109 protein-coding genes and 1 tRNA gene are annotated in these 115,343 nt (G+C 50.0%); 26 read left to right on the forward strand and 84 right to left on the reverse strand.

Annotation, left to right across the window (positions count from 1 at the left end):
• The 3 genes from FMM72_RS00150 to FMM72_RS00160 form a co-directional block, all read left to right on the forward strand.
• A partial coding sequence (locus tag FMM72_RS00150) for a hypothetical protein (protein WP_207710291.1) occupies positions 1-731 on the forward strand: 731 nt, incomplete at its 5' end.
• Positions 732-853: 122 nt separating this feature from the next.
• Positions 854-2,602, forward strand: coding sequence for a hypothetical protein (locus tag FMM72_RS00155; protein ID WP_162220171.1), 1,749 nt, complete (start codon positions 854-856; stop codon positions 2,600-2,602).
• A 22-nt stretch (positions 2,603-2,624) separates the two neighbouring features.
• Complete coding sequence (locus FMM72_RS00160) at positions 2,625-5,117, forward strand: alginate lyase family protein (RefSeq protein WP_162220172.1); 2,493 nt, start codon at positions 2,625-2,627, stop codon at positions 5,115-5,117.
• Positions 5,118-5,443: 326 nt separating this feature from the next.
• Here FMM72_RS00160 and FMM72_RS00165 read toward each other — a convergent pair whose 3' ends face one another.
• The 5 genes from FMM72_RS00165 to FMM72_RS00185 all read right to left on the reverse strand — a co-directional run bounded on the left by FMM72_RS00165 (position 5,444) and on the right by FMM72_RS00185 (position 12,110).
• Entirely contained in the window at positions 5,444-8,023 is a 2,580-nt protein-coding gene (locus FMM72_RS00165) for an ATP-binding cassette domain-containing protein (RefSeq protein ID WP_162220173.1), read from the reverse strand.
• A 105-nt stretch (positions 8,024-8,128) separates the two neighbouring features.
• Positions 8,129-9,253, reverse strand: a complete 1,125-nt coding sequence (locus FMM72_RS00170; RefSeq protein ID WP_162220174.1) for a sugar ABC transporter substrate-binding protein — start codon at positions 9,251-9,253, stop codon at positions 8,129-8,131.
• A 46-nt stretch (positions 9,254-9,299) separates the two neighbouring features.
• Complete coding sequence (locus FMM72_RS00175) at positions 9,300-10,274, reverse strand: ABC transporter permease (RefSeq protein ID WP_160209396.1); 975 nt, start codon at positions 10,272-10,274, stop codon at positions 9,300-9,302.
• A 30-nt stretch (positions 10,275-10,304) separates the two neighbouring features.
• Positions 10,305-11,081, reverse strand: a complete 777-nt coding sequence (locus FMM72_RS00180; RefSeq protein ID WP_160209395.1) for a glutamine amidotransferase — start codon at positions 11,079-11,081, stop codon at positions 10,305-10,307.
• Positions 11,082-11,105: 24 nt separating this feature from the next.
• Entirely contained in the window at positions 11,106-12,110 is a 1,005-nt protein-coding gene (locus FMM72_RS00185; RefSeq protein ID WP_162220175.1) for a Gfo/Idh/MocA family protein, read from the reverse strand.
• 254 nt (positions 12,111-12,364) lie between these two features.
• Here FMM72_RS00185 and FMM72_RS00190 point away from each other — a divergent pair, with 254 nt between their 5' ends.
• Both FMM72_RS00190 and FMM72_RS00195 read left to right on the forward strand, forming a co-directional pair.
• Entirely contained in the window at positions 12,365-13,567 is a 1,203-nt protein-coding gene (locus FMM72_RS00190) for an ROK family transcriptional regulator (RefSeq protein ID WP_162220176.1), read from the forward strand.
• Positions 13,568-13,571: 4 nt separating this feature from the next.
• On the forward strand, positions 13,572-14,522 hold the full coding sequence (locus FMM72_RS00195) for an ROK family protein (RefSeq protein WP_162220177.1): 951 nt from the start codon (positions 13,572-13,574) through the stop codon (positions 14,520-14,522).
• An 86-nt stretch (positions 14,523-14,608) separates the two neighbouring features.
• On the opposite strand, the gene FMM72_RS00200 is transcribed toward FMM72_RS00195, so the two are convergent.
• From FMM72_RS00200 to FMM72_RS00280, 17 genes are all read right to left on the reverse strand, one after another.
• Positions 14,609-15,400, reverse strand: a complete 792-nt coding sequence (locus FMM72_RS00200) for a hypothetical protein (RefSeq protein ID WP_162220178.1) — start codon at positions 15,398-15,400, stop codon at positions 14,609-14,611.
• A 22-nt stretch (positions 15,401-15,422) separates the two neighbouring features.
• Positions 15,423-16,667, reverse strand: coding sequence for a glutamate-5-semialdehyde dehydrogenase (locus tag FMM72_RS00205; protein ID WP_162220179.1), 1,245 nt, complete (start codon positions 16,665-16,667; stop codon positions 15,423-15,425).
• A gap of 49 nt (positions 16,668-16,716) precedes the next feature.
• The gene (proB, locus tag FMM72_RS00210; protein WP_162220180.1) at positions 16,717-17,508 is read right to left on the reverse strand and encodes a glutamate 5-kinase; all 792 of its coding nucleotides are present in this window, start codon (positions 17,506-17,508) and stop codon (positions 16,717-16,719) included.
• Between the two features lie 38 nt (positions 17,509-17,546).
• The gene (locus FMM72_RS00215) at positions 17,547-18,836 is read right to left on the reverse strand and encodes a hemolysin family protein (RefSeq protein ID WP_160209388.1); all 1,290 of its coding nucleotides are present in this window, start codon (positions 18,834-18,836) and stop codon (positions 17,547-17,549) included.
• A 340-nt stretch (positions 18,837-19,176) separates the two neighbouring features.
• The gene (locus tag FMM72_RS00220) at positions 19,177-21,297 is read right to left on the reverse strand and encodes a polyribonucleotide nucleotidyltransferase (protein WP_160209387.1); all 2,121 of its coding nucleotides are present in this window, start codon (positions 21,295-21,297) and stop codon (positions 19,177-19,179) included.
• Positions 21,298-21,506: 209 nt separating this feature from the next.
• On the reverse strand, positions 21,507-21,773 hold the full coding sequence (rpsO, locus tag FMM72_RS00225; RefSeq protein ID WP_006876881.1) for a 30S ribosomal protein S15: 267 nt from the start codon (positions 21,771-21,773) through the stop codon (positions 21,507-21,509).
• Positions 21,774-21,954: 181 nt separating this feature from the next.
• Positions 21,955-22,893, reverse strand: coding sequence for a riboflavin biosynthesis protein RibF (gene ribF, locus FMM72_RS00230; protein ID WP_162220181.1), 939 nt, complete (start codon positions 22,891-22,893; stop codon positions 21,955-21,957).
• A 5-nt stretch (positions 22,894-22,898) separates the two neighbouring features.
• Positions 22,899-23,801, reverse strand: coding sequence for a tRNA pseudouridine(55) synthase TruB (gene truB, locus FMM72_RS00235; protein ID WP_162220182.1), 903 nt, complete (start codon positions 23,799-23,801; stop codon positions 22,899-22,901).
• The gene (locus FMM72_RS00240) at positions 23,798-24,814 is read right to left on the reverse strand and encodes a DHH family phosphoesterase (protein WP_160209384.1); all 1,017 of its coding nucleotides are present in this window, start codon (positions 24,812-24,814) and stop codon (positions 23,798-23,800) included. The genes truB and FMM72_RS00240 overlap by 4 nt, the downstream gene beginning before the upstream one ends.
• Positions 24,815-24,829: 15 nt before the next feature.
• Positions 24,830-25,186 (reverse strand): 30S ribosome-binding factor RbfA, encoded by a 357-nt coding sequence (rbfA, locus tag FMM72_RS00245; RefSeq protein WP_160209383.1) that lies wholly within the window; start codon positions 25,184-25,186, stop codon positions 24,830-24,832.
• Between the two features lie 63 nt (positions 25,187-25,249).
• The gene (infB, locus tag FMM72_RS00250) at positions 25,250-27,871 is read right to left on the reverse strand and encodes a translation initiation factor IF-2 (RefSeq protein ID WP_162220183.1); all 2,622 of its coding nucleotides are present in this window, start codon (positions 27,869-27,871) and stop codon (positions 25,250-25,252) included.
• 117 nt (positions 27,872-27,988) lie between these two features.
• Positions 27,989-28,300, reverse strand: a complete 312-nt coding sequence (locus FMM72_RS00255) for a L7Ae/L30e/S12e/Gadd45 family ribosomal protein (RefSeq protein ID WP_160209381.1) — start codon at positions 28,298-28,300, stop codon at positions 27,989-27,991.
• A complete protein-coding gene (rnpM, locus tag FMM72_RS00260; RefSeq protein WP_160209380.1) occupies positions 28,293-28,565 on the reverse strand; it encodes an RNase P modulator RnpM in 273 nt (90 codons plus the stop codon). The genes FMM72_RS00255 and rnpM overlap by 8 nt, the downstream gene beginning before the upstream one ends.
• 50 nt (positions 28,566-28,615) lie before the next feature.
• Positions 28,616-29,674 (reverse strand): transcription termination factor NusA, encoded by a 1,059-nt coding sequence (nusA, locus tag FMM72_RS00265; protein ID WP_160209379.1) that lies wholly within the window; start codon positions 29,672-29,674, stop codon positions 28,616-28,618.
• Between the two features lie 45 nt (positions 29,675-29,719).
• Positions 29,720-30,199, reverse strand: a complete 480-nt coding sequence (gene rimP, locus FMM72_RS00270; protein WP_160209378.1) for a ribosome maturation factor RimP — start codon at positions 30,197-30,199, stop codon at positions 29,720-29,722.
• Positions 30,200-30,401: 202 nt separating this feature from the next.
• Entirely contained in the window at positions 30,402-32,078 is a 1,677-nt protein-coding gene (locus FMM72_RS00275) for an AMP-binding protein (RefSeq protein ID WP_160209377.1), read from the reverse strand.
• 45 nt (positions 32,079-32,123) lie between these two features.
• Positions 32,124-32,672: a helix-turn-helix domain-containing protein gene (locus FMM72_RS00280; RefSeq protein WP_162220184.1), complete on the reverse strand. Its 549-nt coding sequence runs from the start codon at positions 32,670-32,672 to the stop codon at positions 32,124-32,126.
• A 302-nt stretch (positions 32,673-32,974) separates the two neighbouring features.
• Here FMM72_RS00280 and FMM72_RS00285 point away from each other — a divergent pair, with 302 nt between their 5' ends.
• From FMM72_RS00285 to FMM72_RS00320, 8 genes are all read left to right on the forward strand, one after another.
• Complete coding sequence (locus FMM72_RS00285; protein WP_162220185.1) at positions 32,975-33,553, forward strand: xanthine phosphoribosyltransferase; 579 nt, start codon at positions 32,975-32,977, stop codon at positions 33,551-33,553.
• A 126-nt stretch (positions 33,554-33,679) separates the two neighbouring features.
• Positions 33,680-34,897: a BMP family ABC transporter substrate-binding protein gene (locus FMM72_RS00290; RefSeq protein ID WP_162220186.1), complete on the forward strand. Its 1,218-nt coding sequence runs from the start codon at positions 33,680-33,682 to the stop codon at positions 34,895-34,897.
• Positions 34,898-35,009: 112 nt separating this feature from the next.
• Positions 35,010-36,536 (forward strand): ABC transporter ATP-binding protein, encoded by a 1,527-nt coding sequence (locus FMM72_RS00295; RefSeq protein ID WP_160209373.1) that lies wholly within the window; start codon positions 35,010-35,012, stop codon positions 36,534-36,536.
• Positions 36,533-37,603 carry an ABC transporter permease gene (locus FMM72_RS00300; protein ID WP_160209372.1) on the forward strand — a complete coding sequence of 357 codons (1,071 nt, stop codon included), beginning with the start codon at positions 36,533-36,535 and terminating at the stop codon, positions 37,601-37,603. The genes FMM72_RS00295 and FMM72_RS00300 overlap by 4 nt, the downstream gene beginning before the upstream one ends.
• Entirely contained in the window at positions 37,600-38,565 is a 966-nt protein-coding gene (locus FMM72_RS00305) for an ABC transporter permease (protein ID WP_160209371.1), read from the forward strand. The genes FMM72_RS00300 and FMM72_RS00305 overlap by 4 nt, the downstream gene beginning before the upstream one ends.
• A 1-nt stretch (position 38,566) precedes the next feature.
• Positions 38,567-41,164 (forward strand): 3'-5' exonuclease, encoded by a 2,598-nt coding sequence (locus FMM72_RS00310; protein ID WP_162220187.1) that lies wholly within the window; start codon positions 38,567-38,569, stop codon positions 41,162-41,164.
• A 6-nt stretch (positions 41,165-41,170) separates the two neighbouring features.
• On the forward strand, positions 41,171-41,542 hold the full coding sequence (locus FMM72_RS00315) for a hypothetical protein (RefSeq protein WP_162220188.1): 372 nt from the start codon (positions 41,171-41,173) through the stop codon (positions 41,540-41,542).
• Positions 41,490-41,975 carry a hypothetical protein gene (locus FMM72_RS00320; RefSeq protein ID WP_160209369.1) on the forward strand — a complete coding sequence of 162 codons (486 nt, stop codon included), beginning with the start codon at positions 41,490-41,492 and terminating at the stop codon, positions 41,973-41,975. The genes FMM72_RS00315 and FMM72_RS00320 overlap by 53 nt, the downstream gene beginning before the upstream one ends.
• Positions 41,976-42,112: 137 nt before the next feature.
• On the opposite strand, the gene FMM72_RS00325 is transcribed toward FMM72_RS00320, so the two are convergent.
• The gene (locus tag FMM72_RS00325; protein WP_201758509.1) at positions 42,113-42,622 is read right to left on the reverse strand and encodes a pyridoxamine 5'-phosphate oxidase family protein; all 510 of its coding nucleotides are present in this window, start codon (positions 42,620-42,622) and stop codon (positions 42,113-42,115) included.
• A gap of 624 nt (positions 42,623-43,246) precedes the next feature.
• Between FMM72_RS00325 and FMM72_RS00330 the strand changes: the two genes are divergently transcribed.
• Positions 43,247-43,323 (forward strand) — tRNA-Met (locus FMM72_RS00330).
• Between the two features lie 199 nt (positions 43,324-43,522).
• Here FMM72_RS00330 and FMM72_RS17460 read toward each other — a convergent pair.
• The 4 genes from FMM72_RS17460 to FMM72_RS00350 all read right to left on the reverse strand — a co-directional run bounded on the left by FMM72_RS17460 (position 43,523) and on the right by FMM72_RS00350 (position 47,592).
• Positions 43,523-45,241 (reverse strand): tyrosine-type recombinase/integrase, encoded by a 1,719-nt coding sequence (locus FMM72_RS17460; protein ID WP_162220189.1) that lies wholly within the window; start codon positions 45,239-45,241, stop codon positions 43,523-43,525.
• Positions 45,242-45,328: 87 nt separating this feature from the next.
• A complete protein-coding gene (locus FMM72_RS00340) occupies positions 45,329-45,595 on the reverse strand; it encodes a helix-turn-helix domain-containing protein (RefSeq protein WP_162220190.1) in 267 nt (88 codons plus the stop codon).
• 15 nt (positions 45,596-45,610) lie between these two features.
• On the reverse strand, positions 45,611-46,639 hold the full coding sequence (locus FMM72_RS00345; RefSeq protein WP_162220191.1) for a hypothetical protein: 1,029 nt from the start codon (positions 46,637-46,639) through the stop codon (positions 45,611-45,613).
• A 713-nt stretch (positions 46,640-47,352) separates the two neighbouring features.
• A complete protein-coding gene (locus FMM72_RS00350; protein WP_162220192.1) occupies positions 47,353-47,592 on the reverse strand; it encodes a hypothetical protein in 240 nt (79 codons plus the stop codon).
• 296 nt (positions 47,593-47,888) lie between these two features.
• Between FMM72_RS00350 and FMM72_RS00355 the strand changes: the two genes are divergently transcribed.
• On the forward strand, positions 47,889-48,281 hold the full coding sequence (locus FMM72_RS00355) for a hypothetical protein (protein ID WP_162220193.1): 393 nt from the start codon (positions 47,889-47,891) through the stop codon (positions 48,279-48,281).
• A gap of 46 nt (positions 48,282-48,327) precedes the next feature.
• Here FMM72_RS00355 and FMM72_RS00360 read toward each other — a convergent pair whose 3' ends face one another.
• The 19 genes from FMM72_RS00360 to FMM72_RS00450 all read right to left on the reverse strand — a co-directional run bounded on the left by FMM72_RS00360 (position 48,328) and on the right by FMM72_RS00450 (position 70,756).
• Entirely contained in the window at positions 48,328-48,771 is a 444-nt protein-coding gene (locus FMM72_RS00360) for a hypothetical protein (RefSeq protein ID WP_162220194.1), read from the reverse strand.
• A 10-nt stretch (positions 48,772-48,781) separates the two neighbouring features.
• Entirely contained in the window at positions 48,782-49,753 is a 972-nt protein-coding gene (locus FMM72_RS00365) for a ParM/StbA family protein (protein WP_162220195.1), read from the reverse strand.
• A 17-nt stretch (positions 49,754-49,770) separates the two neighbouring features.
• Positions 49,771-50,553, reverse strand: a complete 783-nt coding sequence (locus FMM72_RS00370) for a DUF5131 family protein (RefSeq protein ID WP_162220196.1) — start codon at positions 50,551-50,553, stop codon at positions 49,771-49,773.
• A gap of 186 nt (positions 50,554-50,739) precedes the next feature.
• A complete protein-coding gene (locus tag FMM72_RS00375; RefSeq protein ID WP_162220197.1) occupies positions 50,740-52,041 on the reverse strand; it encodes a hypothetical protein in 1,302 nt (433 codons plus the stop codon).
• A 29-nt stretch (positions 52,042-52,070) separates the two neighbouring features.
• Positions 52,071-53,453, reverse strand: coding sequence for a hypothetical protein (locus tag FMM72_RS00380; protein WP_162220198.1), 1,383 nt, complete (start codon positions 53,451-53,453; stop codon positions 52,071-52,073).
• Positions 53,454-53,657: 204 nt separating this feature from the next.
• The gene (locus FMM72_RS00385; protein ID WP_162220199.1) at positions 53,658-55,016 is read right to left on the reverse strand and encodes a hypothetical protein; all 1,359 of its coding nucleotides are present in this window, start codon (positions 55,014-55,016) and stop codon (positions 53,658-53,660) included.
• 42 nt (positions 55,017-55,058) lie between these two features.
• Positions 55,059-55,568 carry a signal peptidase I gene (gene lepB / locus FMM72_RS00390; protein ID WP_347561203.1) on the reverse strand — a complete coding sequence of 170 codons (510 nt, stop codon included), beginning with the start codon at positions 55,566-55,568 and terminating at the stop codon, positions 55,059-55,061.
• A gap of 9 nt (positions 55,569-55,577) precedes the next feature.
• A complete protein-coding gene (locus FMM72_RS00395) occupies positions 55,578-56,072 on the reverse strand; it encodes a hypothetical protein (RefSeq protein WP_162220201.1) in 495 nt (164 codons plus the stop codon).
• 18 nt (positions 56,073-56,090) lie between these two features.
• Entirely contained in the window at positions 56,091-56,927 is an 837-nt protein-coding gene (locus FMM72_RS00400) for a hypothetical protein (RefSeq protein WP_243157682.1), read from the reverse strand.
• Positions 56,924-57,409, reverse strand: coding sequence for a hypothetical protein (locus FMM72_RS00405; RefSeq protein ID WP_162220203.1), 486 nt, complete (start codon positions 57,407-57,409; stop codon positions 56,924-56,926). Before FMM72_RS00405 ends, FMM72_RS00400 begins: the two co-directional genes overlap by 4 nt.
• Before the next feature lie 115 nt (positions 57,410-57,524).
• Positions 57,525-62,465, reverse strand: a complete 4,941-nt coding sequence (locus FMM72_RS00410) for a DEAD/DEAH box helicase family protein (protein ID WP_162220204.1) — start codon at positions 62,463-62,465, stop codon at positions 57,525-57,527.
• 283 nt (positions 62,466-62,748) lie between these two features.
• The gene (locus FMM72_RS00415) at positions 62,749-63,447 is read right to left on the reverse strand and encodes a hypothetical protein (RefSeq protein WP_162220205.1); all 699 of its coding nucleotides are present in this window, start codon (positions 63,445-63,447) and stop codon (positions 62,749-62,751) included.
• 14 nt (positions 63,448-63,461) lie between these two features.
• A complete protein-coding gene (locus tag FMM72_RS00420; RefSeq protein ID WP_162220206.1) occupies positions 63,462-65,666 on the reverse strand; it encodes a hypothetical protein in 2,205 nt (734 codons plus the stop codon).
• Between the two features lie 16 nt (positions 65,667-65,682).
• On the reverse strand, positions 65,683-65,946 hold the full coding sequence (locus FMM72_RS00425; RefSeq protein ID WP_162220207.1) for a helix-turn-helix domain-containing protein: 264 nt from the start codon (positions 65,944-65,946) through the stop codon (positions 65,683-65,685).
• A 10-nt stretch (positions 65,947-65,956) separates the two neighbouring features.
• On the reverse strand, positions 65,957-67,885 hold the full coding sequence (locus tag FMM72_RS00430) for a hypothetical protein (protein ID WP_162220208.1): 1,929 nt from the start codon (positions 67,883-67,885) through the stop codon (positions 65,957-65,959).
• Positions 67,886-67,917: 32 nt separating this feature from the next.
• Positions 67,918-68,631 (reverse strand): hypothetical protein, encoded by a 714-nt coding sequence (locus tag FMM72_RS00435; protein WP_162220209.1) that lies wholly within the window; start codon positions 68,629-68,631, stop codon positions 67,918-67,920.
• 1 nt (position 68,632) lies between these two features.
• Positions 68,633-69,286: a hypothetical protein gene (locus FMM72_RS00440; protein ID WP_162220210.1), complete on the reverse strand. Its 654-nt coding sequence runs from the start codon at positions 69,284-69,286 to the stop codon at positions 68,633-68,635.
• Between the two features lie 288 nt (positions 69,287-69,574).
• Positions 69,575-70,372: an Rpn family recombination-promoting nuclease/putative transposase gene (locus FMM72_RS00445; RefSeq protein WP_347561204.1), complete on the reverse strand. Its 798-nt coding sequence runs from the start codon at positions 70,370-70,372 to the stop codon at positions 69,575-69,577.
• Positions 70,373-70,399: 27 nt separating this feature from the next.
• Positions 70,400-70,756: a hypothetical protein gene (locus FMM72_RS00450; protein ID WP_162220211.1), complete on the reverse strand. Its 357-nt coding sequence runs from the start codon at positions 70,754-70,756 to the stop codon at positions 70,400-70,402.
• A 519-nt stretch (positions 70,757-71,275) separates the two neighbouring features.
• On the opposite strand from FMM72_RS00450, the gene FMM72_RS00455 reads away from it, so the two are divergent.
• The 7 genes from FMM72_RS00455 to FMM72_RS00485 all read left to right on the forward strand — a co-directional run bounded on the left by FMM72_RS00455 (position 71,276) and on the right by FMM72_RS00485 (position 75,945).
• A complete protein-coding gene (locus FMM72_RS00455) occupies positions 71,276-71,869 on the forward strand; it encodes an RNA polymerase sigma factor (RefSeq protein ID WP_162220212.1) in 594 nt (197 codons plus the stop codon).
• Positions 71,859-72,629 carry a DUF4367 domain-containing protein gene (locus tag FMM72_RS00460; RefSeq protein ID WP_162220213.1) on the forward strand — a complete coding sequence of 257 codons (771 nt, stop codon included), beginning with the start codon at positions 71,859-71,861 and terminating at the stop codon, positions 72,627-72,629. Before FMM72_RS00455 ends, FMM72_RS00460 begins: the two co-directional genes overlap by 11 nt.
• A 90-nt stretch (positions 72,630-72,719) precedes the next feature.
• On the forward strand, positions 72,720-73,112 hold the full coding sequence (locus FMM72_RS00465; RefSeq protein ID WP_162220214.1) for a hypothetical protein: 393 nt from the start codon (positions 72,720-72,722) through the stop codon (positions 73,110-73,112).
• Between the two features lie 26 nt (positions 73,113-73,138).
• The gene (locus tag FMM72_RS00470) at positions 73,139-73,843 is read left to right on the forward strand and encodes an ImmA/IrrE family metallo-endopeptidase (protein ID WP_162220215.1); all 705 of its coding nucleotides are present in this window, start codon (positions 73,139-73,141) and stop codon (positions 73,841-73,843) included.
• Entirely contained in the window at positions 73,840-74,085 is a 246-nt protein-coding gene (locus FMM72_RS00475) for a hypothetical protein (RefSeq protein WP_162220216.1), read from the forward strand. Before FMM72_RS00470 ends, FMM72_RS00475 begins: the two co-directional genes overlap by 4 nt.
• A 180-nt stretch (positions 74,086-74,265) precedes the next feature.
• Positions 74,266-74,694, forward strand: coding sequence for a sigma-70 family RNA polymerase sigma factor (locus tag FMM72_RS00480; protein WP_162220217.1), 429 nt, complete (start codon positions 74,266-74,268; stop codon positions 74,692-74,694).
• A gap of 165 nt (positions 74,695-74,859) precedes the next feature.
• Entirely contained in the window at positions 74,860-75,945 is a 1,086-nt protein-coding gene (locus tag FMM72_RS00485) for a M23 family metallopeptidase (protein ID WP_162220218.1), read from the forward strand.
• A 78-nt stretch (positions 75,946-76,023) separates the two neighbouring features.
• On the opposite strand, the gene FMM72_RS00490 is transcribed toward FMM72_RS00485, so the two are convergent.
• Complete coding sequence (locus FMM72_RS00490) at positions 76,024-76,551, reverse strand: hypothetical protein (protein ID WP_162220219.1); 528 nt, start codon at positions 76,549-76,551, stop codon at positions 76,024-76,026.
• Between the two features lie 64 nt (positions 76,552-76,615).
• Between FMM72_RS00490 and FMM72_RS00495 the strand changes: the two genes are divergently transcribed.
• Positions 76,616-77,032: a phage holin family protein gene (locus FMM72_RS00495; RefSeq protein WP_162220220.1), complete on the forward strand. Its 417-nt coding sequence runs from the start codon at positions 76,616-76,618 to the stop codon at positions 77,030-77,032.
• Positions 77,033-77,410: 378 nt separating this feature from the next.
• Here FMM72_RS00495 and FMM72_RS00500 read toward each other — a convergent pair whose 3' ends face one another.
• The 31 genes from FMM72_RS00500 to FMM72_RS00650 all read right to left on the reverse strand — a co-directional run bounded on the left by FMM72_RS00500 (position 77,411) and on the right by FMM72_RS00650 (position 102,455).
• Positions 77,411-78,148: a recombinase family protein gene (locus FMM72_RS00500; protein WP_162220312.1), complete on the reverse strand. Its 738-nt coding sequence runs from the start codon at positions 78,146-78,148 to the stop codon at positions 77,411-77,413.
• Between the two features lie 150 nt (positions 78,149-78,298).
• A complete protein-coding gene (locus FMM72_RS00505; protein WP_162220221.1) occupies positions 78,299-78,904 on the reverse strand; it encodes a hypothetical protein in 606 nt (201 codons plus the stop codon).
• A 676-nt stretch (positions 78,905-79,580) separates the two neighbouring features.
• Positions 79,581-80,042, reverse strand: coding sequence for a single-stranded DNA-binding protein (locus tag FMM72_RS00510; protein ID WP_162220222.1), 462 nt, complete (start codon positions 80,040-80,042; stop codon positions 79,581-79,583).
• Positions 80,043-80,283: 241 nt separating this feature from the next.
• Complete coding sequence (locus FMM72_RS00515; RefSeq protein WP_162220223.1) at positions 80,284-81,057, reverse strand: hypothetical protein; 774 nt, start codon at positions 81,055-81,057, stop codon at positions 80,284-80,286.
• Positions 81,058-81,393: 336 nt separating this feature from the next.
• A complete protein-coding gene (locus FMM72_RS00520; protein WP_162220224.1) occupies positions 81,394-83,268 on the reverse strand; it encodes an ATP-dependent helicase in 1,875 nt (624 codons plus the stop codon).
• A 109-nt stretch (positions 83,269-83,377) separates the two neighbouring features.
• On the reverse strand, positions 83,378-83,758 hold the full coding sequence (locus FMM72_RS00525; protein ID WP_162220225.1) for a hypothetical protein: 381 nt from the start codon (positions 83,756-83,758) through the stop codon (positions 83,378-83,380).
• A gap of 393 nt (positions 83,759-84,151) precedes the next feature.
• Entirely contained in the window at positions 84,152-85,192 is a 1,041-nt protein-coding gene (locus FMM72_RS00530) for a hypothetical protein (RefSeq protein WP_162220226.1), read from the reverse strand.
• Positions 85,189-85,419, reverse strand: coding sequence for a hypothetical protein (locus FMM72_RS00535; RefSeq protein ID WP_162220227.1), 231 nt, complete (start codon positions 85,417-85,419; stop codon positions 85,189-85,191). The genes FMM72_RS00530 and FMM72_RS00535 overlap by 4 nt, the downstream gene beginning before the upstream one ends.
• Positions 85,420-85,690: 271 nt before the next feature.
• Positions 85,691-86,728 (reverse strand): sigma-70 family RNA polymerase sigma factor, encoded by a 1,038-nt coding sequence (locus FMM72_RS00540; protein ID WP_162220228.1) that lies wholly within the window; start codon positions 86,726-86,728, stop codon positions 85,691-85,693.
• Between the two features lie 152 nt (positions 86,729-86,880).
• Positions 86,881-87,168, reverse strand: a complete 288-nt coding sequence (locus FMM72_RS00545) for a DNA-directed RNA polymerase subunit alpha C-terminal domain-containing protein (RefSeq protein ID WP_162220229.1) — start codon at positions 87,166-87,168, stop codon at positions 86,881-86,883.
• 19 nt (positions 87,169-87,187) lie between these two features.
• Positions 87,188-87,580, reverse strand: a complete 393-nt coding sequence (locus tag FMM72_RS00550) for a hypothetical protein (RefSeq protein WP_162220230.1) — start codon at positions 87,578-87,580, stop codon at positions 87,188-87,190.
• A complete protein-coding gene (locus tag FMM72_RS00555; protein WP_162220231.1) occupies positions 87,577-87,960 on the reverse strand; it encodes a Panacea domain-containing protein in 384 nt (127 codons plus the stop codon). The genes FMM72_RS00550 and FMM72_RS00555 overlap by 4 nt, the downstream gene beginning before the upstream one ends.
• A gap of 41 nt (positions 87,961-88,001) precedes the next feature.
• Positions 88,002-88,547 (reverse strand): hypothetical protein, encoded by a 546-nt coding sequence (locus FMM72_RS00560; RefSeq protein ID WP_162220232.1) that lies wholly within the window; start codon positions 88,545-88,547, stop codon positions 88,002-88,004.
• A 111-nt stretch (positions 88,548-88,658) separates the two neighbouring features.
• The gene (locus tag FMM72_RS00565) at positions 88,659-89,237 is read right to left on the reverse strand and encodes an SANT/Myb-like DNA-binding domain-containing protein (protein WP_162220233.1); all 579 of its coding nucleotides are present in this window, start codon (positions 89,235-89,237) and stop codon (positions 88,659-88,661) included.
• A 58-nt stretch (positions 89,238-89,295) separates the two neighbouring features.
• Complete coding sequence (gene recD2, locus FMM72_RS00570; protein WP_162220234.1) at positions 89,296-91,662, reverse strand: SF1B family DNA helicase RecD2; 2,367 nt, start codon at positions 91,660-91,662, stop codon at positions 89,296-89,298.
• 6 nt (positions 91,663-91,668) lie between these two features.
• Complete coding sequence (locus FMM72_RS00575; RefSeq protein ID WP_162220235.1) at positions 91,669-92,811, reverse strand: YqaJ viral recombinase family protein; 1,143 nt, start codon at positions 92,809-92,811, stop codon at positions 91,669-91,671.
• A 45-nt stretch (positions 92,812-92,856) separates the two neighbouring features.
• Entirely contained in the window at positions 92,857-94,026 is a 1,170-nt protein-coding gene (locus FMM72_RS00580; protein WP_162220236.1) for a hypothetical protein, read from the reverse strand.
• A gap of 442 nt (positions 94,027-94,468) precedes the next feature.
• Positions 94,469-94,915 carry a hypothetical protein gene (locus FMM72_RS00585; protein WP_162220237.1) on the reverse strand — a complete coding sequence of 149 codons (447 nt, stop codon included), beginning with the start codon at positions 94,913-94,915 and terminating at the stop codon, positions 94,469-94,471.
• Between the two features lie 67 nt (positions 94,916-94,982).
• Positions 94,983-95,345 carry a hypothetical protein gene (locus FMM72_RS00590; protein ID WP_162220238.1) on the reverse strand — a complete coding sequence of 121 codons (363 nt, stop codon included), beginning with the start codon at positions 95,343-95,345 and terminating at the stop codon, positions 94,983-94,985.
• Positions 95,346-95,390: 45 nt separating this feature from the next.
• Positions 95,391-96,293, reverse strand: a complete 903-nt coding sequence (locus FMM72_RS00595; protein ID WP_162220239.1) for a site-specific DNA-methyltransferase — start codon at positions 96,291-96,293, stop codon at positions 95,391-95,393.
• Between the two features lie 63 nt (positions 96,294-96,356).
• Positions 96,357-96,497, reverse strand: coding sequence for a hypothetical protein (locus FMM72_RS00600; RefSeq protein ID WP_162220240.1), 141 nt, complete (start codon positions 96,495-96,497; stop codon positions 96,357-96,359).
• 44 nt (positions 96,498-96,541) lie between these two features.
• Positions 96,542-97,270 carry an N-6 DNA methylase gene (locus tag FMM72_RS00605; RefSeq protein WP_162220241.1) on the reverse strand — a complete coding sequence of 243 codons (729 nt, stop codon included), beginning with the start codon at positions 97,268-97,270 and terminating at the stop codon, positions 96,542-96,544.
• Between the two features lie 9 nt (positions 97,271-97,279).
• Positions 97,280-97,981, reverse strand: coding sequence for a YodL domain-containing protein (locus FMM72_RS00610; protein ID WP_162220242.1), 702 nt, complete (start codon positions 97,979-97,981; stop codon positions 97,280-97,282).
• Positions 97,978-98,271 (reverse strand): hypothetical protein, encoded by a 294-nt coding sequence (locus FMM72_RS00615; RefSeq protein WP_162220243.1) that lies wholly within the window; start codon positions 98,269-98,271, stop codon positions 97,978-97,980. The genes FMM72_RS00610 and FMM72_RS00615 overlap by 4 nt, the downstream gene beginning before the upstream one ends.
• 299 nt (positions 98,272-98,570) lie before the next feature.
• Positions 98,571-99,521, reverse strand: coding sequence for a hypothetical protein (locus FMM72_RS00620; protein WP_162220244.1), 951 nt, complete (start codon positions 99,519-99,521; stop codon positions 98,571-98,573).
• Positions 99,522-99,601: 80 nt separating this feature from the next.
• On the reverse strand, positions 99,602-99,895 hold the full coding sequence (locus FMM72_RS00625) for a hypothetical protein (RefSeq protein WP_162220245.1): 294 nt from the start codon (positions 99,893-99,895) through the stop codon (positions 99,602-99,604).
• Positions 99,896-100,176: 281 nt separating this feature from the next.
• Positions 100,177-100,560 carry a hypothetical protein gene (locus FMM72_RS00630; protein ID WP_162220246.1) on the reverse strand — a complete coding sequence of 128 codons (384 nt, stop codon included), beginning with the start codon at positions 100,558-100,560 and terminating at the stop codon, positions 100,177-100,179.
• Between the two features lie 31 nt (positions 100,561-100,591).
• Entirely contained in the window at positions 100,592-101,023 is a 432-nt protein-coding gene (locus FMM72_RS00635) for a hypothetical protein (protein ID WP_162220247.1), read from the reverse strand.
• A 57-nt stretch (positions 101,024-101,080) separates the two neighbouring features.
• Positions 101,081-101,620, reverse strand: a complete 540-nt coding sequence (locus tag FMM72_RS00640; RefSeq protein ID WP_162220248.1) for a stage V sporulation T C-terminal domain-containing protein — start codon at positions 101,618-101,620, stop codon at positions 101,081-101,083.
• Positions 101,621-101,639: 19 nt separating this feature from the next.
• Positions 101,640-101,852, reverse strand: coding sequence for a hypothetical protein (locus FMM72_RS00645; RefSeq protein WP_162220249.1), 213 nt, complete (start codon positions 101,850-101,852; stop codon positions 101,640-101,642).
• 315 nt (positions 101,853-102,167) lie between these two features.
• Positions 102,168-102,455 (reverse strand): hypothetical protein, encoded by a 288-nt coding sequence (locus tag FMM72_RS00650; protein WP_162220250.1) that lies wholly within the window; start codon positions 102,453-102,455, stop codon positions 102,168-102,170.
• A 352-nt stretch (positions 102,456-102,807) separates the two neighbouring features.
• Here FMM72_RS00650 and FMM72_RS00655 point away from each other — a divergent pair, with 352 nt between their 5' ends.
• The 3 genes from FMM72_RS00655 to FMM72_RS00665 are packed head-to-tail and all read left to right on the forward strand — an operon-like array spanning position 102,808 to position 104,052.
• Entirely contained in the window at positions 102,808-103,488 is a 681-nt protein-coding gene (locus FMM72_RS00655) for a hypothetical protein (RefSeq protein WP_162220251.1), read from the forward strand.
• 15 nt (positions 103,489-103,503) lie between these two features.
• Entirely contained in the window at positions 103,504-103,755 is a 252-nt protein-coding gene (locus FMM72_RS00660; protein ID WP_162220252.1) for a hypothetical protein, read from the forward strand.
• A 12-nt stretch (positions 103,756-103,767) separates the two neighbouring features.
• A complete protein-coding gene (locus FMM72_RS00665; protein WP_162220253.1) occupies positions 103,768-104,052 on the forward strand; it encodes a hypothetical protein in 285 nt (94 codons plus the stop codon).
• A gap of 87 nt (positions 104,053-104,139) precedes the next feature.
• On the opposite strand, the gene FMM72_RS00670 is transcribed toward FMM72_RS00665, so the two are convergent.
• The 6 genes from FMM72_RS00670 to FMM72_RS00695 all read right to left on the reverse strand — a co-directional run bounded on the left by FMM72_RS00670 (position 104,140) and on the right by FMM72_RS00695 (position 115,332).
• Positions 104,140-104,532, reverse strand: a complete 393-nt coding sequence (locus FMM72_RS00670) for a HEPN domain-containing protein (RefSeq protein ID WP_162220254.1) — start codon at positions 104,530-104,532, stop codon at positions 104,140-104,142.
• 166 nt (positions 104,533-104,698) lie between these two features.
• Entirely contained in the window at positions 104,699-105,016 is a 318-nt protein-coding gene (locus FMM72_RS00675) for a hypothetical protein (RefSeq protein ID WP_162220255.1), read from the reverse strand.
• Positions 105,017-105,067: 51 nt separating this feature from the next.
• On the reverse strand, positions 105,068-105,934 hold the full coding sequence (locus FMM72_RS00680; protein ID WP_162220256.1) for a hypothetical protein: 867 nt from the start codon (positions 105,932-105,934) through the stop codon (positions 105,068-105,070).
• Between the two features lie 498 nt (positions 105,935-106,432).
• Positions 106,433-107,209 carry a class B sortase gene (gene srtB / locus FMM72_RS00685; RefSeq protein ID WP_162220257.1) on the reverse strand — a complete coding sequence of 259 codons (777 nt, stop codon included), beginning with the start codon at positions 107,207-107,209 and terminating at the stop codon, positions 106,433-106,435.
• Positions 107,206-113,025: a SpaA isopeptide-forming pilin-related protein gene (locus FMM72_RS00690; protein ID WP_162220258.1), complete on the reverse strand. Its 5,820-nt coding sequence runs from the start codon at positions 113,023-113,025 to the stop codon at positions 107,206-107,208. Before FMM72_RS00690 ends, srtB begins: the two co-directional genes overlap by 4 nt.
• 63 nt (positions 113,026-113,088) lie before the next feature.
• Positions 113,089-115,332, reverse strand: coding sequence for a leucine-rich repeat domain-containing protein (locus FMM72_RS00695; protein WP_162220259.1), 2,244 nt, complete (start codon positions 115,330-115,332; stop codon positions 113,089-113,091).
• Between the last annotated feature and the right edge of the window lie 11 nt (positions 115,333-115,343).

Here is a 115,343-nt window from a genome sequence, read left to right on the forward strand (position 1 = left end):
CCCCCCCCCCGTCCCGTATCCTTCTTCGAAGTCTGATCACCATGTTTTGCGTATTTGTTATGTATCAATTGGTATCCCTTGGCGCCATCGCGCTCGTGGAGCAGAAAATGGGGATAGAAACCTACCCGTCCGGAACTGGCTATGCGCTCTACCTTGGCCTCGGGCTGGATGAAAACCTTCAATATTCAAAGGAGCCAGCCCGCAACTTTCTTTCGACTTATTCCGGTGATCCCGCCGATTTTCATAAGGAATGTTATGAGAAGATCTTTACCTCTTTGCGGGAGCACTGGGATGCATATCCTCAAATCTTTCCAGAGAAGTTTCAAACAACCTGGGGACGATACAGACGTTATCCGGAAACCGCTTTTCTGACTTGGGCTTTTCAGCCTGGCGACACCGATACGCCCCATCCCCTCAGCCAGTATCTCCCCCCTATCTCTACTCTGATGGGACAATATTACCTTCTGGTGTGTCTGCTTGCCGTAGCGGGCTGCATCTATTTAATGCGTCGCCCAACCGGTTATTCTGTTTTTACGCACTCCCTGTTTTTATTCGGGTTTGCGTTGATCGTCCTGATCGGCGAACCGCTGGGACGTTACAAATGTGTGATCTTCCCGATTCTGTGTCTGCTCGCTGCCCTTGGGCTATATGCCCTGTATCAAGGCATATGGCGTCTGTGGGAATACATCCGCCACCTGTACGCCAGTATTCGGGTCAGAACCGCGCACTGACTGCGAAAGGGGAATCGCATAGGTCACCTGATGCCTGTTATCAACGCACATCATATGCCACATGCCCAAATACGGCGTAATAAAGCGTTACTAAGGTCGGGTGATTTAGGCACAATATTGCTGTGTCCTCATCGCTGCATATTCTAATTGCCATCCTGGTCGACGCTTCGGATATTTGTTCAAAATTCGCATTAATTATCAGTTTAATTGTGGTATATTTAGTAAATATTTGCATTTTAAATGCCATTCTCAGTAGATGGAGGCTGCTTATGAACGAACGACCTGTTGTTTGGCCCATGAGAATATTTTACCCTTTTCTTGCAATCTTCCCCCTTTTGCTGGCCGCATATTTCACAGCAACCTATGTATTCGGTTATTGGCGTGCCCGCCCCTATCTTCCGGTTTTAATAGCCGGCTGGGGCGCTTTGGCCTGTTTATGCATCTATGCGTTTCGCCGTGTGTCAGGCACTGTTTCACGCGGGCAGGAATGGCTGCTTTTGGGTGTATTGGCCTTGCTTGCTTTTACAGTCCGCATGTACGCGGTGCTGCTGATCCAAACCCAGCCCGCCGCTGATTTTTGGCTTGCCCATCAGAATGCGGTCAGTCTCGCGCAGACAGGTGTGCCCAGCGATCCCCATGTATATTCCATGGCTACCGCATGGGGTTTCTACGCCATCACCTTATCGGGGTTATATTCTCTGTTTGAGCCTTCCGTTTTCACGACACAGGCTTTTAACTGCGTGCTGGATACCGCTACTGTAGTCCTGCTGTATTTCGGGACCAAACTCTGTTTGAAAAGCCGCATCATTGCTTTCTTTGCCGCCTCCTTCTATGCATTCTTTCCCTCCATCATCATTTACATCGGCGTGCTCACTCCGGAATTTATTGCGATCCCCCTGATGACCGGTTCGATTCTTCTGCTGGAATATCTGCAGCGATCCAGGCGTTCTGGAAGCAAATGGTTCTGGGTATGGGCGGTATCCATCGGGCTTGTTTGGGGCGTCGCCAACGCCTATCGCCCATTCGGTGTCGTCTTTCTGGTTGCCTTTGCAGGCGCCGAGTTTCTGTTTTTCATACTTCCTGCTATCCGGGATCGAATCCGAGAAAAGAAGTTAATCTCCACAAACGCCCCCCCCCCGTCCCGTATCCTTCTTCGAAGTCTGATCACCATGTTTTGCGTATTTGTTATGTATCAATTGGTATCCCTTGGCGCCATCGCGCTCGTGGAGCAGAAAATGGGGATAGAAACCTACCCGTCCGGAACTGGCTATGCGCTCTACCTTGGCCTCGGGCTGGATGAAAACCTCCAGCAGTCCCGGGATCCAGCTAAGAGCTTTCTTTCCACCTATTCCGGCGATCCCGACGATTTTCATAAGGAATGTTATGAGAAGATCTTTACTTCTTTGCGGGAACACTGGGATGTGTATCCCGAGATCCTTTTGAGGAAGTTCCAAATCACCTGGGGTCAGTACAGCCGCTTTCCGGAAGTCAGCTTTCTGAACTGGGCTTTGCGATCCGGGTACATCTCAACTGCTTCTGAATTGGAGCACCCGCTCTATACGTATATTGTTCAAATTTGTTCCCTTATGGGGCAATACTACCTTCTGGTGTGTCTGCTCGCTGCGGCGGGCTGTATCTATTTAATGCGTCGCCCGACCGGTTATTCTGTTTTTACGCACTCCCTGTTTTTATTCGGGTTTGCGTTGATCGTCCTGATTGGCGAACCGCAGTGCCGCTACAAATGTGTGATTTTCCCGATTCTGTGTCTGCTCGCTGCCCTTGGGCTATATGCCCTGTATCAAGGCATATGGCGTCTGTGGGAATACATCCGCCACCTGTACGCCAGTATTCGGGCCAGAACTGCGCACTGACTGCGAAAAAGGAGGAACTGTGTTGATTCGGAAAATTATATCTATTTTTCTTGTTGTCACTGTCCTGCTGTGCTCTTGTGAAAAAGCCCCGGATACCGGCAAGGAGTCTTCCCAAGCTTCACCCGGAGCATCTCAGAGCACCGAATGCGGCTTTACTCTGGAAGAGTTCAACTGTGGCTTCCGTGTGCCGTCGGACGAGTTGACCATCACCATAGCCGACTCCATCCTCGATCACAAAATGATCGTAAATTATGAGAACATGGATCTGGAAACCATGGAGCCCGTACTGCCATATGAGTCCTTTGACAACTTTGACTGGGATGTGCAGTTTACTGAATCGCCCAACACCTTCCAATTATATTTGCAGTGTCTGAACCCGCTGATCTATCTGACAAAAGCCTATCAGCTGACCTCCGATGCGGCCTATATTGATTGCGCAACGGAAATGATCCAAAGCTGGATGGAGTATGAGCAACCGCGAGGCGATTCCAAAAATCCATTTGTATGGTATGACCATGGTACCGCGCTGCGTGCCGAAAATCTGATCTATTTCATTCTGGTGGCGGAGCCGGCTCAGCGGATCACGCCGGAATTCTCCCGAGAATTGCGAGAACTACTTCAGGAACATGCAGAGTTTTTGAGTGACCCGCAAAACTATACTGAAAACCACAATCATGGCATTTTCCAGGACCGCGCGCTGATCTACACGGCTTACTTTCTCAATAACGATCAAACCGCACAATGGCTGGAAATCGCGCAGTCGCGTCTTCAGCTTCAAAAAGAATTTGCCTTTTCAGACGAGATGGTCCATGTGGAAAACTCTCCCGGCTATCAGGTGGGAGTGATGGATCTGTTCCGTATCGTGGCGGACTTCCTGAAGACCATGGGAAATCCCTATGGAACCGATCTTTATCAGGACATTGAAGCGTCCGCCGAATTTATGGCTCGGATCCTCAAGCCCAATGGTTCCCTGGCGGAGATTGGCGATACGAATGGCCGCATCACATCTTCCACAGTCTCCAACGCCAGCCTGACCGCATTCGGCAACCCACATCTGACCTATTCCTCTACTCAGGGTGCACAAGGGGAAATGCCTGACAGCCTCTCAGCCTTTTATCCTCATTCCGGATACTACATTGGACGCAATTCCTGGGCGGCGGACGGCTTTTCCGACGCCACCTGGACAATGTTCAAGTCCGGGTATTCCTCCAAAACTCATAAACATGCGGATGATCTTTCCTTCATGCTTTACTCTCACGGATATGACGTGTTTGCGGATACCGGTTGGTACAATTATGTATCCGGGAATTTTTACCGCGATCATTTCGTATCCTCCCGAGCACACAACACGCTTATTGTAGATGGAAAGAGTTACTCTCCTACAGATGAAAACAGCTCCAAAACGGGCATCCTGCGAACCGCCTCCGAAGACGGATACGATTATGTGCTGGGGGTCAACGATATGTATCCCGGCGTCAGCCTGGATCGGCATTTCTACTATTTTGGAGATGCGATCCTGCTTTACGACAATATGGTTTCTCGGGATGAACACACCTACTCGCAGCTCTTTCAGTGCTCAGAATATACAGAAATATTGGATTCGTCGCCGACGGAAGTGCGATTGCGCCTGGCGGATACGGACTGCTATGTAAGAATCCGCCAGTTGCACGCCTCCGGGCCGCTTGATTTGAACATCTACCATGGGGATACCGAAACCGGATATGGATTTATCTCCCGGCAGATGAACCATCTGGCAGAAATCAACACCTTGAAATTCGATGCGGTCGGAACGGATTACGATCTGGTGACTCTCATCACCATAGAAGACGCTTCCGGCGCAACGGAAGGGATGGACAATTTCTCTTTTGATGAAAAAGCTATGGCTTTCTCCTGGTCCGATGGAGAAACGAACCGACAGATTTCTCTCGCGTCCAGACAGCGGGTAGATCCTATGGCGGTCACTGTATCCCAGCAGAATAACTTATTCACGTTTACAAATCAGAACACCATTGATGGCCTACAGTATGCTTGGTATGTTCTGGATCGAAATACTGCAAAGGTGCTCTTCAAAACGGATTATTCCATAGACCCGCAATTTTCCTATCGCTTTGATGAGGCAGGAAGTTATTTGGTAAAGGCCTATGTCCGTTCTTCGGACGGACATAGGCAAGCGGCTATTACATCCGCAGTGGATGTAAATCCCGAAGGAAGCGCCAAGGATGTGACCAATGCGTATCCTTATTTGAATTTGCAATACAATGGGCACAAGATGGAGCCCTTAAGCGATTCTCAGTATCGATTTATCATTGATTATGACTACTCATGGACGTCTTCTGTACGGTGGTATGTATACCGCAACGGTGGTTACTACGATTTGCTGCGCACGGACAACGGTATTTTGGAATATACCTTCACTGAGCCGGGCCAATACACGGTTATGTACTATCTGACTACCTCTAATGGCGACAATGAATTCTGGAACTTTTCCGAAATCCAAATTCCTTCCAAATCATAACAGCAGTTTGTTATTCTCCAAAAATTCTTGCCATCCGCCTGTTTCTATTTAGATTGAAGCATAAGGCAAAAGCCATTTTAGCAATCATTTTCTCTGATTCGTATTAAAAATAAAGACAGACAGCGGTTCCATATAAAGCCGCTGTCTGTCTTTATTTTTACCGTTCCAACAATGCCGGAAACCCGCCCCACTGTTTGTGGCACAGCCGACTAAAGTTTTTTGGCATACCTTTTTTTCAAAAAAGGTATGAAGTTTTTTGCTGAGGCTTTTTTTCAAAAAAGCCGGAAAGTTGTTTGCTAAGCTTTTTTCAAAAAAGCGGGTGGAAATCAAGCGGAAAGGCCGGCGGCGCTTTTCATGATCTGTTCCTGCGTAACGCGGCTATCGGATAAGTACTCCTTCATCATGCGGCCCTCGTAAAGGACGACGATCCTGTCGCAGGCGCCGATGATCTCCGGCAGCTCGGACGAAATCATGATGACCGCAATGCCCTGTTTCGTCAGGCGGTCGATCAGGCGATGAATTTCCGCCTTTGCGCCTACATCAATGCCGCGCGTCGGCTCGTCAAGAATGACGACCTTTGGATTGCGGTTGAGCCATTTCGCAAGGCAGACCTTCTGCTGGTTACCGCCGCTTAAATTCATAATCAATTGTTCTGTGGACGGCGTCTTAACGTTGAGCGAATCAATATATTCCTGTGCGATCGACAGATCCTTTTTCGCGTCGATCCAGCCAAACCGGCTGATCCACGGCAGGGCGGCCAGAGTCGTATTCTCACGCACCGTCATATGCGGGACAATCCCTTCGCGGCGGCGGTCCTCGGAAACCATCGCGATCCCGGCCTTGATTGCGTCAAGCGGACAGCGAACCTCCAGCTTTTGGCCGCTCAGATAAATTGCGCCGCTGTCGGGCCGGTCAAGGCCAAAGATACAGCGCATGATCTCTGTGCGGCCGGCGCCCATCAGGCCGCTGAAGCCGAGCACCTCGCCGGCGCGCACGGAAAAGCTGATCGGTTCAAACGCGCCCTTGCGGCTGAGATTTTCAACACGCAGCACCTCCTCGCCGGGCGCGCCCTTTTCACGTGTGAAAATATCGTTCAGCTCTCGGCCGACCATATGCCGTATCACCTTATTTTCGTCGAATTCCGATACCGGTCCAGTGATCACCTGGCGGCCGTCGCGCAGGATGGTGATTTCATCGGCGATCTCAAAGATTTCTGACATGCGGTGCGAGATATAGACGACCGCAATGTTGTTTTCTTTCAGCTCCCGGATGATCTTGAACAGGTTTTCCTTGTCAGCCTCGGTGATCGCAGATGTCGGTTCATCCATAACCACAATCCAGGCGTTTGAACCAAACGCCTTGGCGATTTCAATCATCTGCTGCTGTCCGACCGTCAATTGGTCGATCTTCTGCCGTACGCCGACCTGGAGCTGGAAACGGTCAAGCAGGCTGCGCGTCTTTTGTTCCATGCGTTTTATGTCCAAAAGGACGCGCGTGCTGTTTGACAGCTCCTTCCCCAGGTTGACGTTTTGGCTTACGTTCAGCTCCGGGATATTGGCAAGCTCCTGATAGATAACGGAAATCCCTATCCGTTCGCTGTCCGCCGGCGAACGGATCTGAGCGGGCGCGCCGTTGATCAGGATTTCGCCCTCGTCCTTTGTATAGACGCCGGAGAGGATTTTCATCAGCGTCGATTTGCCCGCGCCGTTTTCGCCGCACAGCGCATGAATGGTCCCGCGCTTGATTGTAAGGCTTACGTCGTCGAGTGCGCGCACGCCAGGGAACACCTTGACGATATGCCGCAGCTCCAGGACATCCTGCTCGTTTGCCGCGAGAATCTCGTCGAGTCCGCGCGTCTTTTTGCCCCTTTGCAGCTCGGCGCCGCCGGATTGCCCGGCCGCATGGCGCAGGGCGCTTTTTTGCGCTTTGGCGGCAACAATGCGGTTGCCAAGCACTGCCAACAGGATCAGGGAGCCTTGAACCATATAATTGACAAACGGGGAGAGGTCGAGCATACTAAGCCCTGTAAAGATGACGGATGTCAATACGACGCCGAGCAGCGTCCCTTTCAGATTTCCCTGGCCGCCCATCAGGCTCGTGCCGCCAATAACAACGGCGGTGATGACATTGAACTCCATCCCAACGCCTGCCATCGGCTGCGCGGAACGCGCGCGGCCGACAATAACAATTGTCGACAGAGCTATAAAAACGCCGGCGGCAATATAAACGCACAGCGTATGTTTTTCCACATCGATGCCGGACGCGCGCGAGGCGACCGGATTGCCGCCGATCGCATAGGTCCTGCGTCCAAAGGCCGTCCTGGTCAGCAGCAAGTACGCCGCGATATATGCGGCCGCTACAAGCAGCAGGGAAACCGGGATTTTTCCAAACAGATCCGTTTGGCTTACAAAATTATACAGGCTGTTGTCGACAATGACGCGCGAGGAATGCGTAACGGTCAATGTCAGCCCACGCGCAAGCGACATCGTCGCCAGGGTGACAATAAACGGCGCGATTTTGAGATATCCCGCCGCATACCCGTTGATCAGCCCAAAACCTGTCGCGGCCGCGACAGTCGCAGCGATGCCCGCGATCCCCGCAAACAGCGTGGAGCCGCCCGCCGCCTGCATGGCCAAAGCGCCCGCCGCGCCTGAAAACGCCACCACAGACCCAACAGACAGGTCGATCCCGCCTGTCAGCATGATCATTGTCATTGCGATCGCGGCCAACGCGTTGGAGGCCGCCTGCCTGAAAAGATTCATGACCGTGTTGAAGCTCAAAAAGCCCTTTGAGACAAACGAGAACAACACAAACAGTACCGCGATCATCGCGGCGATCGTCATATACCGGAAGGTTTCCCCATTCATTGCCGCGCCGCGTTTTTTTCCCTTCTTTGCCATATCCATCCGCTCACGCTCCTACATTGATCGCCGGCAGCAGGCCGGTAAAGCTGCCGCGGCGGGCGCGCCGCGCCCGCCGCGAAGGGGATATAAGCGCCCTTCCCTTTACGTTCAGCCCGCGAGAAGATCGGGGTCATACAGCTCGTCCCTGTAGTTGCCCGCCTGTTCAAGCGCCTGCGCCGGGTTGATGACGCTGACATCCGATGTGCCTTCAATCCCCATTTCCGCAAACTTCGCCTTGTTTTCATCGGTCATAACAAAGTGCGTGTCAAGGTTCAGGACTTTTTCCGCCGGGCGCATACCGCTGGCCAGTTGAAGCGCCACCTGGATGTTCCAATAGCCGGTCTTTTTCGCGCCGGTCAGGACTGTGCCTGTAAACTGGCCGGACTCGACCGCCTTGAGGGCCTCGTCGTTGCCGTCATAGCTGGTGACGATGATCTCGCCTTCCTTACCGGCAGTCTTAACCGCCTGGTACGCCGCGAGCGTGACCGCGTCGGAAACGCAGTGAATCGCCTTGAGGTCCGGATTCGCCGCGATCAGGTCCTGCGCCGCTTTCATGCCGGTCGGCGGGTCCCAGTTGGTGGGCTGTTCCACCACAGTGATATTCGGATATTTTTCCATGCCTTCATAATAGCCCTTCTGGCGCAGGTCGGAAACGAGATTGCCTTTGTTGCCGTAAAGCAGGGCCGTTTTGCCCTCCTCGCCAATCATCTTGGCGGTCATCTCCGCGATCATGCGGGTGTTCTCCTCGTCGTTGTAGACGGTGGTATAGTTTGTTTCAACATCGACCTGGCCCGCCATGGTAATGGTCGGGATACCGGCGGCCGACGCCTTTTCAATCACGGGCTTTAGGCCTTCGCTGTCAAGCGGGTCGACCAGGATACAGTCGACGCCCTGCTCGATAAAGTTCTCGATCAACGAAATCTGATTGTCAAAGTTGCCGTCGGCGCTTTTCCAGATCACTTCACAGCCGTAATCTTCAGCCGCCTTATTTCCGCCCTCGATCATATCGACAAAGAACTGGTTGGTCATATCAATCAGCACGACGCCGCAGACAATCTTGTCCGCATCGCCTGCCGGCTGTCCGGCCGGTTCCGCCGCCGGCGCAGCCCCCGAAGCCGCTGGCGCCGCCGGCGCCACGGAGGACGCTGCCGGCGTACCGGAACTGGAGCCGCAGCCCGCCAGAAGCCCGGCGGCCATTGTAAGCGCCATCAGGAACGCAAATGCTCTTTTCATAAGATACGTCTCCTTTTCAATCTGTTTATCCCTAAAAATCCCATTGCTATCTTTTACGGCTGACAACCGCGTCAAACGCCACGGCGAGCAGGATGACGGCCCCCTTAAAGACCTCCTGCATCTCCGCCGGGATTTTCAGATACGTCAAAGCGGTGCTGATCAGCACAATGATCACTGCGCCGATGCAGGTTCCGAGCACATTGCCGCGGCCGCCGCTCATGCTTGTGCCGCCGATGCAGGTGGCGGCGATGGCGTCGGTCAGCGTCGTCCCGGAGATACTTGGCGTGGCCATCGCAATGCGCGAAACCGTCAGCATCGACGCGATACCTGTGCAGATACCAGCCACAACATATACCAGGATTTTATACCGTTTGACATGGATACCGCTGTACCATGCGGCGTCCTCATTGCCGCCGAGCGCGTATGTATAGACGCCGAGTTTTGTCCGGTGCAGGATCACCGACGCCGCCAGGCAGACGGCCAGCAGCACCACAAAGGATACCGGCAGCACGCCGCCGATCTTGCCCTGCCCGACCGCCAGGATTGGCGAATCGCTGAGCATAATCATCGTACCGCCGCCGATCATCAGCGACATGCCCTGCGCCAGCGACATCATGGCGAGTGTCGCAATGAAGGGCAGAATATCAAGCGCCGCGATCAACAGACCGTTGACAAGGCCAAGCAGCGCGCCCATGCCAAGGAATGTGGCCACCATAGCGGCGACGCTGCCCTGAAAGGGCGATTGTGCGTAAACCACGCCGGCCGCCATGCCGATCATTGCCAGGCCGTACCCGGCGCTGAAATCGATCCCGCCGGTGATGATTACAAACATGGCCCCGATCGCCACGACGCCCACCGCCGATACCTGCTGCATCAGGTTTACAATCGTTTGCAGGGACAGGAAATCGCGGTTGAGCAGGCTGAGCGCCAGCAGCAAAACCGCCAGGATTACAACCGGCATCACCCGCTGTAAATCCGGCTTTGCCCCACCGCCGGGCTTTCCCGCGCGCACTGTTTCCATGGCATGCCACCCCACTTTACAGTTTTCTTCTTATTTCTGTTCCCCGGCCAGCCAGCGCACGGCCTGAACCCAAAACTTTCCGTAATATTCCCACGGCTGGAAATACTCCGCCCAGTGCGGCGAGCAGTCGCTTGCAAACGCGGCGGAACGGCCCTTGCCATACGACCAGGTTACAAGCAGCGGCGATTCGATCTCCTCGTCGCCGATCGTCGCGATGACGTTGGCCCCCTCTTTCGGGATGATCTTGTTAAACCCTTCAAAAACCGGCGCTTCCTCCCATGGGATGTCCTGCATGATCGGGTGCGCCTTGTCAAGCACCTTTACCTTGACGCCCGCCGGGACCTCGACGCGGTCATCGGCGCCCTTGAGGCAGTTGACCGGCAGCGCCTCCTCGACAGGGGTGTCATAATATGCGCCTGTGCCGAAACGCCCGCTGAACGACGACCAGCCGCCGATCATCATCAGGCCGCCGCCGTTTTTGGCATAGTTGCGGATGGCGCGCATCCGGTCCGTGCGCGGCAGCGGCGTGCCGGCGACCCAGAACGGGTACAGGGACAGGACCTCGGCCTCACAGTCGCTGATGATTACGACGTCATACTCGGCAAGCTCCTCCTCTGTGCGCGGGAATTCGCCGATCGCCTGGTCGTTGGTCAGATGCCTGACCTCGATGCCGTCGGCGGTCAGCGCGTCGATCAGCGGCTGTCCCCAGATGTGGTGGGATACGCCCTTGACCTCAAGGTTGAAAGGGGAGGCGACAAATACAGGCCCAATTTTGGTGCAGGCGTCGCCGGCGTAAAGAACTTTCATTTTCATTTCCTCCTGATTTTCTTTTTATTGAATATCGACGGGCAGGCCCGTTTCAATCGACTTAAAACACGCCTCAATGATCTTGACGGCAGTAATCGCGTGCTCGGTATTCGTAATGTACGGCGCGCCGTCAAGCGTCGCGGTCACGAAGTGATGGAGCTCCTCCTTGAGATCGCCCTGGATGCGGCCGTTGTACTCCGGCCAGTGGAGCGTATCGGGATAATAGACGTTTGATTCCGTGATCAGGGAGACGCCTTGATCCATGATCGTGACATAACCCGCGCCCTTTACGCCGACAACCTCGGCATAGGTGTTAATGCCCAGCGCGCTGTTTTCCGGCAGCGCCCAGCAAAGCTCGATGGTTCCGACCGCGCCGTTTTCAAATGTAATGGTTGAAATGACCGTGTCCTCGCAGCCGATGTCGGCGTTTACCTTGCTGACACGCTGGCAGTAGGCGCGCAGCGGGCGGCATTTCATATAAGAACACATCATTTCAAAATCATGTACGCCGATAAAGTAGAAAATGGAAACCTTCCCGCCCAGTCGCCGCCCGTTTGAACGCGGGTTTGTACGGCGGAAGAACATATGAATGACGTCGCCGATCTCGCCCTGATCGATCGCTTCCTGCAATTTGGCATATCTGGGATCAAAATGCAGCACATGCGCGACCATCATGCGCACGCCGGCCTGAGCGGCCGCGGCCGTGATCTCACGCGCTTCACGCTCGGTTGGGGCGATCGGCTTTTCAATCAAAAGATGCAGACCCTTTTTGGCCGCGTACAGCGCATTTTCCAGGTGGAATTGGTCGGGCGTACAGATGCAGACGGCATCCAGAGCAGCTTCGTCGCACATTCTGCGAAAATCAGCGTACCATTGGCAGCCGTATTGCTCTGCTGCGGCGCGCGCCGCGCCCTTGTTGATATCCGTCACCGCGGCAAGCACGGCGTTTGGACATTCATGGACAATGCGTGCGTGAAGTCCGCCGATCAGCCCCAATCCGATGACCCCGATCCGAAGTGGATTTTGCATGGTCAATCCCCTTTCTGTAATGGATAATGCCTTTATAAATTCGTTCTGTTTCCAAACTAACTATATCTGCATCTTATCATCGCCTGTTTGCATTGTCAATATAAAAACATCTATCCGCAAATATATTTTACATATAATTTAATTTTTTCATCTTCTTATTGTACAAATTGCCAGTATTGTCTTTTGCAGCAGACATGTTATGATAATAACAAAGAAGCAGTTTGTTTTCTTTCCTTACGATTGGAGTGACCAGATTGAACCATACGGTCGATCAGACACATATCCGCAGCATCAACCAGCGGGTCATCCTCAACAGCATCTACCATACGGAGAGCATCTCACGGGCTGCCCTTTCGCGCCTTGTCCATATCAGCAAATCCGCTATGACGGAGAATATTGCGGCTCTGCTCAACACCGGCATCATCGAGGAGGTCGGCGCGGGCAGGGCTATGCCGACCGGCGGACGCAAACCGATTCTGCTCAAGTTTAACAAGAATTACAAATACATCGTCGCGATTGATCTCAACTATGAGGAGCCAATCTTTGTGCTCGCCAATCTTGGCGGTGAACGCATCAATCACTTCACCATCAATATCACGCCGGCCACTTCCTTCGCGACACGTCTGGAGCTTGTCAAAAACGCAATCGCAACCCTGACCGCCTCCGGCAATCTCGCCAATACGGATTTGGCCGTCATCGCGATTTCGTCGCCCGGTATCTATCTGCCGGAAAACCACGAGTTCAAGGCGAACACACAGTTTACCAACTGGAAAATCCCGGAGCTATCACAGGCGCTTGAGGAAACATTCGGCACGCCTGTGCTCATTGCAAATGACGTAAACGCCGCCGCGGTCGGTGAGCTTAACTATGGAATCGGCACAGGCAAGCGCAATCTCGTTTATTTCAGCTGCGGCCTGGGCGTCGGCGCGGGCATCATCATCGACGGCGCGCTCTACGAAGGCAGCGGTAAAAGTGCGGGCGAGGTTGCAAACTTCTTAGTCCACAGCCCGGACGGACCTGTCCCGCTTGAAAAATACATCAGCCTGGACGCCCTCTTACAGCGGGTGCGCGATAAGGCGCCCGCGCAAACGCTGCACTCAGTGACGGAGGAAACCGGCGCCGTATCCTTCCGAAAGGTCACAGCCGCCTGGCAGGCGGGCGATCCCTTTATCCGCGCCTGTATTGATGAAATCGCCGGCCTGATCGGTACAGCCGTCAGCAATATCATTTCCCTGCTCAATTGTGATTTGGTGATTTTGGGCGGTGAATACCACGTTTTTGCCAGTCAGATGCTGCCCGTCATCAATAGCGTCGTACAGGAGCATGCGTTCAGCCCCGTACCGGTCGTTGCCTCAGGGCTTTCACGGGATTCCGGCATTTTCGGGCTGTTCGCCCTCTCCAATGAGATTATTTTCAGCCAGCTATGCGATAGATCAAACGGTGGGAACAGGATGTGAAAGTATGTTCAACCTCGGTGTGGACCTTGGCGGCACCACCATCAAGGTGGGGCTTGTCGCAGAAGATGGGACAATTGCCGCGCGTGCGGCCTGTTCCACATGCCCGGAACGCGGTGCGGCTGAAATTATCCGCGAGATCGCCGGCATCTGTCAACAGCTGTGCGACAGCCAGGCCGTCCCGCTCTCTGATATCAACAGCATCGGCTTCGGAACGCCCGGCTTCATTGACCGTGCGCGCGCGGCTGTTATCTATTCGGCCAATCTCGGATTTCATGATGTGCGCATTGGCGAGGAGCTGTCTGCCTATTTCCCGCAGATACCCGTCTATGTGGAAAACGACGCCAATTGCGCCGCTATCGCGGAATCGGAATCGGGCGCAGCCAGGGCATATACCAGCTCAGTGACAATCACGCTTGGCACCGGCGTTGGGGCAGGCGTCATCATTCAAAAAAAGGTGTTCGTCGGCTACAGCAACCTCGCGCCGGAGATCGGGCACCTCGTCATTGAAACCGACGGCGAACTCTGCCCCTGCGGCCGCAGCGGCTGTATGGAACGGTATATTTCCGCGACGGGCCTGATTGAACAGACGGCGCGCGCCGTCTGTTCACACCCGGATTCCCGTCTGGCCCTGCTGGCGCATAATGACGGTGCGATCACAGCAAAAACAGCGTTTACGGCCGCGCGTCAGTCCGACACGGCCGCGCAGGAGGTGATACGGCGGTATCTGCACTATCTGGCCGTCAGCCTTTCCAACATTGTCTACTGCTACGGCCCGCAGATCATTGTTCTGGGCGGCGGCGTCTGCAACGAAGGCAGCGCCCTCCTGGAGCCTCTGGGCCAGGAGCTTGACCGTGTTCTGATGGCCGATTCGCGCGGCAAGGTCGCCCTCGCCCTTGCGCACTATAAAAACGACGCGGGCATCATCGGTTCCGCCATGCTTTACAGGTTCAGGTGAACGGCACAGCAGGCGGACGCCATTGGATCAAAAAACACCGCCGCGGCCCATCGGGGCCGCGGCGGTGTTTTTTGATGATCTTTTGGTTATGCAGCAGGTGCAGTGTTGCCTGCAATCTGCGTCGGGATCGGCTGGCCGTCGCGCTCAAGCAGCTTGTTGCGCAGCTCAGCCGGGATATCCCGGATAGCGAGAATCTGATAGTGGTCGCCCGTTTTCTCCAGATCGTAATACATCCACTTATCGGACTGCGGCCGCTCCGTCTTACCGGTAGCGCTCTGCCGCCAAACATCATTGGGCGGCACGTAGCCGATAAGCAGGGTGTATTGGTCGCCCTTCTTGACGATCTCCTCAACATTCGGCGTATACAGCCCCACCTGACCTGTCACCTGGACATAATACGTCTTTGTGTCCTCATCATAAACATAGTTGTCGACATAGTTAACCGTAAACGACTGGTGCTCCAACTTGACATCGCCATAAAGCCGCGCGGCCGCTACATCCACATCGGAAGCCGGCACCGGGATGCGGCCGAGCGAGTCCTCATTGGCCTGATAGCTTTCGCGTTTGTCGCCAAGCAGCGCGCTCCACAGCGACGATTGCAGCAAAAACAACGGGTCCGCATCGGCGGCGCTGCCGAATGGAACCGGGTCGAGCATCAGTACAGGCGTGACGACCTGTTCAAACCGTACTTTTTCCGCGCTGTTGTCAAGCAATCGTTGTGTAAACCGCACGCAGAACACGCACACCGTGACAAGCCCCACCACCGCAAGCAGAAGGAACACGATCCCTACCGGCGCCACATATTTATGACGCCGGAAACGCACTTCCTCCTGCATTTCACGCATGGCTGCCTTTTGCAGCTTTTTTCTTTTATCCATGCCAGATTCCTTTCAAATGCATTCAGCGGATTTGACCGTTGCCGGTCACGATATATTTGCAGGAGCACAATTCAGTCAGTCCCATCGGGCCGCGGGCATGAAGCTTCTGTGTCGAGATGCCGATCTCCGCGCCGAATCCGAATTCGCCTCCGTCGGTGAAGCGCGTCGACGCGTTGACATAGACGGCTGCCGCATCAATACGGGCGGTAAATGCCTGCGCGTTGGCATAATCGTTTGTCAAAATCGCTTCGGAATGGCCTGTCGTATACTTCTGAATATGCTCGATTGCTTCATCCAGGCTGTCCACAACGCGCAGCGCAAGGATATAGTTGTCAAACTCCGTCGCATAATCAAGTTCGGTCGCCGGCACGACGCCGCCGATCAGGGCGGCTGTACGCACACAGCCGCGCAGCTCGACGGCGTGGCCGTCGAGCGCGGCCTTTAAGCGCGGCAGGAACGCCGGCGCGATATCCCGATGGACGAGCACCGTCTCAACCGCGTTGCAGACGGACGGGCGCGAAGTCTTTGCGTTATCGCAGATGCGCACCGCCGTTTCAAGATCAGCGGAAGCATCCACATAAATATGACAGTTGCCCGCGCCCGTCTCAATGACAGGCACGCTCGCGTTTTCAACGACCGAGCGGATCAGCCCCTTGCCGCCGCGCGGGATCAGCGCGTCGAGATAGCCGTCGAGCGTCATCAGATCGGCAGCGGAGGCGCGCGTCGTATCCTCCACAAGCTGTACGCAGTCGCGCGGCAGGCCCGCCGTCTCGATTGCATCCCGCATCAGACTGGCAAACGCCATATTGGAGCAGATGGCCTCCTTGCCGCCGCGCAAAATACATGCGTTTGCCGACTTGAGACAGAGCGCCGCCGCATCGACCGTGACGTTCGGGCGCGCCTCATAGATCATACCGACTACGCCGAGCGGAACGCTCACCTTTTCAATTTTAAGACCGTTCGGGCGGCTCCCCCCGCCGAGCACACGGCCAACCGGGTCGTCAAGCTTGGCCACGAAGCGCACGGCTCCTGCGATGGACGCTATGCGTTCCTCTGTAAGCCGCAGGCGGTCTTGGAGCGATTCTGTCATCCCATTGCCACGCGCCGCCGCAAGGTCCTTTTCATTCTCCGCGAGGATGTCCGCGCAATGCGCATCAAGCGCGTCCGCAATCGCATACAACGCATGATTTCTCTGTGCTGTTGTTGTACAGCCAAGCACGCGTGAAGCGGCGCGCGCCCGTTTGCCTGTTTCCAGCAGGCTGTTCATGAGCCAGGCCCCCTTTTAAATTCATTTACAGCGGCCGCCGGGGCGCCGCTTATTTGTGTGATGCTGGAAAATAAGTCCCAACATCGCGGCCTTCAAAAAGATCATACAGCTTTTTCGGCGAAGCGCCGTTCATGATGACCATACCGATCCCGTTTTGTACCGCGATCTGTGCGGCATGGATTTTTGTCACCATGCCGCCCGTACCGCGTGCGCTGCCCGCGCCGGCCGCGTACGCCTCAATCTCCGGCGTGATCTGCGCAACTTCGTGCAGCAGATTCGCATTCGAATTTGTACGCGGATTGTCGTCATAAAGCCCGTCGATATCGCTTAAAATCACCAGCAGGTCCGCGCCGGCAAGCGCCGCGACCATCGCCGACAGTGTATCGTTGTCGCCGAATTCAATCTCCTCTGTGGAAACAGAGTCGTTTTCATTGACAATCGGCAAAGCGCCCATATCAAGCAGGCGGCACAGCGTATTCTGCGCGTTCTGTTTGCGCGCGGCGTCGTCCACAACGTCGCGCGTCAAAAGAATCTGCGCGGTGACATGGTGATATTCAGCGAACAACTTATCGTATATGTACATCAATTCGCACTGCCCCACAGCCGCAACGGCCTGCTTGCCGGGCATATCGCCCGGCTTTTTATGCAGGCCGAGCTTGCCGACGCCGACAGCCTGCGCGCCCGAGCTGACCAATACAACCTGCTTGCCGCTGTTTTTGATGTCGGCAAGCACCTTGACAAGCTGTTCCACACGCCGGATATTAAGCAGGCCGCTTTCATGCGTCAGCGTCGACGACCCGACCTTGACGACAACGCGCCCGGTATTTGTAAAGTCCCTCATTCTGCTTGCTCCCCCGAACGGCCTTAAACGGCCGGTTCTTATTTTTCCGCGTCCTTGCCGGCATCCGCTTCATCCGGCGGCGAAAGCTTCTCGACACGCAGCGAAAGGATACGCTGCTCCTCGACGGCGACAACCGTCACACGCAGATCGCGGAAGGCATATTGTTCGCCTGCCGACGGAATGTGCCCGAGCATCTCAAGCGCCCAGCCGCCGGCAGTGTTGTAATCGCTGTCGAAATCGCGGTCGTCCTCCTCAAGCTCCTCAAGCATGGAGAACACATTCATATCTCCGCTGACCAGATATGTGTCTTGACCCGTCTGCACAAAATCATGGTGGACCTCGTCGCTCTCGTCCCAGATGTCGCCGACAAGCTGCTCGAGCACATCCTCCATTGTAACAATGCCCATCGTGCCGCCATAGTCGTCGGTCACAACGGCCAGATGCAGCTTCTTTGCCTTGAATTCAGCGAGCAGGGCGGAAATCTTCATCGTCTTATGCACAAAAACGCAGTCGGAAATCAAATGGCCCAGGCGTGTCTGGCGTCCGGTGACGACCGCCTTGAGCAGGTCGCGCACCTGTAGGACGCCGATGATGCTGTCAACGGTTCCGCGGTAAACCGGGATGCGCGAATAGTGCGCGTCAAGCGCCACCTTGAGCGCCTCGTCGATGGAATCTTCGACATCAAGCGTCACAAGGTCGACGCGCGGCGTCAGGATCTCCTGGGCGGTTATCTCGTCAAAGTCGAGGGCCGACTGTACAAGATCGCTTTCCTGTTCCTCAAGCACGCCCTCCTGTTCGATCGACTCAACAATGTATTTCAGCTCCTCCTCCGTGACAGAGGGCTGCGCCTCGGGTCCCTTGACAAGGCGCAGCGCAAACTCCTTGATCTTTACAAAAAAGAATACGATCGGACTGAGCAGCTTGATCAGAAACGACAGCAGCCCGCCGGCGGCCATCGCAATGTTTTCGCTGTTTTCCTTGGCAAGCGTCTTGGGAAGGATCTCCCCAAAGATCAGCACAAGCACTGTCATGACGACCGTCGCGACCGCCGCGCCGCTGGCCCCGAACAGCGCGGTCGCAACGACTGTCGCAATGGAGGCGCTGGCCATATTGACCACATTGTTGCCGACCAGAATGGTTGACAGCAGCCGGTCGAAATCATCCGCCACGTGAAGCGCGCGGCGCGCCTTGCGGTTGCCCGCATCGGCATAATTTTTCATGCGGATTTTGTTGAGTGAGGAATACGCTGTCTCGCTGGCCGAAAAAAATGCCGAAAATGCGAGCAATACCAGCAGAACCAGGTATAATATGCCGCTTGTACTGTCCAAGAAAAAACCAACCCCCGGAATTATAAATAGTATTTTTTCGACACGATATTACAAACATACCGTTTCTTTTCCTATGCACAGCCATGATACCATTTATCATACCAAATAATGTGGCCTGCTACAATCGATTTTATCATATGTTTACTGAAAATTCAATTCCCGGCCCAGGCAATGCGCTCCCAGACAGGCCGCTGTGCGCCCGGTATATTTAAAGCGCCCTCTGCCACGCAATCTGGCGGCAGCGCACGCGCCTGCACCGGATTTTGACAAACGCCCGATAACGAAGCGTTCGTTACCGGGCGTCCTGCTTTTATTAGATATGGCGGCCAGCTGTAAAGGCTTACTGCTTCGCGGCGTTTTTCTTCGCTTCCATCGCAATGAGCGCATCGCGGCGGGAGAGGTTGATGCGGCCCTGCTGATCAATATCCGTCACCTTAACAATGACCTCGTCGCCTACGGCGACAACATCCTCGACCTTTTCAACGCGGCCCATATCAAGCTTGGAAATATGCACCATGCCCTCCTTGCCCGGGGCAAGCTCAACGAATGCGCCGAAGTTCATCAGACGCGTGACGCGGCCCTTATAGATCGCGCCAATCTCCGGATCGTTGACGATCGTCTCAATAATCGAAAGCGCGCGGCGCACGCCGTCAGAATCGGTACCGGCGACAAACACATCGCCATCGTCGTTGATATCGATTTTGACATTGCAGTCGGCGCAGATCTTCTGGATGACCTTGCCGCCCGAACCGATGACCTCGCGGATCTTATCGGGATGGATCTTGATCGACTTCATCTTCGGCGCGTATTTGGAAAGCTCTTCGCGCGGCGCGGGGATGACCGGCAGCATGATGTCGTTGAGGATATACATGCGCGCCTTGTACGTCTTTTCAAACGCCTCGCGGATGATGTCGTACGTCAGGCCGACAATCTTCAAATCCATCTGAATGGCGGTGATGCCCTTTTCGGTACCGCCGACCTTGAAGTCCATGTCACCGAAAAAGTCCTCAAGCCCCTGGATATCGACCATGGTCATCCAGCGGTCGTCCTCGGTAATCAGTCCGCAGGAAATGCCGGCGACCGGGCGTTTAATCGGTACGCCCGCGTCCATCAGGGCCAGCGTGGAACCGCAGATCGACCCCTGAGACGTCGAGCCGTTTGAGGAAAGCACCTCGGAAACAAGGCGGATTGTATACGGGAATTCTTCGACCGGCGGAATTACCGGCTCAAGCGCGCGCTCCGCAAGCGCGCCATGTCCGATCTCGCGGCGGCCCGGGCCGCGGCTCGGGCGCGTCTCGCCGACGGAGTAAGACGGGAAATTATAGTGGTGAATATAACGCTTCTGTTCCTGGTCGTCGATACCGTCGAGCTTCTGCGCTTCGCTGACCGTTCCAAGCGTGGCAATGGTCAACACCTGTGTCTGGCCGCGCGTAAACATACCGGAACCGTGCACACGCGGCAACAGGCCGACCTGTGCGGCCAGCGGACGGATCTCGTCCATCTTGCGCCCGTCGACACGCTTCTGCTCATCGAGCAGCCAGCGGCGAACAATGAACTTTTGAAGCTTGTAGATCGCTTCGTCAATCACCGCAGCGTTCGTCTTTTCCTCGTCGTCAAACTTCTCATGGATGCGCTCGACGACCGGCGCCAGGCGTTCGTCACGCACATTTTTGTTGTCGGTGTCGAGCGCGGCCTTGACATCATCGATCGCAAAGTCCTTGATCGCATCGAACAGCTCGTGCGGGACCTCCATCGACTGGAAGGAGAACTTGGGCTTGCCGATCTCGGCCTGAACATCCTTGATGAACGCAACCATGCGCTTGATCTCCTCGTGGCCCTTGATGATCGCGTCGAGCATCACATCGTTGGAAACCTCGTTCGCGCCCGCCTCGATCATGCAGATAACGTCCTCGTTGGCAGCCACAGTCAGGTTCAAATCGCTCTTTGCACGCTGGGCAGCGTCCGGGCTGACGACGATCTCGCCGTCGATGAGTCCCACATTGATGCCGGCGATCGGCCCATTCCACGGGATGTCGGAAATCGACAGCGCGAACGAGGTGCCGACCATGCCGGCGATCTCCGGCAGGCAGTCGGGATCAACCGACATGACGGTCATAACGACCGAGCAGTCGTTGCGCATATCCTTCGGGAACAGCGGACGGATCGGCCGGTCGACGAGGCGCGAGGACAAAATCGCCTTGTCGGACGGACGCGACTCGCGCTTGATGAACGAGCCGGGGATCTTGCCGACAGCATAAAGCTTCTCCTCGAAGTCGACGGAGAGCGGGAAAAAGTCTATGCCTTCGCGCGGCTTGGCCGAGGCGGTCACATTGACGAGCACAACCGTCTCGCCCCAGCGCACCAGCACCGACGCGTTCGACAGGCAGCACATTTTACCCGTCTCAAACGTCATCTTTTTGCCGCCGTATTCGATTTCATAGACCTTGTAGTTTTCAAACATTGCAGTACCTCCGTTTACCAATTTCAGTTTACGGAAGCCGCGTGTCTTTTAGCAAGTATCTCGGCGCCCGGCGCCCGTGCGTCCAGGCGTCCAGATAACTGCTAAAAAGCATTCCAGCGGTTTCCGTTTTTCACCCCCGCGTAAGCGCGGGGGTGATGCGCGGGAAGGCAGGCGGGCCACTGCTCCGCCTGCCTTCCCTGTGATAAAGCTTACTTACGCAGGCCGAGCTTGGCGATCAAATCGCGGTAGCGGTTGATGTCCTTCTTGGCCAGGTAGTTGAGCATATTCCTTCTTTTACCAACCATGCGCAGCAAGCCGCGGCGGCTGTGATGGTCCTTCTTATGCGTCTTGAGATGCTCAGTCAGGTCGGCGATGCGCTTTGTCAGGATTGCGATCTGAACCTCGGGCGAACCGGTGTCGCCCTCATGCTGAGCATTATTCTGGATAATTTCCTGTTTTTCTTCCTTTCGGATCATGTCAATCACCTTTCTTTATTCAGTCCTTAATCTCAGGGGCAGGCGGGTGAATTCCCCAACGGCAACGCGCCTGGGCTTTGGGCCTGTGATACAGGCGTTTTGGTCCTGCCTCCGTGAAAAAGGCCATATCGATTTTTTATTATACCATAGTGTTTCCAGAAAGTAAAGGGCGCATACGCCTTTATTTGCCTATTTTTTCAATATACGCCCCGGCAATCGGCACAGACGTGCGCGCGTCCGCCTGGATGCGCGCGCGCAGCGCGTCGACCGACGGAAACTTTTGCTCGTCGCGCAAAAACTCCAGCAGGCGCACCTCGATCTGCCGGCCGTATAAATCGCCCGAAAAGCCAATAATATACGTCTCGGAATTCACAGCGTCCGTCTGTTCGACAGTCGGGCGCAGCCCGATATTTGCGACAGCCGGCAGTAGAACGCCGTCCACAGCCGCAACGGCCGCGTAAACGCCATAACGCAGGCGCACAAACGATTTTGGGAAACGCTGGTTGATCGTCGGCGAATCAATCGTGCGGCCGAGCCGTTTTCCATGCACCACAGTCAGGCGATAGCCAAACGCCCGCCCAAGCAGCCGCCCCGCCTGCCCAACGTCGCCGGCGGCGAGCAGCTCCCGGATGCGCGTGCTGCTTACACGCGCGCCGCCGCAAAACACCTCCGGTACAATGTCCAGCTCGACGCCGCGCGCTGCGCACAGCTTTCCGAGCAGCGCCGCGTCGCCGGCGGCAGCGCGTCCGAACCGGAAATCGGCCCCGCAGCAGACCGCGCGCGCGCCCATGCGGCGCACAAGCACCTCGTCAAAAAACGCCTCCGGCTCCAGGTCGTGGAATTGTGAAAAATCGGGCGCGAGCACACGCTGCACACCCCATGCGTCCAGAATCGCATATTTGTCCGCTTCCGTAACGATCTCCCCTGCGCCGGTCTTGCGTTCGGGGCTGCCGCCGGCACGTGTAAAGGTGAATACCCCCGCGCAAAGCCCCTCCTCTTTGGCACGCTGTACAGCACGGCCAATCACCGCGGCGTGGCCGATGTGCAGCCCGTCAAAATAGCCGCATGCAACAGCCGCCGGTACGCCGGCGGCCTGTGCGATCGTGTGAAATATCTCCAAAGGGCCTACACCTCCAGCGTAAACAGCTTTTGCATACAGAGCAGGCCGCCCTGTTCCCGCGCAACGCCCAGAAAACGGCGGTTATGCGCATATACGGCGTATGTATCACCGGCCCGCTTACAGGCGACGCGTTCCATATCGAGCCGCACCCCGTTTAAAAACATCTTTGTCTGCTTCTCGTTAAGCACCACCCTGGGCAGCGCGCCGAACGCCGTCTCCACCGGGCGCAGCAGCGTACCGAACGCGCCGTCCTGCGCGGCCTGCTGCGCCTGTTCAATCGTCACGCAGTCCGCCAGTGTAAAGCCCGCGGCCATTATACGCCGCAGCGCGGTCATCACCGCGCCGCAGCCGAGCGCCGCGCCGATATCGGCGATCAGCGTGCGGATGTACGTCCCCTTGGAGCAATGCACATCAATTGTAAAGGCATTTGCCTGTACATCGCACACTGTAAAATCAATCGAATACACCGTCACGGGGCGCGCGGCGCGCTCCACCTCGACGCCCCTGCGCGCCAGCTCATAAAGGCGCTGTCCGTTCACGCGCACCGCCGAATACATCGGCGGCGTCTGCATGATGTCCCCGACCAGGCCGGCCGCAGCCGCGCGCACCCGCGCCTCGTCGGCGTCCGGCGTCTGTTCGCTGAGCACCGTGCCGGTGATATCCTGCGTGTCCGTCGTCACACCGAGCTTAAACGACGCCAGATACCGCTTGTCCTGCTGCGGCAGGATATCGCACGCCTTTGTAGCGCGGCCGAAAAAAAGCGGGAGCACGCCCGTCGCCATCGGATCGAGCGTCCCCGCGTGGCCCACGCGCCGCTCCCGCGCAATCCCGCGCAGCTTTGCGACGACGTCAAAGGATGTAAAGCCCTCCGGCTTGTCAATACATAAAATTCCGCCTTGCTCTGTCAAACGACCAAATCCTTTCCCCCTTGGGAACCTTCGGCCTGCGGGCTGTCCTGCGCGCCCATAAACCCCCTGAGCACGCCGAGCACGCGCGCCTTCGCCGCCTCAAGCGTCCCCTCCAGCGTGCAGCCCGCGGCGCGCGCATGGCCACCGCCGCCGAGCCGCGCGCAGACTGCCGATGAATCGACATATTGGCTGCTGCGCATGGAAACACGCCAGCGTTCGGGACCCTTCTGCTGGAACGTCACCGCCGCGTCAACGCCTTCAATCTGGCGCGGAATCGCGGCGATGCCCTCCATGTCCTCCTCGGGCACGCCGGTTTTTTTGATGGCGTCAAGCGTCATGGCAATAAACGCAATCCGCCTGTTTTCGTGGTATTCGAGCGTGTCCATCACCATACGCTCAAGCTCCATGCGCGCCGGCGATTTTGTCTCAAACATCAGCTTGTTGATGCGATAGCTGTCGATGCCGTACTCCATCATCCGCGCGGCCAGCAGGTGCGAGGCGGACGTCGTATTGGAATAACGAAAGCATCCCGTGTCGGTCGCAAGCCCCGTGTAGATGCAAACGGCGATGCGGTAATCGACCGGCGTGCCAAGCTCCCCCAGCACACGGTTAATAATTTCGACCGTAGCGGCCGCCTTCGCGTCAAGCAGCAGCCGCGCAGCGTAACCCGTATTCGACGGGTGGTGGTCGATGCACAGGTCAACCCTGCCGGCCAAAGAGCCGGCCCACGCGCCGAGCAGCTGTAAGTCGGCCACGTCGACCGCGACAATGCACGACGGCGTAAAGTCCGGCTGCTTTTCAGGCACAAAGCCCGGATAGAGAAAGCAGTACCGCGGAGGAAAACCGTCCGGGCAGGCGATGCGCGCCGTTTTGCCCATCGCCGTAAGGGCGTGGAGCAGCGCGAAGCCGCTGCCGAGCGTATCCCCGTCCGGTTTTTGATGGCAAAGGATCAAAATCCGGTCCGACTGCGCGAGCAGCGCGGCCGCCTGCCGTTCGTTGACCGCCTGCGCCATGCTGTTCCCCCCTTGTCAGTGCTCCCAGTCCTGTGTGTGCAGACCGTCCAGAATACGCGAGATGTCCGCGCTGTGAGCGATCGAATCGTCCGCGATAAACGAAAATTCCGGCAGCTTGCGCAGCTTCAAGCGCGCGTTTAGTTCACGCTTGATAAAGCCCTGCGCGCTGCGCAGCCCCGCGGCGGCGTTTTTTGCCGCCGCGATTCCGTCCATCGAACTGATATAGACCTTACAGTGGGACAAATCGCGCGCCAAATCCAGCTTGACGATCGAAATCAGTCCCGAAACGCGCGGGTCCTTCAGGCCGCGCATGATGTCGCAAAGCTCCCTGTGGATGTCCTCCTCCGTGCGGGAGGCCCTGAATGTGGCCATACATGTTCTCCTTTTGATTGCGCTTACACCGGACGCCCGCCCATGGGCAGCCCCGTCCAATTATTATTCGCGATATTCCTCGATCTCATACGCTTCGAAGACGTCGCCTTCCTTGATATCGTTGAATTTTGTAAGGCCCATGCCGCATTCATAACCCTTAGCGACCTCTTTCACGTCGTCCTTGAACCGCTTGAGCGACGCAAGCTTGTCGTCGGCAATGATGATGCCGTCGCGCACAACGCGGATCTCAGCCGAACGGGTGATCTTGCCCTCAAGCACATAACAGCCGGCAACCGCGCCGACGCCCGTGATCTTGTAGACCTGGCGCACCTCCGCACGGCCAAGGTCGACCTCGCGCGTCTTGGGCGCGAGCATCCCCTTCATAGCCGTCTCAACGTCGTTGATAGCGTCGTAAATAATGCGGTAGAGACGCATCTCCACACCGTCGCGCTCCGCGTTCTCCTTGGCGACGGGGTCTGGACGCACATTGAAGCCGACAATAATCGCATTGGAGGCGTCGGCAAGCATGACGTCGCTCTCCGAGATCGCGCCGACCGCGCCATGGATGACCTTGACGCGCACTTCGTCGTTCGAGAGCTTCTCAAGCGACTGGCGCACCGCCTCGACCGAACCCTGCACATCGGCCTTGACGATGACCGGCAGCTCCTTGACATCGCCCTGTGAGATATGGCTGAACAGGTTGTCAAGCGTCACCTTTTCATAGGAGCTGAACTGCTCCTGCTTCTGCTCGTGCTTGCGCTGGTCGACAAGCTCCTTGGCCAGGCGCTCGTCGGCGACGGCGTTGAGCACGTCGCCCGCAGCCGGCACATCGCCCAGGCCCGTGATCTCAACCGGCATGGACGGACCGGCGTGCTCGACGCGCTCGCCTTTGTCGTTGAGCATGACGCGCACACGGCCAAACGTCGTCCCCGCGATGACCGCGTCACCCACATTGAGCGTACCGGTCTGTACGAGGATCGTCGCAACCGGGCCGCGGCCGCGGTCAAGCTTTGCCTCGACAACTGTTCCGCGCGCCGCGCGGTCGGGGTTGGCTTTCAGCTCGTTCGTATCGGCCACAAGCTGGATCATCTCCAGCAGGTCCTCAATGCCCTCGCGCGTCTTGGCGGAAACCGGGATGCACGGCACGTCGCCGCCCCATTCCTCGGGCACAAGCTCATATTCCGTCAGCTCCTGCATGACCTTGTCGGGATTGGCGTGCGGCTTATCCATCTTATTGATCGCGACAATGATCGAAACGCCCGCAGCCTTGGCGTGGTTGATCGCCTCGATGGTCTGCGGCATGATGCCGTCGTCGGCCGCAACGACAAGCACCGCGATATCTGTGACCTGCGCGCCGCGCGCACGCATGGCTGTAAAGGCGGCGTGGCCGGGCGTGTCAAGGAATGTGACCGGACGGCCGTTGACCTCGACCTGATACGCGCCGATATGCTGCGTGATGCCGCCGGCCTCGCCCTCGGTGACGTTTGTCTGACGGATGGCGTCGAGCAGGGATGTTTTTCCGTGGTCGACGTGGCCCATGACAACCACAATCGGCGGACGCTCGGCGAGATTTTCCTCGCTGTCCTCCTCGTCCACCTTAAACAGGCGGTCTTCAATCGTGACGACGACCTCTTTTTCAACCTTGGCGCCGATCTCCATGGAAACCATCGCGGCCGTATCGTAATCGATCACATCGTTGACAGCCGCCATGACGCCAAGCCCCATCAGACGCTTAATGACCTCGGAGGCCGTCAGATGCAGGCGCGCGGCCAGCTCTCCGACGGTGATCTCGTCCGGGATGGTGATTTCCAGCTTTTGGCGGCGCTGACGCTCCAGCTCGAGCCGGCGCATCTTCGCGTCTTCCTTCTCCTTGCGGGACATGGCCGGTTTTCCGGAGCGCCGCTGCGCGCTGCGCTGCGTCAGCTTCTGTTTCTGCGCGCCCGTATCGCGGTTGCCCATCTTTGTCTGGGCGAGCGTGTCGTATTTCTCATTGTAACGGTCAAGCTCCACCTGCGTGGAACCAGCGCGCATATCGACCATCGCCGACCCGCGCTGGCGCGGCTTTGTTCCCGGCTGCTGCGCCGACGACGCCTGCTGGCCGCCCTGCTGCGGACGCTGCTGCTGGTTCTGCTGCGGGCGGCTCTGTCCCTGCTGTGGGCGCTGCTGGCCGCCTTGCTGCATCCGGCCCTGGCCGCCCTGACCACGGCTGTTCTGCTGGCCGCCCTGCTGCGGACGGCCCTGCTGCGGACGCTGCTGGCCGCCTTGCTGCATCCGGCCCTGGCCGCCCTGGCCGCGGCCGTTTTGCTGGCCGCCCTGCTGCGGACGGCCCTGCTGCGGACGCTGCTGGTTTTGCTGCGGACGGCCCTGCCCGCCCTGCTGTGCGGCCGGCTGCTGCGCCTGCGGGGGCTGCGGCGGCGCAGCCTTGCGCGCGGATTCCTCCGCCGTCTTTCGCGCAGATTCCTTGGCCGCCTGCTTCTTGGCCTCTCCGGCCGCGAAATATTCGTCGAAGCTCTCCACCTGGTTTTGATTCGTGTAGTGGTTGAGCACAACGCTCAATTCCTGCTCATTGAGGGCAGTCATGCTTTTGCGCTCGCCCGGAATGCGCTCTGCAAGCAGGTCGGCGACCTCCTTGCTCGCTACGCCGAGGTCCTTTGCGACCTCGTGCAACCTGTACTTTTCGATCATTCGTTGAATTCCTCCTCTGATCATTCGCGGCTGCCTGCCGCCGTGACGTTCGCAAACCACAGGCGCCGCCGCGGAGTTGGAACGCTGGATTCTCTATATAAAGACCATATCGGTTGATTACGCTGTATTGCCGGGCAAAAGCCCCGAAATCATATCGGCGAAGCCGCGGTCGCAGACCGCGAACACGCCGTACGGTTTGCCCGCCACCGGGGCCAGCTCCTGCATCGTGTAGGGAAGCGTGCAAACCGGAACGCGCGCCTGCTGGCATACGCCGCGCGCATGGCGCGCGGAGCGTTCGGCGATGTCGCTTGTGAGAAGCACCAGCTTCGCCTCGCCGGTCAAAACGTTGTCGCGCACCACATCGGCGCCCATACGAAGCCTCTGTGCCTTGCGGCAGAGCGAAATTGCCGAAAACAGCCTGTCATTCATGCGGCGTCTCCCCCAATTCCTGCTCCAGACGCGCATACACCTCGTCCGGAATCGCACAGTCGAGCGCACGCTCCAGCCGCCGGGCCTTCCTCGCCTTTTTCAGGCAGGCGGCATCGGGACACAAATAAACGCCGCGTCCCGATTTCTTGCCGCCCGGATCGAGCAAAATCGTCCCTTCGGGCGTGCGCACCACGCGCACAAGCTCTTTCTTTGGCCTGTGGGCGGCGCATCCGGAGCACATGCGCACCGGCTGTTTTTTCTGCATCGCGATTCCTCCCGTAAGCGCGGGATGCTCCCCGCGCGCGTCATGGCGCTTTATTCGCCGTAAAAGCCGCTTTCCGGCTTGATATCGATTTTCCATCCCGTCAGCTTTGCCGCCAGGCGCGCGTTCTGCCCCTTGTTGCCGATAGCCAGCGAAAGCTGGTGATCCGGCACTGAAACGCGGCAGCTTTTGGCCCCGTCCGGGTCGACCTCGACAGAGACGACGTCCGCCGGCGACAGCGCCGCGGCGATGAATTCGGCCGGGTCGGCCGAATAACGCACAACGTCGATCTTTTCGCCTCCAAGCTCCTCGACAATGGCGGAGACGCGCTGCCCTTTCGGGCCGATGCACGCGCCGACCGGGTCGACGTTCTCGTCGTTGCTCCAAACGGCGATTTTCGTGCGCGAGCCGGCCTCGCGCGAAATCGACTTGACTTCGATCGTGCCGTCGAAAATCTCTGGAACCTCCATCTCAAACAGGCGCTTGACCAGCCCCGGATGCGTGCGGGAAATCATGATGCGCGGTCCTTTTTCACCGTTGACCACGTCGACGACATAGACCTTGACGCGCGCGCCGTCGGCATATTCCTCGCCCGGCACCTGTTCGCCCTTTGGCAGCACGGCCTCGCTTTTCCCAAGCTCCAGCGTGACGTTGCCCTTGACCTGATCGGTGCGCAGCACGGTAGCTGTCACAATATCGTGCTGGCGCGAAGAGAACTCCGCGAAAAGCTGCCCGCGCTCGGCCTCGCGGATGCCCTGACGGATGACGTGTTTAGCCGTCTGCGCGGCGATGCGTCCAAACTGCTTGGTGTCAAGCGGAATTTCGACAACGTCGCCGAGCGTGGCGCCGCTGTCGTACTTAACAGCCTCCTCCGGCAGGATCTCCTGCGCGGGGTCGAGCAGGTCGTCTACAACCGTCTTGCGCATCGCGACATAAAAGCGTCCTGTATCCGGGTTGATATCGACGACGCTGTCCTCCGAAGCGCCCATGTCGCGGCGGATGGCGTTGCCGATCGCCGTGGCGATCTTTTCGGCAAGCAGGCTGCGCGGTATGCCCTTTTCCTTTTCCATCAGCGCAAGCGCCTCGAAAAACTCGGTATTGCTCGTATTCATTTTTCCGGATTCCCCCATCAATATATAATGCACGCCGTCGCAGCGTCAAAATTCCTCGTAAAGGCGGACAAAGGCCGTCTCGCCGGGCGAAAAGGCCATCTCCAATTCGTCGTCGAGCAGCACGGCGACCACGCCGTTTTCATACGACGAGAGCGCGCCGATGAAATCGCGCTCGCCCTCGACCGGCCGGATCAGGCGCACATGCACCTGCGCGCCGATATATTTTTGAAAATGCCAGTCCTTCGTGAGCTTTCGCTCCACGCCTGGAGAGCCGACCTCAAGCGTATAGCTCTGGTCGATCGGGTCTGCCGCGTCGAGCAGGTCGCTCACCTCGCGGCTGAACGCCTCGCACTCTTCGATCGTGACGCCGCCCTCACGGTCGATATAATAGCGCAGGTACCACCCCGCGCCCTCCTTTTCAAACGCCACGTCCCACAGATACAGCCCCATGCGCTGTGCGACCGGCGCGGCCAGCGCCTCGCAGACGCCGGCTGTATTCGGGCGTTTCCCCTGGGTCTTTGCCACTAAATCCCTCCATACGCAAAGGAAAGAGTGAGGCTGACCTCACTCTTTCACACTCGTTTCTATTCTTACCATAATGCCAGTGTAGCATACCCGCGCGCAAAATGCAAGCATCTTTCGCCGGTTTGGTGGCCCCGGCGCGGTTTTTTCACATCAGCCGGGCCGTTTTAAAGGCCCGGGGGCGCCGCGGCGGCCAAAGCGCACCCTACTGCGCCGCCTTCTCGTGGTCCTCCATGCGGATCTGCTTGCGCTTGATCTTGCCGCTCATCGTCTTGGGCAACTCGTCCACAAATTCGACGATGCGCGGGTATTTATACGGCGCCGTCTCCTTCTTGACATGGCTTTGCAGCTCCTTTTTAAGCGCGTCGGAGGGCGTGACGCCGCGCGCGGGCACGACCGTCGCCTTGACCACCTGGCCACGGACCGGATCGGGCGCGGCCGTGACGGCGCACTCGAGCACCGCCGGATGTGTCATCAGCGCCGATTCGACCTCAAACGGGCCAATGCGGTAGCCGGAGCATTTGATGACGTCGTCGTTGCGCCCGACAAACCAGATATACCCGTCGCCGTCGCGCCAGGCCGTATCGCCGGTCGAATACATGTTGTTGTAAAAAGCGTCCGCGTTCGCCTGCGGATCGCCGCGGTACTCAACGAGCAGGCCGGCAGGCCGGCCCTTATCAAGATTTTTGACCACAATCGTGCCGACGATGCCGTCCTCGCAGGAATTGCCGTCCTCATCGACAATGTCCAAATCGTACAGCGGAGAAAACTTCCCGGTCGAACCGGGCTTGATCGGAAACCATGGGAAATTGGCGATGATGACCGTCGTCTCCGACTGGCCGAAGCCCTCCGTCAATTCAAGGCCGGTCGCCTCCTTAAAGCGGTTAAAGACCTCAGGGTTGAGCGGCTCGCCGGCGATCGTGCACTTTTTCAGCGATGACAGATCGTATTTCGACAGGTCCTCCTTGATCAGAAAGCGGTACACGGTGGGCGGCGCGCAGAACGTCGCCGGGCGCAGGCGTTCAATCGTCTGGAGCATATGCACCGGATCAAATTTCCCTTCGGTGTCATACGCCACGATGACCGCGCCGCAGATCCACTGGCCGTAAATCTTGCCCCATCCGAATTTTGCCCATCCGGAGTCGGCTGAAACAAAATGCAGCCCGCCGTCGCGCACCTCATGCCAGTAATTGGCCGTCGTGATGTGGCCAAGCGGATAGGCGTAATCGTGAACGATCAGCTTTGGCATCCCGGTTGTGCCGGAGGTGAAATATCCAAGCATCAGGTCGCGGACGTCCGTCGCCGCTTCACCCGTGGGGCGCGGGAACTCCATCGGGTAATCCGCAACGGCGCGGCGAAAATCGATGCAGTCCGCGGGGATTTTTTCGCCGACGACCGCAACGTGCCGAAGCGTCGTACATTCCGCGCGCACCTGCCGGATGTTCCCGAGCAGCTCGCCGTCGTCGACGCAGCAGATCATTTTAACGCCCGCCTTGTTGCAGCGGTATTCGATATCGTGCGGCATAAGCTGGTATGTTGCGGGGATTACGATCGCGCCGATGCGGTGCAGCGCCAGCATGCACACCCACGCCTCGACGCGCTGCTTGAGCACCAGCAGCACAAAATCGCCCTTTTTTACGCCGTGCGCCGTGAAGAAATTGGCCGCCTGCATCGAAAGCGCCGACAGCTCCGAAAAGGCGAGCCGGCGCTCGCCCGCGCCGCCGTCCACCCAGACGAGCGCGGGCTTGCGCGCGTCCCGGCGCGCCCACTCGTCGATTACATCGTATGAGAAATTGAAGTCCTCCGGAATATTCAACCGGTAATTCGCCTTAAAATCCTCGTACGAATCAAATTGCGTACGAGGCAGAAATTTTTCAATCATATACACCCTTCTTTATTGCAAATAAGCCGCTTTGACAACGGGTTCTCACTCGTTGATGATGGTCAGAAAACGGACCGGGCCTCCCACGGCGCGCTGCCCGTGCGGGGTCGACGGATCGAAAAAGGCGCTGTCGCCGGCTTCCAGCAGAAACGAACGGCCGCCGATGACAAGCTGCACCGTGCCGCTGATCACATAGTTAAACTCCTGTCCCGCATGCGTCACAAGCTCGGGCGGGTTTTCCATCGGCTCCAGGTCGACGATCATCGGGTCAAAGTCGCGGTCTATGTAGTTGAAGGCAAGCGAATTGAACCGGTACCCCTTGTACCGTTCGATCGAAACGCCGCGCCCCTGGCGCACGATTGTGTAATCGTTCATGCGCGGCGCCTCGCCGGTCAAAAGGACCGTCGGGTCTACGTTGAGCGCCGCCGCAACACCATATATAACGCCGATGGGAATATCGTCCTCTGCATTTTCATACCGCTCATACTCCTCGGGCGGCAGGTCCAGCCCCTTTGCCAGATCAACGGCCGCTACATCGAGAATCTCCCGCAGTTCGCGGATGCGCCCTGCGATCTGCTTGATCTGTTCGTTCATCACAATCCTCCTTATACTGTATGTACTTATACATATCTGCTTTTTACGGTTTTATTTTACACGCTTTGCGGCTCCCATGCAATACAAACCTGTATCCCGAACGGGCAAATTTCTGCACATTTTTAAGTAATACTTATCATTTTTTAGGTCGAAATTTGTAAAACTTGCTAAAACCGTCGTAACCTGTGTATTCTTTTTCTGCACTTTTTGCCCCATTGAACAATCTGTAAATTTCCTGTAAACTGAATGTATACGTTTCCCCGTTTTCTGGGATAAGAACGCAATTTGGAGGATCGACGGAAATGGAGCTTTTGAAACAACGCATCCGCGCGGACGGACACGTCAAACCCGGCAATGTGCTCAAGGTTGACAGCTTCCTCAACCATCAGATGGATATTTCCCTCTTTTGTGAGATCGGACAGGAGTTTAAGCGTCTGTTCGGCGACTGCGGCGTGACAAAAATTCTGACCATCGAGGCCTCCGGCATCGGGATTGCGGCTGTAACGGCGCAGTTTTTTAACGTCCCGGTTGTGTTCGCCAAAAAGTCGCAGTCGAAAAACATCGACGGCGAGGTATTTACCTCGCGCGTGGAATCCTTCACGCACGGGCGTGTTTACGACATCATCGTTTCAAAAAAATTCCTGCTGCCGGACGACCGCGTCCTGCTGATCGACGATTTTCTCGCAAAGGGCAGCGCGCTCGAGGGGCTTTGCAAGCTTGTCGAAGACTCCGGCGCAACGCTCGTCGGCGCGGGCATTGTGATTGAAAAGGGCTTCCAGGAGGGCGGCGCGCTCGTCCGCGGGCGCGGCGTGCGCGTCGAATCGCTCGCCATTGTGGAGAGCATGGACGACAAAACCGGCGGGATCGTTTTCCGCGACTGACTTTCTTTCATGACCTGACCCCGTGTGTTTTCCACGCGGCCGCGCCCGCTGCACAGCGGGCGCGCCTGCGTTTTGGAATAAGAACCCGTACTGTAAGCGGGGAATGTTGAAATTGGAGGAGAAAAAATGAAACTGAGCAAAAGGATCCTTGCCCTGCTGCTTGCTGGGGCGATGGCGGCCTGCGCCGCCGCTTGCGGCGGCTCCGAGCCGGCCGCTTCCACCGCCGACGGCGCTTCCGCGCCTGCTGCCTCTGCCCCGGCCGCCGCTTCCGAAGCCGCTCCGGCCGACGATTGGGCCGCAAAGGTCGGTACGAAAACCTTCCCGGCGATTGCAAAGGAAGATTTGAAGATCGGATTTCTCTATGTCGGTCCGGTCGGCGACGAAGGCTACTCCTATGCGCATGACCAGGGCCGCGCCAAGATGGCCGAGACGCTCGGCCTGGCTGAAGGGCAGACGCTGATCGTTGAAAACGTCCCGGAGGAATCCGAATGCGCCGATCAGGTGCGCAATCTGATCGACCAGGGCTGCAATGTCATCTTTGCGACGAGCTTCGGCCATCAGGACTGGGTGATGGAGGTTGCCAAGGAGTATCCCGATGTGATCTTTGAACATTGCTCGGGATTCCGTTATGGCGAAAACATGACCGCCTATTTTGGCCGTATGTATCAGATCCGCTATCTGACCGGCATCGCTGCCGGCCTTAAAACCGAATCGAACAAGATCGGCTATGTCGCCGCCATGCCGACCGCCGAGGTTGTGCGCGGCGCGAACGCGTTTGCGCTGGGCGTCAAATCCGTCAATCCGGACGCGACTGTTGAGGTCAAATTCACCAACTCCTGGTACGATCCCGCCGGTGAGAAAAACGTTGCGATCGACCTGCTCAACTCCGGCTGCGATGTGATCGGCCAGCACGTTGATACGACCGCTCCGCAGGTCGCCGCCCAGGAAAAGGGCGCGTTCGCCATCGGCTACAACGCGGCCACCTACAATGTCGCGCCGCAGGCGTACTTGACCGCTCCGCTGTGGGATTGGGGTTCCTATTATACCGCCGAGGCGCAGAAGATCATCGACGGCGCCTGGACCTCGCAGAACTATTGGGGCGATATGAAGGACGGTATTGTCTACATTGACGAGCTTTCCGCCAATTGCGCCGAGGGCACGCAGGAGAAAATCGACGAAGCGCACGCCAAGATTGAATCCGGTGAGCTGAAGATCTTCGCCGGCCCGATCAACGACAACACGGGCGCCGAGCGCGTGCCCGCCGGCTCCGAAATGACCGACGCCGAGCTGCTTGCGTTCGACTGGTTTGTTGACAACATCGTCGGCACCGTCCCCGCCGCGTAAACATTTCCGTTCCACCGAAGGGGCGGGGCATGGCCCCGCCCCTTCTTTTCCCTCTCCCGCCCATTCGCATTTTCGGGCGGCCTGCCATCAGCAAAATAAGGAGGTTTTCAACATGGATAGCGCGCCCTATATCCAGCTGACCGATATCTGCAAATCGTTCGGCAGCGTCCGCGCCAACCACAACGTCTGTCTAAGCGTCAGCCGCGGTGAAATACATGCGCTGCTCGGCGAAAACGGTTCGGGCAAGAGCACGCTTGTCAATATGCTCTCCGGCATCTATGCGCCGGACAGCGGCCATATCCGGGTGGACGGACGCGAGCGGCGCTTCGCCTCGCCGCGCGATGCGATTGAAGCCGGCATCGGCATGGTGCACCAGCATTTCAAGCTTGTCGACGTGATGACCGCCGCCGAAAACCTCGCGCTCGGCGCGCGCGGCGGGCTGTTTGTGAATAAGCGCGCGCTCGCCGCGCGGATGAAAGAGCTTGGCGCCCGCTACGGCCTGTCGGTCGACCCGGAGCGCAAGGTTTACAATATGTCGGTCGGAGAAAAGCAGACGGTTGAAATCCTCAAGGCCCTTTATCACGGCGCAAATGTGCTGATCCTCGACGAGCCGACGGCGGTGCTCACGCCGCAGGAGACAAAAAGCCTCTTTGAGATCCTGCGCGGCATGAAAGCGGAGGGCTGCTCCGTCATCATCATCACCCATAAGCTGGGCGAAGTGCTTGAGATCAGCGACCGTGTGACCGTGCTGCGCCGCGGCGAGTCGGCCGGCACAGTCGAGACGAGGGACGCCGACGCGCGCTCGTTGACCGAGCTGATGGTCGGGCGGCCCGTCTCGCTCAAGATCGCACGCCCCGCCGTCCCCGAAGAGCTGAAACGTCCGCTCCTGGAGGTGCGCGGCCTTTCGGCGCGCGGGCCGGGCGGCGTCAAGACGCTCGACGGCATGAGCTTTACGCTCTCGGGCGGCGAAATCCTCGGCGTGGCCGGTATCGCCGGCAGCGGCCAGAAGGAACTGTGCGAGATCATCGCCGGTATGCAGCGCGCCTTTGCAGGCGAGATCGTATTCCAGGGCGAATCGATTCTAGGCAAGTCGCCGGCTGAAATCATCAAACGCGGCATTCAGATGAGCTTTATCCCGGAGGACCGCCTCGGCATGGGGCTTGTCGCGGGTATGGATATCGTTGAGAACGTGATGCTCAAAACCTTCCGGCGCGGCAAAACGCCGTTTATCGACCGCGCCACCGGCCGGCGGGACGCCGAACGCATTGTGCAGGATTATTCGATCGACACGCCGTCGGTCGGCCATATCGTTAAAAAGCTGTCGGGCGGCAATATCCAAAAGGTGCTGCTCGGACGTGAAATCGATCTGAACCCAACGCTGCTCGTGACCGCCTATCCTGTGCGCGGGCTTGATATCGGAGCTTCCTATTTCATCTATGACGCGCTGAACAAACAGAAGGAAAAGGGCGTCGGCATCCTGTTCATCGGCGAGGATCTCGATGTACTGATGGAGCTGTGCGACCGTGTTATGGTTATCCACGGCGGCGCGGTTATGGGCATCGTTGATCCGGCGCAGGTCACCAAAGAGGATATCGGGCTGATGATGCTCGGCCATAAACCTGGGGAGGTGGTCGCGTGATCCGCATTGTACGGCGTCCGGACCCGTCGCGCCGGCGCGACATCGTCACACGTCTGGCGGCTGTTTTTGCCGCGCTTGTCTGCGCCTCGCTGATTATGGCGGCGCTCGGCTATAACCCTGTCGCCGTTTTTTCCAATATCATCGTCGGTTCCACCGGCACGGCGCACCGTATCCGTCAGACCATTGTCAAGGCCATCCCGCTGACGACGCTTTCGCTCGGCGTGGCCGTATGCTTTAAGATGAAATTTTGGAATATTGGCGCGGAGGGACAGTTTTATCTGGGCGCGCTGTTCGCCACCTGGACGGCCTATCACTTCAAAACGCTGCCGGCCGGGGCGCTTCTGCCGCTGATGTTGATCGCCTCCTTGATCGGCGGCGGGCTGTGGGCGCTTATTCCAGCGGTTCTCAAATCAAAATTCCGCACGAGTGAAATTCTCGTCACATTGATGCTCAACTATGTGGCGACGAAATTCATCACGTATCTTCAGTACGGCCCGTGGAAGGACCCGAGCGCGGGCGGCTTTGCCAAAATGCCCAAATTTGCCGACGCCGCCGTGCTTCCCAAGCTGTTCGGCGTCCACATCGGCTGGATCATTGTGCTTGTGCTGGCGCTGACCGTCCATATTCTGCTGGCCAAAACAAAACTCGGATATGAAATTTCTGTTATCGGAGAAAGTGAAACGACAGCCCGTTACGCAGGCATTTCCGTGGCGGGCGTCACGGCCGCAGCCGTGATGATCGGCGGCGGGCTGTGCGGCGCGGCCGGCTTCATGCAGGCTTCAGCGATTGAAAAATCGCTGACCGACCAGCTCTCCGCGGGGCTTGGCTTCACAGCCGTCATCACGGCGTGGCTGGCGCGCCTGTCGGCTCCGGCGGTCGTTGTGGTGTCGCTGCTGTTCGCTGCGCTGCTCCAGGGCAGCGCCTATATCCAGACGGCGCTTCAGGTGCCGTCCGCCGTGGCGGATATTTTACAGGGCGTCATCCTGTTCTTCGTTTTGGGCAGCGAATTTTTCTTAAACTACCGTCTGGTGCGCACACAAAGCTCTGAAAAGGAGGCGGTCAAATGAGCGGACTGACACAGGCATCCCTGTTTTTACAGGTCGCCGTCCAGATGGGCACGCCGATCCTGTTCGGCACGCTCGGCGGCATCCTGTGCGAGAAATCCGGAAATATCAACCTTGGCGTTGAGGGCATGATGCTGATGGGCGCTGTGTTCGGCTTCATGACGGCGCTGCACACAGGCAACCCCTTTCTGACGATCGCCGTCGCAGGGCTGGCGGGCGCGTTCGGCGCGCTGATCTATGCGGTCATCACCGTGACGCTGCGCGGCAACCACACCGTCACGGGGCTGGCGCTGACTATCTTTGGGACGGGCCTGTCCGGCACGCTCGGCAAACCACTGGCCGGTCTGGCGCTGCCTGATTCGATCCTGCGGGCCTTTTCCGCCTACAATGTGCCGGGGCTTTCAAAAATCCCGGTGCTTGGCGAAATGTTTTTCCAGCAGAGCGTCTATGTGCAGATCGCGCCGGTGCTCGCAGTGCTTCTATATATCTATCTGACGCGCACCTACGCGGGCCTTTCGACGCGCGCCGTCGGTGAAAATCCCGGCGCGGCCGACGCCTGCGGGGTCAACGTCACGCTTGTCAAATATCTTAACATTGTGGCGGGCGGCTTTCTCTGCGGCATGGGCGGCGCATACCTGTCGGTTGTGTTCGTACCGCGCTGGCAGGAGAATATCACCGCCGGCATCGGCTGGATCGCCGTCGCGCTTGTCATCTTTTCCACCTGGAACCCGGCCAAGGCCATTTTCGGCGCGTACTTTTTCGGCGCGCTGCGAGGTGTCGGATTCAAGCTGCAAAACGCGAGCCTCAGCCTCTTTGGATTTGAACTTCGCGTCTCGGCGCAGCTTCTCGACATGATCCCATATCTTATGACAATCGTCGCGCTTGTGTTGATCGTCCAGGGCAAGCGGCGTGAAAATCAGCCTCCGGCTGCCCTTGGCAACCCGTATTTCAGGGAGGAACGCTGATATGGCCGCTATCCTTCCCGGGAGCGCCCCTGCGCCCGCGCCGTCCATGGCGCGGGCGCTTCATGCTCCAAACGAACAGCAGCGCGCCGTAATTGGGGATACGGCGCACAGCATCCTTTTGCTTGCCGGCGCGGGAACCGGAAAAACAGATACGCTCGCGCGCCGTGTGGCAAACCTGATCGTCTCCGGCGCCGCGGCGCCGGAGGAAATCCTCTGCCTTACCTTTACAAACCGCGCCTGCCGGGAGATGACCGAGCGTATCGAAACGGTCGCAGGCGAAACGGCGCGAAACGTGGCCGTGCATACGGTGCACGGCTTTTGCGCGCGTATGCTGCGCGAGACGCCGGCTGCGCGCACAGATCTCGGGCGCGATTTCACCGTCTGCGACGCGGCCGACGCGCTTGAGATCGTGCGCATCGTTGTCGAACGCACGATCGGCCGGGAAATCGACGGGCGCAACGCGCAGATCCTCCTTGATTTTATCGGGCTTGTCAAGGACGCCATGCTCGAGGACCCGGCGCGCTCCCACGCTGAAGCCGCGGCCGCGGTATTCGTTTCCCGCCGCGAGCAGCTCGAGCGTATCTGCGTCGACGAACAGCGCCGCTATGACGAAAAGTTTTTTCGTTTTCTCGCAAAATACGGCGCGTCCGTCGCGCGCCTTTACGATCAGACGCTTTTGGAGAATAACACGCTCGATTTCTCCGACCTGCTCATCCGAGCCGCGGCTCTGCTGCGCGACCGGCAGACCGCGCAGCTGTGGACCGGCCGGTTTCGCTTCGCGCACGTCGACGAGGCGCAAGATGTCAGCCTTGCGGAATACAGCCTGCTTTCCCGCCTGTGCGGCGGCGCTGTCACACTGTTCTGCGGCGACTTCAACCAGACAATCTACGGCTGGCGCGGCTCCGATCCGACCGCGCTCGCCGCACGCTTCGAGGCGGACTTCCACCCTGTCCGCTTGGAATTTTCGATCAATTACCGCAGCAGCGAACAGCTTCTCGCCGTCGGCCAAAACATCCTGAAGGCCGCCTTTGGCCGCGGCGACGGCGGTCATTTCAGCGTTTCCTCACCGCAGTGCACCGATATTGCGGTACGCGCCTTTGACACGCCCGAAGCGGAAGCCGCCTGGATTTTAGAGTCGATAGAATCGCTCGGATTGACCGACTACACGCGTGTAGCCGTCATCGCGCGCTCGAACTGGGCCTGTTCCGAGCTGTGCGAGCTGCTCTGCCAGGGCGCGCACGCCGCGCGTTCGCCCGTGCGCTTCATGCTTGCCGACGAGCTGCGCCTCTTTTCGCGGGCCGAGGTAAAGGACGCGCTCGCCTGTATCGCCCTGCTTGCCAATCCGCGCGACGGCGCGGCGCTGCTGCGCCTTTTGCGCCGCCATACGGCCGGCGTCGGCGAGGCGACGGCGCGTGCGCTGACAGCCCTGCCGCGCACGGACAGCGGCGCGCTCCCATGCGATCTGGCGGATCTGCGCACACACCGCAGCGGCGACTTTTTCACCGGGCTGCTGGAGGCGTTTTGCGAAGGGCGCGTCGTCGTATTCGATGTGGAAAGCACCGGCGCCGATGTCTACACGGACGATATTATACAGATCGCGGCCGTCCGCCTCTCGCCCGGCGGCGAAGCCGCGCGTTTCGAACGGTTCCTGCGTCCATCGCGGCCTGTCGGCGCGTCCGAACGGGTCCATGGCTTCTCCGACGCGTTTCTGGCGGAAAACGGCGGCGAGCCGCGCGGCGCACTCGAGGATTTTCTCAGCTTTTCGGAAGGCTGCGTCCTGGTCGGACACAATGTGACGTTCGATTTGACGATCACCACGCAGAACCTTGCGCGCGCGGGCAGCATGCGGACGCTCTCCAACGCCTGGTACGACACGCTCGATCTCAGCCGACGCTATTTGAAAGAGCTGCCCAATCATAAACTGTCAACCGTCTCGGCGGCGCTTGGCGCGGCGCATGACCCGTCGCACAACGCGATGGATGATATCCTCGCTACGGCCGATGTGTTATCCGCGCTGATAAAACAGTATGTCGCGCCGTATGAGACGGCGCGCCGCGCGGCCTATGAAAAGCTTCTGCCGCGCCTGGAGCCGTTCGCGCGCCTGCTGGCGGATATCCATGCAAAGGCCGCCGCGCTCCCCGCGCCCGAAGCCGCGCGGCTCGCCTGCCGGATGTTCGGGCTTGGGGAAGCCTTCGCGGCGGAACCGGCGCGCCTGGCAAACCTGGAGCTGTTTTTTGACGCGGCCGGCGATTATACCGACCGCACGCAGCCGCCGGCCCAGCAGCTCGCCTCGCTGCTCGAACTGGCGGCGCTTTCGCCAGGCGCGCTCGACCGTATGCGCAAGACTGCCAACAAGGTCGCCGTCATCACGGCACACCAGTCGAAGGGGTGCGAATTTGACTATGTGTTTTTGCCGATGATGCAGGAGGGCGTATTCCCCACCTGGCAGGCGATGCGCTCCGGCGCGTTTGACGAGGAGGCGCGCGTCTTTTATGTGTCGGTCACGCGCGCCAGAAAAAAGCTGTTCGTATCCTGGGCGCGCGGGCGGCGCGGACGCGGCCCGGCCGAGCCGAGCCGATTTCTCGCCATGCTCGGATAGGGGCAGGTGCAGGCGCAAAAAACGCGCACGGATCTGCTGGCGATTAAGGGCTGTTTGAAAAATCAAAATACCCGTCTTTTTCTACAAACAGCGGGGGACGCTGCGTTAAAAAGCATCGAAATCCGAAAGGATTCCTGCATTTTTCCCTTGCGTTCTCCTGCTGCCTGCGAAAAATTCGGCAATTCCTCTGTTTTTAAACAAGCCCTAGAAAATAAAACAGCCGTCCGTCGAACGGCCGTCGTCTTGTCAAAAAAAGACGAACATGATATAATTGATGAAAATACGGACGTTTTGTGCAAGCGTCCAAAGGAGGGTGCTTTTAGCAATGGCAATTTCCAAGTGGGATGTATCGGTCAACGGAAAGAACCATACCATTGAGATCAAACGCGGCTTTGGCGCGCTCAAGGTTGTTGTCGATGGACAGGTTGAAAAGGTGCGCAGCCAGAATTTCTGGATCATGCTGCTTGACCGTGAAATCAGAATTGAAGACAAGGTGCTCAACCTTGTAATGATCGGAACCAAAGCGGATCTCGCTGTTGACGGCGTGTATCTGGGCACCGGCGAAAAGTATGTCCCTGTCGGCAGGACGCCGGCCTGGGCTTGGGTGATGACCGCTCTGATGCTGATTCTCGGCTATTTCTTCTCGGGAATCATCGGTCTGCTGATCGGTCTGCTCGGCAGCACCTTCTGCATCTCGCGCTCCCTGCGCATAGACGGAAAGAATACGCTCCCGATTTGTATTATCATTACAATCGGCTGCATTGCCGTCCAGGCAGCCATTATGTTTTTGGTTATGCAGCTGCTGTATTAAGAAACTGTACCAATGGGAGACGCACACGCCCTGGCGGAAAATTTTCTCGCCGATCCATACGCTTCCCCCAATCGGTGCAGCCTCTAATGTTTTCCATATACATATCAAAAGGGCCGCCGGCTTTTGCCGGCGGCCTTTTACGCTTTTTCCCGCGCCTGGCGCTGCTTTGTCAGCTCAATAGCCTCTTTGCCGGTCAGGTGCTCAATGGATAGCTCCAGCATACACACCCGGTCAAACTGCTGGTCGATCTCCTGCTTTCGGCCCTCGGCCTGTCCGGGAGAATACTTTGCAGCCAGCAGCTCCAAGGCGCGCAGCTTTTCCGCCGGGTCCTCCAGCATCCGCACGCGCCCGAATGCAATGACGCTTCGAAAACAGGTCGTATACTTTTCCGACAGCACATGATCCTGTCCAATGACGCAGAACGACGCTTTCGGATGCCTTTTGACAGCGTCCAGCTTGTGGCCGGCCATGGCGCAGTGAAAGTAAATCTTTTCTTCGTGACAGACAAAGCTCAATGGGACTGCATACGGATAATCGCCGTCGCCCAAAACGGCAAGCACGCCGGAGGTCGCCCGTTCCAGCAGCGCAAGGCTCTCCCCGCGGGAAAGCGCCTGTTTGGCGCGGCGCATTTCTCTGAACACATGCATCACCTCATTATCGATATGCTTCATGATACCACAGAACGGATCTCTTGCAAAGCTTTGGACCTGAAAACGGGCGGCGCCCCTTTCAAGTGGACCGCCCGGCGCACATCGATGATTTATAGATTGCGCATTGCAATCTATAAATCATTGGCTATCCGCGCCCTCCCCGGCGCGGATTTCAGCGTGATCGAGCCGCCGTGGCGCTTGACAACATGCTTGACGAAAAGTTGCAAGCGGGCCAATGTAAAGTCTGTGTAAAATCGCATGTAATCTGTCCATGTAACCGCCGCTGGCAACCTTTTTGAGCCATTCTTTACAGATGGTCTCCCCAAGCCCCTACGGCCAGTGAGAAAAAACAATGCCTGCAACCCACTTTTTTATTAAAAAGGGGTTGCATTTCCCAATCTCGCGTGTTATAATAGTAAAGCACTCCAAAACAGTGCAGAAAAGATCGCGGAGTGGAGCAGTTTGCTAGCTCGTCGGGCTCATAACCTGACGAACCAAATTCAAAGGCAGTGCATAAAAATTCAATATCGCGGGGTGGAGCAGTTCGGTAGCTCGTCGGGCTCATAACGAATAAACTTCCGCGAGAAACTTTCCAAAGTACAAACCAAATAATTGATATTCCGCGGGGTGGAGCAGTTCGGTAGCTCGTTGGGCTCATAACCCAAAGGTCGTAGGTTCAAATCCTGCCCCCGCAACCAAAACAGCATAAATAAAGGGTTTTTCGCCTTTTACTTATGCTTATAGCAGAGAGAGTGAACCATTTGCATTTTGTTGGTGTTGGGGTTCACTCTCTTCTTTTGTTTGCCCTAACCTTTCACATCGTTGCGCTGTCTGCCACAAAGCACCACAAGAAATACCCGAAAACGCAAACGCAACGACACAACTTATAAAATTTGCTTAAAAGCTATCCATGAGTTGGATTTTTTTCTTTTCTCTCCCATGTGCATACCTCAGCGTTGTACTCTTGCTCGCATGGCCCACAATCTCAGAGATGGAGGAAAGCTCCTCTGGAAATTTTTCCAACATATCTGTCGTAAAGCTATGCCGCGTAGAGTGGACGCTAATATCGAGGATGCCGCATTGGGAAAGGAATTTTTTGAAATGTTCCTCAAATGCCTTTGGGTCATAAGGTCTAAGCAAAGGAGTGACCAATAAAAAGTTGTCCAGGCCATGATTTGGACACTGTTCAATACTGTGTCCAAGCAGTTTTTCCTGGTATGCAATCAAATTTCTGACGCACTCCTTCACCTGGCGCCCCACCGGAAAACACCGGCTTGAGGATTCAGTTTTGGGCGGACCAAGGTACAGTCCTGTTTTGTTCCGGGTCTTTGCCCATGTGTCAATTCGTTCATAATCGGCTGCCTGCTGTTTGTTTGGATGGTAAATGCGAACCAGGGATTTTTCTATAGAGAAGGTACTGATTCTTGGTCCAATGCAAGATAGGCGCAAACCCAGCAACTCCCCTTTTCGCATCCCTGTGCGCAGCAAGATGACAATAGCCCAACCAACCGGATTGTCGCCGGCCATCGCATTTTCAATCAATAACTCCATCTGATCTTCTGTCATAATTGGAATTTCTTTTGCTTTTCGGAATTTCAGTTCAATCTCTCTGGCAGGGTTAAATTGCAAAAGGCGCTTAGGATTCACCGCATAATTGAGCGCTTTACTAAGCATATTCCTCATATCTGTGAGGGTTTTATGCGATAGTCCACCCTCTTTACCATCTGCTCTGCCGGAAATTGTTTTGGTTTGAAAAAACTCCTGAAGCAATTCGGTGGTAGTCGCCTGGAGCCGTTGATCCCCAAAATAGGGAATGAAATGGTCAATGACATAGCTTCGGTATTTTCTTTGCGTGCTTGGCCGTAGCCTTGTCTGGCCGGAAAAGCCGACCCAGAACATCAGGTAGCCACATAGGGTTTCATTATTTTTACCAATATAACTGCCATCGTCGATTGCCGTTTTGATTGCCCGCAGTTTCTTCTCCGCTTCCTTTTCAGTGGGAGCATAAACACTCTCGGTCTTTCGATGGTAAGTGTACCGGCCCTCATAATATCCCTCTGCCCTGCGGCGGATGCCATTTTTAAATGGGCCATGCTTGGAAGTTCCCTTCTTCAAGCGCACACTATGAAACCGGCCCGCTACGAATCCAGCAGCTTTTAAAATTGCATCCAGACTTTCGTTTGAACCATGAAATTCCCCCTTTAGAACCGCAGCTTCAAAGGCGATGTACTTTGCCCTGGCTTCTTCTTCTGAAACCGCGCCGATCCGATAATTTACTCCCTGGACATTCACAGACACCCGCCATGAAGTGGCCGTATTGCGGTTGATGTTATAGGAGCTAATAACAGCCGGTACTGTGCGTTTTGTTCCACTGGGATACCCCTGTTGTAAAAGAAATTGATGCAAAGATTCTTTGGTTCCGTCAAATGATCCAGAATCTGCAAATTGCTTCGCAGCCTCCAGCTTGCCGGATGCCTCGTCCCTGGATACCGCCTCTAAGTAAAAGCGTTGTCCTTTGTAGGTAAAACTTGATTGCCATACGCCATTTGCATAGCGCCGGATACTGCCTGTCCCTTTTTTTCGGGGTGTTTTCCCCGCAGAAATGGATGATGACACATTCTTCTCCTCCCTTCATCTGGTCAGAGACAAACAAAAGCGGCTTGTTTTGGCGCAATCATCTGGCTAGTGAAACGGGTAGTCTCATTATACTCCATTTTCATCCATTTCGTCCAGTCGATTGCTCCTCAAACAAGCCGCATACCATTTGATAAACAAACTTTTGGGAACCAGGATAAACTTACTTCCAGGGACATCCACCACTGGGAGCCTGCCCGATTTCAGCAATTTGTAGGCGGCTCCCATACTCATTCCAAGGTATTTGGCAAGGTGTTTGGCCTGGAGTGTCGGTGGATAGTCTTTCAGGTCTTTTTCAAGCAATCCAATATACGGGTCTTCTGAAATGCTCTGCATAAAATCCCCTCCTTTCTACAATGTGGTTCTTAATGAGCCATTTACGATGGTAAAGGGAGATTTCTGCAGCGCCTCAATATCTGAGATCGTCCGGTTCAAATTTTTATTCCATCTGGCACGCTCATTGCCCCACAAGGTCATCTCCTTTATACACAACCGGCGGATTCTGAGTAAACCGCCGTGGATAGAGGCTAATAAAAGTCTTGCAACCTGTTCATCTATCCCATTTTCAGCCATTCCAAATAGAGTTTTACAGCTTTTTCGGATGGCCTGCGTTTCCTGCAAAACAGCGATTCTTTTTTGTCTGGCCGAACTGCATAGCCGTTCAGATTGCAGCAGGAGTTTTTCGATATCCTTTGCCCTGATTGATCGGATGCCATCACCCAATAATGCCCTACTATTCGTTGGAGAACAGACAGTCAGCCTGGCCTTTGGCAGCTTACTCGCTTTAAGCGCCGATTGATATTGTTGTGTGTTGTAGACAAGCAAAGGAATTTGGCCATCGGATATGTTTTCCATTAGAATCTGGTATTTACATACTCCGCGATAAGTACAGCCTTTTGAGCAGGTCGTAACACAAACTTTGCCAGCGGTTTTTTTGTCCACTCCAGTAATCAAAAGGCTTCTTGCCAGCATAGCAGGAAATTCATTTCCATTTGCCTCTGCGTTTCGGAGGCGTTTTAGGCATAAATATCTGTGGACTGGCTCCTTGGAAACGAACTCAACCTTCTCCAAGTAGTTCATCTGTTGAAGAGTGCCTATTACCATCTTCAGGTGTGCGGTATCTCTTTTCTTTTCGCCTGCTTCACAGACTACCACTATCGGAACAAAATTCTTTGCATAGCAAAACTCATGGATTATAGTGGCAACCGCACCGGCCAAAACATCCTCTACGCACCGTTCGTATTGGGGTTGCGCCATGATCGGCAGCAGTGTTCCGGCAGCTTTCAGCCGCTCAGACAGGTCAAACCTCTCTCTTTGTTCCAATTCACACACCAATTCATCTAAAATAAGCTGAGGAGTGTAAATAATCTGTTTTGGCATTTATATGCGCCTCCTTTCAGAAAGAGAAAAAGGAAGAGAAAAAAGAGAGGGGAAGATCAGGAAGTGGGGATGGCCTAACAGCGAAAGCGCGCTGCGGTTTGCAACGGACGAACCAGGCTATTCTCGTTGGGACTGCGTGGGCCGCATCGAAAACCATTCCCGTCCTCCTTCTTTCTCGTTTCCTCCCTCTCCTTTTCCCTTCTCATTCCTTTCCTTGATGGCTTTTTCTTGAGAACACAATGCTGCGGCAAACAATAATTTGCCGCAGGGATCTGCCCTCAAGCAGATTTTGTTCTTTTTCATATTCCTGTGCATTTTTCCTCTGACCCCAAATCGGAATATATCTGGGGAAACCACTTTTCTTGCGGTAGCAAACCGCTGCACAAATCACTACACCGGGCGCCGGAGCCACACTTTGCTGTATAACAGCTGTGCTCCGAACCACTGATGTACCCGATATTCGTTTCGGGCTGCCCCAAGCTGTGACGCCGCCAGGCAGGAGTATCCTTAGAAACCCTCTCACTGGTCATCGCAGCACAGCCAGCTACGGCCATTTTAGAAGCTATCCGCAAGCTCAGCTGAGAGCTTAGACTGCCTCCGTCCGCTTTCCCTTTCGAGATGGAGAGGTATTCAAAGTGGCAAGGTTATGATTCAGCTGTCAAGGTTCAAGAAAAAGTATATTATCAACCCCAAATGGGGAAGATAGCAATTATTCAGCCTTCCTTTTCAGAAAAGGCTTCTGGATACAGTTCATCAAGGCTGAGATTCGGAGCAATCACATCCCGCAAGATCAGGCAGTTCAGAATTGTCAAATCACTGCCTCCTTTGCGGCGCAGCTGCTTCGAGAGTGTTTCAGTCTTGATTCTACATGCTTTTGACAGGAATGACAGGGTCATGCCCTGTTTGCGGGCAAAGTGGATGACAGTTTCGTAGTAATATTTCTCGTCAGCCATTGTTCCGCACCTCCAAAAATTAGACATTTGTCCTTTTTTCTTAAAAATCTTTTTAGGATTACAGTAAGTATTTTCTTTGTTTTTAAGCACTATATCTGTTTATTATGAATTATATCTAAAAATATAATGTTTTTCAACTCCTTTATTGTCTTTTTATACATCCGATAATGTCTAATAAATTAGATTTATTTCAAGTGCTAAAGTAGTAATCACACAAATTTTTCTTGTTGTAAATATTGCTCTCCCTCGCTATAATAAGAATAAAGGACGAAAGCAAGGAGGAGGTGGCATAAACAATGTCATTAAGCGAAAAGGATATTTTCTATTCCTTGCTCCACAATCACAAGACAAATTTGAAAGAATTATGTGATAAATGCGGTGTTTCCTACCCCAAAGTCTCCAAACGGGCTTTGCGAGGAGCATTGTTGACATTGCCAACAGCGGATGCCGTACAGCTGTGTAAGGGACTCGGTGTTTCCTATGAAGACTTCTCAGTTCTCCTGCGAAAAGCCAAAAATGGGGAATTTCCGGATGATTACCCCAAAAATCAAATCAAGCTCAACATTATTGACCGTTCTTGCCTGGAAGACCGCATTTTCCCCATGATGCTGACCGCTGAAGAAAAAGAGCTGATCGAACAGCATCGAAATGCTGTCCAAAAAGCATTAAAACGCCAAGCTGAAAAATAAAAAAGACGAAGGCTCCTAAAAATGGAACTTTCGTCTTTTTTGTCTTTTATGAAAAATCTGTGGAAAAACCAAGCACCAGGCTTTCCAAAGTATCCTCGTCCAGCAGTGGTGTATCATCCTGAACCGGCGGCAACAGCTCTGGCGGCTCTGTCTCCGCCAGAGGAACATCAATCACAGCAATACCATCTCCGGTCGTTTCATCCGCCGGCTCTGGCAAAGGTATACTGATATTTTCGGCAGCTGCCTCTTTCACCTTGTTATCCGGCAATTTTGAATAATCGCCCAGGATGATATATTTGCGTTTGCCCCGTCCTGTGATCGCCTCCCCCGAATGATTCTTTAAAAACTCCATTACAGCAAGCACAATAAATTCGCTTGCGCCGCCTCTGGGCAGGGCATCCAAAACCGAATACACCAGGTCGTGCTGTGGATCGACGCCTTTTGCCTTGAAGCCAATGTGCTTGCTTTGAGAGCGGCGCGGTTCACCCATCCACGCTCACCTACTTCCTGCTCTTCAGCTTTACCCTGGCAAAAGTCTCGAACCCTTTTCCGTTTGCGCGGATGTCCTCAACGATAAGATACCGGCCAGTAAGCTCAGGAGCGTATCGAGCGATATACTCTTTGAGGAGGACAGAACCCCCTCCGCAGAATACGACATAGCCAGAGAGCCAGTCATCTCCCATTTCCCTGAAGCGGTCAAAAATGGAATGGATATGGGCATCTGCGGTTCGTTTAACAACCTCGACATGCTCAGGCTTGAACATGTGGGGCTTTCCCATGATGATATTATCAACCTGATCTTCAGAGATTTGACGCCTGAACTCATTCTGCATCTGCTTCTGAATGGTAGAGTACATTGGAATGACCCCCATCTCCAGCGAGTTCATCATAGGGTCCGGTCTGCCGTTTACGAGATGGACGCTATCCACTGTACCGCCGCCGATATCAATAACATAGACACTGGGCATCTTGATGACATCAGGGGAAAGGGTCAGCAGAATAGAATATGCCTGGGGACAGACAACAACATCCTTGATGTTGATTTGGTGCGGCACCCCACCGCACTGGAAACGGAACATCCCACCGTTTCTCAGAAAATAGTTTCGGTAATTCTCCGCTAACTTGGCGCTGGACATGTGCCCTGGCGGAAGCCCCGCTGCCAAAATGATTTCGTTTTTTGGACTCATACCCCTGGCGCGCAATTCTTTTGCGATTGCGATAAGGGTGAGATACAGATGATTGTCGTTGATGCTTTTGTCTGGCTCATAGCGCAGGCGCGTGTTGCTGATGGAATAGTACAGGCTGTCAATCAGCAGAATGTCCATTGGGTCAGGAGGGCTTACCGCCGGTTTTGCGGGAAGCCGTTCGATACCAGCCAGAGTAACGGTATTACGGGTCTTAATGAGTTTATTGCCGCTGTCGCAGCCGATGATGACAGTCTCGGCCGCCGGCTGGGTAGTTAGGATAGACATATTTTACCTCCTTGATTTCAGATGCTGTGGTTTTTCAGAAGCAACGGGTGCAGCTGCTGCGGCAGGCTTTCCCCCATCAGCATTTGCAGCTGATCTCCTACAAAAACCGGAATTTCATTTTGTGTGTAGGTTTCCACCAGAGTTCCCAGCTGCTTTTTTCGAGAAGCTGTGATTGTGACGGTTTTCGTCATTGTCTCCAGCACAACCCATTCGGGTTTCTTTGAAAATCGTTCCATGACCTTCTCTAAATCAATCTGTTCTTTCAGGGGATCTATAACAAGATATCTCACTTTTGCGCTGGCGTCTGCCGCATTCTGAAGCTGCTGCGGGCTGTCTATTACAGCTCCAAACAGGAAGTTAGGGGGTATGTCCGAAAGGGCTTTATACCGCTCTGGAAACCGGCTGAGAAAGAGATAGTTATGGAGCGACGCCTTTCGAGCAGTATCCAGTATCTCTAAAACAACCTGATCCGGAACCCAGGGCGCAAATAGGTCCCCCTTTTCACAAACCAAAATATTAGATGGCTTTGTGAAAGAAAGTAGTTCTTTCAAGCGATACCGGCTGAAGGTGGGGTCAAACGCAAAGGGATAATCCTCCGGCTTTCCTGTCACCTCGTCCAACATGGGGGCGTCTAAAATGTGCAGCTCTCCGGTTTCCGGCGGCTGTTCCTGGTGCATATAGTAGAGCAGGTCACGATGGCCGCCGCTCTGTCTGATTTGTGCCGCTGCTCTGCACCCCAAGCAGTTATTGAGACAACCATGGAAGGGGTCCCAGGTATCCGTATAAATCTTTGCTCTCATGTGTTAATTCACCTCTTTATATAGCTCCTAATAACTATATAGGGAGAAAAACGCAAAAAAGCAACCAGAATAGATACCGCAGCCTAAAGGACAGAATAAAAGCCTATCTACCCCTCTGAAAGCGGGTGGACAGGCTCTTTTTGCTTAAAAGAAGAAAGGCCGCCGTATCGGCAGCCTTTTGGTTTTTTATGCTTCATTCATATCGTGCTTCTCCTCCTTGACAGTATTGCTTTTATTCCAAAGAGCAAGTAAGTGGTCATCGATTCCTTTTCCGAGATACCTGTCCTTTGCAAAGGACACATATTTGGGGCGGATTTTTCCATTTTCGTATTGATCGGAGAGTTCCTTGCGCATCTCCAGCATCGTCTGTTTAATTTCTTTTTCCAGATTGCTGCGGTCCCTGGCGACATATTGATTCGTGAACTTGTCCAAATCATAAGCCTCCACCACAATTTCAATATCGTACTGTTGCAGCAGCCATTGTAACAGCTTGTTGATTCCTCCGAAATTGGAAGTACCAACAATACACAAAACAATCATATCATCCTTGCCATATAGCCGCTGGTAGAGAGAACGGGAAACATATCCCTTGATGGGCCCTTCTGTAATGTAGACATATCTGGGGGATTCTGAACACATCTCCACATGAATTTCACTGACAGCACTGACACCCCCTTCCAGCGTTTCTCTGCCGCTGGAAAAGAAAAGGTATTTATTCTTATCAGTGGTTGGCTTATTCAGGCGAATTTGCATAGAAACGATATAGCCATCCTTATTCCTGATTGGAACGAAATACCCCGGGTCGGGGCAGTAGACGCTCCATTCCTCTGTAACCTCTCCGGTTTCCTGGTCGCACTTGGATATTTTGAAAAATCCGGGAACATTTTCGAGGGAAAGCCCCTGTGCAACCAGTTTCTGAGCGATTTGCTTTCGCCCAAACAGTGGAGTAGAACGAAACATGGCTCTTTCAATATCAGCATCGGTCAAGCCACGAGCGCGCAAGGCTTCTCTATGGGGACCAGTGAGTTTCAAAAGGCCCAGGAACGCAGTGTAAACTGCGTTCCTGTGTTCAGGAGAGCTGACCTTCGGCCCTTTGGATGCCGCTTCTTCAATTCTCTTCTGCTGCTGGTGTATTTTCTCCAGATAGCCTGGCTGCTGGCGTGAAAGATGCAACAACCTCTCCAGCTCCCGCATTCCCTCCTGCCGGTCATCGTCGGATGGCTTGTAGTATAGGGAACCGTTTTGCGAAGAGCTTCTCACAGCTACCAAATGGGGATTACGAAACAAAAGGAAAAGATCCAACTTGTCACCGCCGGCGGAGCATTTTGCACACCGGCACACGCCGCCATAGCCAACATGAGGATTGACATTGAGTTTCTTTTTTCCGCCGCAAATTGGGCAGTCAAAATAGCCACTGGAGGAATGAATCCGAGTGGGGTCCAGTCCTACAATGCTCATCACATCGTAGATTGTAAATTGGTCAAACACTCTTAATTCCTCCTTTTATTACTGAGTGTTTATGCGTCAAACTTCTCTGCCAGAAGAAGAGCCGCAGCATATTCTGGCGCTTTTTTTCCGGCATAATATTTTTTACAAGCTGCTGCAGCTTGTTTTACAACATCGCCGCCTTTTGCCTCAACGATTTCACCGAAAGTCAAGCCGGCAAAGGCACCCTGGGTCGCTGGATACTTCAAGTGATAAATGACATCTGGATGCTCCTGCAAATAAGCAAGAGCCAACTGGATTTCATGGTTGAGCATCTTCGTTTTTCTTCCTTCGATGAAAAAGGCTTTGAACGGGTCGGTATTTTCCTCACCAAAGAACCGGGGATCAAGCACGATTGGATCGCTGCTGAAACTCTCCGACTCGATATAATTCCATACCAATTCCTCAGCACTTTTCTCAGGTGTTTCCAAGTTTACAGTGCCGGCGTCTGTAGGGAATTTGGTTACAGCCTCGCTAATCGTGGCCGATGCTGTTTCAGAAACAGTTTCGTCAGGGGCTACCGGAGGCTCTTCGGCGTTTTCCACTGTCGGAGCTGGAGCACTGTCGCCACGCCCGACAGCAGCGGTATCTGCCTCTGCTTCCTCAGAAGGAGCTGCTTCAGCAGGCTCTTCGGCGTTTTCCACTGCCGTAACAGGGGCACTGTCGCTATGCCCTGCAGTGGCGGTATCTGCTTCTGCTTCAGCTGCCTTTTGGGTCTTGGGCTTTCTCCGTGACTTCGGCTTTTCCGGTTCTGTGTCCGATTCAAGTTCGTGAATGTCAATAATCCTGGAAGGTGCATTGGCATCCACTTTATGTTTGCCGTTCATAACTCCGGGCTGCGGGATCACTTCAGCTTCAGGCATAGCTGGAGACTGCTCCTCCTCACTGCCTGCGGCTGGGTTTCCACTTTGCGGTGCGGCGTTGTCCGGCTCAGAACCGTCAAAGGTTTTTAAATCCAGCTGGCAGCCGTATCCGGCAAAATCCAAAGCGCGGCCGATTGCGCGGGTTTCCGCAGCCTCAATCAGTTTGAAGCTGCTTGCGCTATCTTCGGAAGTGTTTGCGGAACCATGCGCACTGGAAACAGCAACACCGTCAACAAAGACGGTTGCTTTTACTACCGCAATATAGTCATCTGCTTTGACAATCTCCAGTTGGATGTTTCCTTTGTCCCCATTTTTCAGCCGGAACCAGCTGATCTGCGAGCGAACCGGAAAGAACCATCGAACAGGCTCTCCGTCAAACTGCGGGATCGACTCCATTGCCAAAGCTGCAATGTCGATTTCAACTTTGTTAATCTCCTGGAGCTCTTTACAATTTCCGCGATACAGACAGGTACTTTTGTTTGTTGTCATGGTGTTTTCCTCACTTTCATCATTCAGGTTGTTGTTCGTTTTCTGTATATAAAAAGCACCCATCTGACCAGACGGGCACTTGAATAGGCAAAGAAAAAAGGCATAGCTGCGCCCAAAGACGCAATTATGCCTTACTGTTAATACCGGCCTTTCACACTCACACCGGAGCGAAAGCCTTACTTAACTCCCCAGGGGAGCAGCGAACACATTGGAATAATCAAATTGTAATCTGAATTTTTTCCAGTGTCAAGCCTTGAAAACACACAGTCACTTTATCCTCCCTGCCAGATATAGGCGGGATTCCGCAGTAAGCGGACTTCCCCCAAAAGCGTCCTCTAAAATCTCTGACAGCAGATTATTCAGCATGGCACCCTCCGAGTTGCTGAGAGTATCCCTGCCAGGGGAAATAATGAATTGTTTTGACTGGTATACCCTTTGTTTCGTCAACGGATCAACTGTTGAGTAGGTTATAAGTACAGAATAGATTTGGGTGCCGCTTTGAGCGTCGCTATGAATCAAATATTGGAGCTCATACCTGAACGATTTGATACGCTCCCAGATTTCCGGCTCAAAATCTGGATTCTTCTCAAACAGCCTCTGATATTCAGGATATACCGTTATAAACACCCAATGGGTCCCAAGGGTATCCTCTGCCACGGTCAACTCTTCCAGAGCCTCCATATCGGCGTCCTTGATTTTTCCCAGGGCAGTATCGAGATAATTGGCAAGTTCACTGCATTTGCTGTCCGTTTCAAATCTTTGGCGTGTTACCTGGATACTCCCGCCAAAGTCATTCCGTAAGAGCAGGTCGCCGCCATTGACCCCCTGAAACTCAACCGCCCCCCAGAGAAAAGCGTATTGGGGAATCCGGCCGCCATAGGTCAGTGAGGTAGGATAATAAAGCAAGGGGACATCATCTTCCACAATCACAGTGAGCGTTACCAAGTCGGTACTAAGCGGGACAGCACCCAAGTCCATATTAGCAATGCTCTGTGCGGCCCCAGACGCCCTGAAAAGGGCCAGTTCCTGCACATAGGGAATTTCATTACTGGCCGACATTTCGGCCGCTCCTGGGGCCATGTAGGGTGTTGTGACGGAAACGGTGACTGTAAACACATTCGGACTGCTGGAAGTATTGGAAACATCTAATACTTCGTAGGTGGTGAGGCTTCCCAGATTTCGGAAAGCCGCTTTTATTGCATCGTCTGCCAGACAAGCATTGAGCATAACCCGAAAGGGATTATGCTCACCGCCTATATTCTGAGGAGAAACCCTGTCGATTGCTGCTTTATCCAGTTTCAGAAGACCGGCCAGCAATTCATCTATGCTCTCAGAAATTTCTTCAGGAGTCAAGGTGGTAGGAGAAAGATCCTGGATATTAAGCGGCGGATAGGGGGTTTCGTACCTGCTCTGGGTGGAATCCATATCTGGTACAGAGTTTGAATCAGGCTGTAAACTATCATAATCGGAAGATTCTTCCGGCTGCGACGAGTCTTGAACCATAGGTGCGCTGGTGTCAGGCAGAATTTCCTGAGATTTGTTGTACTGTATCAGAGCCAGTCCGCCGAAAATAAGAATAATAGCAACCAGCGCAGCCAAAATGGTTTTGACATTTGGGTGTTTCATTTCATGTGCCTCCTTTTACTTTCTTCTTTTGTGGGGAACAGCTCATTCAAGGCAGCCGCCCCCTATTTTGTATTTTGCGACAGCGATTATCTTCTCTCTGGGAATATAGGGATCATCCCAATACCGGGCGTCGTAGGAGTGCTGCCGGTTATCTCCCAACAGTAGAAAGCACCCATCAGGAATTTGAAAGGTCTGCTCCTGCCCCTCTCGTTGATATACAACATACGGTTCCTCCAGAAGCACCTTGTCGATATACACCTTGCCATTTGGGGAAATAAGAACCTCTTCACCAGGCAACCCGACTACCCTTTTGATCATCAGTGCTTCTGCCTGGAAAACAACAATATCTCCCCGCTGCGGGTCAGGCGCCAGCCGGCAGCCTATAAGACAGTCCCCGTTTGCCATAGTTGGGGCCATGCTGTCACTGGGCACATACATCAGCATTAAAACTCCCTGAAAAATAACGCATGGCAGAACGATTGCAAGTACCATCAACAGGACAGCCTTTGAAAATGAGATTGTGTGTTTGGATGGGGTAGTAATACACATCATAACCTCTCCTTACTTTAGCCCAGACTGCGGGGGCCGGTCCTCGATAAACTCGGCGGCATCCTCCGCTGCCTCCTCCCATTCTTCCGGTGTGGAAAGTTCAAAATCTTTGGAACTCCAGAAGTTGGGCTGTATGGCCATCTCTAAAGCTGTATCCAATTTAGGCCCTGTCATGTCCCCATTCCCATCCGACATATAGATCGAGCTTTTCAGATACCCTTCCAGCATCATAGGCATTTGAAGATGAAAGCGGTTGTTGGATTCCTGCGGTGCATCCTTGTTCAGCATATAGTCATATTCGCCCTCTAAGATGTCCCTGTTCAGAATATCCTCGACAACCCAGGCAGCAACCCCTGCATGGGTCACTGCAACGCTTAGTCCTGTGATAATACCTACAAGAGCAAATCCAGCGATTGCTAAATGCTGAACACTTTTTACACCAAAGAATGGCGTATAATACTGCTTTGTATGTTGTACGAATGTGCGGATACTTTTGGGAATTTTCATAAAATAACCTCCTTATCTCTAAAACCCATTCCAAACCTTCTGGCCTTGGTACTCAAAATATTCTGCATCATCACAATCCTCCGGGGTTAAATCCATGATTCGTTTCCTGTTCCGGCTGATATACAGACTGGACTTCATCGGCGGTTTTGGGAGTTTATTTTGCAGCAATTCGTCCAATTTCATCAGCCGATTGTACTGCTCCGGCTCATTCTCTTTTAAATACTGATAAAAATAATTTCGATGAAAGGGACAAAAAGTACAGGCTGACGCCTTTGTTTCCAAACCCCATGTATCTCGTATGTAAGCGTAGCTGTCAGCGCGTGTCCAACCCATTTCTACAAGAGGAAATTTATTGACAAGCATCGGATTGGAGCTCTCCTTGCACCGTTTCTTTTCCTCAAAACTAAACCCCATGTGCATCTCATGCGCCTTTTTATCTTCATTTCGAAGCCGCTGTCCTTTGTGGTAGCCCAAGAGCTCCCAGCGAACATATTTGGAAACCATCTGCACCTTGTAATCAATCGTACAGTTTCGGGGCATCTTCGATTTATGCCCATTATTATCCAGCGTCCACCAGGGAATGCTGATGGTTCGGCGTTCCCCATAATTTTTAATGAAATCCTGATAAAGCGGCGATTCGATTATTTTGAAAAAGATGCCGGCCTGTTCACAGGCACAGCGGATAAACTCCGCCTGCTGCATAACCCAAGGAGGTTCAAATCCCAAATCACAAAATATCACAGCATCATAAACAGGCACCGCTGGGTAATTTGGTTTACCTGCTTTTGCATTTTCGCAACTCATTAACGCCAGCGCTGTTGACTGCATACCAGCCCCACAGGATAAAATTTTCATTCGGTTTCCCTCCATTCCAAGTTGTTTTTGAAACTATATTCTGAGCACTTCCTTATGAAGTAGCAGATGACTTCTTCGGTATGTTTGGGAAAATTCGGTATCAAAAAACCATTGATATATTGCTGCAAATTTGCGATAGAAAGATATTTTTTGTGCCGCATAGCAGACCTTTCATACAGGACATAGTGCCATTTGGCAAGATATGCTGTTGCATAAGCAGCACAAAACTTAAAGCACAGGTAGAAAAAGAGGATATTCAAAAACACAATATAAAAATCAAAATGGGAAATATCCTGCCTCATGTACATGGATACAGCGCCTCCTGACGCGGCGACACCAGTTATCAAAGATTTGGCTATTAGCCTGGAAAACAGCACCATTTCATCAAAAATTTTTGATTTTTCGCACACCCATGCGGTTGCCAGAATGCCTAGACAGGTTAGGGAAAAGATATAGAAAAAAAGTGTTCCATCGTTTAGCATAAAAACCTCCTTTATAGCTTCTAATACAGATATAGTGACGATTCCTTCAAAAAGCAACTCGGTTTAACCTCTAATGAAAAAGGCCCTCCCAGAAAAGGGGAGGGCCTTCTGTAGATTATGCAATCAGGGATAGGGTGATTTTTTCGTATTCCTGCTTGAGCTTCATCAGAGTATCTTCCTGCTCAAATGGTTCACTCAACAACGCTGTGGCTGCATCAAGAGCCATTTCGTTTGAATGAAGTTTTTCCTTCTTCTTATCCAGGGAATCTGGAATATGTGCTGCAATTTCATGGCACATATCCAGAATGGCCCGACCATTATAGATAAATCTATCTGTTTCAAGCCGGTGAGAAGTCCGCCCCTGGAGTACAACTATAGAATTTTTGCTGTCATAGAACGATGTCCAGGCTTGCCGTTCAGCAACCACAATAGACAGGCCATTGTAGGTTCCAATAATATCTCCCGTTTTGTAGCCAACAAGACTTTGGGGCAACGCCTTGTGCGCAGCTTTTAACTGCTCTATGTCACTCAGGATGTACCGCACACCCCTGCATTCCAAAACAGCAGCTTCCTTATAGGGCAAAATACTTGCGGCGTCCTGTTCAATTTTGGGGATCAGCCTACGAAGGGTTTCTATTGCTTTAGGGAGATTTTTATGGACATCCTGCTTCAGCTGGCTTCTCTGATTTTCAAAATTGCGTTTGAGAGTTTCCAGTCTGGCAATCTCACCTTCCAATTTAGCCCTTTGGAGGAAACGGGTATCGCCGGTGGCGATGGCCTTAATTTCCGAATAGGTCAACGCCTTGGTATCGCTGTCCTCAATCGTCCTCCGAGAATAGTCGCCGCGCAGGATCTGAGCGATCAGCTTAGCCTTTACCTCAATAGTCTGCCACATATAGGCATCGAATGACCCCTCTGTGACATAATTCAGAATAAAGACTCTGGCATTCATATTGCCAGGGCGAACGATCCGTCCCAATCGCTGCTCAATGTCTTTCGGAACCCAAGGTACATCCAAGTTGTGCAGCGCAATCAGCCGATTCTGGATATTCGCTCCCTGGCCGATGGTAGCAGTGGAGCCAATGAGAACCCGCAGTCGGCCAGTCTGCATTTTCAGGCGCATACTGGTCTGCTGCTTTGGCGTTTTAAAATCATGGGCAAAAGCGATTTCGTCTTCAGGCATTCCCATGCTGACCAGCTTTTGCTTGAGTGCAGAATAGATATTGAAAGCCTTTTGGTTTGGCGTGGAAATGTCGCTAAAGACCACCTGTGTCCCTTTGATGTTCTGATATTTGCGGTAAAAATCCATGATCTGCCTGGCGCATTGGCTTACTTTGTTGGTTTCGCTGTCGAAGGCGGCCGGATTGACAATTCGAATGTCCAGAGCAGCTTTACGGCCATCAACTGTAATGGCCAGCATATTGTCTTCGCTGCGCTTGACTTTTCTGCTGCGAACAAGATTGGCTCGTTCGACCAGTTCACCCATATACTTCTTCTGCTCCAAAGACGCTGGACAACTAATTGTTTTATGGATTTCATCCGGTGTATCCATGTCAATATCATCTCTGGTAACAGTATCCATAAACTGAAGGAACATCTTCATCAGCTCAGGAACATTTTTAAAGGACGAGATGCGTGTGACCTGGCGGAATCCCTCTCCATTCTCATTAAGTCCTTCTGGTGGCAGCTCCCACTCAGTAGTGACATTCCCAAACAAGGAGATCCAGCTATCCAGGCTTATAATCCCTTTTTTAAACAGAAGGTCTTCTTGAAAATACCGCTGAAGAGAGTAAAGCTCAGTGATGCTGTTGACAATGGCTGTGCCAGTGGCAAAGGTGAACCCGCCCTTTCCATGGTGAAGTGCATTTAGGTATTTGGTTTTGTAATACAGGTCGGTGCATTTTGCTGATGCGCTGTTGGACAGCCCGCGAATGGAACCTCTGCCCGAAGGGTTTCGGAGATTTTTGAACTCATGGGATTCATCCACAAACAGATAGTCTATCCCCAGCTCCTCCAGGTTGTACTCGGCCTGCTCATTTGCCAGATAGTTTTTCAGGATGTCTTCCTGCATAAACATAGGCAGGCTTTCTATCGGGTTTTGGAGCATCGGCTGGTCAGGAAATTTCGTCTCGAAAATCTTTTGTCCCATCCAGTTAAGATGGCTGCTCACCGTTTGTGATGGCGCTGGGATCTTGCTGAAAGAAGAAGAACCGAGAAAAACAGCGTCATAATCTCCGGTGGCAATTCTTGAAAGGAACCTTTTCCGCCGCTGCTTACGCATATCATCTGGATCAGCCAACAGAATATTGGCTGTAGGATACAGACGCATCATCTCTCCGCCCCACTGTGCCAACAGGTTATTGGGTACCAGGTACAGCGGCTTTGAAATCCGCCCCAGACGCTTGAGTTCCATGCCGGCTGCAAGCAGCGTTATGGTTTTACCACTGCCTACAACATGACCGATCAGCGCGCCGTTGTCGCGAATGATGCGGTAGACCGCATTCTTCTGATGGGGCTTCAACTCGATACGCGAGGTCATTCCTGGGAAGGTCAGATGGCTGCCATCATACTGTGGAACAACATAATTGTTGTATGTTTGGTTGTACTGACTGACAATCTCCGCTTCTCGGACAGGATCACTAAAAATCCAATCTTGAAACGCTTGGGCAATCAGTTCACATTTTTCCTGAAGGATAACCGTTTGCTCAGTGTCTTTCACCCGCACTTTCTTTCCAGCTGCGTCCTTTCCGTCTTTCATGGCAACAATGGGTGTCTGATTTATCAAATGCTCCACTAGCCAGACAGCACTGTAATCTGTTGTGCCATAAACATTATAAAATTGTGGATTGCTGGGATTGACATAGCATCTGCATCTGATTTTCCAGGAACCGCTTGCCGTTCTTTGGAATTGGAAACTTTTGGCGTTATGTCCAACCGTTCCTTCACCTATCACTTCATAAAGAAACTGCGCAAGATACGATTCGCTGATAAAGGGAGAGCTTAGGGAAGCATCAATATCTTCAGAAGGAATCAGCGGAGGCTGTATCGCCTGCAATGCTTTTACATTGACCTCAAAGGCTTTGTCTGTTTCCGCTGCTGCTTTGGCTTCCTCCAGCTTCTGAACCACATTGCCACTCAAATATTCATCAGCGGCGGCCCATTGATCAGTCGTTGGCTCTCTGAATATCAGAGAACCGGCAATCGCCTCAATTATTTCGTTTTCCTCCATTTTGCAAAGGCTGGCCATGTAGTCTATATCAACGCAGCCCTTTTGGTTAAGGCAGATGGTATAGGCTTCCTGGGGGGTATCACAATCGGTAATTTCTGCGCGCATTTTAATTGTGCGTTTGGAGAAAATGTCGGCTTTATGGATAACCTCTTCTTCGTCGGTATATTCCAGCGATGTGAGCAGTGTTACTTCTGCATCCTCCCTGAACAGCCTCAAGTTGACAGCACTGGTGAGCGGCCCATTTGCGGCCACAAAAGCGTCGTACAGAGCATTGAGCTTCTTTTGCTCCTGTGCAAGTTCTTCATCCGAACACTCCGCAAGCTGGGCCTGAATCAATTTTCTGGCCTGGTTGCGAATAGTAATCATTCCTTTGACCCTTTGCAGCGCCCGACCAGAAAGTTTCTGCTTTACCATGCGGCTGTCTATGCGCTGATAGACCTCACTGCCAATCACCACCATACTATAATTTTTTACATTTGGGTATGCTGGCAGGCTTTCTGCCTCTTCTGTTTCAGAATCCACTGTGATTTCTTCGTAGAAGCTCGGGCAACCCCATCCGCAGATAGCGGATTCTGCTTTGGCCAACTGTTCAGCTTCATCCCAGGAGTTCAGTATGAGCGTTCCCTTTACATAGCGAGGGGACTCTCCGATTACCATATCAGGAGTATTGGTGAAATACTCCCATAACGAAGGGCACCCTGCGAACTGACTATCTTCTGGTGCAACTTTTTTCCCTGTTTTATGGAAAACAAGAATATCGTAACACCTTCCATCAGCAAAAGCATCATTTGCCAGACGCAAGCCGCCTATAAATTGCAGCGGAGAGGAGGATAGCTTAAATGGGGTATATCGAAGGTCTGCTTCGTCGTATGGATTTTGGCTTTCCATTATAAGAATCGCAAAGCCACCCGGACGGACAGCACTGAAAATCCGCAGCATGGAAGCTGCGTAATTCGGCAGTTCAATCTCTCCCTTCCGGCACCCAGTTACTATGCTTGTGCCTTTGGGATACATGGGGATTAGGGCCAAAGCCGCATCGTAATAGCTTTCCCGCATCGCGTCCTCACAAAAAACGACCTCGGTTTCAGGTGCCAGGAACGAATTGAGTGCGCCATTTAACGCATCTGTGGCAGCAATCGTAATACGGCTCTCCTTTACCATCTTTTCTGGCAGCGCCCGCAAGAGACTTCCATTTCCGGTGCCATACAGCAGGGTGTTTCCGGCGGTGAACCCCGCAAAGCGCAGGATGTTTTCCAAAATACGGCTCACTGATTGGCTCAGGGAGTAAGGGTACATCGGTAAAGACTTTAACGCTTCAATTTCATCATCCGAAAAATGTGCGCTCAGCTGCACCGCATTTGCCTCAAAGTTGATGTCCTCCCATCCAGAATAAGCAGCCAGGCAGTCCTGACCTGCTGCATCCGCATAGGTTCCGGCGGCATTCAGCCTTTCCATTTCTCTGATCGCGTTAATATTTGCTGCAATCCGGTCCTTTTCATTCCGAATCGGTTCTGGTTCGCTTTTTGGGGTATAAATTTGGCACTTACCGCTGCGGGTCCTGATATTCAGAACCGGTGCAGGCTCCGTTTCCTCTTCAAAGTCAAACTCCATTTCCAACTCGTCCTCCGGACCTTCTTCGGCTGAGGCAGCTGCTTCAGATTCAGGATTCTCCTCAGCAAACATCGCTTCCCAAGCCTGTTCATCAATATACAGGCAGGACACCTCCGCAGGTAGAATCGAGGATGGCTCGCTGATACTGGACTGAACAATCGCTGTTAGGTCCTCAAAAGATAGCTGACCTGTTGTTGATACCTTGTTTGATAACATAGGGATTCTCCTTTCAAATCTCAGGTTTGTGTTCGTTTTCTATATAAAAAGCGCCTGTCTGACCTGACAGGCACTTGAATTGGCAATAATAAAAAAGGCATAACCGCGCCATTAGACGCAGTTATGCCTTATTGTTTAGACCGGTCAACCATTCTTATTCAGAGCAGGGACCTTACTTAACTCCTGTGGAGCATAAAAATTATTTGAACAATTAAAATTGTATGAGGGATTCTTTCCAGTGTCAAGAGCAGCTGCTATCTTTTTGATTTCTCCTCTCTAAAATTTACAGTATTTCATCATCAAAATCACCATAAGAGGGCACCTGTTGCGCTTCATCGTACTGCCCGGTGCTTTTTCCTTTCCTTGCATCTTGTCTCGCCTTCTTCTGCATCTCCTTTCGCTCCTTCTTATAAGGTTCAATGACATTGCGGATAAAAGGAGCACCAAAGGTCATTTCCCAAACAGAGATGTAGGCAACAATGTCGCCAAAAAAGCGCTGCATTTCATCATCCGACAGCAGTTTTCTTGCAGATTTCTCCGATTGAAATTTTCCGCTGTTTTTGGCAGATGTTCCTGTTGAAATAGAGATGGTCCAGGGGTATTTTGCTTTTTCTCCATTCCTCAGCGGAACGCGGGTGATATTGAAGATTTCCATGCGGTCAGAGCCGAAAGCACTGTAATTCTTGGTTACAGCCCACGAAAATTCTCTCTCCGTCATGGTCAGCATACTGATTTTCTGGTGCAGAAGCCGAATCTCTGAGGGGTCCAGGTTGAAACTCAAAAATACCGATGGGTTCTTTTCAAAATCGGTCACATTGATTTTGATACGACTATATCGTGCATGAAGGCTGGCGGGGCATTTATCTGGATCGCCGTTCAGATCCGGCGGCTGCAAATAATCACAGGCGGCCACCAGTGTTTTCTTATTGCTCAAAAAGGCGATTTGAGTCGGATCTGTCTGATATTGTTTGTTGTTTGCCATGTCATTTTTCCTTTCTATTTCACAAAACGCTTCATTACATTTAAAAGTGTGCGGGGCATCCGGGCAAGGTCTGTCATTTCAAACATATTCTCGCCGTAGATCTCTCTAAGCTGCGGAATATCTTCATCCAGTGCAGCTGCGAAGGTTAACACGCCGGATTTCTGCGCATCGGCCAATACCGCCTGCAGGTGCGCCACTCCATCTTCGCCGCTGAAATAGTCCGAAGGAAGCCCATCTGAAATGATAAAAAGCAGTTTGATTTCTTCCGGCCGCTTTTTCAGTTCTGAAAGCATATAGTTCAGCGCTGTGCCATCTCTGTTTCCGTACAAAGCCTTTGCGTTGCAAATACGATACCTGTCCTGCTTATCTACCTTTTGAAAAGCCGCCATCACTTCAAGGATCACTTTACTTCCAAAGTCTGTTGTATGCCCGGCTACCATGATAGGAAAGCCCAGGTCAACACAAAAATCATACAGCAGAAGCGCTGCATTGCTGGCTGCCTGAATCTTGTTCTGAAACAAGCCCTGCCCACTGCTGTCATTTGCATGGCGGCACATGGAACCGGACTGGTCAATCAACAGGGCAGTCGCTACCGTTGGCCTGTCACTGGGGAGCCTGGTCTTGCTGAAGTATTTTTCATCTGTTCGGTATAAACTGCGGGTATCCAGCCGCCGGCCATGGATCAAGCCGGTCAGCTTGCTTCCCTGCCGGCGCTCCCGCAAAATCTTTAAAAGTTCTTTTTTGAGCGACTTGGAGACTGGGGAAATCTTTGGCCAAATATACTCGTAACGATTGATACCATCTTGGAGTATTTCAGGAGGACGGATAATTTTGACGCTCCAGGTATCGTTTACAGCAGAACAGTTTGCATTTTGCTGCAAGGTTTGTCGCAGTTGCTCTTCAGTCTTTTCTTCCGCTGTCTGTTTGGACAGTTCAGTTTCGATGCTGTTCAGCGTTTTGCGCATGGAATCATCTCCACCAAATGAATCATCTTCTGGTGTAATACGGATTACAGCGTTTTTACCGTTTTCGCTGTCAGCAGGCGAGCTGTTTTCATCCTTCCCACCTTCATCATTTGTACCATCATCTGTGTTTTCCTCACCATTTTCCTGGGATGGGGCTGGCTGCTCAATAAATACTCGGACCGGAAGACCAGAATTGCTGTTGTTGTGTTTTTCATGGTCAACGCCGATATTTTTCAGAGCATTCTCGATGATATGCTTTAGGATTTCTTCCAGTTCTTCATCTGTAAGATTAGCGATCGCCTTTTCTTCTTCGCTCATTTGGGAAAGTTCATAGTTGATTTCTCCTTCCAGAAGGTCCCAGTTTTCCAGTATAAGATCCAATGCCAGCTCCTTTCGCGCTCGCACATTGGAGTTTTCCACCTCCCGCATAAGTCGAGGAGCAAGCGCACAAAGGCGGTTATGGATATCCGCTATCACCGGATGGTAAGCGGGATCAAGGTTGACTGCTCCCATTTTAAGCAGGGTCAAAAGCGCATTCTGAAAAATCGACCAACCCCTCTGGAATAATGCCGGATCTTCTACTTCTTTTCTCCGTATAGATTCCATAAAGTCCTCTCCGAAAAAAGCCTGATTAAGCATTTTCAGTGACTTTTTGGCATCTCCCGTATGTAGCACTGTAAGTGAGCGTTCGATATAGGCATCCTCTATCACATTATCCAAATTCTTATAAATTTGGGCCACTACCCTGCGGGTAAGCGGCCCTTTCTCTAACATATTCTGGATACCGTCCAGTCCTTGCTCGTTGGCCGGAGTGATTTTGGGAACACCGGGGTATAGATTTCCGTCTATAAATGCTTCATACTGTCTTTTCAGCTGTGTAAAGTCTGTAAACAAGCAGTGAGCAAATTCATGGCAGGCCATTCCCATAATGCACATGTGCCGGTCAATCCGCCTTTTCCGCTTCTGGATACCTGGATAGGCTGCATTGAGTACCACCGCTTTATTATCTGTGTAAGCGGTAAACGGGTCATCGCCATCATCCCACTCTACCCGTGCGGATATAGCAATATCCTTGCGGCCAGTGCGACCTACCAAATAAGAACCGAGGCTATTCAGCTGCCGGCGGTAAGCCGCACTGAGAAATACATCCTGGTCGCTTAGCTCGCCGCGGGCTTCAAGAAGCGCCTTCTTCATCGTGACTGGAGTGATTAGCGTCTTCTGGTATTCTTTCATTAGGTTCTTCTTTTTAGACATGAGCGTGTTCCTTCCTTTATTCTTTATTGACAGATAGATTCAACGGTGGAATATAGGCATTGTAATCCTGAAAGGACTCATACAGTGTGCAGATAGGAACATCCAATATCTGCTCCAACGCCAGAAAAGCCGACACCGGAGGAATACTCCGGCCGCTTTCATAATTCCAATAGGTCTTCAGCGAAATGCCGAGCAATTCAGCAATTTCCGCCTGGGTAAGATGCTTCTGCTTGCGCCAACTGGCAAGCTGTAAATTCAAAATAGAAACTCGGTTTTTCATATACTGCACCTCAATTTGTTTCGGCAATACTTTGGTGGATATTTGTACGAACGAGATCAATGTCATCTGGGTCTTCACCAACGGAAGGAAGGATGGTCAATTCAGCGGCTGCCCGCATATCTCCATTCAACAGGACAGTCATCTTTGCCCAGTTGATTGCTTCTCTTGTCCCTACGCTACCCCCCTCAATTTCCTGTGGGCAGTTTTCCTGCACACGAATTACCGTCTGCACAATTGTGCGGCAATCTGCTTCGGAGAGATTTGGGACATGCGACTGGATACGGGATACCATTTCATCTTCACTGGGATGATTCAGGTCGCATTTCACTTCGATTCTGCTGTATACTGATTGGTTTCCATCCGTCGTGCCGGCGTAGCCAACATTTTGCGTAAACACAACAACCGTATCCGGATGGCGCTGGATCACCTCGCCGGTAGGCAGCCGGAGCTGCCCATGCTCCAGAATATTGTTTAGTCCAACCAACACACCTGGCTTTAAAATCGTGTTCATCTCCTGCAGCTCTACCAGCCACCCCTTTTGAAAACCCAGGGTAAGATCTGAGTGAACTACTTTGAACTTAGAGTTTTCCCCACCAAACATGCTGATGTCTTTCTTACAAGCACTCATTAACTTGGAAACCAGCGCAGCAAAACATTCTGCCTCGCCTGCCTGGTCATTTTTCCGGCCTGTGATATGCTCATAAATAACATCCGGCATCGAAGCAATCTCTAAAAAGCTCGGTAATACCAGGTCGCTGTCACGCATGGCATATAAAAAATAGTCATACAGTTCAGCATCACTCTGGATAGGGGAATCCGTATTGGGGAAAAGGTTGCTGGTGAGGTCAAAAAACTCCATCTCAGCATGTCCGGTAATGACTCCATAGGGACTACCGAACATGGTTGCCAATGCTTTTGCGCCTTCAGTTTTTCCAGAACCAGCGGGGCCTCGCATCATAACATTGCGGAAGGGCTTCTTAAAGACTGACGAACCAGCTACCGCTTTGGCGATATTCAGTACAGATGGAACGGGAATGTACCAGTCGGGGATAGTAAGCAGCCGGCTCCTATCCTCCTCGTCATAAACCCTGTCAGGGTTGATCGAGTACATATTTGCTTCCAATTTCGTAACAGTGGATGGCGTTATGGTTTTCAAAATACCATCCAATACAATAAGCTGCGTCTCTATGCGCTCCACATTGCCCCCCTCTATACAGAGTGTTGTCTGCAAGTCAGAAGCGAAAAAAACGCGGGGATTGTCGGTCATGGTATATCCAATCTTTTCGCTGTGCATCAATCGCTTCAAACAGCTATTACGGGCGTTCAGGAAAGTGCTATTGGCCTTGAAAGGGGCCTCCATTTCACCTTCTTTTCGAGGGTCAACATTGTCTTTGAGTTGGCAATAAAGTTCTTTGACAATGGAAATTCCTTGGTTTGGGCCACAGGTAAACATAGAGTTGTATTCTCTGGCAAACTGGGCTGCGATGGTGGCAAAGGTCCCCGCGTTGCTTTCTGCCAACATGATGGCATAAAGCATAGCTACGATGGCCTCCTTTGTTTTTCCGTCAATAAGCGACAGATCATGCCAGGCGCCGGCTGCCCAACGGCTTCCTCTGAGCTCATAATGTTCAAAACGGGAATATTCCAAAATGAGCACTTCATCACCCAAGGAATACTCAAAAAAATAGCGGCTTACATCATCGGCGGCATAGCCGGCCGCATTGGATGATGTAAAAGCTGCGGGATTTCTTTTGACTTCAAACAGACGAAAACCTGTGCTGTCGGCTTCCTTACCTACGACATTGGCCATTGCGTTAGTCGTGTGATTTGGAATGCCATACTGCGCCAGCGCATCAGAAAACAGAACTTCCATCCGGCCATTCAAAACAGTTGGTGATAAAAGATCTGTGACGATTGTGTAAAGCGTTCTTTTCGGCATAATATTTATTTCCTTTCCATTATCATTTCATATCAATGCTGGCCGGCTTCCAGTCCATCCATCGACTGCCCCCAGCTCACAATCAACTGCCCATCTTCTGTAAGATCCGCTGCTATGCCATTTTCCTCCAGGATAGCAATTAAGGCAGAAAGTACAGGAACCTCGACCGGCAGCCGAAGTTCCTCGTACTCATTGAGCAAACAGGTATGTTTTGTGGGGTTTTTATTGGCGATATTGGAGAGCAGTTCCGCAAGGCGGTCTTCCCCTGTGCCATACTCGTTTTCCTCACTCCACCACGCCGTAGCAATTTGGACAGCTTCTTCCTCGTTGACTGGCCGTACACAAAGCGCTTCCGGCATAAACGAGTGTGCGGATAGAGAAGAAGACTCCGGCGCAGCAGGATCATTCCGTATAAATACGCCAAATTTTTCCTCGAACTCTTCATCGTTCATCTTCTGCACAGCTGACATGATATTCGCTGCCCGTTTATATCCGGCAGATGCCTTATGCACCGTCTCTTTTCCGGAAGAAACGACCACCTGAAGACTTTTCAGAAACGGCTGTGCCAGCTCTTTACAAAGACGGAAACTCTTTATGAACAAGTTCCGGCAAGGGCCGACGCCAACAAATAGCAGCAAAGATACCTTAATAAAAGCTGGCAGCGCGGCAAAAAACCGCATAAGACAGAACAGCAAAGCTACCCCTATCAGAAATTGGTAGGTTTTTGTGTTTTTTCCATAAACCATTTTAATTCTCTCCCTTTTTAGTCTGTGGCCGCTTTGCGTAGCCCAGGTCGTACAGTTTTAATCCAAGCAAGCCGAAGCTGGTAGCCTCAAACTTGCCATGGGCAATGACATGTGACTTTTCTTTCAAATTCAGCCGGTTCACCTTGTCGGCAACCTCATTGTATCCGGTAGCATATACAGAGAGGTAGGTTTCCTGCTCAAAATCTGTATCCGGATTACAAAACAGGGTAAATGCCACCTTGCGATATGTGCCTGTGTCCTTGAAGATATCCGAGTCGGAAACCTTCCGCACACCTCCCTCCATCTGTATCATTGAATAGATCGGGTCGGTTTCTGCGCTAATACAGACATCCCAGGCATAAAGCCGGATATGGTCAATTTCCTCGCCGCTTTTCCGATCCTGGTACAGCATCCGCCGAACGGCACCTGTAACACGCAGGAGATTGCCAGCGGCAATTTCTTTCTCAAGCCAGGCAGCGGTTTCCTTCAGAGGGCGTACACCAGACCGGTAGGAAATAACAAGTTCTATCTGAATAGAATATTCAGATTTGTACTTTCCCTGAAAAGAACACAGCAGCGTTGCCGATTTGCCTTTCTTTGAAAATACAAATTTCTGTTCAACGGGGCGGAGATCCATAACTGCGATACAAGCCATCTTAAAATTCTCCTTTCAAAATCATAGGGTTTTGTTCGTTTTCTATATATAAAAAGCACCTGTTTAACCGAAACAGGTACTTGAATAGATAATAAAAAAAGGCACAACTGCGCTGAAAAACGCAATTATGCCTTACGGTTTATACCAGCTCCCATGCTCACGGTAGCGCGGAAGCCTTACTTAGCCCCCAGAGAGAGCAAAAAAACATTTGAACAACTAAGATTGTAAGCCGGATTTTTTCCAGTGTCAAGGATAAAAAGAGAACCCCCGCCAAAGGCGGGGGTTTTTCTATTGAAGTAGCTTTTCTATTTGGGAGCGTTCATCTGTTGAAAGTTCCAAAAAGTCACACGCAGCAGCGAAAGTATAATTGAGTTTTTTCATCAGCTTTTTGACATCTTCGACTCTGCCTTCAGCTCTGCCTTCGGCTCTACCTTCATTCCGAATTTCTTCTGAAATCTTACACATTTGACTAACTCCTTCCTCTTCGGTTTTGTAATACCGGACGCTTTGCGCCAGTAGTTTATTGCTCATATCATCAGGGTTTTTGCAGAAAAAGTCATGCATCAAATCCCCCATTGGGTCATTTCCACGGTACTGCCCATTAACATATATGATATGCTCCTTATCATCGAACAATTCACCGGTTTCCTGGATAACACGCTCGACATGATAAAGCGGCAGCTGTTTCCCAAAATAATCATTTTCAGTGATGAAAATGACAAAGGTTTCTGGCAGCTTCTCATATTCATCACCTGGCTCGGTGACATTGGAATCCATCATACTGCTGTTGTACCGCGCCCGTTTGCGGGAAGCTCCCTTATCCGCACGCTGTACCTCGATATTGTAGAGGACATTTTCGCTGTCAATGGCCAGAATATCCAGCCGTACAGAACGCCCCCAGAGGTTCTTTAAATCATCCTGTGTATGAACCTCGATAATCTTCAGGTCATCTCTCTGAAGTACGCGGTTGATTAGAAGCTGCGAACATGCCTTGTCTTTGAATACTACAGTCATAAAGGTATCATCAATCAGACGATAGTTTTGAATGCGCTCCAGATCCTTTTGCCGTTTTCTGTCAAAATCCACAGCTTTCACCTCCTTCTATATTTTATATCATTCCATCTGTTTCGTCAATACGCCCAGATTTTCCGAGCTTTTACGCAGCATCGCCCCTTCCACAAACTCTATTTTCCCATCCATAAAGCGGTAAAGTGGGATATTATGCTCTTTTGCAAAGTCAATCTCTGCCTGCATCCCCGCCGAGATTACAGGACCGCAGATAATCAGACCCGAGCAATGCCGAAGCACTTCTAAACCATATTGGAGAACCATCCTCCTGGCAGCCGGCTCAGCGTCGTTGATAATCTCCGGCAGATATGCGTGGGGAGCATAGGTAAATACCTGCTCGTCTGGGAAATCACGCTCCATAGCGTCCAACGCAGCGGCCTGATACTTCCTTGCCCGCTTCATGTTCAGCTCCATTTCGGCCTCTGTCGCTGCGGATAAGGGAGATGCAATATAAAACACAAGGCTGTCCGCAGAATAACTGCACACCTCCAGGTGTCTCTGACAGGTATTGCAGTACAACATAATTGTTGGGTTTTTCATATCCTGGCAAATAACCTGCAGCTGATGTCCCGCATGGGGGTATTGTCTTTGGTTTTTCATGGAAATATCTCCTTCCATAATTTCGACTTATAATCGTTTTCTATGTAAAAAGCGCCTGCCTCGGCACTTGGGGCAACAAAAAAGGCACAATCACGCTACAAAGCGCAACTGTGCCATTATAAGTAGACCGGCTCTCCAAATTTCTAAACAGCAGGAGCCTTACTTAACCCCCTGTGGGAGCAAAAAACATTGAAACAACTAAGATTGTAGTCCGTATTTTTTCCAGTGTCAAGTCACTTCACGAACTGCAATTTTTCACATAGCAAAATGTTGCAAATTTCGCATAGCTTCGTCATATTTAATAGAAGGGAGGTGGTAAAAATGACTTTTATTATGCTGCAAGCGATTGAAAATGAAACAGATCGCAATAGACTGACAAACTTTTATATCCAGTATTATGCTCTGATGAAAAAGAAAGCCGCCGAGGTTCTCTCGAAATTCGGCCTGTCCAATGATACGAAACTTTCAGAAGATATTATACATGACGCGATGGCCAGGCTGATTCGCAATCTCCATACGGTCACATCGCTCAATGAACCTCAGCTTGTGGGTTATGCAATTAAAGCAGTTCAATCCTGTGCTTATGACTGTTGCCGCAAAGCAATATCACAGCAAAATCTGGTTGAATCTAAAGGAATACTGGAGGGTGCGCAAGAAGAAAAGGTTTGGGAAGATCCTGTAAGTTACTTTGTTGAGGAAGACCCGCTGATACGCTTAGGTCATGTGTTGGACAAGCTGCCACAGAGAGATCATGATATTTTGATTTATAAATACTTTTTAGATTATAGCGATAAGAAAATTGCTGATCTGTTGGGAATAAAGGAGGGCTCTGTAAGAATGGCTCTGGTTCGTGCCAGAAGAAGGGTAAAAGAGTCCTGGGAAATGCCAATAAAGGAGAAAGCAAATGATTTATAACAACGAGGAGCAAAAGCGAAGATTTGAGGACGAGCTATTCAATACAGCCTTATTGGGCCTTTTAGAAATTGAGGGACGCGAGTTAATAGAAGAAAATGAACGCCTTTATGCAGAAGCAAAACAGCAAGTCCCTTCTGGTGCCCAAATACGCCAGATCAGACGGATGTTCCAACAGCACCAACGACATTTAAGAATGCAAAACACTCTAAAATATACAGCTCCAGTTTTGGCAAGAGCAGCGGCATATTTTCTGGTATTTTCAGTAGGAACAGGAACGATTCTGTTTGCATCAGCCGACGCCTGGGAGGTGTTGTACCAGCTAATGAGTTTCCGTCACGACAAATACACACAGATCTATCCGCCCCAGGAGGCAGAAACAAATCCGGCGGATTATACCCCATATATCTCAGCCGGTATGTCTTTTGCACCTACTTATCTGCCGGACAAAATGGACTTGGATAATATTGAAAAGACCCGATATAGCTTAAACGCAAGTTATTCCAATAGTGATGACCTATCTTTATATCTTCTATTTCGGCAAATTGTTCCAACCAGCGAAGCTGCTGTCCATCTGGACACTGAGAATGCTGAAATGGTACGAGGTATACTAATCGACAACAGCGAGGGCTTATTGGTGGTAAAAGAAGGCTCCACACAGATTATGTGGAGCGTGAAAGGAAGCCTACTCTCTGTATCTACCAATTTGAGTACGGATGAAGCAATACTCTTTGCTGAAGGGATTCAGCATTTGCAGGATTGATTTTTCAAAATTTTTTTCGTTTTTTGGTTGCATTTGGCTTTATGGTCCGTCTTATTATATGAGAGCAAACTCAAAAAGGAGGAAAATTTTATGAAAAAATTTATCAGTCTGGGGTTGGCCGTATTGATCCTTGCGGCCACGACCTGCGCCGCCTACGCTGCCAATGCCCGATATGCGCATATCCGGCAGTTCACCTTTGATGGAGAGGTAAATGCCACCTCTGTATATGGTGAAACTTATGTGGTACTTGGGGGAAGTTACTCCTCTGAGACGGTCATTACACTGGAGCGCTCCTCCGATGGTGGGCGCACCTACCGCAATTACCGTAACCTGGAATCCAAAACCTCTTCCAAAACCTACTATTCTGCATCTGGAGAGGCCAGCGGGCTCAGCACATCCTACGATTACCGGCTCAAGGCGGAGGTTTATGTTTATGACGAAGATGGGGATGAAATCGACTACGCATACGATTATATCTACTAACCTCTTCTGAATGGAGGTCGATACGATTGGTCGTTCTTTCAAAATCAAATTTGGACGAGCTTGCAAATGTTGTGCTGTCCGATTTTTATAGCGGCGCCTGGCCCGAGTTTGAACCCATTGATATTGACCGGCTGGCGGCTGAATATCTGAACCTCACCGTCTGCTATGAGAACCTTTCTTCAGATGGCAGTATCTTAGGTGTAGCTGCCTATGGAGGGTGTACGCTGGCGTTGCCGCATATCCAGATAGACCTTTGCCCTGGTATGGTGCTGCTGGATCGCAGCCTAATATCAGAGGATAAGGCCACTTACCCCCTGGAAGGGCGGCGGCGTTTCACTTTGGCGCATGAGTGTGCGCACCAGATACTTTATCGGTACGAATCCGCAATATCTCAGGAGCAGATTTGTAGGCCATATTCTCAAAGGCGTGCGTTTTCCCTGCGTGAACTGAAGACACACGAGGACTGGAACGAGTGGCAGGCAAATGCCCTGGGAGCGGCACTGCTGATGCCGAAGAAATTATTGGACAGGTCGCTGTTCACCTTTACCAATGGCGAGAAACTGGCTTGCTTTGCGGGTTCACTTTCACCGGAAGGGTATAAGTGTCTGGACAATATGAGCCGCTTTCTTGGTGTATCCCGCACCGCCCTGATGATTCGTCTCAAATACTTTGACTACCTTGAGGAAAGGAGGGCAAGGGAGTCTTTTGACCCATTAGATGCTGTATTATGAAAAGAGAATTTGTTCCGCCAACGCCTGATATGATGGATAAAATCCGTCAGGCCGAAGCTGCTGTCGCTGGACATGGATACCGCAGTATGAAGTGTCCATATTGCCATCATCGTTCAATTATCGTATTTGACGATGCTCGTGGGCATATTCAAAGTAAATGCAAGGTCTGTGGCAGGGAAACTGTCTTTGACCTGGTGAACATGAGAAGGATTCCTCTGTCTATACAGAGTTATCTGAACTAAACACAATAGAATAGGTATAGCTGTGCTATAAGGGGCCGCCTGATGGCGAAGACTTCCTAAGCCGCATGATGGTAGAGTTTTTCACGAACTCTGCTTCTTCATTGCGCTTAGGAATGTCCACCATCATGCGGCCTTTTGTTTTCTCCTCTCGGCCCCCGCAGCGGGAAGGAGAAAACAACAATGGCAAGAAAAAAGGCAATTCGTGATCACTACTACATCTCCCTGGAGGGTAAGAAAATCGAGGTCAGTCAGGAGGTCTACTATGCCTGGTATGGCGGGGAAAGGCAGGAACGCTATCAAGAAGAGCGTGCCCGGCACTTTGGAGTCCGCACATTCAGTAGTATGGGTGATGAAGAAAACGATATTTTGGAGGCGCTGCCTGGAGCAGAGGATACCGAATCTCAGGTGGAGCGGAAAGAAGCGTTTCGTGAGTTGTATGCGGCGCTGAATTGTTTGCCGGAAAAGGAGCGGGAGATACTTTTTGAGATCTATTTTAAGGGACACACCATTACACAGATTGCTCGGCGGGAAGGGGTAGACGAAAGCAGTATTCGCTGGCGTCGAAATACTGCTTTGAAGAAACTGAAAGAATATTTCGAGAAAAACTAAAAAAATTTTGAAAATCTCTCCCGGATATACTCCGTTTTTAGGATATAAAGTGAGAGGGTTTTAAGACCACCTCGAAGCAAGTGAAAGCCCTACCCCTGACAGCTCGCCGCGGAGTGCCGGATGGAACAGGGTTTTCAGAAATCAATTTATAGGAGGAAAATTATAATGAAGAAATTCGAAGATGGCAAAACCTATCGGCTGATTAACCGGGCGGATAGTGCCAGACGAGCTTTGAATGTGCTGTCTGATTCCAAGCCTGCAGCACTTACAAATGTGTGCCTGTATAAGTACGATGCGAATGATACATGCCAGCAGTGGATCTATAAGGAAACAAGCAAGGGAAAGTATTTTGTTTGTAAGGCTAATACCGCTTTGGCTTTGGATCAGTTTACAGGATCTTCTTCCACCGCAAATGTCAAAAATTATAATGCACATGTTTATGCTCCTTCTGCAACTTCCTACATCATACCAAAGTATAGCTATGACAGCAATGGCGAAGTATCGTATGTGCAGATCCAACTGGCTAATGATACTACTAAGTATCTGACAGCTAATGAAAATGCTTCTGGTACAGCTGCAGGCAAGGATGTTAATGCAGCTGGTAATGTCTACTGGTACAAGAAAGAGGGTGTAACTCCCAAAAGCCAGGATTGGATTGTGGAAGTTGTTGGTGAGGAAGAAAATCCGAACCCCAGTAATCCCTATGCTGCACTAAACTGGAAATATGTGTTTGATGATAAGAGCAATTCTTTTGGCTACTATGGTTATGATCCTCGTGGCGTTTATCATTTGCACTGGGGTATTGATGTAATTTGTAATGCAGGAATTAAACTTCGTGCACCTGCAAAGGCTACAGTATATGCGGTTGGTGGCAGTACATTCCAGCATTCTGGAAATAAAACTGTCAATATTGACAACTGTGCTCCGCATGGCACTATGGGATATTTTGTTGTCCTTAAAATGAACCAAAATGATCCTGTTACCAATCGCCCTATGTATGTTCGCTTCCTTCATATGCGGGATGTTCCGCTGGTAAGATACGGTGATACCGTTACTGCGGGCGAACTCTTAGGATATGTAGGCAATACAGGGGCAAGTGATACTGCACATCTTCACCTGGATATCAATACAAAGACTTCTGCCCAATACTATGGTGATGGATTCTCGACTTCTAACACCATTAACCCTGTCAATTTCTTCCCTGATGTTTCTTTCCCCAACCGATACTACGAGTATGGTATGTATGAATAATCAGGAATAAGTTGATTCTCCATGCAGATTCTTTAATAATAAATAAGGGGCGGTCAAATTATGATCGCCCCTTATTTACTATATTAAATTAAGTATTTCATTGATTGCTGTATCAGAAACTATTTTATATGGGCCATATTTTTCCTCATTTTGGATAACAAAAAACGGCTCTAACCCAATACAAAAGATAGGTTTGTCTTCGTCAGCAGTTCCGTAAAACTCAAACCAATACAAACAGCCATGAGTCAAACTTTCAGTAATAGGGTCTGTATCGGGTTCTTCATCATAAAACTGAAAATCACTCCAGTATTCAATGATTTTTTGCAAACTATTGGCATCTGTAATAGTGTGATACTCGCCCATTGTCCCATCATAAAAGCATATCTTTTTAATATCTTCAAAAGATTCTTCAGATTCAAAAAGTGTGTTGATAAAAAAGGAGGAATTTTCTTCAACTATATTTTTTTCCTCACTTTCAGAAAACTCCGAAGCAGCTGAGGATATTTTATTATCTTCGCTGCTAACGGAAGTAATATCCTTTCGTTGTGAGCAAGCACTCAAGCACAAACAAAGGGCAATCGTTACTAACAAAAATCTCACTTTCACAATAAACACTCCTTCATTAGCCTGGCTCCATTTCACCGTAAGCAAAGAGAAAGGGGGGATAAAAATGGATGAAAATGAAGCGATGTTCGCCGGCTTTTGCGGCGCCTTGGCTGCCTTATCGGAAAGCTATGGCACCATACTTTTGCTCTGCTGTTCTTTTATCGTCATTGATCTGGCCACCGGCCTTGCCAAAGCGAAGATAGAAGGACGCATCAACAGCACCATCGGCTATAAAGGTTTCTGGCGCAAGACCGCTTTGGTTTCTGCGCTGGTATTCGGTATGTGCCTGGATTCGCTGATGGAGTATGTAGCCGGTCCAACGCTTTCCTCTCCCATCGGGAGGATACTGGGCCTCTACATAGCGATCAATGAGTGCATCTCCATCTGCGAAAATCTTATCACCTGCGGTGTCAGAATGCCAAAATTTGTTTCGGAGGCCCTGACAACAGCGAAAAGTCACCTGGAGCAGAAGCAAAAGTAGGAAAAGGCTGCCCTTGCGGGCAGTCTTTTTTTGCTGGCTTTTTCGGTATTTCATTATACGCTGTCAAAATCTGACTGTCAAGCCTGGTCTGACCCCATCCCGCTCCTTCGTTCGCAAGATTGCCTTCTTAAACGGGAGCCGGCCCTTCTGTCCGGCTGTTCCTTCATACTGCATATCCTTTTATAATAGTAGTAGAGTGTGGCCATAAGGGTCAAAACGACTTTTCCCCGGATAGAAACTTCAGAGTTGAAGGGTAGGTCGATCAAGAAATCGACCATATTACCAATGAGAATACAAAAAATAACCGGTGCTATACTAAATTCGCCTATCACAGAGATGTAGAGTATCAGCGTGCTTCCAGCTTTCGGGCGGGTTCGCTTAAAGGCTTTCATCTGGAAGGACCTCCTGGCCGGCAGCCTCATCATCGGCGACCATGCCTTCCTTCAATTCTCTCTTATATTTATAATAGGTATTGCGGGAGAGCCCTGTCAGTTTCATCACTTCTATGTCGTTCAGCGTCCCACAGAAATCCTTGGAGTGCTTTTTGATGACCTCTTTTGCATCCCGACTCTTTTTCGTTATCAATACGATACCCTGCCGCTGGCCAATCTGTTTTCCATTTAGGCGAGCGGTTTCAATTCCCTCTTTGGTACGCTGGTGCAGATCGGTGACTTCCTTCTCGGCCTGTTCAAACGCCAGGCGTATCTGCTCCTTTGCCAGCGCCATCAGGTATTTGTTAATACCTTCCAAGATATAATCGACGGTGGTGCCGGTCATCGGTATCGCATTTTCCAGGGCGTTCCGGTAAACGCTTGTGTTGATGTGCGGCTCCTTGAGAAATTCCAGGGTTACATTCCGGCGGAATAACTCTTCGTATGTACGGAACCCTTCCTCCGCATTTCTGCTCATTCGACTGACACTATCGAAGATGATGCTGTCACCTTCCTTTACACGGCTAAACAGTTTACTCCATTCTTTCCGGTCAATCGTGGTTCCAGTGTAAGTTTCCTGCACAATGACTGCTTCAGGGTATTTTGCCTTGATGTTTCTAATCTGCCTTTCGATGCTCTGCTTTCGGGTGCTGATCCGGACATATCCATAGCGACTCACTGCCATCTCTCCTTTCTTCAATTTCATATCAAAACTAACGACCGTTTCATTTGGTATGGGAATTTCAAACCTGCGATACCTTTTCATAGATAACTTTTAATACTTTTTGTCTGTATGTCAGATTTGATACTTATAAGTAGCCTGCTTGTCCTCCGCTCATGATTTTTCCATATTGGGGAAGGGAATGATGATCCCCCTTTTTTCTGCCTCGGCAGATGAATGAGTATTTCGACTCTTCTTTTTTGTTTTCTCAGGACCAGAGGCAGCAACATTGATAGAGGTTAATACAAACTGCACTGGAACAATTTGGCGTTTTTGAAGCATACGAATTTCGTATATTTTAAATCGCCCAGGCACGGGTATCTGGATGTCCGCATTTGTTACAATGCTCTGGGTCAGACTAGGAGCAATCCCTCTATCAATTCCCAATTCGGCCACTTCATCTGGTCGGGCAACAAAAGGGTGTTTAGATAATTCCTTCGCCCGTCGCCGCAATTCTCTTTTGGCAGCGCTCAAAGAAGCAAAATATCTGACATTGTATTCCTTGGGACTATGCAGTTTTGAAATAGAACCAACTGCTTCTATGTTACTGACCTTATAAATCCGGCCCCGACTAAGTTCGGCAATAATTTTTTTATGCAGGTCAACAAATTCTGCTTCCTCTTCAGAGAGTTCCCAGTTATGCTCGATGGCGTCAACAAACTGCGTTAGGTAGCTGATCAGTTCATCTCGGCTCATATTATTTGAAATCATGGTATTCACCTTCCTTCATCCTATATATAGTGCAAAAGCATAAAAAAAGCGACCGTTTCAGATCGCGCTTTCTGAAACAATCGCTTTAGGACAGCTGATCCGGTGTGCGGCCGGCCAATCTGCCCGTTGACACAGCTGCACCTGCTGCGTCAAATTGCCGGGGTAGAAAATAAGAGGTAAATACATGGGCTGCACAATTCAGATTTTTTATCTGCCTCTGTGCAGAAGAGGGGGCTGTATAAAACTCGGACCATTGCCCCTTCGCCTAACAGCAGGCGGCATCATGCGTTATTTATACGGCACTGCCGTTCAGCTCCAGCATGGTAGGAGGTGTTGCCGTATCTCCTAAACGGAAAGCAAAAAGTCAATCACATTTTGCGCTCCATTTAGGAGATACCAAGAAATATATTGATGAAGCAGAAAAAGGGGAGTTTTTGTGCCCAGTTCCCAATCTTCACCGGAAAGCTGCGGTTCCCTGGAGCAAGCTCAACAGGATCACATCGCACATTTTTACCCATTAGGTAAAGATATATAATTTAAGTATAGTTAAATTATAGGTCGCTTTTTTTCCGGTGTCAACCAGCGGCACCGTTATTTTACCAATCATTTTCGCAGAAAAAAAGCCGCCCGGAGGCGGCTGGAGGCTGTGGGCAGCCAAAATCATAAAACCAAGGAGCTGTGTGCATCAAAACGGAAGGTCATTATCGTTGCCTTCCAATTCTTCAAAGTCATCATAAGATGGCTCGGAATAATCCATTGTGGCCGGCGGCGTTTTATTGGGAACAGAAGCTGGTGCCGTAGCTTGTAGTGGCGCTGCTGCGCCATCTTTCTTACTGCCACAGAAATCAAAGCTCTGAACTTCAAATTCCACCACAGTGATAGGATACTTTTCGCCCTCGATATTTTTTTTGTAGCTGGTATATTGAGCTTCAATCAGCAATTCAGAGCCCTTTTGTGTGTTATTAGCCAGTCTTTCTGCCAGGCCACGCCAGGCAACGAATGAAGGATATTCTGTAATTGTTCCTTTATCGCCACCAACATAGCGATCACAGGCAAGCTGGAATCGACACACAGCATGACCATTGTTTGAATGCTTCAGTTCAATAGCCTTTGTGAGACGACCGTGGAAAACAGACTTCATAAACATGATTTTGTTCCTCCTTGAATTTTTACTTATTTCGTTTTCTTCAGAATTGATTTTACATAACAAAAAGGCATGACAGCACCATTTGGGCGCAATCATGCCTTTTAGTTTACACCAGCCATCCAAACTTCCGAAGAAGTTGGAGCCTTACTTAGCTCCAAGGGAGCAGAAAAATCAATACTGAATGGTAAAAGCATAGCCCAAAATTTTTCCAGTGTCAAGGTTCTATATGGACCTGCTTTTCCTATCCGGCAGATACCAGGTTATTCCGACTGGTATAACCACTCTCTTGCAGCAGTTCGGTCAGATCTTTGACCGCATTTTGGAGGTAGGGATTGTTTTCAAAGCTCTCTTGAGCAGACAAGCACTCGGAATATTTCTGCTGAGCTTCAGCTAAGATGGACTGCCGTTTATCGATTTCTTCTTGAATGTTATTAAGAAAAGCCCCTGTATTGTCACAAGCTCGTGTAGCAGCTTCCTTTGTATACCAGCCTAAACCTGTCAAATAATTCTTTAAGGCGCCTCTCTTTTGGAAAGAAGTCTTCCGTAAAGGAATCTCGCCGGCACAGATGGTTCGTACCCTGCTCTCCAGGCTTTTCATTTCATTCACATTGGCTTGTGCCGTTTCACGCACCTTTTCCGCATCTCGTACCCGATACTCCAGTCCCTTAACCACAGATTCAAAAACGCTTTCATACCGATGGGCCTTAATATCAATTATCATCAGTTCAAACTCCGGATCACGATAACTGATGCGCAGCGGGGATAGCGGTTCCTTTGTCGCCCGTGTGATTTTGCAGTTGGAAAGCGCCGGCAACCTGCTAATCTGTCCAATCAGGACCTCATATACCTCGTCTTCTCCATACCCAAGAAACTCCATCGTCTTTTGCAGAAGATTGGGTTTATATGCATCATAGAAGTTCTGTAGTATCTGCTCTGGAGAATCCATGATATTTTTTAAGCGCTCTATCTCGGCAATAATTTCTTTCACCTTTGAATCAAATTCTTTTTTGTCCATGAAAGCACCTCCTATTTAAGATATAGTAGTAAAACTGTTTTTTTGCAACCGGCTTTGCCCTATCACTCGCAAAATTTACGCATGACATTCCTCCTGCTCTATGCTATAATAAAGTCAGAAAGTTACAGAACAAAAAAATGCGGATTGACCACCTGCAGTTCTGGAATACTTTCCATTTCCTTGAATCATCAAGGGTGTTTCGTTTTCTGTGTATGGATGCCACCCGTTGTAGGTATCCGCAGAAAAGCCGCTCAGTAGGGGCGGCTTTTTTGTTTGCAAAAAGCCCCTGGAGTGATTTTTACAAACACTCTCAAGGGGCTTTTGCAAAGACTATCATCAAAATATGTTGTTCATCGGAAGGTTGGAGGCATTTTCCACCTTCAGCAGATCTTTTACATCCTGCAGGAAGGGGCTGACATAAACTATATTGTCCTTGCGCATCGTTACAGCGCTCAATTCCAGGCTGTCAATCGCCCTGGTCATTGCCACATATAAGATACGCCGCTCCTCTTCACGATTTTTAGAATCTACATGAGGGATGATACCATCTACACAGGTAACGATAAAAACATGTGGGTATTCAAGTCCTTTAGATTTATGAATTGTAGAAAGGCTTATCGCATCATCACACTGGGCATTTCGCTGATAGGCCAGTGTTTGCATATCCACATAGTCCAATAGATCCTGTGCTGAATCAAACTGATCACCCAGAGAAAACATTTCCTCAACACTTTCCATCCGTTCTTCATAGAGGTCGTCCGCTGCATTGGTTCGCAAAAAATCCCGATATCCAATCGTATCGTAAATATAATAAAGCAGCATTGAGAGGCTCATGTGGCTATTGCGGTTAAGCCACAACAGCTGGTTAGAAAGAATATCTGCTTGCTTTTTATATCGCCATTCCTTGGCCAACGGATTTGCCGTAAGCGCCTCCCAGGTCGATTTCCCATTCTTTATTGCTGTTTCCACCGCTTCTCGAAATTCTTTCCCAAAGAAGCGGTTCGGTCTATTGAGAATCCGTAAAAGTGCCTTAGAATCCTGCGCATTTACAGCCAAACGAAAATAGTCCAATACATCTGCTACATACTGCTGCTCCCAGAAACAAGAGCCCCCTTGCACAACAAAGGGAATATCTCGCAAGAGTAGTGCTTCTTCAAAAACCCTGGAAATGGAATTGGTTCGATACAGGATAGCAATATCGCTGTACTTACAGCCGGCCTCGTGCATCCTCTTGATTTTTCTGGCCACTCCATTTGCCTCTGTGTGTTCATCCTCATAAAGAGTGAATGATGGCACCTTTCCTGTGCTGTTTCTACTGGCTCTCACCGTTTTTTTAAATTGGTTGGTATTTTTCTTAATGAGAGCATTGGATACTGCGATAATCTCAGGCGTTGAACGGTAGTTCATGTCCAGATATACCATCTCCGCCTGGGGAAACCGTTTGGGGAAGTTGAGGATATTCTGCACATCCGCTCCTCGGAAACCATAGATGCTTTGGTAATCATCCCCCACAACGAAAAGATTGTCACCAGGGGGAGCTATCAGCCGTAGCAGGGCATCCTGAGCAGGGTTGGTATCCTGGTATTCATCCACCAGAATGTAATCCCAATGACGCTTCATAGATGCAAGCAACTGCGGATCGGACCGAAGCAAGTATACTGGCATGTCCGTCATATCGTCAAAATCATAATATCCATTCTGGCGTTTATATAGCTCGTACTTTTGATAAACCTGGTATAACTCCGCCAGTTCCGGCGTTGTCTCCTTAGCAGATGGCAGCTGTCCAGGCTGCTTTAAAGTTCCTTTCAAGATGCCAATAAAGGAAGAAATGTGTTTGGGCGCTGCATCTTCTTCATCCAGGATTGTGTCAGCCATCGTTTCTTTAATGAAGTTAATTTTTTGATACTCTCGGATCAGCTCTTTCCCTTCGATGTATCCGCTGCTTTTGAGAATGCGCAGACCCAAGGAATGAAAGGTACTTACAGTCAGTTTCACATCTCCAATTTGGGCAGAGATCCGCTCCTGCATTTCCATCGCAGCCTTTTTAGAAAATGTGATAGCAAGTATCCGTTGTGGTTGGACACCCTGGGCCAGTAAAGCCTGTATCCTTGTAACTAATACCGCAGTTTTGCCACTGCCGGCACCAGCAATCACACAGCATGGACCACTTACATGGTGAACAGCCGTTAGCTGGTTTGTATTCAGTTCCATAAAAATTCTCCTTACCTATTTTTTCCCTTATAAGAATTATAGGGATGATCCGTAAATATTGCGACCAAAACAAAGAATGCCTGGCATAAGCCAGGCACCTTGTAGAAATTCATTTGCTACTCCCCAGAGCCAAAAGATTCGTGTCCCTGTTAAAATCATGGATACTGCCTTCCAAAACAGCAATCGTGTTCTGGTCCAGTTTCATGGAGCTTTCTTTATTGCAAGGAGCAATTCCTGTTTTAATCATTCTACGAATTTTTAAAACTGCCAGGGCAATGCTGTTGCAATCCGAAATCGAGGAATACACAGCATTGGACTGTTCCTGTGAATCAATTTGCTCCGCCACATTATTGTAAAATTCCGAACGGACACCACTGGCTTCTTGATACTGAATCAAAATCTGTCGTTGCTCTTCAGGTGTCAGCCGGCTCTGCTTGTTATGGAGAATAGCTTCTTTTTTCTCAACCGCAAAAATTTCATTTAATGTCATGGTAATTTACCTTCCCTTAAAAACAAAAGCTGCCAGGAGATGCATGGCGCCCTGACAGTTTGTTGGTTTGATAGCAATTCCTATAAAAAAGGACATGCTAACTTATTTCTTTACTTCGGTGCGTACTGAAGCACGAAACAGCGAAGTTCTGTAATCGCGTCCGCTGTTACACCATAAGACCCATCATTATTGATAAAACAGCTGATATATACTCCAACCAGAACGATACCATAAGCACCGTGTTCATCTGTGTAAAATCCTGGCGGGCGGTAATCTCTGATCTTCTGCATACAGGCGTCTTTGTTATTTCTTCCATAAAGCAACGCCCTTGATTTCCAAAACTGTGGACACAATACTTCTACTGTGTCCACAATTCTGTATTTTCGTATGACCTTACCGGCTATTGTCGGTATTCCGACTACACAGTTTCTGATGATAGCCCTCAGCAAATGCGTCAGCCTTATCGGTACAGAATTTTAGATCTGCTCCATCTGGCTCACAGAGCACCGCTCTGACAATCATATGCGATGTATGGCTCCAAATACTTTCCCATTCCTCTTTATAGGGCAGTATTCCACCATCCTTCTTCTTCCACTGATTCCTTGCGAAATTCCGAAGGTAGTGTTTCGCAAACATATTGGCAATAAACTCATTGGATGTGTAGAGCATTACCAAAGTCTGTTCTGCTTGGGTAGAAGGAGGTACGATTCCGGAAGCGAATGCTTCCTGGAGTGCCCGAACCAGCATTTTGTTGAAATCATCGGTGCGACCGCCCTTGCCGATCTCGATCTGCTCGCCGGTTCCAATATTTTGGATAACAGCGGCATATCCAATAGCAGGGCTGTTATCATGTTTGGCCTTGGCGGAAGCAATATAGAGATGAAAGGTATTCACTGAGCGCTCAACAGAACCTGTAGCCTGGGGTGGCAGAACAGCTGCCGGCGCAGACTCTCCTGCCATCCCAGAGGTGATAGGAGCAGTTTCCGTGGGCTGGGTATCCTCTATCATAGTTGGCGGAGTAGCTGGTATGGTAAAATTGCTGGGGCTTGCTGGCGGAACCGTAGGGACGCCTCCAGACTGCTCAACAGCCTGTGATTCACGCGCTACTTCTGTGGCCAGCTTTTCCCAGGTGGACTGCAATTTCCGTTTTGTCAAATTGACCCAGTTTTGTTCCGCAAGCAGACCGTCTTCCAGGTCTTTTTTGGTGATGGCTGCGATGCGATGCAATTCCTTGGGGGAAAAGCCAAACAGATAGGTCTGTCCATTATAATGGATTGGCTGATTGAGGTCGCTTATTTTGACAAAGGTAATCGGGGTGAACAGCACACGGAAGGAATACCCGTTGTTCACTATCTCATAGTTAGTCGTTTTATTTAAGCTGGCCCCGGTGATATAGCCGACGGTCAGGCAATAAAGAGCTTTTGACTGTTTCATTTGTCTCCTCCTTGCTTGCTTACGATTTCCAACATATCATTGGGAACCACCAGTGCTCCTCCTCCAATTCGAAGAGTTGATGTTCCATTCTGCTTATCTGTGAACGCTACAATCTGGCCAGTGAGATTTTCCACCGTCCCATTTTTGATACTGATTTGCAGAATGTGACCTTTGATTTTGACCTCGGAAGGCTCGTTTAAAAGGGCCTTGTTATTCCGCTTGCACATTTTGTCTCCTTTCTTATCGAGGGTTGTTATTCGTTTTCTGTATATAAAAAGCGCCTGTTTAACCAAAACAGGCACTTGAATAGGCAATAAAAAAAGGCATAACCGCATCAAAAGACGCAATTATGCCTTACTATTTGAACCAGCTTCCATACCCATGATAGAGGCAGGAGCCTTACTTAGCCCCCTGTGGGAGCAAAAATACATTTGAACAATTAAAATTGTATGCTGGATTTTTTCCAGTGTCAACCCCTGTCAAACGATAAAGGAACCTTTAAGCCGTTCTCTTCATGGGCATCCTGGACTTAGAAACGAAAGTAATTTCCAAAACATCTTCATATACATCCATCACAGCGGTATAGCCTACATCTGCATCAGCAATACAGATCGACTCTCCGATGCGTACTTCATTAAGAATATAGTCGGCAGCCTCTTCATTGGACAATGCCCTGCAAAGGCTTTCTTCCAGACGATTGTTATTTTTTACAGGAAAATCAAAAATAGGATTCTTAGCATACTTCAGTTTGAAAGGGCAACCCAATAACTCTACAGTATATTCCTTCCGAAAACTGTCACTGGCTGCATTTTGCAGGAACATTGGGTGTCGCTGCAACACCTTGCGGCCGGTACTGATAAGCGCAGTATAAGATCTGACGCTAATCTCCAATGCCTGGGCAATCTCTTCCTTAGAGTATCCTTGAAGATTCATAGCCAAAGCCTGAACCGCCTTTTTTTCTTTGAGAGAGCTGAGAGTGTCTGATACATCCCTCATTATTTGGAATATTTCAGAACCATCCGAAGCAAAGCTATCCTCCTCGCTGACAGATAGCATCTTCTGAGCAGAAGATGCTGTTTCAAGCAGTTCATCAAGATAAGCAGGGTTATTTTTATCTTGATTCTTCCGGACTGCTTGATACATACCGCGGCGAATCACTGTGCTGGCATAAGTTGCAAATGTGAAGCCCTTGGAGGGATCAAACTGCTGTGCAGCTCTCCACAAAGCCATCAGGCCAGCTTGGTAAATATCATCTTCGTTGATGGAGGTCACCCCAGATGTGCGACGCAACCAATACTTAACCAATGAAATATTGTCCTTGATGACCAGGTTTATTTTATCCTTGGGACTGGGCATGATTTTCTGGGTGTTTTTCATAGAAAAGACTTCGCAACCTTCAATGCCCATATCATAAAAAACAAGCTGTCCTTCCAAAACCTGGTGAACTTTTTGAGAGTAGACACTCCGCTTAGCCGGGGTAGAATTGGTTATTTTAGCAGTGGACTCCGGCGAGCGTATATTCTTTTTAGTTTTCATGGCGATACGCTCCTTCATTATATATTTTGGCCTCAAACTGAGCCTAATTTTTTTACCTTCTATAATAAATTATAGCATCGTCCAAAGGCATTGTCATGCGTAAATTTTGCGAAAAAAGCCGGAGGGTGCTTTCTCGGCATCCTCCGGCTTTTTTATTTTCCTTTAAATTGTCGCTTCATATTCGATAAAACTATCCCTATTTCCCTTATAGATTCACTGTTAAGATTTCTGATTTCGCGCAGTTCACCAAGGGGTGTTTGGAGCAGATCGGAAACGGTTCTCCGGCCACTACGAACCAAAGCGTTGTATGTACGGGTGGAGAAACCCAAATGCTCTATGCTTTCCAATCCATCAGAAAGATAAACTGTGTGCAAAATCTTATGTTCGCTTTCCTCCTGGTTTTTATATTGCCTATGTATGTTTGTTTTTGCCAGTATCACTGCTATAACAACCTCCTATTCATGCGATCTTCTCTTTTTCTTCAATGATTTCGACACCAATATAAGATTCATTATGAAAAAAATGAGCCACACCTGTTACATAACGCCGGTCATCGTCTGCAATAATCCAACCTTTCAGTGCATCCAGAATCATCTTACCCATCGCTCCATGATTATCTAAATCTAACCGATCATTCCAGTAAAACACGATCATTACCGGCTTATGTATAATATGCCGGTTGATTCCCTGGTGCCGCAATTCTACATGTACCAGCTGGTGCCAATAATCGGCATCTCGCTTTCGCTCTCTCCAATGTTTTCCCTCCCAGTAAGCATTGAAACCATATCGTCTGCTCCATTCTGCTCGGCCTTCTTTTGTGTTTGGATATGGGATTTTAAATATCGTTTTCATTGATCTACTCCATCTTTTTCAATGTATGATTGTTGTGTCAAATTAGTCAATTCCCAATGGGATTTATTTCTAAAATCTTCCACAACGGAATCAATAATCAGTTTATCCTCAGCATCAAGAGAAACCGGAACTGATAAATCCAGTGTGATTAACATGGAACCAAAACCAGAATACCGATAATAGACCTTTGGTATAACTGGTCCAAATTTCCATGTTTCGATATCATCCTCAAATGCTACCCTGTTTTTGCTTTTTAGAAAATTTTTCTGAACAAAATAGAGAATATTTTGAAGCTGCAAATTACTGATTGGCAGTTCATCGGCAATACATTTTTTCACAACATATCGTGCAATTTCTACAGCGTCATATTGCTTTTTCATTCCTCTTTAATTCTCCTATTCTACCTATCTTTATCATGGGTTTATAGGCGTATATCTTCATGCCGGATTTCTTCTGAAACGATGGAATGGTCGATCTTCAAATTTTCCAGCATATCAGCGGTGATAGCTTCCCCGTTTTGTGGGGTGTAAAAATAAAAATCATATTTTGCACCTTGGATAAATTTTCGGCTCTGTTCATAAACGAAGAATACTTTTTGGCCAGTTTCAGTTTCAAAAGTGACCTGTTTGCTACCGTGAGAAGTTGAATTAGAAGCAGGGCCTGCTATCAATTTGGGTAAATTCTCAAAGAAATTCAATGACCGAATCTCTGTGCAGCGCAGGCGAAGCACAAAATAGCCTTTCTTTTTTGCGATGTAGAGCAGCCTGACCCCTTGAAATAGGCAAAGTATTGCAGCAACTCCGGCCGGCAGTATAAAAGTTGAACCTGTGTTTGTTGCCCAAGTGAATACAGCACTTACTCCAAGCAGTGCCGCTGCCAGGATGCACCAACCAATAGCTCTATCTCTGAAAAAACGCGGAATAGTTTCCGGAGTTGAACTTTGATTTGGTTCTATCTGTTGGAACATACATATCTTCCTTTCATTTTCTTGTTCATATAAATATAGGATAGAAAATTAAAAAAAGCGACCCGTTTTATCATAGAAAAAATCTTCCCTGAATAGGGAGGTTTTTTAGCTTTAGAGTTTCCGCTTTCTAATTTCATACCTTATTGCTCTTGCTGCACATGCTTGTTTTGTCCGTCTGGGAAGCCGTTTTGCAACATTCCACCCCTCTATGGGATAATACTGCCGAAGAATTGTAGCTTCCTCTTCTGTCCAGCTATTCTTTTTGGTGTGAGATTTGAGTCCCCATCCATTTGCTCTGGCAACACAAGCTCCCTTTGTTCTTCCGGGTAGTCTCTTAGCGACATCCCACCCCTCTATGGGATAATACTGTCGGAGAATCGTATCTTCCTCCTTTGTCCATTTAATAGGAGCACTAAGCCCCCAATGACTTGCTCGAAGCTGACAGGCTTGCTTTGTTCTTCCTGGCAGTCTGTTGGTAGCATTTGATCCCTCCACAGGATAATAGCGCTGGAGAATCGCATCTTCCTCTTTTGTCCAAGCTGTTTGTGTTTTGAGGTTCAATGTGCTGGCTCTGACAGCACATGCCGACTGCGTTCTTTCGGGGAGCCGGTCAGCAACCTTACGCCCTTCTGTGGGATAATACCGCCGGAGTATTGCATCTTCTTCCGGTTTCCAAGCACTTTTTCGCATATTTTATAACCTCCCTCAGTATATGAAAAAAGGAGGCCCTTTTGGGGCCCCCTTCAAATTACGCTATCAGGCAGCGTGGCGCTGCAGCTTCTCTCAAGCGTGTTTTCAACAAAGTGTTCCGTTTGGTGGTATCTTCGGTCCAGATGGCATTGCGCACCGCTGCTGCTTGTCCAAACAGGCAAACAATCTCCTTTCCACGGGTAATACCAGTATAAAGAAGATTTCTGCGTAGCATGTGTACCTGGGACCACAGCACTGGTATCATCACTGCCTTAAACTCGGAACCTTGACTCCGATGAACAGTAATGGCATATCCCAGTTGGATATTCTCCATGTCCTCGGGATAATATTCTTCAATTTTCCCTTCATCAAAATCAAATTCAATTCCCACAATATAGGAATTTTCTTGTTCAGGGTCTTTGCGTATACTTCTGATGATGCCCATATCGCCATTGTTGGCCTTATCAGTATTTTTTGACTGAATTACTCTGTCTCCTACATAGTAGGAGCGATTTCCAACGGTGAATTTAGGAATATCCCGGCAATTTCCAAACAAGTGCGCTTGGATACGCCGATTCACCTCTCCAGCAGACGCTGTTACAGTTTCTCGCCGGGGGCAGAGGATCTGCACTTCCTTAATGCCATATTTCTTTACAGCTCTCAGATAGCAGCTGATCATCTTGTCCTGGGCAATATCATCGCCATTCGGATCAATGTCGAGGTTTGCAGGCATATTCTTTGATTTCGGCCTCTTGGTAAAGGGTGTCTGGAAGAAAGCAAACTGTGCCATACTGGTTTCTATCTTCACATCTCCCAAACGAATTTTCTGAGCATTCTTGACAATCAGGCTTGTTTTTCCCTGGCGGTAAATTACATCAAGCCGAACAACTGGGATGATATCCGACTCAATCATATCTTTGAGCACCGCACCAGCCCCCACAGAAGGCAACTGATCAATGTCTCCGATGCAGACAAACTGTGCATGTAGGGGGATTTGCTTTACCAGTTTGGCCATGATGCTCATATCTGCCATAGAACTTTCATCCATGAAGACAAAGCCAATCTCGTCCGTCAGAAGATTTTCTTCCGAATATGCATATTCGTCGTAATCATCTCCTGGGCGAATGCCCAAACCCTTGTGGATTGTATAAGCTGGTTCATTGGCGGACTCGCTCATACGCCGGGCAGCCTTCCCTGTAGGGGAAAGCAATAGCACACCAGGAGCATCTTCTTCATAATTCTCCGCCACCTTATTTTTGTATAGCCACAGCAGAATCCTGAGAATCGTTGTTTTTCCGGTGCCCGGGCCGCCAGTAATCACACAGACTTTGTTATTTAAAGCAGCCTTAATCGCTTCGGTTTGTTTGGGTGCGAGCTGAATATCAAATTTTTGTTCAGCTTCAGCAATTTTCTTGTCCAGTTCATCTGGGGAAAATCGTCTCCGCTTATCTAACGGCTGATTTAAGAGGCGTACCAGCTGGCGTGCAACAAAATCCTCATTTTCATAGTCGGTTGTCCGATATATAATTTGATGCCCTTCTCTGTCATTATCTGCGGTAATTTGGCCATTGATCTCCATAATCTGTAACTCCGAAAAAACCACATCGTTTGTCACCCCGTTTCCAGGCAGCGCTCTGCTGTTTAGCAATTCCAAAGCTCTCGCTGCCAAATCAGCGCTTTTCATATACAAGTGCCCATTTGAATTGCTTTCCTTCAAAACAGTGTCCACAGCCGCCTGGATACGCAAAGGGGAGTCCAATGGCGTTCCAAGCCTGGCTGCAATGGCATCCACCGTTGCAAATCCAAATCCATGAATTTTGCTGAGTTGGAACGGCTCTGTCTGTATAGTGGAAAGCGTATTCACAGGGAAAGCCTTCTGAATTTTTTTGATTTTGCTTAGGTTGATGTCATACTGGGAAAAGAACAGAACCATATCCTGAAGTTCAACCGTTTCTTTCACACTTTCAATGATGCAAGCCACCGTAGAAGAACCAATACCTTTGACCTCACGCAGCCGTTCTGTCTGCCGTGTGACTATCTGGATAGAATCCTTGCCAAAAACCTTGTAGATGTTCTCAGCTGTTTTTACGCCAATTCCCTTATACAATCCAGAAGACAGATATTTTATGATTCCCTCCTTATTGGTTGGAGGCTCTTCATAAAATGAGCTAACCTTAAAGGCAAAACCATCCCGCCCTTGATTTTTTACCCATTGTCCAGTGAATCGAACAACTATGGTGTCATTTTCAGGCAGTAAAGAACCTTTTGCTACAAAGGTCTGATCCTCCCTTACAGCAAGGGGGAGGCCATCGGCCTCCCCAACAAGCGTGTATAGAACGATGCGGTATTGTTCATCATTTCCCCATAGGCGTCGCTTAAATCGCCCTCTTACAATGGTGGAGTTCTCCATATTATGTTCATTCATATAGCTTTATACACCCCTTTTCTGCTTTTGTGTTCTCGATTTTTTCTGTTTGCTTCGGACAGTGAAGGTGTTGCTTATCGAAGTGGTAATGAACCCCCCTTCAACAAGCTGGTTATACATCTCCGGCTGCTCTTTTTGCAGTCTCTCCATATTATCCGATGTGATAGTTCGTCTTTCTGTTTTGCTGAAGCCGGCGTTGTAAGAACGATAGACACTCTCCAATACGCCGGATTGATACTGATTGCCCAGCATAGCAATCAGAGGCAGTTCCACATTATCCCGTTCCGCTTCTTTGCGCTTCAGCTCAGCGTTCATCTGGCTAATCTCTTCTCGTATGGAAAGCGATTGACGGAACACCTCAGCGGCATGAGCCGGAAACTGAAAAACCTGACAATCATTTATAGCGTTCTTTCGGTAATGGCGGATCAGCGCTTTCTTAAACTCCGAAGCATAAGGCCCCAGAGCCTCTGTAGGCGGAACCTGCTTCAGAACATGTTCTTCCCAAAATTCTCGAACCACCAGAGGGATTGTTTCCTGGTCCTCTTTGGTCAATTCGCAAACATGGTACACCAGATCCCGTTGCAGAGAATTTCCGCCGCAGCTATACCCAATGATGCAATGCTTCAGGCCACGAACCAGCATACCAAATTTGCTCTGTGCAATATGGTCGTTGCCAGCAGCCTCTTTGTATGCCATATACTTGGAATAGGAGCAGGTTTTTCCCTCAAACAAGATAAGTTCCCCTTTTTTGAAAAGCTGTCCACAAACTACACGATCTTCCATCATTTGAAACAGCCCGTCAATATCCACTCGCATGTATGGATAAAGGGTACTCTCCACCATCCTCTTATCCCGTATGGGTCTGGCGCCAATTTCAGTGGCGATTGTTTCGAGGATGACTGGTTCCAGCGCGTGGCCAATATCAAAACGATACTTTTCTTCCAGTGTGATTTCCGATTTCACCGCATGGGGATCTATCTTGTCTTCATAGATGTCGATTGCAGTTTTGAATCCGGACAACCCAACAATAGCAGGGTAATCCGATCCACAAACCGCCAACTTTCGTTCCCGCAACCATTCTTCATGGGGAATTGCTTCGGTGTCCTCCAGGACAACAATAAAGGGGGTATTTTTGAGTTTTTTAGCCATGTCAGTAATCCTCCATAGATTCTCATAAAAAGCCAAGAAGGGCGCTTAAACGCCCTTCTTGCCAATGTATTTATCTTTATAGCTATATTGTCCAGGCAGATCGTGTCCAGTGAAATCGAATTTCAATGCACGAGCAAAGCCCTCTCTGTATTCCGCCAGCTTCTTTTGGCTCTTCTCCTCTCCCATTACAAGAGACAGTACATCGCTCAGAGAAGCATACACATCATAGGCTGTCTGTGAACGATTTCCCCACATAACCTTTCTGCTTTCATAGATCACAGCACCATATTTTGCAGGGATTTTAAGCCACTTATACATGCTCAGAAGCACATTTGCTGGATGTTCCAAGGTTGTGTCCAATAGGTTACGAATGCAGTCGTTGGCATCCTGAAATCGCTTATCAATCAGGGCCATTGTCGATTGCAATTTTTCCATATTGGTGTTTCTGTCATGCTCCAGTTTTAGCGGAAGGCAATAGGCCAGTCCGCAGCGGTCGCCTTTCTGACGCATCTGAGGGGAGATTGTGATAGCCTTGCGCCCGCAGTCAGAGGTGCTCAGGGAAACACTTTGCTCATACAGGATATCGCTGGTTGCAGAGTCAAAAGGAACCTCGACCCTGCATTCTCCTGTATTCCAGACAGCGAGAGTATGGTCGTGAGAGTAGCTCCCTCCGACAAACTTTGCTGGTGTTCCTTGTGCAAAATAATCTGCAGCCAATTCCATCACTGTCTCAGCGGGAAACAGATTATATTTCCGCCCAAGGATGGCTTCGATTTTTCTATTATTGAAAATCAGAAGTCCATCATTGTCCGCATAGGCAGCATAATTGTTGAGGTGCTGTGCCAGTATAGCCGCCGGAATACTCTCCAAGGCATCACCGGAAATACGCAGCCGCTCGTAGATAGAGGCCATCGCTGTATTCCGTAACATGTAGGGGCAGCCATCAATCTCAAGATAGAGCTTTGTCCCATTTTCAATGCTGTCATTAACAACAGCAAGAAAATCTTCGTCGCTATCGAATATATTGGAGGCTTCGATAGCGGTCGGCAACGGCTTAAATACCAACTGCTTAATTTTAATAGTCTTTGTCTGCCGCTCCATATTAAGGGTGTTCAGCAGTTCCAGAAAAATTTCTTCATCCCTGCAGCTTAGAGAAAAACTGTCCTTATAGGACTTTTCCAGGCTGATTTCTGTGTTTGTCATTACATTAGTCATTTCATTTCCTCGCTTTCATCATTTGGGGTTTATTCGTTTTCTATATATAAAAAGCGCCCATCTGACCTGATGGGTACTTGAATTGGCAAAGAAAAAAGGCACAACTGCGTCCGAAGACGCAATTATGCCTTACTGTTAATACCAGCCTCCATACTCGCAGAAGAGCAGAAGCCTTACTTAGCTCCCAAAGGGAGCAAAAATCACATTGGAATAGCTAAATTGTAGTCGGAATTTTTTCCAGTGTCAAGTATTTTGGCTACCAAATAGCTTTAAAAGGGTCGCTTTCAGTGAGCGATTCAAGCCGTTTATAGTCCTGGTACTCTTCGTGTTGATATTCTTTGTCCAACAAGGCAAACATCTCCTTACTGGTTGTCTCTTTTCTTCTTCCCATAACTTTGTGGCGCCTTGTAACTATGCAGGGCTTTCCTCTTTTTTTGTTATATTAGCCACCGTTTTCTACGGACTGATAATCTATGTTGATTTCTCTGTCGGTGAGAATCCCAATATATTTTCGGTAAATGGCATCCAACTTCTCCTTAGCGAGTTGCATATCGTTTTTATCCATGTTCCAGGGGTAAGATGGCTCATAGATAAGGTACTTTTGGTCATTGAAGTCGTTACAGACAGTAAGAATAATACCTTCTGTTTCTTGAATAACCAGCCGGATCAATGTAGCCAATCCATAGCAGCCAAAATCTTCGTCCTCAATCGCAGTGAAAAAATCATCCGCTGTTGGTTCTAAAATATCTGACTCTCTAAAATAGGACTGAACCGTTCCCTCCAGCTGTGGTGCCATATGGACAAGGAAGCACAGTTTTTCTACGATTACCTCCCCAATATCGTCTACACAGACACCGTAGCCATAATTATGCCATGTTGAATAACTCATTTTTACGCTCCTTCTCAAAAATAAAGTAACCCTGGATAGAGGTTCCAGGGTTATTTTGATCGTCTTCTTATTTCCAAATTTGGCGCATGAACGGCAGAGCTTTCTTCATCCGTTGAACCGCTGTGTAGTACCGGCTTCCCGGCTTTGCATCGCCATGTCTCTCAACATATCGTTCCATCGTTTTCAATGTTGCGGGACCATAGCCAACAGCATCCAAGATCACCTGTGCTTCGTCAATCTGGATGGCTTTCAAGGTATCGACCTCGATATTTCTGCCGCCTTGAAAGGGCTGTCTAGCAGAAATTCTGCACAAAGGCAGATAACCAGGCGCCATATTGCGGCCGATATTCCAGATTTCATACCCAAGCGGCACAAAATCCACAAGCTCAAAGGTGTATTCTCTATTGGTGATAGTGCGTTTATTGCTCATAAAAATTCTCCTTTCAAACAAAACCGGCTTTTCCTTTTCAGTTTCTCACGCTGCTGGAGCGTAGTTCCATACACCACGCTCCTGGCTGCTAAAGCAATCCTCCTTTTGGAGAATCTGCCGTATTTTTTCTTTCCAGTGTGGGTTGTCTTTCGTCTTCTTGTGTCCTTCAACAGCTTTGTAAATATCCGCAAGTGACGCCTTTCCGCCAAGCCTGTCCATAACAGCTGCCACAACATCCCTCCAGGTGCTTGTTTTAATGTCGCGCATATCAGCGGTGGCATTACGGGTCATCTGAACAGGGAACACCATCAAATCATCTTTTCGAATAATCAGAAGGTATTCATGTTCAATGGGGATAAAGTTGTTGTTGCTGTAATTCTGTCTGTCAGACCAGCAGTTGTGTTGCGCCTTAATTACGATATTTTCAATCGTCCCAGGCTTTGCCAATTCCAAAATCATAGAATACAGCTTTCCTTTTTTCTTAATGTCACCCACCAAAGTTGCCATTCTACCACCTTTTTCCAGGGTAGAGAATTGTTTTACCATACAGTAATTCATCTGCTTTACAAACTCTTCCCAGGGCTGCTCCCTGGAAAGGTCTGTTGCTCTGGGGTCAAAGCCATAGGCTTTCTCCACCAGTTCAGCAGAATACTGCTCCCCAGCATACTTGATGATATTCCAATATGGAGGATGCCAAAAGATAAAATCGGAACGCAGTGGGATTTCGCAATTCAGCAGGTCAAAGCCTCTGTTTAGGTCAAAACAATTACTCTGGATTCCCATACGATAGGCCACATCTTCAGTGGTTCCGCTGCCCACCATAAAATCTGATATTTGCTTGACCTTGAACTGCTTGATAAGATCTTCAATCAGTAACCCTGAACAATTTCCGCGATAGGTATTTTTTCCATCGCTTCCCCTATCTGGGTAAGATACTATGCTTCTCATGTATATTTGTCCCCTTAAAGCAGAGAGGCCATCCTTAAAAGGCGGCCTCTTATATGTTTTCTTCTAATCTTCAGAGATGCCAATACAGGCAATAGGAATAATATCAAAATTATTATTTCCACCCAGAATTTCTCCAAGAGCTTCCTGCGCCTCTGCATTCAGATCTTCCCAGAACAGCTCAATATGGTCTTCATAAGTAAGCATCGCTTTTTTCTCCTTTTTTATAATTTAGATAGCACAGCCTTCGCTCAATGCTTTGTTTCTTCATCAATAAGCGATTTACTTATCAATGAAATATAGGCTGGTGTGAACCAGTAATTGGTTAGGTCATCTCCGGAATGAATGGGATCTGAAAGAGAATCACCTATCTTCACAATGCCAGCGCACCCCAATATCGAAAGCTGGATATAGCACATTAGACCAACAATATAGTCGATGTCCTGTGCTACCATTACTACATGATCTTGCCAATGCAATGGGCTTTTAGCTTCATACAGCGCCCTTTCAATCGCATTACCTGCTGCAATCAGTGTAGCGCCGGCTCCGCAAGCTGGGTCATTTACAGTGATATACCCCTGTTGATGAATTTGTTCAACAAGTTTTTCTCCGTTTCCCATACTCATTGCTCCCATCATTTTGCAAATGCTATATGGCGTAAAAAACTGTCCTTTCCAGTGATTGTTTAAGCCAAGCTCCATGTAGACATCTCCAAGGAAATCCTGATCCGGATTTGTCCGCAAAGCACTTACTGTGTCTACAAGCAGCTCGACAAATTTACTTAGTTCTTCAGGAGTATATTGGGCAGCGGTCTTGCCGTAGAGGTCGTTCCTCTCTTCAAAATGCGTCAGGTCTATACTGTTGGAAATTGAAGTTGCAGACATGATAACGAAGTCTCTCCAGATTTGCCAGTTCATATATTTCCCTGTAAGTTGCGAAATTTTTCGTGTAAAAGCTGAACGGATTCTTTGACTCTTCATATATCTACCTCATAGATATTCAAAAGGTATGTGTTTATCTGTATACCTTTTTTCAAGAGCAGCGAAGTTTTCAAAGCTGAAAGCACCATACCGTCTTTTAATGCCGTAATTGGTTTCCTCATACAGCACTTCCTGTGGTATTGAACAGAAGCCGGTTTCAGCAAACAAGATTTTGGGGCGAGTAAGAAACTCTTTCTCCCTCCACTTGCCCTGTTCATCATGCCAATACACGAGTTTGTACCCAAGCTGGCATTGGCTATACCTGCAGCGTTTCAAGACCATCTTGGAACACCGAATGTTCTCGAATCCATATTCATCAAAAAAGGCTATCGAGAAATTTCCACAACGGGTGATCTCTTCTTTCTGAAAATCGTGGTTTACGATAGGCAGCATCGCTCTCTTCTTGTCAAAATCAACTTCCACATGACCAATCATATTGCAAAAATAGAACATGCTGCACCCAGGAGCGGGGATAAACTCTACCACATCGGATACTGACATAGAGCGTCCCGTATATCCCTCTGGATGGGCTAAATTGAAGATGAAATATACATCCTCTGGAGTAACAACATCCAAATCCCCACAATACACCGCTTCATATCGTTCTGCAGGGATTCTGCCATCACTTTTTGCCAAGATGGTTTTTAAATCTTCAAACATTAGATGGTCCATGTCCAGTTCGGGAATCAGTTGATATAATACTACTTTCACTGGAGTTCACCGCCTTCTCTCTCAGCCAATCGGATAAGTTCCTCAATCTCATCATCCGAAAAGTTCACACTGCAATAGTCATAATCTTCCTTGTCTTTCATTGGGGAAACCCAGACGGTCGTATGCTGAGGGTTGGGGTCTCCTGTTGGAAACTCCACACTGATTGCCGCTGCATCTGCCTCTGGGTATCTCCCGTTAAGCATTTCTTTTGGTGCCATGAAATACAATATCGTTGTCCCAGACACCTCGTTTACATGCTTTTCTTCAAATTCAATTCTTTTGTTGAGCATAGATTGGCTCCTTTCAAATCTCAGGTTTATGTTCGTTTTCTATATAAAAAGCGCCTGTCTGACCTGACAAGCACTTGAATTGGCAATAATAAAAAAGGCATAACCGCGCCATTAGACGCAGCTATGCCATGTTGTTTGAACCAGCTCCCCAAGCCACCTGAAAAGGGGCTGGAGCCTTACTTGACTCCCAAAGGGAGCAAAAATCACATTAGAATACCTAAATTGTAGTTTGGATTTTTTCCAGTGTCAAGCACATCTCTTAAAAATCAAAGTTTTATGAGTTCTCATTTTTGTTGCAATTAGGCTTTCTGAACCGCACCAATCAGGGCGTTCAGGTGTTGAAAGACTTTTTGCGAACACCGGCAGCCTTTGGCGCTCATAAATGTAAGATGTTCACACTTCCCATCCTCAATGGTGATGCTGGCCAACTTTTTATTGATCCAACCCTGGGTGCGAAGCGGAACATCTACTTTGAACTGCCGCATGAGGTAGTTAATCATGGAGTATGTGTTGGTGTTGTAGCGGCTCTGATAAAAGCACACTTCGTTATTTTTCAGAACACCGCCGGTCCGAAGGATATGGAGCGCATCTGCAACAGCCTGTTCCGCCATACGGTTTTGCGCCTCACAGTATACCTGTTCTTCTGCCTCTCGCTTGACCTGTTCCTCCAAACGCTTCCTTCTGTTCTTCTCTTTGTAAATAGCAGCCAGTTCTACACAATGCTCAAGGTCGTTCAGCATCAGAGCACCGATAAAGTCGGGAAAACTCTCTCCACCATTCTCTTTTGCCGTTTGATAGGTAGAGATATGCTGATTCAATAAGGCTTTGATATAGTCTGCCTGAAATACAGGAGAAATCCCCAGCCGCAGAATCTCCTCCCGTTCATACGCCAAAGTCTTATCAAGCTGTTCATCCGCATTTTGGCCTAACTTACGCAGCTCACCAAAATGTGCCGATCTGTTTTCTTTGTTGCCATAAATTTTGCGTACCATAGCTTCAAAACCACAGTGGTCAACCAAAGTGTATTCAGTCATCCCCAGAGGGATAAGGTATCCAGTCTGTTCCACATATAAGAGGTAGGAGTCATTTTGGGCTCGCGGATATTCCTGGTCTGGTTTTCCAGTACCTCTCCATAGACGGTAGGTATCTGTCCCATTGGATACTTCCTGCTCAAAAACAGCCCGCATTCTGCGCCCATCCTGATTGAACATGCCATTATAAAATATCGGGGTCATCAATTTTGCATTCATTTATAAATCCTCCATAATTTTTAATTTAAAAAAGGGAAGTGAGAGGAAATATTCCATCTCACTTCCTAGTGTACTTCTCTTTAGACATTAAAGGGCTCATTATCCTCCGTTTCATCACAACTGCAAATTGGAGAAATCAAGCTAAGATCGGGAATCATTCCAAGGTCTGCCTGATTATTGTTGTAAAGACTGCGGATCTCCTCAATATCATCTATGCTGGGCCTAAACGAGCCATCAACATAATTGTGTTCAGATGGGAGAGGAATATCATCCGGGTCTTCTTCCACATAGCGCAGTGCTTCATCCAATGTGTTCACTTCAACTTCGACCACTCCGCATACTTCCCATGTGACAGGGATTATCCATTTTTTCATTTCAAAACTTCCTTTCCTTAATACCATACATCCCGACAAGGGACAAACTCCACTTGAACATCATCTGCGATTGGTGTGTCAGGTTCCCCGTCAAAGGCATTGTTATGCTTTGTGCAGATACTAGGGACCCAATCCTGACGCGGGTTTACATCAACATACAAACGGCCATCCGCCTCATAAACTGGCCGAGCCCAACTGTCACGACCTTTATAATTCAGTATCAATTTTTTCGATGTATTGTTCATTTTATATAACCCATCCTTTCCTTTGAGCATCTCTTTCTAGTTTGCATAACTGCTGTTTGCCTCTTCCTCAAAAATGACCTCATCCGGGTGAACGATATAATAAAGGGTTTCGACCCAGTATTGGCCAATTTCATGTGTTTCACAATATCTCAGTAGTTCTTCATAGCTTCTGTTGTCCTTATAACCATCGAGCTCTTTACCGCTCGAATTGAGACTTGGATTTACAAGAGCCTCATACACATAGTCGTTCCAGTATCTCGTCATACGATCAATGATATCGGGAACGCTTCCTTGTTCTGCGGGCCATCTTTCTTCGGCAATAGTGCCAAGATACACTTCCGTCTGGTCAATCAGCCGTATCTCGTCTTCCTCGATTACATAATCGAAGTCGATTATCTCTAGCATTTCTCTAAGTGTCACTTACTGTTCCTCCACTAAATACTCTATACCTTCAGTTCTCCATTACTTTCATACCTGTACCATCCATCAAAACGATGTGCGTACAGTCACCCTCCATTTTATCATACAGAAAAATACGGGGACATCCTGCGTTTTTTCCTTCTTCAAGGACATACATCTCGTCGATTTCGGCATCGGGTATTTCAATAGTTGCTAAGGGCAGCAAGATCATATTGAAATCGTTAGGTAGCTCCGCCGTAATGTTTAAAGCGCGGCACTGTTCTGCATTGGCTGTTAAATCAACTAAAACGGAATGGTATTGATCCGGTGCAATCGACACACGAATTTCCCCCTTTTCTGTCATAGCAGACAAACAAACCTCTCCGTTGTCAAATCCTTCGTCCCTGACGCCAGCAGCTTCCAGTGCGGCAACTGCCTGCTGGATGTATTTTTCTGTGTAGCCCTTTCCATTTACCTTAATCATAAAATTTATAGGCCACTATCTAAATAGTGGCCTGTCTCCTTTCACTGTATTATTTCTTTAGTCATCCAATTCCTTTTCCAAAAGCATAGCAGCTACTGAAAGTATCCTGATGTCTTCATCAGTAGCAGGCTTTGGACTCTCTTCGCCCATGAGCAACATTGTACCATAGAGTTGTTCGAACATGGTAATCGGTGCTGCAGCAATAGCTTCAAGGTCATAGTTTTCGATAGGATGGAGCAGGATCGTATCCTTGCCATTCCAGCGATATTCCTTCTGGGATTTCATGACCTCCTCCAACACAGAAGACACCATCTTCCCCATCAGCTGCTTCTTCGGGATGCCGGCAATCGCAATAACTCGATCTGTGTCACAGATAATGACCGGCTTTTTTAATGTGGCGTACAGCGTATCTGCATATTTTTCAGCCACAATCTCAAGAGAAATCATAGGCGAATATTTTTTGAGTATGATTTCGCCATTCTCAGTAAAGAACTCCAACGGGTCACCCTCCTTGAGTCGGAAAGTGCGGCGGAGTTCCTTGGGGATCACAATTCTCCCTAAATCATCAATTCTGCGTACAATACCAGTTGCTTTCATAATGTTTTCCTCCTGTTGATTATATTTCGATTGCAAACAGAGCGTTCAACTCTATTCCATGTGTTCCAGCAGCTGCCAGAAGAGCATCTGCCTTAGACTCTTCACAGTAAATTCCGAGAAATGCAGGAAGCACAGCTGATTCCCAGCCTGCAGCTTGTGAATCAACTGGATCAGAGCGGTTATAAATTTGCAGGTGGCGGGTGTATTCTTCTCGCACAATCACAGCATACATTCCGCATTACCTCCTACTTCTGTAAAGCATTTCCAGTCTTCGCTGAGAAAGTTTACAGTAATATTTTTCTTATCCATGTATCTCTCCTTCTTTCATTACAGAATTTTTATTTTCCTCTGATGAAACCAACTTTCAGAAACATCAAGAAAGGTTTCAGTTTCCAACTCCATTAGGGCAAATTCTCTCCCTGTTCGGTTTGGATCAAATCCTATTACTCGATAGATATAGGTTAGTCCCCGTTCAGAAGTTCGAAAGGTGGTTCCGACAAATACACTGTAAATGTCAGCGGTGCGCCGATCCACAATTTACACCCCCTTATGCCCACTGTCTGGCCAATCGTTCTTTTTCTGAAAGTTGGCTCTTCCTTGGTAACATGGGGCAATCGTGTCGATGATAGCCCAGAAGACCATCATTGACTATACGACCAATCCGCTCGCTGCCATCTGAAGAAATCAGTGGCTGCCCATTAGGGTCAGGCAAAAAATAGATACAGCGGGGATCAACGGGAGTTGACTTAGAGGCCCCCCTTTGGCGAACCCATTTGATTTCTTTTCCGCAATAAGCACAATAGCTCTTTTTCTTAGCTCTTCTGTCCCAAGCCATTTGCTTTCATCCTTTCATCGTCTCGGGTTTGTGTTCGTTTTCTATATAAAAAGCGCCTATCAACCAGGTAGGCACTTGAATTGAAAAACAAAAAAGGCATAACTGCGCCGCTTAGACGCAATTATGCCTTACTGTTAATACCAGCCTCCATATTCCCAATGGGAGCGGGAGCCTTACTTCACTTCCGAAGGAAGTACAGAAACATTTGAACAATTAGAATTGTAGTTGGGATTTTTTCCAGTGTCAATAGAAATTTCCAAAAAAACATGAAATATATTAGTTGCTTTTTCTTGTTTTTTCACTATATTTGAAGTGAACGCTATTCAGATGATTATTTTAATGAGGTGATTTTATGAAAAAAATTGCGGTGTTTCTTATTTGTATCGCCGCAGCTTGTTCGCTGTCGGGCTGCTCCGACAAAAGCGCTGATCTTCAGGTCGATGTTAACCAATCCTACATTCCAGATGCGCAAACTTTACTGGAAGACGCTTATTCAGGACTGAATTATGATACCATTACGGCTACTATTGGTCCTATTCTTCAAAAAACAGAATGGCAAAGTCCCTCAGACATTCCTATGGAAGAGCTGCTGGGATGGTATATCCGATCCAATCCCACCTGCATAACGAAATATCAGGCAGAGAACACTCAAGAACTGCATATTCCTGCCGAAGAATTTGAAAATGCTGCTTTCCAATTCTTTGGCCTGCAAAGTGAGTATCTGCGAAATTCTAATACTTATCATGTCAACGACCATTTCTATACCTTTACAACTCAAGCAGAAGAAGACCTTTCTATCGTGTGCAGCGTTACACGGGCTACCATAAGGGGGGATGAAGTCATAATCTATTTTGATCTTTCCGCTGGTGAGGATGAACCTGCGATTGGAATGCTTACCATCCACAGGAACGGTAATAGCTATCAGGCAATATCTTGCGTGCAGGTCTTGTCTGATGCTTTGGAGGAAGAAGAACACGGGGAAATGGTCTTTATTGAAAAGAAAGTGCTTCACAAGCACCTGGCACAGATATAAATGGAGGTTTATAAAATGTATAAAATTGATGGATATGAGGTAGAACAAATTAAATTACCCCTTTCTGATGATATGGGCATTTACCCCAGACTACAATGGGATGGATGGGGAGTCCATGCCGGCGATGTTTTCCGCGCATGGCTTCCGGATGGCTGGCACGATATTACTCTTGAGGTAAGAGATAGTCCAACTGGCCCCGGTTGTTGGTATATATCTAACCCTGGACTTTCTGATGTATGCCCAATAGGTCTTTGGTGTCAAGTTTAAAAAGAGGTTAAAATGGGATTAAGCACAAGTGCTATTATTACGATAGGAGCAGTCTTTCTTTTCTTCTCCGTTCTCAGCACAGCTAATCGGACGATTTCAAATATTATGATGGTCGTAGGTATTTGTTTGATTGGTGCCATTTTGCTGCGAGTAAAGACTGGTATTAGACTGATTGACATAGAAAAACTGTCCCATGCGGTTATTCAGCAGAGCCTTTCTTTAGGCAAATGGGTACAAAATACTTTTCTGCCACTGCTTTCTGAGGCAGCGCAAGAGATTGAGAGAATGTTGTTGTAAAGCAAAACAAAAAAGGCCAGGCGTTTCTATAACAGAAAACGCCTGGCCTTTTTGAGAACTTCTAATAATGTCTTATGCAAGGTCCTGTTACTTTTCTATGTAATGCCCGGCAGCTTTCAGAAAAGCACTGGCACCTTCCATTTGCTGTTCGGCCGCCTGCTTGGTCGCCATAAAGAAATCTTCATAAGCACAGGCAGAGTTTAATTCAAACGCCTCTTTGAGTGTTGTAGAAAAACGCTCCTCAAAAATCCCTGTTCGAATATACCGGTCTATAAACCTCTCACTTAGGGAAAGGTCCTCTCTCGGCGCCAGGCCATCCAAAGCCATCACCGCTCTCATTCCATGAAAGTAGGCGCGGCAGGAACAGTCGATACTGGTTTCATAATCCCCGTCAAAGAGGATATTCCTGGCAGTGTTTGCACACTGCTGCGCTTTTTTTAGGCGATACCTGGCCAACATAATCCGGTTTTCATTTTGCATGGACAAATACCCCCCTCCGTATGATGTTTCCGGCTTCATTATACGCTATCTTCGTGAAGTTTTCAACCCGAGCAGCCGACTCTTACTCTTTTCTGTCCCCTGGCGAAGATGAAACAAAAAAGCTGGGTAGTTCCCGTTATGGGAACCCCCAGCCTTGTGGAGCATATTAAAAGATGTTGCCGCTTTCTCCCTCAGTCAAAGTGGGAAGGGCAGCGATCAGCTGCATCAGCGCGGACACCTCAACGATTTTTGCCTGAACGCTTTCCAGTTCATCCGCAAGACGAAGGTAGCTTTTGGTGCTTTCCAGTTCATCCAGGTAATCGCTCAAAGTTATATAGCACCTTTCAAAAAACTCCTTTTTCCTGAGCTGCTCAACGGCGTCGATTTCCGTCCATTGAACCGCCTTTTTCAAAGTCTCATAACATTCCTTGTGAATCACCAGACCAGATGTAACTGGTACGCCACAGTCTATACATTGTGCCATATTCATTCTCCTTCATCAGTAAAGTTTATGTTTGTGAAACCAGCGTCTACATCAGATGTGACAGTCTACGATAGTAAGGAAGTATTCAGGGGATATTGCAGAGAGTAGGGTATCCCATTCTTCATTGAATGATTGAAATGTCTCAGCGGAGCCATCATGCATACCCCACCAACCCATGCTGCCTTTTTCATACCACTCTCCGTTGGGATCGACAAGCGCCCATATTTGAAGTTTGGCATTTTCAGTAGCATAGTTTTCCTTTTTTTCGTATAATTCCAGGTAATAGCTCGGTTTGTAGAAAAAGGAAAAGTCCTCCTTTTTCTCTCCATCGCGGAGCGGCAAGCCTTCCACGACAACCTCCCAAAAGCGCTCTGCCCTGGCATATTGTTCTGGATCAACAGAAAAATCAATATCCTTAATCTGAGCTTGGTCATAAAATCCTGGCCGATTACAATAATTACCTTTCTTCGCTTTCAGAAGCCCTGACCATCGGCCGCCAATGCTCCAGTAATCCCATTTTGTATTTGGGTTATACCAGTAGCCGTACCGTCCCATTTCAGAGTCACGCTCGGAATAACCGTTGTACTTATCCATAAACGCCTCAAAGGTAGGATAGGCTTCCTTATGAGGGATATGGATTATCTGGCAATTAGGAGGGATTTCATGGGTTCCGGGGCCAATACCAAAGGTTCCCTTCTTCCGAAAAACCTCGTCCCAAGGATTAAGTAGCTTTCCTTCAGGTGTTTTGACCATTTCCCTGTGCCCAGTTTCATAGTCTTTGCGGTGCTGTTCCTCTTCATCTTCGAAAACCAAGTATTCCTTGGGGCAGTCACCCATATTGTTTTCCTGATAGGGGGCAAGCAGTCTTTCTACATCCTCCGGAGTTTTTGAGATAACTGCAACTGAAAAATGACTCATTGTGATTTCTCCTTTCATAATTCGTGTGAATGTTCGTTTTCTATGTAAAAAGCGTCCACCCAAATTAGGTGGACACTTGAATTGGCAAAAACAAAAAAGGCATAGCTACGCCTAAAAGACGCAACTATGCCATACTGTTGAAACCGGCATCCAGAAACCAAAAGGAACCGGAACCTTACTTCACTTCCAGAAGAAGTAAAAAAACATTTAGTAATTAGAATTGTAAGCCGGATTTTTTCCAGTGTCAAGCAGCACTCGCCTGAAGTCCGTACTCGGTCCGGGCTACACTATGTAGATTGAATAAGGACGAAAATAAAACGAACCCAATTTTGATAATATACTTTTTCTGAAACTAATAGCTTGCAAAATCCCCGTCTAAAACGAACCTATCAGATGCAGCCCCGACAAAATACGGACAAAATTAAAACACAGAGCCCCCTGGCGGATAATAAAATCCGCCAGGGTGTTTCTGTATTTTTAAGGCTGTCTGTTGCTATATCAACTGGTTTGATAACCGACAATAATAATTCGGCCGGCATTACCATAAAGTCGCTGGTCGCAAGTAGAAAGGGTTAAAAGATGTCCCGATGCAGAAACGCGAATCCCTGTCTGAATTGCCGACTGCGATTGAAGATTATGGACATATTCAATCCATGCTTCCATATTGCGAAAATCCTGCTTATAAAAATATGCAGAAACGCCGGGGGTGGTGATGTCAAATTGACAGACTGCAAAAATCTGATAATTTTGTTCTCCTTTTGGAGTCTCCAAGGTAATAGTCGAATGCTCTTCCAGATAGGTGGCATCTGTGTAACGAATCAAAGAAGAAAACATACTGTCCCCACCATCAAACATATTGTGCCCATGGATAATGCTGTTGCCATCCGAAAAGTCGGAAGTGTTTGAACAATCCAAGAAAAGCGTACCAGCGGCACTGCTGCTTCCTGAGAAGCTGTGATGGAGATAATAGCTGTTATTTTCAGCCTGGACTACAGGGTAGTCAATACCAGTCCCATCCACATACAGCCAGGCAACTATATCCGGATTCTGCTCTTTCAAAGCTGCAAAGTCAACCGGCCGATCTGTCTGGGATAGGCGGCCAGGGGATTCTCCCCCGGCCGTTTTCCCACTTATCAGAGTCATTACATGATTTTGGGACAGTTCTTGAAAAGCCTGTCTTCCAGCTTTCAGCCCGAAATTTTCCTGCCGAAAGGCTCTGTATCCCCAAAGCGAAAGGGAAATCAGAAGCAGAATGATTAACCCTCTTTTCATCATTCTTCATCCCGCTTGCGTTTGGCCAACACAATCACCAGAACGACTGCTCCTGTGCCCACGCTGCCCAAAACTGGACTATGCCAGAGATAGGTTACGCCGGCGCCGGTGTGAACAATAGGATAGTTGCGAACCTCATAAGGCTGCCCGTTCTGGTATCGGTCATCAACCTTGAATCGGATGATTTTGCCGGAAGCAATATACCCTTCTGGAGCCTCCAGCTCCTCAACCGTATACTCTCCCCAGTCAAGCTGAAGGAAGCTGCAAAAGCCTTCATCATCAGTAACAGCCGTTTCTATCAGCCGGCCCGTTTCATCGTAAAGGCCAAATTGGGCACCTGCCAGCGGTTTCCCGATTTCACCATCTACCTTTTGAATCGTGATTTTTACAGGGTCATTGGTAATTGTGGTGCCCTTGGCAGTCATATCGCTTTTGACTGTGAGAGGCAGCCATCTGCCAGAGCGAGCATAGCCCTCTGGTGCATAACGCTCCCAGATACGATACTCACCCGGATAAAGACCAGTGACATACCATTCTCCGCTTTCATCAGACCAGCCTTCCCAAACCAGTTCATTACGCTTGTCAAAAATCTCGATATAGCATTTCTCCAAATACTTATCACTGTTTTCTGAGTCAGCTTTTTTCATAATGATCGGGGGATTGAGAACTTCCAGCTTTCCCGCAGCCTCGTTATTGGCAAGGTCAATGTCTGGATAAAATTTGTGGCTCTTATCCTCCTGCTGCGCAGGGATCACTGCCGTAACTGTGCCAATCAGATGGGTTTTGACCGTATCAACCTGGATTTGCGTAACAACCTCAATACTCTCGCCAGGTTGGAGAAGAGTATCCAGTTTCATCTTACCATCCGTCATTGTGGAGTTTCCCGTTTTGTTTACAATGATAAACTCTTCGGAAGTAGCAAACTGAATTTCAGGATAAGCCGGCGCTGTCCCATGGTTGGTGATAGTCCACACAAAGTTGGCATGTTCGGCCAGGTGCAGCATATTGTCTCCTATCGGTTCATTCTCATAAAGAACCTCTTTGAGTTCAATGCCGAGGTCAATCCAGCGATAGACCGCTGTTACTGTGCTACCCTCCCGAACGCCAAAGGTCAAGGTCGGGTCAAACGCTCCACCATGCAGATAACCGGATGGGTCTTCTCCTGCCAAAGTTTCAATCTCAAAATGATCAAAGATGTATGGCCCCTGATCTGGGTGCGGGATCTCGGTGGTCCGGTTGCGGAAACCTTCCAGATATCCGGGGATAGCAGGGTCAAACACACTCGAAATATCATTTCCGTCCATATCCACATACTTCAGGTAAACAGTCGCTCTGTAATCATAACGCACATAGATGGTCGAATTATAGCCGGCCAACATGGTGGCTGTTTGGGCTTCTGTATCCAGCGACACCGATTCATTACCACCAGATTGGGTATCAGGATGGACTGCAAACATGGAGTTGTATTGATAATCCTCCAGTTCGGGAACCGGAATGGGAATGATATCGCCGCGATGTCCGGCATAGACGAAGGGAACATCTCCTGCTACAAGGGCGTCTATGTCGTTGTCCAGGTCATCAATATAGTGAACCTCAAAAGAGGCTCTGGCTCGATATACCAGCGTCACAGTGCTGGCATATTCTTTGTTTAAAACCAGCTCATGGGTTTCTGCATCCAGCATACCGGAGTGGATCTGTCCCTCTGGGGTAGTCAAGTACATCTGCTCAAAGGTATAGTCAGCGTGTTCAGGAGTTTTTACTGTCAAACTATCCCCCCGCAAACCACTGAGCAGGGTATCCTTGTCGGCTGGCATTAGGCCATCAATAGGAGCGCCCAGGTCATCCACATAGCGAATCTGGACGCTGGCCTTGGCATGGTATACCACGGTGACTGTACTGGCGTTTTCAAACCCCATTGTGAGCGATTTAGCTTCCGCGTCCAGAATGCCAGAAACGGTTTCTCCTTCAGGTGTGCTGATACTCATGCTTTCATAAACATAATCCGCCATGTCGGGGATTTGCACTGGAAATGCTTCCCCACGATAACCAGAAATCATAAACGGAGTCCCTTCTGGCATCAAACTGTCAATGGAGTTTCCCAATTCATCCACATACTTGACTGCGACATCTGCTTTGGCTTTATACCGTACAGTAATGGTGCTATCATCGCCAATCAGAACCTCCACCTTCATATGATCTTTGTTTTGCTCAGTAACTGCGCCTGAAGGGATATTGCTGGTAGATGTCAGTGTAACAGTATCCCAGTCATAATAGGGGTGCTTCGGCAGTTCAATCGTGTTAATATCGCCACGATAGCCGCCCGTTGTCAAAGTGGCGCCTTCAAAGGGGACCTCATTGCCCAGTTCGTCTTCATAACGGATAGCCACATCACCCTTGGCCCAATATTTCACCTGCACAACGGAGTTGTAGCCGGCTTTCATAGTGGCCTTATGGCTGTCAGAATCCAGCTCTGCCGATTCATTGGGGCCACTGGCAGTTTCAGGATGGAGAATCCCCATCGAACGGTACTCATAGTCCGAAATCTCTGGCAGGGGAATGGTAAAGGTATCGTCCCGATGACCAGAGTAACCAAAGGGTGTTCCCTGGGGCATTAAATGATTGATGTTGTTTCCCAAATCGTCCACATAGTCCACTGCGAAAGACGCTTTGGCACGATATACCACAGTGATGGTACTGGCATACTCTCTATTGAGCGCAACCCTTTGGGCGTTCGCGTCCAGAACACCAGAAAAAACTGCGCCTTCTGGAGTTGTCAGATACATTTGCTCGTAGGTATAGTCCTTCATAGCGGGTGTATTGACCGCATAGGTTTCCCCCCGCAGACCTGAAATCAGTGTCTGCGCACCGGATACCCCTGTTATGTCGATGGGATTGCCCCTATCATCTACATAGCGGACATTAACGCTGGCCTTGGGCTGATAGACTACATACAGGGTACTGGCATCTTCAAAGCCTAAAGTCAGGGTCTTGCTGCCAGTCTGGATGCTGCCAGAGGGAACCTGGCCGCTTTCAGTTTGTATATACATGGTTTGATACTGGTAATCCGGCACATCCGGCGTTGGAATCGTTTTGGCGTTCCCGCGATAGCCAGAAACCTGTGTCAGCTTACCCACCGGAAGCAGGTCATCAATCGGATTGCCCAGTTCATCCACATATTTTACATTGACCAGGGCCTTTGCGCGGTATTTGACTGTTACGGTGCTGGCGCCGCCCAGAGCCAACTTTACCCTGATACTGCTACTATTGCTGCTGGTAATGCTACCGGATGGCGTGCTGCCCTGGGTCGAGAGCGACGCCGAAACATAATCATACCATTCATGCGTGGGAACAGACACACTGCTGGTGTTTCCTCTGTAGCCATCTACACTGGTCTTTGCATTTTCAAAATAGATGGGATTGCCCAGTTCATCTTTGTAATCAAAGTTTACCCTGCCTCTGGCTCTGTATTTTAAGATGATTTTACCGCGCTCGCTGCTGTCCAGCGCAAAATACACCTTGCCGGATTCTTCCCGCAGCGCGGTGGATGTCGCCGTTTTGCTGAGCTTTGCATTGTTTGTCATGTATTCATACCAGGTAATGGCTGGCGGGGCGAACTCATAGGTTCGGTTGTCCATGCTGTAACAGCTGGTGGTAAATCCCGCTGGAGCAGGGAGGACATTTCCCAATTCATCCTGAAACTCAATGTCGATCTTCCGGTATGGAATGGTGACTGTTGCTGTGCCATACTTTTTGCACCCCGCCGTACACTGAACGGTGACGCTGACCGTAATGGGGGAAGTCAGCTTTCTAATAATCTGGCCGTTTTCATGGCTTTGGGAAATCAGCTTCGCATTGCGGCTGTGGAAACGCGCCCTGTCAGCATTGTGTGTTATCAAAACAGAACCATCACTGCGGGTTTCATAAGATACAGTAAGTCCAAAGTTGGAGTCTGTTGACGAACCAACCTCCGACTTGAAGGGCAGCAAGGTCTTATTTTTGGAAAGCTCAAAGCCGCCGAATACAATATCATCGGTTGCGGTGATGTTTACTGTGACTGGCAGCGTAACCTGCTGAAAGTTCAGGGTATACTGGCTGCCGCTTACCGAAAGTGTTCCCGAAATCCCATTTATGGTGAAATTCCGATTATTTGCTGTCAGGGTTTTTGTTTCATCCCCTACAGACAGCAGGATACCATTCAATTTGTTTTTATCCGCCAGGGCCCATTTGACCGTTGCGCTGCCGCTGTCATTTGTCACAATCGTGCCGCCTGTTTGCAGCAGCACGCGGGACGGATCATTGACAGCAACAGATACCGTTTGAGAAATATTTGGAGTAATCTCCGCATCCGCAATCAAATGGTTCAGGTGAATGTCATAAACCGGCCGCCCTGTGGGTCCTTGAGTAAGCTCCAGGCGGTAAGTCTGGCCGCCTACTACAAAGTCGCCGGGTGTCAAGCTGATAGTATTGCTCTCCTCTCCCACCTTTACAGTGAAAGAGTTAGGGATAACACCCTCTACAAACTGGAAGGAAAGAATAAAGTTGCTTCCGCCGGGGCCTTGTTGCTGTTCCTGGAATTTATCCACGACCAGCAGCTCCTCCCGCGTGTTCAGCTTTACTGTCACTGTTTCGGGAAGCGCAGACTCACCCAGAATTTCAAGTTCAGTATCCTTTTCAATTCCTGTAAGATGCAGGGTGTAAATGTCCCCCATCTGCTCCAAAATACAGGGCTGCTCCAGATAGGTAAATTCGCCCGGCTCGGTTACGACGATACTCCCATCTTCGTTAGTGATGCTAACTGCTGCGAGCTTGCCATCTGTTTTAATGGACCATGTGGCTGTCACAACGCCATTTTCAAATGTCAGCCCTGTATCCGGGTCTATTTCGATCCATTCGTTACCGCTGGCATGAACGCGCACCGGCGCTGGTGGATTTTCTGCTTCGCCATAAACAGAGATAGTGATGTCGGAACGGGCACCGTTGATCCGCAGCGTAAAGCGGGCGCCATCCTGTTCCAATGAACAGTCTTCTTCATCAAAAACAAAAGCGCCGGTTTCCGTCACAATGACTTCTCCAGCGCTTCCCTCAATTTTGACAGCAGCAAATATTCCTCCTTCTTTCACCTCCCAGGTGGCAATAATGTTGTTCCCGTCTATAACTTCAAGTGAATTTCCTTTTTCAATTTCAATCCACTCATTTCCTCCAATTTGAACCTGACACTGGCCTTCGTCCGGGTTGGAACCATCAGTGCCAGGCCCATTGTCGGAACTTGTTCCTGTTTCTTCTTCGGCGCTGCCCTCTGGAGTAGCTCCTTCATCTGGGGTTTGGGGTGGAATGTCGTCGCCATCCAACTCAGAATCATCGCTTGATCCAGGGGCGCTATTGTCCTCTGGGGTACTGCCGGAATCCAAATCGGCGTCTCCATCTGAATCAGGCTTGCTATCCGAGCCAGCATTTTCTTCCTGGCTTGGTGGTTCCTCTGGCAGCGGTTTGCCCTCTGGGATGTCTGGCTCTAATAGTTCTCCATCTCCTTCCGGTTTATCTGGATTGCTTTCGCCGCCGGTGTCCTCTGGCGTGCTTTCTGAAGCACCATCTGGGCTGCCTGTATCATTTGGCTGCAGCTCAGAATCTATTACCCCCTCAGAAGGAGGGGGGCTTAGACTTCCAGTATCAGCAGCAATATCATAAACGGCCTCACCGCCAGGGCTATCTGCCACTGCATACGCTATCCCTTCAAACTGGGAGAGCAGCATCACTGTCGCCAGCAGTGCAGGGCGGATCTTCACCTTCTTTCTGCTGTGGTCTTTTCTTTCTGCTTTCATCTTATATTCTCCTTTCTGGCTGACCTCCAGAGTAAGATGGCTCATGCTCTAATATCAGGTAAGCTAATTTCGCTCTTCAGCAGTCACAGTTATAGATCCATCTGTGCAGTTGATAGTTTTGATTTTGGAGCCAGATGCCCACTTCGGATGTTTTTCGATAGCTTCCCACTGCTCCATCGTTCCTTTAAAGCGAACAGAAGTTAAGTTAATAGAAGCTCTTAAAGAGTATGAACCCAAATATTCTATACTCTTTGGTAATTCAAGCATGCGCCCTTGAAAACCCGAGAGGCAACCATCTTCCAATCGTAAAACTCCTTCAGCAAATTCTACCCTAGTAAAATTGAATCCACTGTGGGGTAATGCGTTTCCGGGTATTACTTTAATGGAATCAAATATAAGATACGCTGCGATTTTTTCATTATTGTAAAAAAGTTTATTACCCAAACCGGTTATAAACTCTCCATTTACACACGATGGAATTTCTATTGGCGATTGGGAAATAGAAGTCCCTAAAAGAATACCATCTTTAACTTCCCAGTCTGATGTTTCGGAAATATATGGTCCACAGTATACAGGTGTTGATCCATCCGAACATACTGCAACGCACCCTAAATTAGCTTCAATCCAGTTCGCTGGCTTTGGTACCTTATTCCATTCTTCACATGTTCCGGTATAGTTAATTTGTTTGAGTACTGTTCCATCAAATGCCCCTATTCCAATCGTTTTAATGGAGTCAGGCATCGAGACGGTTGAAAGTTTATCGCACATATCAAAGGCTCCGTCTGAAATAAATTCCAACCCAGAAGGCAACTCAATGTTTTCCAAGGAAGTGCATCTATAGAAAGCATAGCGACCAATACGCAACACCGTATCTGGAAATGTAACCTTCTTTAAATTTGACTGTCCATAAAATGCACTATCTGAGATTCCTAAAACCTTAAAATCGCCAATTTGTTCTGGTATATTGATTTCAGACTTAAATTGAGTATTGGTAAATTTGGAAATGGTAAGACCATCTTTATACGATGTAAAAGTAAATCCCATAGCCTGAGCCTCCTCGACAGTTTGCACCAGACCATTAGATGGATTTACCACCTTGACGGTGATTACAATTTTGACCGTAATTGTCACACCGTTTACATCCACCTCTATGGTAAACTCATTGTCCCCGCTCTGGAGGGGTGTATCGGGAACAGCATCAGGAGTAATAGTCATATCAGTTGTGCTGCCATCAGGATTTACGATTGGAATGGTCACAGTAATATCCCCAGGGGAAAGAACATCGCCTCCCTCAAAATCCAGGGAAGAATCCACCTCTGCGGAGGGTTCCCGCTCGGTATCCAGCTCACTGACAGCTACATCAAACTCCACCGTCTGGCCGTTGGACAAGGTTCCGATAATGGTAGCGGTTCCTCGTGCATTACCTGTCACTTCGACGGATGCCTGGCCGGAGGCTGTGGGCTGGGCGCTGGCAATAGCGGCGCTGGCTACAGTATCGTCAGTAGACTCTACCGATTCCAGGACAACATCCTCGCCCTGGTTCGACCATTTGAACAGGGCATGATTTTTGGAGGTCGGCAACATCACCCCATTCTCCCAATCAACTTCAAATTTGCCCTCAGCTTCGGGTGGGTCAATTTCAGCCCCAGAATCGGGGTCGCTGCCATCCGTGGTGTCAGACCAGTTCAGTGTAAAGCCGATAGTAGCGATTTCCGTCTTGCTTTCTTCAGTATGTTTGGGCAGCCGCATCCGCATATTAAGCGGTAGTTCGCCATCCGCCGGAATATTCCAGTTGCCGACGCTCAGTTCAAACTCTCCGGTGGTATTGAGTTCGTCCCCGCGCAGCATAAGGCCAAATTCCTTTGTGTTTGTGGACTTCGAGGAGAAATCATCCGAGAAGTCAGCGATTTCCCAGTCGGCGCCGCTCACAACATCTATAGCCGTAACTTCGATTCCTTTGTCTTCCACATGGTTAATGATCACAGCGTCTTTGGGAACTGTGATATTGCCTTCCAGGTCCATGATGACCGGAAGTTCAACCGGCACCGTGGCAACCAAAACCGATGGGTCTGTATCCCCACCACCAGGGTTCTCGCCCTCGCCGCCGCCAGGATTTTCACCTTCACCGCCACCTGGGCCTTCGCTGCCGCTGTCTACAACTTCAAGGGTCAGCGACGAATATCCTGTAGCTTCCAAATCTCCTGTTATCTCATTGCTTTCGGCTGCAAAAGCAGTGACAGGGGATGCTGTTGCAGTAATGAGAGCCAAAGTAAGAGCCAGCAAACGGATTCTATTTTCTTTATTCATTTTTATCCTCC

This window comes from Anaerotruncus colihominis (assembly GCF_010206195.1).
Lineage (GTDB): Bacteria > Bacillota > Clostridia > Oscillospirales > Ruminococcaceae > Anaerotruncus > Anaerotruncus colihominis_A.

Coding starts and splice junctions, on each gene's coding strand:
- FMM72_RS00550 (WP_162220230.1), bottom strand. CDS start 87,580: ATGAAAACGATATTTAAAATCCCATATCCAAACACAAAAGAAGGCCGA.
- FMM72_RS00360 (WP_162220194.1), bottom strand. CDS start 48,771: ATGGGTGAACCGCGCCGCTCTCAAAGCAAGCACATTGGCTTCAAGGCA.
- recD2 (WP_162220234.1), bottom strand. CDS start 91,662: ATGAATGAACATAATATGGAGAACTCCACCATTGTAAGAGGGCGATTT.
- infB (WP_162220183.1), bottom strand. CDS start 27,871: ATGATCGAAAAGTACAGGTTGCACGAGGTCGCAAAGGACCTCGGCGTA.
- FMM72_RS00340 (WP_162220190.1), bottom strand. CDS start 45,595: ATGCAGAGCATTTCAGAAGACCCGTATATTGGATTGCTTGAAAAAGAC.
- FMM72_RS00395 (WP_162220201.1), bottom strand. CDS start 56,072: ATGAAAATTCCCAAAAGTATCCGCACATTCGTACAACATACAAAGCAG.
- FMM72_RS00525 (WP_162220225.1), bottom strand. CDS start 83,758: ATGACATTAAATGAAATTTTTGCGGTTGAGAAAAAAGAAGCTATTCTC.
- FMM72_RS00515 (WP_162220223.1), bottom strand. CDS start 81,057: ATGGACAAAAAAGAATTTGATTCAAAGGTGAAAGAAATTATTGCCGAG.
- FMM72_RS00595 (WP_162220239.1), bottom strand. CDS start 96,293: ATGAGAAGCATAGTATCTTACCCAGATAGGGGAAGCGATGGAAAAAAT.
- FMM72_RS00380 (WP_162220198.1), bottom strand. CDS start 53,453: ATGGGTGCTTTTTATATACAGAAAACGAACAACAACCTGAATGATGAA.
- FMM72_RS00620 (WP_162220244.1), bottom strand. CDS start 99,521: ATGAATGCAAAATTGATGACCCCGATATTTTATAATGGCATGTTCAAT.
- FMM72_RS00565 (WP_162220233.1), bottom strand. CDS start 89,237: ATGCGAAAAAGTGCTTGGAAACCGGAAGAAGATGCAATACTCCGGCGG.
- FMM72_RS00175 (WP_160209396.1), bottom strand. CDS start 10,274: ATGGAAACAGTGCGCGCGGGAAAGCCCGGCGGTGGGGCAAAGCCGGAT.
- FMM72_RS00195 (WP_162220177.1), top strand. CDS start 13,572: ATGTTCAACCTCGGTGTGGACCTTGGCGGCACCACCATCAAGGTGGGG.
- FMM72_RS00650 (WP_162220250.1), bottom strand. CDS start 102,455: ATGGCTTGGGACAGAAGAGCTAAGAAAAAGAGCTATTGTGCTTATTGC.
- FMM72_RS00465 (WP_162220214.1), top strand. CDS start 72,720: ATGAAAAAATTTATCAGTCTGGGGTTGGCCGTATTGATCCTTGCGGCC.
- FMM72_RS00555 (WP_162220231.1), bottom strand. CDS start 87,960: ATGAAAAAGCAATATGACGCTGTAGAAATTGCACGATATGTTGTGAAA.
- FMM72_RS00475 (WP_162220216.1), top strand. CDS start 73,840: ATGAAAAGAGAATTTGTTCCGCCAACGCCTGATATGATGGATAAAATC.
- FMM72_RS00605 (WP_162220241.1), bottom strand. CDS start 97,270: ATGAAGAGTCAAAGAATCCGTTCAGCTTTTACACGAAAAATTTCGCAA.
- FMM72_RS00635 (WP_162220247.1), bottom strand. CDS start 101,023: ATGATTAAGGTAAATGGAAAGGGCTACACAGAAAAATACATCCAGCAG.
- FMM72_RS00455 (WP_162220212.1), top strand. CDS start 71,276: ATGACTTTTATTATGCTGCAAGCGATTGAAAATGAAACAGATCGCAAT.
- FMM72_RS00400 (WP_243157682.1), bottom strand. CDS start 56,927: ATGAAAATTTTATCCTGTGGGGCTGGTATGCAGTCAACAGCGCTGGCG.
- FMM72_RS00495 (WP_162220220.1), top strand. CDS start 76,616: ATGGATGAAAATGAAGCGATGTTCGCCGGCTTTTGCGGCGCCTTGGCT.
- lepB (WP_347561203.1), bottom strand. CDS start 55,568: ATGATGTGTATTACTACCCCATCCAAACACACAATCTCATTTTCAAAG.
- FMM72_RS00430 (WP_162220208.1), bottom strand. CDS start 67,885: ATGCCGAAAAGAACGCTTTACACAATCGTCACAGATCTTTTATCACCA.
- FMM72_RS00325 (WP_201758509.1), bottom strand. CDS start 42,622: ATGCATGTGTTCAGAGAAATGCGCCGCGCCAAACAGGCGCTTTCCCGC.
- FMM72_RS00415 (WP_162220205.1), bottom strand. CDS start 63,447: ATGGCAAACAACAAACAATATCAGACAGATCCGACTCAAATCGCCTTT.
- FMM72_RS00350 (WP_162220192.1), bottom strand. CDS start 47,592: ATGGCTGACGAGAAATATTACTACGAAACTGTCATCCACTTTGCCCGC.
- FMM72_RS00660 (WP_162220252.1), top strand. CDS start 103,504: ATGTATAAAATTGATGGATATGAGGTAGAACAAATTAAATTACCCCTT.
- FMM72_RS00370 (WP_162220196.1), bottom strand. CDS start 50,553: ATGAGAGCAAAGATTTATACGGATACCTGGGACCCCTTCCATGGTTGT.
- FMM72_RS00510 (WP_162220222.1), bottom strand. CDS start 80,042: ATGTTTATGAAGTCTGTTTTCCACGGTCGTCTCACAAAGGCTATTGAA.
- FMM72_RS00625 (WP_162220245.1), bottom strand. CDS start 99,895: ATGAAAAAATGGATAATCCCTGTCACATGGGAAGTATGCGGAGTGGTC.
- FMM72_RS00365 (WP_162220195.1), bottom strand. CDS start 49,753: ATGTCTATCCTAACTACCCAGCCGGCGGCCGAGACTGTCATCATCGGC.
- FMM72_RS00670 (WP_162220254.1), bottom strand. CDS start 104,532: ATGCAAAATGAAAACCGGATTATGTTGGCCAGGTATCGCCTAAAAAAA.
- nusA (WP_160209379.1), bottom strand. CDS start 29,674: ATGAATACGAGCAATACCGAGTTTTTCGAGGCGCTTGCGCTGATGGAA.
- FMM72_RS00450 (WP_162220211.1), bottom strand. CDS start 70,756: ATGAAGCGGGCAAGGAAGTATCAGGCCGCTGCGTTGGACGCTATGGAG.
- FMM72_RS00530 (WP_162220226.1), bottom strand. CDS start 85,192: ATGAAACAGTCAAAAGCTCTTTATTGCCTGACCGTCGGCTATATCACC.
- FMM72_RS00580 (WP_162220236.1), bottom strand. CDS start 94,026: ATGACTAATGTAATGACAAACACAGAAATCAGCCTGGAAAAGTCCTAT.
- FMM72_RS00410 (WP_162220204.1), bottom strand. CDS start 62,465: ATGTTATCAAACAAGGTATCAACAACAGGTCAGCTATCTTTTGAGGAC.
- FMM72_RS00440 (WP_162220210.1), bottom strand. CDS start 69,286: ATGGCTTGTATCGCAGTTATGGATCTCCGCCCCGTTGAACAGAAATTT.
- FMM72_RS00295 (WP_160209373.1), top strand. CDS start 35,010: ATGGATAGCGCGCCCTATATCCAGCTGACCGATATCTGCAAATCGTTC.
- FMM72_RS00560 (WP_162220232.1), bottom strand. CDS start 88,547: ATGTTCCAACAGATAGAACCAAATCAAAGTTCAACTCCGGAAACTATT.
- FMM72_RS00615 (WP_162220243.1), bottom strand. CDS start 98,271: ATGCTCAACAAAAGAATTGAATTTGAAGAAAAGCATGTAAACGAGGTG.
- FMM72_RS00690 (WP_162220258.1), bottom strand. CDS start 113,025: ATGAAAGCAGAAAGAAAAGACCACAGCAGAAAGAAGGTGAAGATCCGC.
- FMM72_RS00425 (WP_162220207.1), bottom strand. CDS start 65,946: ATGAAAAACCGAGTTTCTATTTTGAATTTACAGCTTGCCAGTTGGCGC.
- FMM72_RS00200 (WP_162220178.1), bottom strand. CDS start 15,400: ATGGATAAAAGAAAAAAGCTGCAAAAGGCAGCCATGCGTGAAATGCAG.
- FMM72_RS00240 (WP_160209384.1), bottom strand. CDS start 24,814: ATGGCGCAGGCGGTCAACGAACGGCAGGCGGCCGCGCTGCTCGCGCAG.
- FMM72_RS00680 (WP_162220256.1), bottom strand. CDS start 105,934: ATGAGTCATTTTTCAGTTGCAGTTATCTCAAAAACTCCGGAGGATGTA.
- FMM72_RS00305 (WP_160209371.1), top strand. CDS start 37,600: ATGAGCGGACTGACACAGGCATCCCTGTTTTTACAGGTCGCCGTCCAG.
- FMM72_RS00480 (WP_162220217.1), top strand. CDS start 74,266: ATGGCAAGAAAAAAGGCAATTCGTGATCACTACTACATCTCCCTGGAG.
- FMM72_RS00185 (WP_162220175.1), bottom strand. CDS start 12,110: ATGCAAAATCCACTTCGGATCGGGGTCATCGGATTGGGGCTGATCGGC.
- FMM72_RS00280 (WP_162220184.1), bottom strand. CDS start 32,672: ATGAACGAACAGATCAAGCAGATCGCAGGGCGCATCCGCGAACTGCGG.
- FMM72_RS00420 (WP_162220206.1), bottom strand. CDS start 65,666: ATGTCTAAAAAGAAGAACCTAATGAAAGAATACCAGAAGACGCTAATC.
- FMM72_RS00220 (WP_160209387.1), bottom strand. CDS start 21,297: ATGTTTGAAAACTACAAGGTCTATGAAATCGAATACGGCGGCAAAAAG.
- rpsO (WP_006876881.1), bottom strand. CDS start 21,773: ATGATCCGAAAGGAAGAAAAACAGGAAATTATCCAGAATAATGCTCAG.
- FMM72_RS00310 (WP_162220187.1), top strand. CDS start 38,567: ATGGCCGCTATCCTTCCCGGGAGCGCCCCTGCGCCCGCGCCGTCCATG.
- FMM72_RS00585 (WP_162220237.1), bottom strand. CDS start 94,915: ATGAGTTATTCAACATGGCATAATTATGGCTACGGTGTCTGTGTAGAC.
- FMM72_RS00485 (WP_162220218.1), top strand. CDS start 74,860: ATGAAGAAATTCGAAGATGGCAAAACCTATCGGCTGATTAACCGGGCG.
- proB (WP_162220180.1), bottom strand. CDS start 17,508: ATGAGGGACTTTACAAATACCGGGCGCGTTGTCGTCAAGGTCGGGTCG.
- srtB (WP_162220257.1), bottom strand. CDS start 107,209: ATGATGAAAAGAGGGTTAATCATTCTGCTTCTGATTTCCCTTTCGCTT.
- FMM72_RS00460 (WP_162220213.1), top strand. CDS start 71,859: ATGATTTATAACAACGAGGAGCAAAAGCGAAGATTTGAGGACGAGCTA.
- FMM72_RS00170 (WP_162220174.1), bottom strand. CDS start 9,253: ATGAAAAGAGCATTTGCGTTCCTGATGGCGCTTACAATGGCCGCCGGG.
- FMM72_RS00590 (WP_162220238.1), bottom strand. CDS start 95,345: ATGAGCAATAAACGCACTATCACCAATAGAGAATACACCTTTGAGCTT.
- FMM72_RS00535 (WP_162220227.1), bottom strand. CDS start 85,419: ATGTGCAAGCGGAATAACAAGGCCCTTTTAAACGAGCCTTCCGAGGTC.
- FMM72_RS00695 (WP_162220259.1), bottom strand. CDS start 115,332: ATGAATAAAGAAAATAGAATCCGTTTGCTGGCTCTTACTTTGGCTCTC.
- FMM72_RS00675 (WP_162220255.1), bottom strand. CDS start 105,016: ATGGCACAATGTATAGACTGTGGCGTACCAGTTACATCTGGTCTGGTG.
- rbfA (WP_160209383.1), bottom strand. CDS start 25,186: ATGGCCACATTCAGGGCCTCCCGCACGGAGGAGGACATCCACAGGGAG.
- FMM72_RS00290 (WP_162220186.1), top strand. CDS start 33,680: ATGAAACTGAGCAAAAGGATCCTTGCCCTGCTGCTTGCTGGGGCGATG.
- FMM72_RS00205 (WP_162220179.1), bottom strand. CDS start 16,667: ATGAACAGCCTGCTGGAAACAGGCAAACGGGCGCGCGCCGCTTCACGC.
- FMM72_RS00355 (WP_162220193.1), top strand. CDS start 47,889: ATGTCATTAAGCGAAAAGGATATTTTCTATTCCTTGCTCCACAATCAC.
- FMM72_RS00405 (WP_162220203.1), bottom strand. CDS start 57,409: ATGCTAAACGATGGAACACTTTTTTTCTATATCTTTTCCCTAACCTGT.
- rnpM (WP_160209380.1), bottom strand. CDS start 28,565: ATGCAGAAAAAACAGCCGGTGCGCATGTGCTCCGGATGCGCCGCCCAC.
- FMM72_RS00540 (WP_162220228.1), bottom strand. CDS start 86,728: ATGAAAACTAAAAAGAATATACGCTCGCCGGAGTCCACTGCTAAAATA.
- FMM72_RS00575 (WP_162220235.1), bottom strand. CDS start 92,811: ATGGCTAAAAAACTCAAAAATACCCCCTTTATTGTTGTCCTGGAGGAC.
- FMM72_RS00275 (WP_160209377.1), bottom strand. CDS start 32,078: ATGATTGAAAAATTTCTGCCTCGTACGCAATTTGATTCGTACGAGGAT.
- FMM72_RS00665 (WP_162220253.1), top strand. CDS start 103,768: ATGGGATTAAGCACAAGTGCTATTATTACGATAGGAGCAGTCTTTCTT.
- FMM72_RS00285 (WP_162220185.1), top strand. CDS start 32,975: ATGGAGCTTTTGAAACAACGCATCCGCGCGGACGGACACGTCAAACCC.
- FMM72_RS00655 (WP_162220251.1), top strand. CDS start 102,808: ATGAAAAAAATTGCGGTGTTTCTTATTTGTATCGCCGCAGCTTGTTCG.
- FMM72_RS00180 (WP_160209395.1), bottom strand. CDS start 11,081: ATGAAAGTTCTTTACGCCGGCGACGCCTGCACCAAAATTGGGCCTGTA.
- FMM72_RS00500 (WP_162220312.1), bottom strand. CDS start 78,148: ATGGCAGTGAGTCGCTATGGATATGTCCGGATCAGCACCCGAAAGCAG.
- FMM72_RS00345 (WP_162220191.1), bottom strand. CDS start 46,639: ATGCCAAAACAGATTATTTACACTCCTCAGCTTATTTTAGATGAATTG.
- FMM72_RS00600 (WP_162220240.1), bottom strand. CDS start 96,497: ATGCTTACTTATGAAGACCATATTGAGCTGTTCTGGGAAGATCTGAAT.
- FMM72_RS00320 (WP_160209369.1), top strand. CDS start 41,490: ATGGCAATTTCCAAGTGGGATGTATCGGTCAACGGAAAGAACCATACC.
- FMM72_RS00435 (WP_162220209.1), bottom strand. CDS start 68,631: ATGGTTTATGGAAAAAACACAAAAACCTACCAATTTCTGATAGGGGTA.
- FMM72_RS00165 (WP_162220173.1), bottom strand. CDS start 8,023: ATGGATATGGCAAAGAAGGGAAAAAAACGCGGCGCGGCAATGAATGGG.
- FMM72_RS00255 (WP_160209381.1), bottom strand. CDS start 28,300: ATGAATGACAGGCTGTTTTCGGCAATTTCGCTCTGCCGCAAGGCACAG.
- FMM72_RS00520 (WP_162220224.1), bottom strand. CDS start 83,268: ATGGAACTGAATACAAACCAGCTAACGGCTGTTCACCATGTAAGTGGT.
- FMM72_RS00640 (WP_162220248.1), bottom strand. CDS start 101,620: ATGAAAGCAACTGGTATTGTACGCAGAATTGATGATTTAGGGAGAATT.
- FMM72_RS00385 (WP_162220199.1), bottom strand. CDS start 55,016: ATGAAACACCCAAATGTCAAAACCATTTTGGCTGCGCTGGTTGCTATT.
- FMM72_RS00645 (WP_162220249.1), bottom strand. CDS start 101,852: ATGTATGCTGTGATTGTGCGAGAAGAATACACCCGCCACCTGCAAATT.